Origin of the sequence: Propionicimonas sp. T2.31MG-18 (assembly GCF_964266745.1) — a bacterium.
Taxonomy (GTDB): domain Bacteria; phylum Actinomycetota; class Actinomycetes; order Propionibacteriales; family Propionibacteriaceae; genus Propionicimonas.
This window is the reverse complement of record NZ_CAXWGX010000029.1, coordinates 113,079-227,169: the sequence shown is the minus strand read 5'-3', so window position 1 is coordinate 227,169 and position 114,091 is coordinate 113,079. Positions and strand designations below refer to the sequence as shown.

General features: G+C 69.9%; 95 protein-coding genes, 1 tRNA gene and 1 pseudogene (1 of these 97 running past the window's edge). 57 read left to right on the top strand and 40 right to left on the bottom strand.

Features of this window, described 5'->3' with window-relative positions; all coding sequences use genetic code 11:
• Together ACFQQJ_RS16915 and ACFQQJ_RS16910 are read left to right on the top strand one after the other, a co-directional pair.
• Positions 1 to 348, top strand: coding sequence for a BlaI/MecI/CopY family transcriptional regulator (locus ACFQQJ_RS16915; RefSeq protein ID WP_377108357.1), 348 nt, complete (start codon positions 1 to 3; stop codon positions 346 to 348).
• Between the two features lie 28 nt (positions 349 to 376).
• The gene (locus tag ACFQQJ_RS16910; protein ID WP_377108356.1) at positions 377 to 940 is read left to right on the top strand and encodes a DUF421 domain-containing protein; all 564 of its coding nucleotides are present in this window, start codon (positions 377 to 379) and stop codon (positions 938 to 940) included.
• Positions 941 to 966: 26 nt separating this feature from the next.
• Here the strand turns inward: ACFQQJ_RS16910 and ACFQQJ_RS16905 are convergent, their stop codons facing one another.
• From ACFQQJ_RS16905 to ACFQQJ_RS16890, 4 genes are read right to left on the bottom strand one after another with little or no spacing between them, the layout of a single operon-like run.
• Positions 967 to 2,043 carry a HEAT repeat domain-containing protein gene (locus tag ACFQQJ_RS16905; protein WP_377108355.1) on the bottom strand — a complete coding sequence of 359 codons (1,077 nt, stop codon included), beginning with the start codon at positions 2,041 to 2,043 and terminating at the stop codon, positions 967 to 969.
• A 29-nt stretch (positions 2,044 to 2,072) separates the two neighbouring features.
• A complete protein-coding gene (locus ACFQQJ_RS16900; protein WP_377108353.1) occupies positions 2,073 to 3,995 on the bottom strand; it encodes an ABC transporter ATP-binding protein in 1,923 nt (640 codons plus the stop codon).
• Complete coding sequence (locus tag ACFQQJ_RS16895; protein WP_377108351.1) at positions 3,992 to 5,725, bottom strand: ABC transporter ATP-binding protein; 1,734 nt, start codon at positions 5,723 to 5,725, stop codon at positions 3,992 to 3,994. The genes ACFQQJ_RS16900 and ACFQQJ_RS16895 overlap by 4 nt, the downstream gene beginning before the upstream one ends.
• A complete protein-coding gene (locus ACFQQJ_RS16890) occupies positions 5,722 to 6,324 on the bottom strand; it encodes a TetR/AcrR family transcriptional regulator (protein WP_377108349.1) in 603 nt (200 codons plus the stop codon). The genes ACFQQJ_RS16895 and ACFQQJ_RS16890 overlap by 4 nt, the downstream gene beginning before the upstream one ends.
• 185 nt (positions 6,325 to 6,509) lie before the next feature.
• Between ACFQQJ_RS16890 and ACFQQJ_RS16885 the strand changes: the two genes are divergently transcribed.
• Complete coding sequence (locus tag ACFQQJ_RS16885; RefSeq protein ID WP_377108347.1) at positions 6,510 to 8,462, top strand: S9 family peptidase; 1,953 nt, start codon at positions 6,510 to 6,512, stop codon at positions 8,460 to 8,462.
• Between the two features lie 61 nt (positions 8,463 to 8,523).
• On the top strand, positions 8,524 to 10,032 hold the full coding sequence (gene lysS / locus ACFQQJ_RS16880; RefSeq protein ID WP_377108366.1) for a lysine--tRNA ligase: 1,509 nt from the start codon (positions 8,524 to 8,526) through the stop codon (positions 10,030 to 10,032).
• 13 nt (positions 10,033 to 10,045) lie between these two features.
• On the opposite strand, the gene ACFQQJ_RS16875 is transcribed toward lysS, so the two are convergent.
• Positions 10,046 to 10,345, bottom strand: coding sequence for a cell division protein CrgA (locus tag ACFQQJ_RS16875; protein WP_377108345.1), 300 nt, complete (start codon positions 10,343 to 10,345; stop codon positions 10,046 to 10,048).
• A gap of 129 nt (positions 10,346 to 10,474) precedes the next feature.
• On the opposite strand from ACFQQJ_RS16875, the gene ACFQQJ_RS16870 reads away from it, so the two are divergent.
• A complete protein-coding gene (locus tag ACFQQJ_RS16870) occupies positions 10,475 to 11,107 on the top strand; it encodes an aminodeoxychorismate/anthranilate synthase component II (RefSeq protein ID WP_377108343.1) in 633 nt (210 codons plus the stop codon).
• 18 nt (positions 11,108 to 11,125) lie between these two features.
• Here the strand turns inward: ACFQQJ_RS16870 and pknB are convergent, their stop codons facing one another.
• The 6 genes from pknB to ACFQQJ_RS16840 all read right to left on the bottom strand — a co-directional run bounded on the left by pknB (position 11,126) and on the right by ACFQQJ_RS16840 (position 18,454).
• On the bottom strand, positions 11,126 to 12,856 hold the full coding sequence (pknB, locus tag ACFQQJ_RS16865) for a Stk1 family PASTA domain-containing Ser/Thr kinase (protein ID WP_377108341.1): 1,731 nt from the start codon (positions 12,854 to 12,856) through the stop codon (positions 11,126 to 11,128).
• A gap of 94 nt (positions 12,857 to 12,950) precedes the next feature.
• A complete protein-coding gene (locus ACFQQJ_RS16860; RefSeq protein WP_377108340.1) occupies positions 12,951 to 14,369 on the bottom strand; it encodes a peptidoglycan D,D-transpeptidase FtsI family protein in 1,419 nt (472 codons plus the stop codon).
• Positions 14,366 to 15,889, bottom strand: a complete 1,524-nt coding sequence (locus tag ACFQQJ_RS16855; protein ID WP_377108338.1) for an FtsW/RodA/SpoVE family cell cycle protein — start codon at positions 15,887 to 15,889, stop codon at positions 14,366 to 14,368. The genes ACFQQJ_RS16860 and ACFQQJ_RS16855 overlap by 4 nt, the downstream gene beginning before the upstream one ends.
• Positions 15,889 to 17,265 carry a PP2C family protein-serine/threonine phosphatase gene (locus tag ACFQQJ_RS16850; RefSeq protein ID WP_377108336.1) on the bottom strand — a complete coding sequence of 459 codons (1,377 nt, stop codon included), beginning with the start codon at positions 17,263 to 17,265 and terminating at the stop codon, positions 15,889 to 15,891. The genes ACFQQJ_RS16855 and ACFQQJ_RS16850 overlap by 1 nt, the downstream gene beginning before the upstream one ends.
• On the bottom strand, positions 17,266 to 17,748 hold the full coding sequence (locus ACFQQJ_RS16845; protein WP_377108335.1) for an FHA domain-containing protein: 483 nt from the start codon (positions 17,746 to 17,748) through the stop codon (positions 17,266 to 17,268).
• Positions 17,741 to 18,454 (bottom strand): FhaA domain-containing protein, encoded by a 714-nt coding sequence (locus ACFQQJ_RS16840; protein WP_377108334.1) that lies wholly within the window; start codon positions 18,452 to 18,454, stop codon positions 17,741 to 17,743. Before ACFQQJ_RS16840 ends, ACFQQJ_RS16845 begins: the two co-directional genes overlap by 8 nt.
• 231 nt (positions 18,455 to 18,685) lie before the next feature.
• On the opposite strand from ACFQQJ_RS16840, the gene ACFQQJ_RS16835 reads away from it, so the two are divergent.
• The 7 genes from ACFQQJ_RS16835 to ACFQQJ_RS16805 all read left to right on the top strand — a co-directional run bounded on the left by ACFQQJ_RS16835 (position 18,686) and on the right by ACFQQJ_RS16805 (position 23,382).
• A tRNA-Leu gene (locus tag ACFQQJ_RS16835) sits at positions 18,686 to 18,768 on the top strand.
• A 382-nt stretch (positions 18,769 to 19,150) separates the two neighbouring features.
• Positions 19,151 to 19,342, top strand: coding sequence for a helix-turn-helix domain-containing protein (locus tag ACFQQJ_RS16830; protein ID WP_377108332.1), 192 nt, complete (start codon positions 19,151 to 19,153; stop codon positions 19,340 to 19,342).
• Positions 19,343 to 19,477: 135 nt separating this feature from the next.
• Positions 19,478 to 20,800, top strand: coding sequence for a histone-like nucleoid-structuring protein Lsr2 (locus ACFQQJ_RS16825; protein WP_377108329.1), 1,323 nt, complete (start codon positions 19,478 to 19,480; stop codon positions 20,798 to 20,800).
• Complete coding sequence (locus ACFQQJ_RS16820) at positions 20,797 to 20,943, top strand: hypothetical protein (protein WP_377108327.1); 147 nt, start codon at positions 20,797 to 20,799, stop codon at positions 20,941 to 20,943. Before ACFQQJ_RS16825 ends, ACFQQJ_RS16820 begins: the two co-directional genes overlap by 4 nt.
• Positions 20,943 to 22,049 (top strand): ArdC family protein, encoded by a 1,107-nt coding sequence (locus tag ACFQQJ_RS16815; protein WP_377108326.1) that lies wholly within the window; start codon positions 20,943 to 20,945, stop codon positions 22,047 to 22,049. The genes ACFQQJ_RS16820 and ACFQQJ_RS16815 overlap by 1 nt, the downstream gene beginning before the upstream one ends.
• Before the next feature lie 119 nt (positions 22,050 to 22,168).
• Positions 22,169 to 22,756, top strand: a complete 588-nt coding sequence (locus ACFQQJ_RS16810) for a hypothetical protein (protein WP_377108325.1) — start codon at positions 22,169 to 22,171, stop codon at positions 22,754 to 22,756.
• On the top strand, positions 22,750 to 23,382 hold the full coding sequence (locus ACFQQJ_RS16805; RefSeq protein ID WP_377108324.1) for an RES family NAD+ phosphorylase: 633 nt from the start codon (positions 22,750 to 22,752) through the stop codon (positions 23,380 to 23,382). The genes ACFQQJ_RS16810 and ACFQQJ_RS16805 overlap by 7 nt, the downstream gene beginning before the upstream one ends.
• Positions 23,383 to 23,729: 347 nt before the next feature.
• On the opposite strand, the gene ACFQQJ_RS16800 is transcribed toward ACFQQJ_RS16805, so the two are convergent.
• From ACFQQJ_RS16800 to ACFQQJ_RS16790, 3 genes are all read right to left on the bottom strand, one after another.
• A complete protein-coding gene (locus ACFQQJ_RS16800; protein ID WP_377108323.1) occupies positions 23,730 to 24,830 on the bottom strand; it encodes an IS110 family transposase in 1,101 nt (366 codons plus the stop codon).
• Positions 24,831 to 25,006: 176 nt separating this feature from the next.
• Complete coding sequence (locus tag ACFQQJ_RS16795) at positions 25,007 to 26,332, bottom strand: hypothetical protein (RefSeq protein ID WP_377108321.1); 1,326 nt, start codon at positions 26,330 to 26,332, stop codon at positions 25,007 to 25,009.
• Between the two features lies 1 nt (position 26,333).
• On the bottom strand, positions 26,334 to 26,621 hold the full coding sequence (locus ACFQQJ_RS16790; RefSeq protein WP_377108320.1) for a hypothetical protein: 288 nt from the start codon (positions 26,619 to 26,621) through the stop codon (positions 26,334 to 26,336).
• A 288-nt stretch (positions 26,622 to 26,909) separates the two neighbouring features.
• Here ACFQQJ_RS16790 and ACFQQJ_RS16785 point away from each other — a divergent pair, with 288 nt between their 5' ends.
• The 16 genes from ACFQQJ_RS16785 to ACFQQJ_RS16710 all read left to right on the top strand — a co-directional run bounded on the left by ACFQQJ_RS16785 (position 26,910) and on the right by ACFQQJ_RS16710 (position 40,073).
• The gene (locus ACFQQJ_RS16785; RefSeq protein WP_377108319.1) at positions 26,910 to 27,098 is read left to right on the top strand and encodes a hypothetical protein; all 189 of its coding nucleotides are present in this window, start codon (positions 26,910 to 26,912) and stop codon (positions 27,096 to 27,098) included.
• Positions 27,099 to 27,297: 199 nt separating this feature from the next.
• Positions 27,298 to 28,044: a hypothetical protein gene (locus ACFQQJ_RS16780; protein ID WP_377108317.1), complete on the top strand. Its 747-nt coding sequence runs from the start codon at positions 27,298 to 27,300 to the stop codon at positions 28,042 to 28,044.
• A 184-nt stretch (positions 28,045 to 28,228) separates the two neighbouring features.
• Positions 28,229 to 28,852: a hypothetical protein gene (locus ACFQQJ_RS16775; RefSeq protein ID WP_377108316.1), complete on the top strand. Its 624-nt coding sequence runs from the start codon at positions 28,229 to 28,231 to the stop codon at positions 28,850 to 28,852.
• Between the two features lie 125 nt (positions 28,853 to 28,977).
• Positions 28,978 to 29,625, top strand: coding sequence for a hypothetical protein (locus ACFQQJ_RS16770; RefSeq protein WP_377108314.1), 648 nt, complete (start codon positions 28,978 to 28,980; stop codon positions 29,623 to 29,625).
• A 27-nt stretch (positions 29,626 to 29,652) separates the two neighbouring features.
• Positions 29,653 to 30,309 (top strand): SAF domain-containing protein, encoded by a 657-nt coding sequence (locus ACFQQJ_RS16765; protein ID WP_377108313.1) that lies wholly within the window; start codon positions 29,653 to 29,655, stop codon positions 30,307 to 30,309.
• 7 nt (positions 30,310 to 30,316) lie between these two features.
• The gene (locus tag ACFQQJ_RS16760) at positions 30,317 to 31,150 is read left to right on the top strand and encodes a hypothetical protein (protein WP_377108312.1); all 834 of its coding nucleotides are present in this window, start codon (positions 30,317 to 30,319) and stop codon (positions 31,148 to 31,150) included.
• Positions 31,147 to 32,703 (top strand): CpaF family protein, encoded by a 1,557-nt coding sequence (locus ACFQQJ_RS16755; protein WP_377108310.1) that lies wholly within the window; start codon positions 31,147 to 31,149, stop codon positions 32,701 to 32,703. Before ACFQQJ_RS16760 ends, ACFQQJ_RS16755 begins: the two co-directional genes overlap by 4 nt.
• Positions 32,700 to 33,581: a type II secretion system F family protein gene (locus ACFQQJ_RS16750; protein ID WP_377108309.1), complete on the top strand. Its 882-nt coding sequence runs from the start codon at positions 32,700 to 32,702 to the stop codon at positions 33,579 to 33,581. The genes ACFQQJ_RS16755 and ACFQQJ_RS16750 overlap by 4 nt, the downstream gene beginning before the upstream one ends.
• Positions 33,578 to 34,480: a type II secretion system F family protein gene (locus ACFQQJ_RS16745; RefSeq protein WP_377108307.1), complete on the top strand. Its 903-nt coding sequence runs from the start codon at positions 33,578 to 33,580 to the stop codon at positions 34,478 to 34,480. The genes ACFQQJ_RS16750 and ACFQQJ_RS16745 overlap by 4 nt, the downstream gene beginning before the upstream one ends.
• A 35-nt stretch (positions 34,481 to 34,515) precedes the next feature.
• The gene (locus ACFQQJ_RS16740) at positions 34,516 to 34,695 is read left to right on the top strand and encodes a hypothetical protein (RefSeq protein WP_377108306.1); all 180 of its coding nucleotides are present in this window, start codon (positions 34,516 to 34,518) and stop codon (positions 34,693 to 34,695) included.
• Between the two features lie 26 nt (positions 34,696 to 34,721).
• Complete coding sequence (locus ACFQQJ_RS16735; RefSeq protein ID WP_377108364.1) at positions 34,722 to 35,090, top strand: TadE/TadG family type IV pilus assembly protein; 369 nt, start codon at positions 34,722 to 34,724, stop codon at positions 35,088 to 35,090.
• Positions 35,087 to 35,518, top strand: a complete 432-nt coding sequence (locus tag ACFQQJ_RS16730; RefSeq protein ID WP_377108305.1) for a TadE/TadG family type IV pilus assembly protein — start codon at positions 35,087 to 35,089, stop codon at positions 35,516 to 35,518. Before ACFQQJ_RS16735 ends, ACFQQJ_RS16730 begins: the two co-directional genes overlap by 4 nt.
• A 1-nt stretch (position 35,519) precedes the next feature.
• Positions 35,520 to 35,954 (top strand): hypothetical protein, encoded by a 435-nt coding sequence (locus ACFQQJ_RS16725; protein ID WP_377108304.1) that lies wholly within the window; start codon positions 35,520 to 35,522, stop codon positions 35,952 to 35,954.
• Complete coding sequence (locus ACFQQJ_RS16720; RefSeq protein WP_377108303.1) at positions 35,951 to 37,570, top strand: LysM peptidoglycan-binding domain-containing protein; 1,620 nt, start codon at positions 35,951 to 35,953, stop codon at positions 37,568 to 37,570. Before ACFQQJ_RS16725 ends, ACFQQJ_RS16720 begins: the two co-directional genes overlap by 4 nt.
• A gap of 33 nt (positions 37,571 to 37,603) precedes the next feature.
• Entirely contained in the window at positions 37,604 to 38,677 is a 1,074-nt protein-coding gene (locus tag ACFQQJ_RS16715; RefSeq protein WP_377108301.1) for an IS630 family transposase, read from the top strand.
• Between the two features lie 226 nt (positions 38,678 to 38,903).
• The gene (locus ACFQQJ_RS16710; RefSeq protein WP_377108299.1) at positions 38,904 to 40,073 is read left to right on the top strand and encodes a tetratricopeptide repeat protein; all 1,170 of its coding nucleotides are present in this window, start codon (positions 38,904 to 38,906) and stop codon (positions 40,071 to 40,073) included.
• A gap of 102 nt (positions 40,074 to 40,175) precedes the next feature.
• On the opposite strand, the gene ACFQQJ_RS16705 is transcribed toward ACFQQJ_RS16710, so the two are convergent.
• Entirely contained in the window at positions 40,176 to 42,758 is a 2,583-nt protein-coding gene (locus tag ACFQQJ_RS16705; protein WP_377108297.1) for a P-loop ATPase, Sll1717 family, read from the bottom strand.
• A gap of 320 nt (positions 42,759 to 43,078) precedes the next feature.
• Here ACFQQJ_RS16705 and ACFQQJ_RS16700 point away from each other — a divergent pair, with 320 nt between their 5' ends.
• The 13 genes from ACFQQJ_RS16700 (at position 43,079) to ACFQQJ_RS16640 (ending at position 56,147) form a co-directional block, all read left to right on the top strand.
• Positions 43,079 to 43,276, top strand: a complete 198-nt coding sequence (locus tag ACFQQJ_RS16700) for a hypothetical protein (RefSeq protein WP_377108295.1) — start codon at positions 43,079 to 43,081, stop codon at positions 43,274 to 43,276.
• The gene (locus ACFQQJ_RS16695) at positions 43,273 to 44,055 is read left to right on the top strand and encodes a hypothetical protein (RefSeq protein WP_377108294.1); all 783 of its coding nucleotides are present in this window, start codon (positions 43,273 to 43,275) and stop codon (positions 44,053 to 44,055) included. The genes ACFQQJ_RS16700 and ACFQQJ_RS16695 overlap by 4 nt, the downstream gene beginning before the upstream one ends.
• Positions 44,052 to 44,375, top strand: a complete 324-nt coding sequence (locus ACFQQJ_RS16690; protein WP_377108293.1) for a hypothetical protein — start codon at positions 44,052 to 44,054, stop codon at positions 44,373 to 44,375. Before ACFQQJ_RS16695 ends, ACFQQJ_RS16690 begins: the two co-directional genes overlap by 4 nt.
• A gap of 7 nt (positions 44,376 to 44,382) precedes the next feature.
• Complete coding sequence (locus ACFQQJ_RS16685; RefSeq protein ID WP_377108292.1) at positions 44,383 to 45,216, top strand: hypothetical protein; 834 nt, start codon at positions 44,383 to 44,385, stop codon at positions 45,214 to 45,216.
• Entirely contained in the window at positions 45,216 to 46,634 is a 1,419-nt protein-coding gene (locus ACFQQJ_RS16680) for a hypothetical protein (RefSeq protein WP_377108291.1), read from the top strand. The genes ACFQQJ_RS16685 and ACFQQJ_RS16680 overlap by 1 nt, the downstream gene beginning before the upstream one ends.
• 19 nt (positions 46,635 to 46,653) lie before the next feature.
• The gene (locus ACFQQJ_RS16675) at positions 46,654 to 48,162 is read left to right on the top strand and encodes an SCO6880 family protein (protein ID WP_377108290.1); all 1,509 of its coding nucleotides are present in this window, start codon (positions 46,654 to 46,656) and stop codon (positions 48,160 to 48,162) included.
• Positions 48,159 to 49,682 (top strand): ATP-binding protein, encoded by a 1,524-nt coding sequence (locus ACFQQJ_RS16670; protein ID WP_377108288.1) that lies wholly within the window; start codon positions 48,159 to 48,161, stop codon positions 49,680 to 49,682. Before ACFQQJ_RS16675 ends, ACFQQJ_RS16670 begins: the two co-directional genes overlap by 4 nt.
• Complete coding sequence (locus tag ACFQQJ_RS16665) at positions 49,679 to 50,776, top strand: lytic transglycosylase domain-containing protein (RefSeq protein ID WP_377108286.1); 1,098 nt, start codon at positions 49,679 to 49,681, stop codon at positions 50,774 to 50,776. Before ACFQQJ_RS16670 ends, ACFQQJ_RS16665 begins: the two co-directional genes overlap by 4 nt.
• Entirely contained in the window at positions 50,773 to 51,264 is a 492-nt protein-coding gene (locus tag ACFQQJ_RS16660; RefSeq protein ID WP_377108284.1) for a hypothetical protein, read from the top strand. Before ACFQQJ_RS16665 ends, ACFQQJ_RS16660 begins: the two co-directional genes overlap by 4 nt.
• 176 nt (positions 51,265 to 51,440) lie before the next feature.
• Positions 51,441 to 52,544 (top strand): DUF4192 domain-containing protein, encoded by a 1,104-nt coding sequence (locus tag ACFQQJ_RS16655; RefSeq protein ID WP_377108283.1) that lies wholly within the window; start codon positions 51,441 to 51,443, stop codon positions 52,542 to 52,544.
• 2 nt (positions 52,545 to 52,546) lie between these two features.
• On the top strand, positions 52,547 to 53,986 hold the full coding sequence (locus ACFQQJ_RS16650) for a type IV secretory system conjugative DNA transfer family protein (RefSeq protein WP_377108281.1): 1,440 nt from the start codon (positions 52,547 to 52,549) through the stop codon (positions 53,984 to 53,986).
• On the top strand, positions 53,983 to 54,618 hold the full coding sequence (locus ACFQQJ_RS16645; protein ID WP_377108279.1) for a hypothetical protein: 636 nt from the start codon (positions 53,983 to 53,985) through the stop codon (positions 54,616 to 54,618). The genes ACFQQJ_RS16650 and ACFQQJ_RS16645 overlap by 4 nt, the downstream gene beginning before the upstream one ends.
• A 119-nt stretch (positions 54,619 to 54,737) precedes the next feature.
• A complete protein-coding gene (locus tag ACFQQJ_RS16640) occupies positions 54,738 to 56,147 on the top strand; it encodes a TIR domain-containing protein (RefSeq protein ID WP_377108277.1) in 1,410 nt (469 codons plus the stop codon).
• 108 nt (positions 56,148 to 56,255) lie between these two features.
• Here ACFQQJ_RS16640 and ACFQQJ_RS16635 read toward each other — a convergent pair whose 3' ends face one another.
• Together ACFQQJ_RS16635 and mobF are read right to left on the bottom strand one after the other, a co-directional pair.
• Positions 56,256 to 56,909, bottom strand: a complete 654-nt coding sequence (locus tag ACFQQJ_RS16635; protein ID WP_377108276.1) for a prepilin peptidase — start codon at positions 56,907 to 56,909, stop codon at positions 56,256 to 56,258.
• Between the two features lie 49 nt (positions 56,910 to 56,958).
• On the bottom strand, positions 56,959 to 62,436 hold the full coding sequence (mobF, locus tag ACFQQJ_RS16630) for a MobF family relaxase (RefSeq protein ID WP_377108274.1): 5,478 nt from the start codon (positions 62,434 to 62,436) through the stop codon (positions 56,959 to 56,961).
• 304 nt (positions 62,437 to 62,740) lie between these two features.
• Here mobF and ACFQQJ_RS16625 point away from each other — a divergent pair, with 304 nt between their 5' ends.
• Entirely contained in the window at positions 62,741 to 63,058 is a 318-nt protein-coding gene (locus ACFQQJ_RS16625) for a hypothetical protein (RefSeq protein ID WP_377108273.1), read from the top strand.
• Positions 63,055 to 63,969, top strand: a complete 915-nt coding sequence (locus ACFQQJ_RS16620) for a hypothetical protein (RefSeq protein WP_377108271.1) — start codon at positions 63,055 to 63,057, stop codon at positions 63,967 to 63,969. The genes ACFQQJ_RS16625 and ACFQQJ_RS16620 overlap by 4 nt, the downstream gene beginning before the upstream one ends.
• Before the next feature lie 186 nt (positions 63,970 to 64,155).
• Here ACFQQJ_RS16620 and ACFQQJ_RS16615 read toward each other — a convergent pair whose 3' ends face one another.
• From ACFQQJ_RS16615 to ACFQQJ_RS16600, 4 genes are all read right to left on the bottom strand, one after another.
• A complete protein-coding gene (locus tag ACFQQJ_RS16615; RefSeq protein WP_377108269.1) occupies positions 64,156 to 64,380 on the bottom strand; it encodes a hypothetical protein in 225 nt (74 codons plus the stop codon).
• A 291-nt stretch (positions 64,381 to 64,671) separates the two neighbouring features.
• Positions 64,672 to 69,963, bottom strand: a complete 5,292-nt coding sequence (locus ACFQQJ_RS16610; RefSeq protein WP_377108267.1) for a DEAD/DEAH box helicase — start codon at positions 69,961 to 69,963, stop codon at positions 64,672 to 64,674.
• The gene (locus ACFQQJ_RS16605; protein ID WP_377108264.1) at positions 69,963 to 73,622 is read right to left on the bottom strand and encodes an Eco57I restriction-modification methylase domain-containing protein; all 3,660 of its coding nucleotides are present in this window, start codon (positions 73,620 to 73,622) and stop codon (positions 69,963 to 69,965) included. The genes ACFQQJ_RS16610 and ACFQQJ_RS16605 overlap by 1 nt, the downstream gene beginning before the upstream one ends.
• Before the next feature lie 269 nt (positions 73,623 to 73,891).
• Entirely contained in the window at positions 73,892 to 76,732 is a 2,841-nt protein-coding gene (locus ACFQQJ_RS16600) for a helicase-related protein (protein WP_377108262.1), read from the bottom strand.
• A gap of 203 nt (positions 76,733 to 76,935) precedes the next feature.
• Between ACFQQJ_RS16600 and ACFQQJ_RS16595 the strand changes: the two genes are divergently transcribed.
• The 3 genes from ACFQQJ_RS16595 (at position 76,936) to ACFQQJ_RS16585 (ending at position 80,846) form a co-directional block, all read left to right on the top strand.
• Positions 76,936 to 77,907 carry an IS481 family transposase gene (locus ACFQQJ_RS16595; protein WP_377108260.1) on the top strand — a complete coding sequence of 324 codons (972 nt, stop codon included), beginning with the start codon at positions 76,936 to 76,938 and terminating at the stop codon, positions 77,905 to 77,907.
• A gap of 248 nt (positions 77,908 to 78,155) precedes the next feature.
• A complete protein-coding gene (locus ACFQQJ_RS16590; RefSeq protein ID WP_377108258.1) occupies positions 78,156 to 80,036 on the top strand; it encodes a DUF262 domain-containing protein in 1,881 nt (626 codons plus the stop codon).
• A 267-nt stretch (positions 80,037 to 80,303) separates the two neighbouring features.
• Positions 80,304 to 80,846 (top strand): hypothetical protein, encoded by a 543-nt coding sequence (locus tag ACFQQJ_RS16585; protein ID WP_377108256.1) that lies wholly within the window; start codon positions 80,304 to 80,306, stop codon positions 80,844 to 80,846.
• A gap of 430 nt (positions 80,847 to 81,276) precedes the next feature.
• Here ACFQQJ_RS16585 and ACFQQJ_RS16580 read toward each other — a convergent pair whose 3' ends face one another.
• The 3 genes from ACFQQJ_RS16580 to ACFQQJ_RS16570 form a co-directional block, all read right to left on the bottom strand.
• Positions 81,277 to 82,380, bottom strand: coding sequence for a hypothetical protein (locus ACFQQJ_RS16580; RefSeq protein ID WP_377108254.1), 1,104 nt, complete (start codon positions 82,378 to 82,380; stop codon positions 81,277 to 81,279).
• 177 nt (positions 82,381 to 82,557) lie between these two features.
• The gene (locus ACFQQJ_RS16575; protein WP_377108252.1) at positions 82,558 to 83,838 is read right to left on the bottom strand and encodes a tyrosine-type recombinase/integrase; all 1,281 of its coding nucleotides are present in this window, start codon (positions 83,836 to 83,838) and stop codon (positions 82,558 to 82,560) included.
• Positions 83,839 to 84,231: 393 nt separating this feature from the next.
• A complete protein-coding gene (locus ACFQQJ_RS16570) occupies positions 84,232 to 85,629 on the bottom strand; it encodes a PLP-dependent aminotransferase family protein (RefSeq protein WP_377108250.1) in 1,398 nt (465 codons plus the stop codon).
• Between the two features lie 118 nt (positions 85,630 to 85,747).
• On the opposite strand from ACFQQJ_RS16570, the gene ACFQQJ_RS16565 reads away from it, so the two are divergent.
• The 4 genes from ACFQQJ_RS16565 to ACFQQJ_RS16550 all read left to right on the top strand — a co-directional run bounded on the left by ACFQQJ_RS16565 (position 85,748) and on the right by ACFQQJ_RS16550 (position 88,935).
• Positions 85,748 to 86,971, top strand: coding sequence for a Tm-1-like ATP-binding domain-containing protein (locus ACFQQJ_RS16565; protein WP_377108248.1), 1,224 nt, complete (start codon positions 85,748 to 85,750; stop codon positions 86,969 to 86,971).
• Between the two features lie 24 nt (positions 86,972 to 86,995).
• Positions 86,996 to 87,823, top strand: coding sequence for a phosphoenolpyruvate hydrolase family protein (locus ACFQQJ_RS16560; protein WP_377108246.1), 828 nt, complete (start codon positions 86,996 to 86,998; stop codon positions 87,821 to 87,823).
• Positions 87,824 to 87,907: 84 nt separating this feature from the next.
• Positions 87,908 to 88,483: a DUF1097 domain-containing protein gene (locus tag ACFQQJ_RS16555; protein ID WP_377108244.1), complete on the top strand. Its 576-nt coding sequence runs from the start codon at positions 87,908 to 87,910 to the stop codon at positions 88,481 to 88,483.
• An 11-nt stretch (positions 88,484 to 88,494) separates the two neighbouring features.
• Positions 88,495 to 88,935: an SRPBCC family protein gene (locus ACFQQJ_RS16550; RefSeq protein ID WP_377108242.1), complete on the top strand. Its 441-nt coding sequence runs from the start codon at positions 88,495 to 88,497 to the stop codon at positions 88,933 to 88,935.
• 37 nt (positions 88,936 to 88,972) lie between these two features.
• Here the strand turns inward: ACFQQJ_RS16550 and ACFQQJ_RS16545 are convergent, their stop codons facing one another.
• Positions 88,973 to 89,668: a TetR/AcrR family transcriptional regulator gene (locus tag ACFQQJ_RS16545; RefSeq protein ID WP_377108240.1), complete on the bottom strand. Its 696-nt coding sequence runs from the start codon at positions 89,666 to 89,668 to the stop codon at positions 88,973 to 88,975.
• 111 nt (positions 89,669 to 89,779) lie between these two features.
• On the opposite strand from ACFQQJ_RS16545, the gene ACFQQJ_RS16540 reads away from it, so the two are divergent.
• Together ACFQQJ_RS16540 and ACFQQJ_RS16535 are read left to right on the top strand one after the other, a co-directional pair.
• Positions 89,780 to 90,820: an NAD(P)-dependent alcohol dehydrogenase gene (locus ACFQQJ_RS16540; RefSeq protein WP_377108238.1), complete on the top strand. Its 1,041-nt coding sequence runs from the start codon at positions 89,780 to 89,782 to the stop codon at positions 90,818 to 90,820.
• Between the two features lie 94 nt (positions 90,821 to 90,914).
• Positions 90,915 to 91,256, top strand: a pseudogene (locus ACFQQJ_RS16535) (DUF6326 family protein); the annotation flags it as partial.
• 14 nt (positions 91,257 to 91,270) lie between these two features.
• Here ACFQQJ_RS16535 and ACFQQJ_RS16530 read toward each other — a convergent pair.
• Genes ACFQQJ_RS16530 through ACFQQJ_RS16520 form a run of 3 tightly spaced genes read right to left on the bottom strand, consistent with a single transcriptional unit; the run spans position 91,271 to position 94,165 of the window.
• On the bottom strand, positions 91,271 to 92,206 hold the full coding sequence (locus ACFQQJ_RS16530; protein WP_377108236.1) for a ketose-bisphosphate aldolase: 936 nt from the start codon (positions 92,204 to 92,206) through the stop codon (positions 91,271 to 91,273).
• A gap of 34 nt (positions 92,207 to 92,240) precedes the next feature.
• Positions 92,241 to 93,173, bottom strand: coding sequence for a 1-phosphofructokinase family hexose kinase (locus tag ACFQQJ_RS16525; protein WP_377108235.1), 933 nt, complete (start codon positions 93,171 to 93,173; stop codon positions 92,241 to 92,243).
• Positions 93,170 to 94,165 (bottom strand): AAC(3) family N-acetyltransferase, encoded by a 996-nt coding sequence (locus ACFQQJ_RS16520; protein ID WP_377108233.1) that lies wholly within the window; start codon positions 94,163 to 94,165, stop codon positions 93,170 to 93,172. Before ACFQQJ_RS16520 ends, ACFQQJ_RS16525 begins: the two co-directional genes overlap by 4 nt.
• Before the next feature lie 46 nt (positions 94,166 to 94,211).
• On the opposite strand from ACFQQJ_RS16520, the gene ACFQQJ_RS16515 reads away from it, so the two are divergent.
• Positions 94,212 to 95,462, top strand: coding sequence for an MFS transporter (locus ACFQQJ_RS16515; protein ID WP_377108231.1), 1,251 nt, complete (start codon positions 94,212 to 94,214; stop codon positions 95,460 to 95,462).
• Here the strand turns inward: ACFQQJ_RS16515 and ACFQQJ_RS16510 are convergent.
• The 5 genes from ACFQQJ_RS16510 to ACFQQJ_RS16490 all read right to left on the bottom strand — a co-directional run bounded on the left by ACFQQJ_RS16510 (position 95,434) and on the right by ACFQQJ_RS16490 (position 100,910).
• Positions 95,434 to 96,825, bottom strand: coding sequence for a hypothetical protein (locus tag ACFQQJ_RS16510; RefSeq protein ID WP_377108229.1), 1,392 nt, complete (start codon positions 96,823 to 96,825; stop codon positions 95,434 to 95,436). The genes ACFQQJ_RS16515 and ACFQQJ_RS16510 overlap by 29 nt on opposite strands.
• A 25-nt stretch (positions 96,826 to 96,850) precedes the next feature.
• Complete coding sequence (locus tag ACFQQJ_RS16505; protein WP_377108227.1) at positions 96,851 to 98,314, bottom strand: L-fuculokinase; 1,464 nt, start codon at positions 98,312 to 98,314, stop codon at positions 96,851 to 96,853.
• A gap of 8 nt (positions 98,315 to 98,322) precedes the next feature.
• A complete protein-coding gene (locus ACFQQJ_RS16500; protein ID WP_377108226.1) occupies positions 98,323 to 99,117 on the bottom strand; it encodes an SDR family NAD(P)-dependent oxidoreductase in 795 nt (264 codons plus the stop codon).
• A gap of 25 nt (positions 99,118 to 99,142) precedes the next feature.
• Entirely contained in the window at positions 99,143 to 99,868 is a 726-nt protein-coding gene (locus ACFQQJ_RS16495) for an SDR family oxidoreductase (RefSeq protein ID WP_377108224.1), read from the bottom strand.
• Positions 99,869 to 99,929: 61 nt separating this feature from the next.
• Complete coding sequence (locus ACFQQJ_RS16490) at positions 99,930 to 100,910, bottom strand: Gfo/Idh/MocA family protein (RefSeq protein ID WP_377108222.1); 981 nt, start codon at positions 100,908 to 100,910, stop codon at positions 99,930 to 99,932.
• Positions 100,911 to 101,087: 177 nt separating this feature from the next.
• On the opposite strand from ACFQQJ_RS16490, the gene ACFQQJ_RS16485 reads away from it, so the two are divergent.
• The 3 genes from ACFQQJ_RS16485 to ACFQQJ_RS16475 are packed head-to-tail and all read left to right on the top strand — an operon-like array spanning position 101,088 to position 104,955.
• Positions 101,088 to 102,644: an aminotransferase class III-fold pyridoxal phosphate-dependent enzyme gene (locus ACFQQJ_RS16485; protein ID WP_377108220.1), complete on the top strand. Its 1,557-nt coding sequence runs from the start codon at positions 101,088 to 101,090 to the stop codon at positions 102,642 to 102,644.
• On the top strand, positions 102,641 to 104,422 hold the full coding sequence (locus ACFQQJ_RS16480; RefSeq protein WP_377108219.1) for a sialidase family protein: 1,782 nt from the start codon (positions 102,641 to 102,643) through the stop codon (positions 104,420 to 104,422). The genes ACFQQJ_RS16485 and ACFQQJ_RS16480 overlap by 4 nt, the downstream gene beginning before the upstream one ends.
• A 44-nt stretch (positions 104,423 to 104,466) precedes the next feature.
• A complete protein-coding gene (locus tag ACFQQJ_RS16475) occupies positions 104,467 to 104,955 on the top strand; it encodes a hypothetical protein (RefSeq protein WP_377108217.1) in 489 nt (162 codons plus the stop codon).
• On the opposite strand, the gene ACFQQJ_RS16470 is transcribed toward ACFQQJ_RS16475, so the two are convergent.
• From ACFQQJ_RS16470 to ACFQQJ_RS16455, 4 genes are read right to left on the bottom strand one after another with little or no spacing between them, the layout of a single operon-like run.
• Positions 104,952 to 106,163: an MFS transporter gene (locus ACFQQJ_RS16470; protein WP_377108215.1), complete on the bottom strand. Its 1,212-nt coding sequence runs from the start codon at positions 106,161 to 106,163 to the stop codon at positions 104,952 to 104,954. The genes ACFQQJ_RS16475 and ACFQQJ_RS16470 overlap by 4 nt on opposite strands.
• Entirely contained in the window at positions 106,157 to 107,287 is a 1,131-nt protein-coding gene (gene nagA, locus ACFQQJ_RS16465) for an N-acetylglucosamine-6-phosphate deacetylase (protein ID WP_377108213.1), read from the bottom strand. The genes ACFQQJ_RS16470 and nagA overlap by 7 nt, the downstream gene beginning before the upstream one ends.
• Positions 107,280 to 108,218, bottom strand: coding sequence for an ROK family protein (locus ACFQQJ_RS16460; RefSeq protein ID WP_377108212.1), 939 nt, complete (start codon positions 108,216 to 108,218; stop codon positions 107,280 to 107,282). The genes nagA and ACFQQJ_RS16460 overlap by 8 nt, the downstream gene beginning before the upstream one ends.
• Complete coding sequence (locus ACFQQJ_RS16455; protein ID WP_377108210.1) at positions 108,215 to 109,129, bottom strand: SIS domain-containing protein; 915 nt, start codon at positions 109,127 to 109,129, stop codon at positions 108,215 to 108,217. The genes ACFQQJ_RS16460 and ACFQQJ_RS16455 overlap by 4 nt, the downstream gene beginning before the upstream one ends.
• 127 nt (positions 109,130 to 109,256) lie before the next feature.
• Between ACFQQJ_RS16455 and ACFQQJ_RS16450 the strand changes: the two genes are divergently transcribed.
• Complete coding sequence (locus tag ACFQQJ_RS16450) at positions 109,257 to 110,306, top strand: D-2-hydroxyacid dehydrogenase (protein ID WP_377108208.1); 1,050 nt, start codon at positions 109,257 to 109,259, stop codon at positions 110,304 to 110,306.
• A 12-nt stretch (positions 110,307 to 110,318) separates the two neighbouring features.
• Here ACFQQJ_RS16450 and ACFQQJ_RS16445 read toward each other — a convergent pair whose 3' ends face one another.
• The 3 genes from ACFQQJ_RS16445 to ACFQQJ_RS16435 all read right to left on the bottom strand — a co-directional run.
• Positions 110,319 to 111,107, bottom strand: a complete 789-nt coding sequence (locus tag ACFQQJ_RS16445) for a DeoR/GlpR family DNA-binding transcription regulator (RefSeq protein WP_377108206.1) — start codon at positions 111,105 to 111,107, stop codon at positions 110,319 to 110,321.
• Between the two features lie 128 nt (positions 111,108 to 111,235).
• Positions 111,236 to 112,417 carry a Gfo/Idh/MocA family protein gene (locus ACFQQJ_RS16440; protein ID WP_377108205.1) on the bottom strand — a complete coding sequence of 394 codons (1,182 nt, stop codon included), beginning with the start codon at positions 112,415 to 112,417 and terminating at the stop codon, positions 111,236 to 111,238.
• A protein-coding gene (locus ACFQQJ_RS16435) for a hypothetical protein (protein WP_377108204.1) crosses the window boundary here: on the bottom strand, positions 112,398 to 114,091 show its 3' portion. It continues 94 nt past the right edge of the window; 1,694 of the gene's 1,788 nt are visible here — the last part of the coding sequence; its start codon lies beyond the right edge, outside the window; the stop codon is at positions 112,398 to 112,400. The genes ACFQQJ_RS16440 and ACFQQJ_RS16435 overlap by 20 nt, the downstream gene beginning before the upstream one ends.

The window sequence follows — 114,091 nt, the reverse complement described above, 5'->3', positions numbered from 1 at the left end:
ATGGCGGTGACCGGAGAGCTCGAGCAGGCGGTGATGGACATTCTGTGGTCCCGCTCGGAGCCGCTTTCGGTCCGCGATGTGCACGACCGCCTTGCCCCTGAACGCGACCTCGCCTACACGACCGTGATGACCGTCCTGGACCGGCTCGCGAAGAAGGGGGCCGTTTCGAGGAATTTGGACGGGCGGGCCTGGCTCTACCGTCCGGCCCGGTCGCGGGCCGCCGAAGTGGCCTCTGAGGTGCTCGAACTGCTCCACCGGCTCTCCGGGCAGGAGCGGGCGGAGGTGCTCGCCTCCGTGCGCAGGGCCGTCGACACCGGCGAAGTGGTGAATACCCCAGGGGGTGTGTAGGGCTCGACGGCGGGGCTAGCCTGCCGCCATGACCGCACCCGACTGGCTCCTCCCCTTCCTCACGATGGACATCTCCGTCTGGGAGAAGGTGCTGCGCACGATCGTCGTCTACCTCGGGATCGCGATCCTCATCCGGCTGGCCGGCAAGCGGCTGCTCGCCCAGATGAGCTCGCTCGACCTGGTGGTCGTCCTGCTGCTGAGCAACGTCGTGCAGAACGCGATCATCGGCCCCGACAACTCGGTGCTGGGAGGCATGCTCGGCGCGGTCGTGCTGATCGGCGCCAATGCGCTGCTCGACCGCTGGGCTGAGTCGAGCGCGTGGGGACGGCGGCTCCTGGTGGGCACCGGTACCGACCTGATCGTCGACGGCGCCGTCGACCGCAGGGCCCTGGCCCGCCTGGGGCTCAGCCAGGGTGAACTCGACCTCGCGCTTCGCCGCCAGGGTGCCGACGACGAGTCGGAGGTCGAGCGCGCGGCGCTGGAGCCCGAGGGCGAGATCGTCGTCACGCTGAAGCCCGGCGAGCGGGGGGTGACGCGGGACGACCTCGCCGCGGCCGTCGCCGAGCTCCGGGCGCTGATCGCCGCCCGCTGAGCGCGGCGAGCTGCCCGGCCGCCGGCTCAGGCGGGCGGACGGTCGAGCAGCCGCCCGGCGACGCCGGCGAGCGCGGGATCGGCGAGGGCCGTCCGCAGCGCGGGGCGGCCCTCCGCGCCGAGGTCGCCGAGCGCGACCAGCGCGGTGAGGCGGACGGTGGCGTCCGCGTCGGCCAGCAGCGGCGCGAGGACGCCGGCCGCTCGTGCGGCCACGCCGGGGGCGGTGGCACTGATCCGCCCGACCGCCTCCGCCGCGGCGGCCCGCGCGTCCGCGGACGGGGAACCGACGGCGTCGGCCAGGGCGTCCAGGGCCGGCGGGCCGACCGCGACGAGCGCGTCGAGGACGTCGTCGGGAACCGTCCCGGTGCCCAGGAGCGCGACCAGCGCCGGGGAGGACTCCGGTGCGGCGAGCCGGCCGAGGGCCTGGACGGCGGCGGCGACGACGGCGGGATCGGGGTCGGCGAGCCGTGCCGTGACGGCGCCGGTGTGCTCAGCGGCGCCCAGCTTGCCCAGCACGCGCAGGAGGGCCGCCCGCAGTGCCGGGTCCGGGTCGTCGAGCCGTTCGAGAACGGCCGCGGCGGCGTCCGGCCGGTGCGCGAGCGCCCAGACCAGGGTGTCACGGACGCCGGGCTCGTCCTCTCCGGCCAGGGCGGACAGCAACTCGGGCGTGCTCGCCGGGGACTGCAGGGCGGCCCGCAGCCGTACCGCGGGGTCGGGGTGCGCGAGGCGCTGGGTGAGCTCGATCGCCGACAGCACGTCGTCCCAGGTGCGGTCGCTCGACTCGGCGAGCGCGCGCAGCCGTCCGGCGAGGGCCTGTTCGGCCGCGATGCGGTCCTCCAGGTGCGCCAGGTGGGACCGCAGGGTGGCGCCGGCGTCCAGTTCCGGGTCGGCCAGGGCGTCGGCGATCTCGGCGAGGCTCAGTCCGAGCGCCTTCAGGTTCTGCACCTGGAGGAGCCGCAGGAGGTCGGCCTCGTCGTAGAGCCGGTAGTCGCCCCAGCTGCGGGCGGACGGCACGAGCAGGCCCAGCTCGTCGTAGTGCCGCAGCGTGCGCGGGGTGAGCCCGGTGCGCGCTGCGACCTCACCGATCCGCCACGTCCTCCCCATGCCCGGAGCCTAGCTGCGGCCGCCCGGGGTCAGGCGGCGTCCTCCTCGGTGATCGCGGCGGCGAACTGCGCCTGGTACAGGTCGTAGTAGGCGCCGCGGGCGGCGAGCAGGCCGGCGTGGCTGCCCTGCTCGACGATCGCGCCGTCCTCCATCACCAGGATCACGTCGGCGTCGCGGATCGTGGAGAGCCGGTGCGCGATGACGAACGAGGTGCGGTCGGCGCGCAGCTTCTTCATCGCACGCTGCACCAGCAGCTCGGTGCGGGTGTCGACCGAAGAGGTGGCCTCGTCCAGGATCAGCAGCGTCGGGTCGCTCAGGAACGCCCTCGCGATCGTGATCAGCTGCTTCTCCCCGGCCGACAGGTTGGACGCCTCCTCGTTGATCAGCGTGTCGTAGCCGTCCGGCAGCGAGTGCACGAACCGGTCGACGTAGGTGGCCTTGGCCGCAGCGAGGATCTCCTCCTCCGTGGCGCCCTCCTTGCCGTAGGCGATGTTGTCGCGGATCGTCCCGCCGAACAGCCAGGTGTCCTGGAGGACCATGCCGATCTGGTCACGGAGCGCCCTGCGGGGCACGGACGCGATGTCGGTGCCGTCGAGGGTGATCCGCCCGGCCTGGAGGTCGTAGAACCGAAGTACCAGGTTCACCAGCGTGGTCTTGCCCGCCCCCGTGGGGCCGACGATCGCCACCGTCGCGCCGGGCTCCGCCACCAGCGACAGGTCGGTGATCAGCGGACGCTCGGGGGTGTAGCTGAAGTCGACGTGCTCGAACTCCACCCGCCCGCGCGCCGGCTCCGGCAGGCTGCCGGCCCGGTCGGGGGACTCCTCCTCGGCGTCCAGCACCTCGAACACGCGCTCGGCCGAGGCGACGCCGGACTGCAGCAGGTTCGCCATCGACGCCAGCGACGTGATCGGCTGGGTGAACATCCGGCTGTACTGGATGAAGGCCTGCACCCCGCCGATGGTCAGCGTGCCGCCGGTCACCATCAGGCCGCCGACGACCGCGATGACCACGTAGTTGAGGTTCCCGACGAAGAACATCACCGGCATGATGATCCCGGAGATGAACTGGGCGCCGAAGGACGCGTCGAACAGCTCGGCGTTCTTGGCCCGGAACTGCTCGGCGACCTCGCGGCGCCGGCCGAACACCGTCACGAGGTCGTGGCCGGAGTAGGCCTCCTCGATCTGGCTGTTCAGCTCGCCGGTCGACTTCCACGTCCGGGCGAACAGCTTCTGCGAGCGCTTGCCGATCACCATCGTCACGCCGAGGGCGATCGGGATCGTCACCAGGGCCACCAGCGCCAGCACCCAGGAGACGTAGAACATCATCACCAGCACCCCGATCAGGGTGAACAGGTTGGTGAGGATCTGGGAGAGCGTCTGCTGCAGCGACTGCGAGACGTTGTCGACGTCGTTGGTCACGCGGCTGAGCAGCTCGCCCCTGGGCTGGCCGTCGAAGTACTTCAGCGGCAGCCGGGTGATCTTGTCGCTGACCTGCTGGCGCATCCGGTACACCGAGCGCTGCACGATGGCGTTGATGATGAAGCCCGCCAGCCACGACAGCAGGAAGAACACGACGTAGACGGCCAGGGCCAGGAGCAGCACCCGTCCGACGGCGCCGAAGTCGATCGGGGTGCGGTTCACCACGGTCGCGTCGTAGATCAGGTTCGTGGCCTGGCCGAGGATCACCGGGCCGACCGCGTTGCCGACCGTCGCCACGATCACCATGGCGACGACCGCGACGATCTGCGGCAGCTCGGGACGCAGGTGGCCGAGAAGCCGCTTCATGGACGGGCCGAACGACACGGCCTTCTCGCCGGTCCCGACGCCGTGGCCCATCGGGCCACCGCCGCGCTGCTGCGGCGCGTACTTCGGGCGTGCGTTCGCCTTCACGGGCGCGGGCGCCCCGCCGGTGCTGCTCACGGCCGTCTCCCCCTTGCTGGTCGGAGTGCTCATGCGGCCACCTCCTCGGCCTGGAACTGGCTCTCGACGATCTCGGCGTACGTCGGGCACGCGGCCAGCAGGTGGTCATGGGTGCCGATGCCGACGATCCGGCCGTCCTCGAGGACGATGATCTGCTCGGCGTTGCGGATCGTGGACACCCGCTGGGCGACGACCACGACGGCCGCGTCGGCGGTCTCGTCCACCAGCGCGGCGCGCAGGGCGGCGTCGGTGGCCACGTCGAGGGCGGAGAACGAGTCGTCGAAGAGGTAGATCTCGGGACGGCGCACGAGCGCCCGGGCGATCGCCAGCCGCTGCCGCTGCCCGCCGGAGACGTTCGTGCCTCCCTGGCTGATCGGCGACTCCAGTCCGTCCGGCATCCGTTCCACGAAGTCCCTGGCCTGCGCCACCTCCAGCGCGTGCCACAGCTCCTCGTCCGTGGCGTCGGGGTTGCCGAGCCGCAGGTTGGACGCGACCGTTCCGCTGAACAGGTACGGACGCTGCGGCACCAGCCCGATGCGTCCCCACAGCAGGTCGGGGTCGAGCTCGCGCACGTCCACCCCGTCGACCATCACGGCGCCGGACGTGGCGTCGAACAGACGGGGGATGAGGTTCACCAGCGTGGTCTTGCCCGCGCCGGTGGAGCCGATGATCGCCGTCGTCGCTCCCGATCGCACGGTGAACGACACCCCGTCGAGCACCGGGTGGTCGGCACCGGGGTAGGCGAAGCTGACGTCGACGAAGGCGAGCTCGCCGTGGCGGGTGACGGTGGTCACCGGCCGGGCCGGGGGCACGACGGAGGACGAGGTGTCGAGGACGGCGCCGATCCGCTCTGCCGAGACGGCCGCGCGCGGGGCGATCATGATCATGATCGTCGACATCATCACGCTCATCAGGATCTGTGAGAGGTAGGCGAGGTAGGCCGTGAGCTGACCCACCTGGAGCTGGCCCTCCGCAATCCGGAAGGCGCCGAACCAGATCACCGCGATGCTGGACAGGTTCATCACGAAGAAGACCGAGGGGAACATCGTCATCATCCGGCGGCCGACCCGGGTGGCGGTGTCGGCGAGCTCGTGGTTGGCCCGGTCGAACCGCGCGGCCTCGGTCGGCTCGCGGACGAACGCCCGGATCACCCGCAGGCCGGAGATCTGCTCGCGCAGCACCCGGTTGAGGGTGTCGATCCGCACCTGCATCGACTTGAACAGCGGCGTCATCTGCACGATGAGGATGCCGATGATCGTGCCGAGCACGATCACGGCGACGAGGATCAGCCAGCTCAGCCCGACGTCCTCGCGCAACGCCATGAACACCCCGCCGACCATCATCAGCGGGGCGCTGACGATCATCGTCGAGGTCATCAGCACCAGCATCTGGAGCTGCTGCACGTCGTTGGTGTTGCGGGTGATCAGGCTCGGGGCGCCGAACTGGTTCACCTCACGGGAGGAGAACGACAAGGCGTTGTCGAAGATCGCCTGGCGCAGGTCGCGGCCGAACGCCATGGCCGCGCGGGCGCCGAACCAGGTAGCGCCCACCTGGCCCACGATCTGGAGCAGCGACACCGCGAGCATCACGCCGCCGAGCGACCAGATGTGGCCGGTGTCGCCGGTGGCGACGCCGTCGTCGATGATCGAGGCGTTCAGGCTCGGCAGGAACAGCGCCGCCGTCGACTGCAGCAACTGCAGGACGACCACGGCGACGAGCAGGGGGACATAGGGGCGCAGGAAGCGCGCCAGCAAGCGGATCATGAATCTCCTTTGGCGATGCCGTGCAGGACGACGTCGGCGAGTTCTCCCGGAGGGCTGGGGGTTTCCCCGTCGGTGATGGCGAGCCCGGCGAAGGACACCGCGGCGAGCACGCGGGCGGCGACCGGGACAGGTACGGCGAGCACGTCGGCGTACGGCTCGAGGGCGTCGCTGACGGCGCTCATCATCAGCGACTTGTTGTCCCCGCGGTTCGGCCAGGGACGGCGGTGGTGGTCTCCGGCCGGCGGCACCGGCGGGCCGTCCTGGCCCCGGGCGAAGTGGGCGAACAGCGAGCGGGTGCGGTGCAGTTCGTCGCCGAGGACCTCGAGGACGGCGGCCACGCGCTCGGTGAGCGACTGGGTGGCCGGCAGGCCGGCGAGCCGCGCGATCGCCGCGTCGGGACGCAGGGCGGCGTGGATGGTGGCGTGGATGAGGTCGCTCTTGGTCTCGAACGCGCGGAAGATCGTGCCCTCCGCGACGCCGGCGGCCTGCGCGATCTCGCGGGTGCTGAGCTCCGGCCCCTGCTCCAGCAGCAGCGGCAGGGTGGCCTCGATGATGTCGCGCCGGCGTTCCTCCGGGGTCATCGGGGCAGCTCTCCTCATGGCAGGGAGTCTAAGTGAGTGAGTGCTCACTCATCAAGGCGCCGGTGATGGGGCACGCAATTCTGCGGCCCCCGGCTGCCGGCCACCGGCTCGATCGGGGTCCCGGGCCGCCAGGAATTCATGCTGTGACGATTCACAGGTTGCAGGGGGAGGACCGCTGCCGCAAAGGGTTTAGGCTGCCGTCCGTGCGAGCCGAACACCTCCCCCTGCTCACCATTGTCTCCGCACCCGCCGTCCATCCCGACGGGAGCCACGCGGTCGTCTCGGTCACCCGGCCGGACTTCGACGCGGACGCCTACGTCGGCCAGCTCTGGCGGGTGCCCCTCGCCGGCGGTGCGCCGCTGCGGATCACCCGGGGCTTCCGGGACACGAACCCGAAGTTCTCCCCGGACGGACGCCTGCTCGGCTTCCTCCGCGCCGCGCAGGGCGAGCCGGCCCAGCTGGCCGTCGTCGCGGCCGGCGGCGGTGAGCCGATGGTCGTCACCGACGCGAAGCTCGGCGTCCGCGACTTCGCCTTCAGCCCGGACGGCACCCGGCTCGCGTTCACCGCCAAGGTGCCCGAGCCTGGTCGCTACGGCACGGTGGACGGGGTCGCGGCCACCGCGGAGGACCCGCGCCGGATCACGCTGCTCCAGTACAAGCACAACGGCACCGGCTACCTCTCCGACCAGCGTGCGCACCTGTTCGTGCTCGACGTGCCCGACCCGCACGCCGAGCCGGCGGTCCGCCCGGTCGGCCGCGCCGCCGCCGGCCGCGAGCCGTTCTCCGCCGTCCCGGTCGCCCGGCAGCTGTCGGACGGCGACGCCGACCACCAGTCGCCGGTGTGGGACGGGGACGCCGTCCTCGTCGTCGCCGCCCGCCACGACGGTCGCGACGCCGACCTGCGCCAGGACGTGTACCGCTTCGCGCTCGACGGCGGGGAGGCGGTGCGCCTCACCGACTCCGGCCTCGGCGACAGCGCGACGGGCCCGGTCGTGGTCGCGGGCGACCACGTGTTCTACATCGGCGGCCACACCGGCAGCGGCCGGGAGTTCTTCGGTGACAACCCCGGGGTGTTCGCCGTCCCGCGCTCGGGCGGCGAGGCCCGGCGCCTCACCGACGTCGAGACCGTGTACGCCGCAGACCTGGTCGCCGACGGCGACGGCGTCCTCGCGATCGACCTGGTGCGCGGCTCCGGGCAGGTGATCCGGGTGGACGCCAGCGGAGAGGTCCGGCGCTGGCGACTGCCCGGCTCCGCGATCGCTGCCGGCAGCGGCGGCGGCGCGCGGGTGGCGGTCATGGCCCGCCCCGACAGCCCCGGTGAAGTCGTCCTGCTGGACGCCCCCGAGCCCGCCTTCACCGACTTCGCCGCGGCCCTGCGCGCCGCGTCCGCCCCGGTGCCGCCCGTCGAGCTCGAGGCGACCTCCCCGGACGGCTACCCCGTGCACGGGTGGGTCTTCCGCCCCGAGGGCGACGGCCCCCACCCGGTGCTGCTGATGATCCACGGCGGCCCGTTCGCCGCCTACGGCCCGTCCTTCTTCGACGAGGCGCAGGTGTACGCCGGTGCCGGCTACGCCGTGGTGATGTGCAACCCGCGCGGCTCCGCCGGCTACGGGCAGGCCCACGCCAAGGCGATCGAGAAGGCCTTCGGCGACCGCGACATGGTGGACGTGCTGGCCTTCCTCGAGCACGCGCTGGCCACGGTCCCCGGGCTCGACCCGGCGCGGGTGGGCGTGATGGGCGGCTCCTACGGCGGGTACATGAGTGCCTGGCTGATCGCGCACGAGCACCGCTTCGCCGCGGCGATCGTGGAGCGGGGCTACCTCGACCCGTCCTCGTTCCCCGGCTCGTCCGACATCGGCTGGTTCTTCCCCGCGGCCTGCCACGGCGACGCCGCGGCGATGGTGGCGCAGTCGCCGCTGGCCCTGGTCGGCCAGGTGCGGACGCCGACGCTGGTGATCCACTCCGAGCAGGACCTGCGCTGCCCGATCGGGCAGGCGGAGCGCTACTACGCGGAGCTGAAGCTGCGGGGGGTCGAGACCGAGCTGCTGGTGTTCCCCGGCGAGAACCACGAGTTGTCGCGCTCGGGCACCCCGCACCACCGGCGGGCGCGCTTCGAGCACATCCTCGCCTGGTGGGCACGCCACCTCCCGGTGTAGTCCCGCGCGGACGGGGACGGTGGGGGAGGCCGGTGCAGGAGTCGGTACCCTAATCCGCGTGATCGAGCCGAATGCTGTCCCCTCGTCGTTGTCCGAGCAGGAGCAGGTGCGCCACGACAAGCGGGCGCGGCTGCTGGCCGACGGCGTCGCGCCGTACCCGATCACCGTCCCGCGCACCCACAGCGCCGCCCAGGTGCACGCCGGCTGGGGGCACCTGGAGGCGGGCGAGGAGACCACGGACGTCGTCAGCGTGAGCGGACGGGTGGTCTTCGTCCGCAACACCGGCAAGCTGTGCTTCGCCACGGTCCAGGACGGGTTCACCCAAGCCGACTCCGGCGTCCGCCTCCAGGTGATGCTGTCGCTGGCCGAGGTCGGAGAGGCGTCGCTGGAGGCGTGGAAGTCCGATGTCGACCTCGGCGACTTCGTCTCTGTGACCGGCCGGGTGATCTCTTCCCGCCGGGGCGAGCTGTCCGTGCTCGCGACGTCCTGGGTCCTGGCCAGCAAGGCGCTGCGTCCCCTGCCCACCCTGCACAAGGAGCTGGGTGAGGAGACCCGGGTGCGGCAGCGCTACGCCGATCTGGTCGCGCGCCCGGAGGCCAGGGACATGGTGCGCGCCCGCGCGGCCGTCACACGCAGCATCCGCGAGACCCTGCACGGCGACGGCTACCTCGAGATCGAGACACCGGTGCTGCAGCTGGTGCACGGCGGCGCGGCGGCCCGTCCGTTCCGCACCCACCTGAACGCCTTCGACATCGACATGACGATGCGTATCGCGCTCGAGCTGTTCCTGAAGCGGGCGATGGTCGGCGGCGCCGACCGCGTGTACGAGATCGGGCGCATCTTCCGCAACGAGGGTATCGACTCCTCGCACTCGGCGGAGTTCACCATGCTCGAGGCCTACCAGGCCTGGGGCGACCAGTTCAGCATCGCCGAGATGACCCGACGCCTCGTCCAGAACGCCGCGGACGCCGCCCTCGGCACCCGGGTGATCGACACCCCGGCGGGGCAGATCGACCTCGACGGGGAGTGGGAGTGGAAGCCGGTCTACCCGACGCTGTCCGCGACCGTCGGTGAGGAGATCACGCCCGACACCGACGCGTCGGTGCTGCGCAGGCTCGCCGAGGCGCACGGCGTCGAGCACGACCCGGCCTGGCCCGCGCAGAAGCTGGTCATGGAGCTGTTCGGCGAGCTCGTCGAGCCCGGGCTTCTCCAGCCGACCTTCGTCTGCGACTACCCGCCGATCGCCCAGCCGCTCGCCCGCCAGCACCGCAGCGAGCCCAACCTCATCGAGGCGTGGGACCTGATCATCGGCGGCGTCGAGCGCGGCACGGGCTTCTCGGAGCTGATCGACCCGGTGATCCAGCGCGAGCGGCTGGTGGCCCAGTCGCTCAAGGCCGCGGCCGGCGACCTGGAGGCCATGCAGCTGGACGAGGACTTCCTCGCAGCCCTCGAGTTCGGCGCGCCCCCGATGGGCGGCATGGGCCTGGGCATGGACCGGCTGATGATGCTGCTCACCGGTCACGGCATCCGGGAGACGATCCTCTTCCCGCTGCTGAAGCCCCAGGGCTGACGGGGCGGGCCGGCTACTTCCAGAGCGTGGCCAGCGCGAACGCGCCGGCCATCAGGCCCATGCCGATCAGCACGTTCCACGCGCCGAGGTCGGTCAGCAGCGGCACGGTGATGCCCACCGATGCGGTGATGTAGTACACGACCAGCCACAGGACGCCGAGCAGGCCGACGGTGATGAACGTCGGCGGAACCCACTGGCGGCTGCCGGGCGCGGCGACGGTGCGGTCGCGATCGCTGCGCTGCTGCGCGAGCTGCGTCCGGTCGGCTGCCTTCTTCTTCTCGGCAGCGGCCTTGCGAACCTTCGACTCGGGCACGGTAACTCCTGACTCACCTCGTGACCGCACAAGGATAACCGACAATGCCGCGGGCTCCCGTCGGCCCGTCGTGCCCGCCGTCCGGCGACGGGGGAGAGCCCCGTCCCGGCGGTGGGGGAGAATGGACGCATGGCGCGGATCCTGGTGGTCGACAACTACGACTCGTTCGTCTACAACCTCGTGCAGTACCTCGGCCAGATCGGGGCGGAGGTCGAGGTGTGGCGCAACGACGACCCGCGGTTCGCCGAGCCCGGCTGGAACGAGGCGTTCGACGGGATCCTGCTCTCCCCCGGCCCGGGGACGCCCGAGGAGGCCGGGGTGTGCATCGACGTGGTGCGAACGATCGGCGGCCGGACGCCCATCTTCGGCGTCTGCCTGGGCCTGCAGTCGATGTCGGTCGCCTTCGGCGGCGTGGTGAACCGGGCGCCGGAGCTCCTGCACGGGAAGACCTCGCTGGTGCACCACGACGGACGCGGCGTCTTCGCGGGCCTGCCCAACCCGTTCACGGCCACGCGCTACCACTCCCTGGCCCTCGATCCGGCCACCGTGCCGGACGTGCTGGAGGTCAGCGCCACCACGGACTCCGGCGTGATCATGGCCGTGCGGCACCGCGAACTCCCGATCGAGAGCGTGCAGTTCCACCCCGAGTCGGTGCTCACCGAGGGCGGCTACCAGATGCTGGCGAACTGGCTGGTCGCCTGCGGGGACGCCGACGCCCCCCGTCGCGCGGAGGGCCTCAGCCCTCTGATGGCCGCCCGCTGAGGCCGCGCCGTCGCCCCGTCACGGGGTGGCGGTGGCCGTCGAGGTCGGGTCGTCGGTGGGCGGCGTCGTCGGCGGCAGCTCGATCGACACCACGAGTTCCACCGTGACCGTCCGCTTCTGCATGGTCAGGGCCGTCGGCTTCTGCTCCAGCACCATGCCGGGCTTGCCGGCATCCTCCCTCGTGCTGATCCGGATCTTGGTGAAGCCGGCGTCCTTCAGCACGGCGACCGCCTCGTCCTCGGTGAGCCCGTTGGTGACCAGCGGCATCTTGCTCATGCCCGTCGCGTAGTACACCGTCACACGAGTGTCGAGCGTGACCATGGATCCCGGCGCCGGTTCGACGCTGAGCACCTCGTCGGCCTTCGCCGTGGCAGGCTCGGTGTCCGCGGGCACGGCGGTGACGTCCTTGAAGCCGTTGTCGGCGAGTTCCGTCAGCGCCTCGTCCTTGTCCATGCCGACCAGCGCCGGGATGGCCGCCTTGGACGGGCCCACGTTGACGGTGATCTCCACCTCCGTACCGACCGGCACGGAGCTGTCCGGCGCGACGTTCTGCTCGGTGACGCGGCCCTTGGATGTGTCGTCGGGCCCGTTCACCTGCACCACGCGGGGCTGGAGCTTGGCGGCGATCAGCGTCTGCTCCGCCTCGGCCTGGAGCCGGTCGACGACCCGGGGGACCGACACGGTCTCGACCTTGTTGGCGTTGAGCATGAAGTAGATGCCCACCCCGGCGGCCACCAGGACCAGGGCGACCAGGAACGCCGCCAGGCCCCAGCGGCGGCGGGGGGCCGGGTCGAGCGCACGGGTGGCCGTGTGGTCGGACGGCTCCAGGACGGTGGTCGCCTCTGCCGCGCTCGCCGGCGCGGGGACGGCGGCCACGACCGGCGGCCGGGCGACCACGTCCTGGCCGGCGAGGAGGCGGCCGATGTCGGCGCGCATGGCCGCGGCGGTCTGGTACCGGTCGGCGGGATCCTTGGCGAGGGCCTTCAGCGTGATCGCGTCCATCGCCGGGGTGATCTCGGGATCGAGGTGGCTCGGCGGCACCGGCGCCTCGCGCACGTGCTGGTAGGCCACGCTCACCGGCGAGTCGCCCTGGAACGGCGGGCGACCGACGAGCAGCTCGTAGAGCAGGCAGCCGGCGGAGTAGATGTCGCTGCGCGAGTCGACGGTCTCGCCGCGCGCCTGCTCAGGGGAGAGGTACTGCGCTGTGCCGATGACGGCGGCGGTCTGGGTCATCGTGGCTGAGGTGTCGGCCACCGCGCGGGCGATGCCGAAGTCCATCACCTTCACCTGGCCGGACGGCGTGAGCATCACGTTGGCGGGCTTGATGTCGCGGTGCACGATGCCGGCCTTGTGGCTGTAGCTCAGCGCCTCGAGCACGCCCTGGGTGAACTCCAGCGCCTTGCCGGGCACGATCTGGCGGCCGGTGCGCAGGATCTCGCGGAGCGTGTGGCCCTCGACGAGCTCCATGACGATGTAGGGCACCTGGACCCCGGATTGGGGGTCGGCCTCCTCGCCGGTGTCGTACACGGCGACGATGTTGGGGTGGTTCAGGCCGGCGGCGGCCTGCGCCTCGCGACGGAAACGGGCCTGGAAGGTCGGGTCGGACGCGAGATCGATGCGCAGCTGCTTCACCGCCACCTCGCGCCCCAGGCGCAGGTCGCGGGCCCGCCGCACCTCGGCCATGCCACCACGGCCGAGCACGGAGCCCAGCTGGTAGCGACCTCCGAGGAGCCTCGGTTCGTCGGTCATCCGCAGTTTCCTTTCCACCGGGGTTCCCGGAGCCCTGTGGCGGCAGCGCAACGTGCCCATTGTGGCCGAAGCTGCCCGAACCGTGTGAAGCGCGTCATCGCAGCGCCTCGATCACTGCCTTGGCGATGGGGGCTGCCAGGCGTCCGCCGGCGATCTCCGTGGACGGGATCTCTGCGTCCTCGATGAACACGCACACCGCGACGGACGGGTCGTCCGCCCAGGCGGTGAACCACGCGTAGGGGTTGCGGTCGGGGCTGGTGCGGGCCGTCCCGGTCTTGCCGCCCACGGTCACGCCGGGGATCTGTGCCCGGAAGCCGGTGCCGCTCTGCACCACCTCGACCATCATCGACTGGAGCTCCTGGGCGTTCTGGTCGCTCAGCGCCACCGACTGCTGGGACGGGCGCGTCCGGCTGACCACCTTCAGATCGCTGTCGAGCACCTGGTTCACGATGTAGGGGTCCATCACGGTGCCGCCGTTGGCGATCGCGGCGGAGACCATCGCCATCTGGAGCGGCGTCGCGGCCGTCTCGTACTCGCCGATGGCGCTCATCGCGGTCTGGGCGGCGTCGATGTCCTCGGGGAACACGCTGGCCGCCGAGCCGATGTCGTCGAGGAACTTCGTGCCGAAGCCGAACTTCTCCGCCTGCTCGCGGAGGGCGTCCGCACCGAGTTCCGCGCCGAGACGGGCGAAGGCCGGGTTGCAGGAGACCTTCAGCGCCTGGGCGAGGGTGATCTTGGTCCCGCCGCAGCCGCCGGCGATCACCTTGGTCGAGCCGGGCAGCTTGAACGGCGAGGCGTCCACCTCGGTGTCGGCGCTCATCCCGGAGTCGAGGGCTGCGGCGGCGGTCACGAGCTTGAAGGTCGAGCCCGGGGAGTAGATCTCCCGGGTGGCCCGGTTGGCCAGCGGCCGGGCCGGGTCGGCGTTGAGCCGTTTCCACGCCTCTGTGGAGGCGGCCAGGTCGTGGGTGGCCAGGTCGTTGGGGTCGTAGCTGGGGTAGCTGACGAGCGTCTTGACGGCGCCGGTGGTGTAGTCGATCGCCACGACGGCGCCCTTGCGCCCGTCGAGGGCGTCCCAGGCCGCCTTCTGGGCCTTCGCGTCCAGAGTGGTCTCGACGGTCGCGCCGCGCGGGGTCGCGCCGGACAGGCCGTTGATCAGCCGGGTCAGGAACTGCGAGTCGTCCACGCCCGACAGCTCCGCGGAGTAGGACGCCTCCAGCGCCGACGTCCGGTACAGGTAGGAGTAGAAGCCGGTCACCGGGGCGTACAGCTTGCCCTGGGCGTAGGAGCGCTGGAACTTGAACCGGTCCTTGACGGGCTTGGACTGGGCCACGGCGGTGTTGCCGACCATGATCGGGCCGCGGTCCTGCCCGAAGCGCGCGTCGGCGACGCGGCGGTTCTCCGGGCGCTCGTTGAGGTAATCCTGCTGGCCGACGTAGAGGTAGCTCAGGTTCACCAGCAGCGCGGTGAACATGACCATCGCGGTCACCGCGACACCCCGGATCGGACGGTTCATGCCGTGCCCCCGTCCCGCTCGACCCGCTGGGTGGACTCGTCGTCGGCCGGCGAGACCGGTGTCGCGGCCGGGCTGACGGGGCTCACGGCTGTGGCCGGCAGCGCGACGTCACCGGAGGGTCGCGGGCGCGGTCCCGCCCCGTCCGCTGCCGCGGCGCCGACCGGGATCATCTGGGTGGTCTCCGCCTCCAGCCACTGGACGGGCTCGGGTGCGGCCACGACGGGGCTGCGCACCTGGTGGGTGATCACGAGCAGCAGGCCGATCATCACCCAGTTGGCCACCAGCGACGACCCGCCCTGCGACATGAAAGGGGTGGTGAGGCCGGTGAGCGGCAGGAGGCGGGTGACGCCGCCGAGGATCGCGAACACCTGGATGGCGAACACGAAGGACAGGCCCGCTGCCAGCAGCTTGCCGAACGGTTCCCGGGCGCCCAGGGACGCGCGCAGGCCCCGGGCGACGATCAGCCCGTAGATGAGCATGACCGCGCTCAGCCCGGTGATGCCGAGTTCCTCGCCGATGGCCGCGGCGATGAAGTCGGTCTTGGCCAGCGGGGTGAGGTTCGGCCGTCCCAGGCCCCAGCCGGTGCCGAACGCGCCGCCCCAGGCGATGCCGAACTGGCCGTTGATCACCTGGTAGTTCTGGTCGTAGTCGGAGAACGGGTTCAGCCACGAGGAGACCCGCACCTGCACGTGGCCGAAGAACAGGTAGCCGAGGTAGGCGCCGCTGACGAACAGCAGCGTGCCCAGGATCGCCCAGCTGGGCTTCTCCGTGGCCACGAACAGCATCATCACGAACAGCCCGAAGAACAGCAGGGACGTGCCGAGGTCCTTCTGGAACACCAACACGGCCAGGCTGGCCAGCCACATCACCAGGATCGGCCCGAGGTCGCGCGGGCGGGGGAGTTCGATGCCGAGGAACCGGCCGCCGGCAAGCGCCAGCACCTCGCGCTTCTCGACGAGGTAGGACGCGAACGCGATCGAGAGCACCAGCTTGGCCAGCTCTGCGGGCTGGAAGCTGTAGGTGCCGAGGTGGATCCAGATCCTGGCGCCGTTCTTCTCCTGCCCGATCACCGGCAGCAGCGGCAGCATCAGCAGGACCATGCCGCCGAGGAACATCGTGTAGGTGTAGCGCTGGAGGATCCGGTAGTCGCGCAGGAACACCAGGACCAGGGCACACGCTGCGGTGGCGATCGCCGTCCACATCAGCTGGAGCTCCGCGGAGTGCATCACCGGCGTGGTGCCCAGGTCGAGCCGGTGGATCATCGCCAGGCCGAGGCCGTTGAGCAGCATCACCAGCGGAAGGATCAGCGGGTCGGCGTACGGCAGCCGCCACCGGACGAGCACGTGCAGCCCGAGTCCGAGGGCCACCAGGATGCCGAGGGCCCAGGGCCATTCGGGCGGCAGCTCGCCGTCGCGGTTCAGGTGGATCAGCAGGTAGCCGCCGATCGCGAGGAGGATCGCGAAGGCGAGCATGAAGGCCTCGACGCCTCGGCGCCTCCGGTAGCCGACAACGTCGCTCATCAGCACTCCGTGGGCGCTTCCGGGGTGGTCGGCGCGGTCGGTGTCGGGGTCGGGGACGGGCTGCCGTTCGGCGTGCCGGTCGCGGCGGGCGTCCCGGTCGTGCTGGTGACCGACGGCGAGGGGGAGGTCGTGGCCGGCGTCGGGCTCGGGGTGGGGTTCTGGCGGTCCTCGCGCTGCTTGATGCAGGCCGCGGCCTTCTCCCGCAGGAAGTCCAGCGTCTGCTTCGCCCCGTCCAGCGACTCGGCCGGAAGGGTGCCGCGCACCTGCTCCTGGTAGTACAGCGGAAGGTCGGCGACGCGGGTGGTGTCGGGCACGACCACGTGCGACAGCGGCACGGAGAACACCTGCTGTGGGACGCCCTGGAAGATGGCGAGCGTCTCCTTGTCCGCGCCGAGGTAGTACTGGCGCTGGACGTAGGAGTACCACGCCCAGCCGCCCGCGCCGATGGCGAGCAGCGGCAGCAGCACGAGGAGCAGCAGCTTCACCCGGGACGACGCGCGCCGCCGGGCGAGCGGGGCGTAGCGGATGAGCTCGACGTCCTCCGGTCCGGGACGCGGCCCCGCTGCGGGGGCCACCGGTGGCTGCTCGCCGGTGGTCTCCAGCGGATTGTCCAGGTCGAGCGACGCCGCGGCGCCCAGGACACGGGCCGTGCCCTCCGGTTCGCCCTCGACGATGTCGGCGACGATGATCGTGATGTTGTCCTGCCCGCCCTCGTGGAGGGCCAGGTCGACGAGCGAGGCCAGCACGGCCTCGCGGTCGCCGTCCATGCGGGCGGCGATCACCTCGTCGGTGACGAAGCCGCACAGGCCGTCGGAGCAGATCATCAGGCGGTCGCCCGCGACGGCGTCCACCAGCTCGAGGTCGGGCAGGTGGTTGGGCTGGCCGTTGATGACCCTCAGGATCAGCGAGCGGTGCGGGTGCTCCAGCGCCTCTGCCTCGGTGATGCGGCCCTCGTCGACCAGCGTCTGCACCCAGGAGTGGTCGCGGGTGAGCCGGACGAACTCGCCGTCGCGGTAGCGGTAGGCCCGGGAGTCGCCGATGTTGGCCAGGCCGAGCCGGGAGCCGTCGAACATGGCCCCGCAGACGGTGCTGCCCATGCCGTCGAGCCGCGGGTCGGCCTCGGTGAGCTCACTGATCGCCGCGCCGGCAGCGTTGATGGCCTCCTCCAGCGCGTCCAGCATGTCCGCGCCGGTGCGTTCGGAGTCCACAGCCCTGAGCTCGCGGACGGCGATCGCGGAGGCCAGGTCGCCGGCGGCGGCGCCGCCCATCCCGTCCGCCACCACGAGCATCGTGGGGGAGACGTAGGCGGAGTCCTGGTTGTTCTTGCGGACCAGGCCGACCTCGGAGTGGGCGACGAAGCGCAGCGCCAGGGGCATCTACTTCTCCACGCTCATCAGGGTGCGGCCGATGCGCAGCACGTCACCGACCCCGAACGGGGTGGGCGCGCTGATGCGCTGGTTGTTGACGAAGGTGCCGTTGGTGGAGCCCAGGTCCTCGGCCTGGTAGCCGGTGGGGGTGCGCGTGAGGCGGGCGTGCCGGGTGGACACGTAGTCGTCCTCGAGCTGGAGCTGGCAGTCGGACGCGCGGCCGATCAGCAGCACCTCGCCCAGCGGCAGCTGGACGCCGGCCTGGGCCCCGTGCGTGACGGTGAGGGTCCTGGGCAGCGCCTTGAGCGCGCGCCGGGACATCTTCGGCGTCCGCGCCTCCGGAGCCTCCGAAGGCGCGGACTGCGCGAGCTCGGCGGCGGTGACCTTGCGTCCGAAGATGTCGGTGCGGATCACGTTGCCGGTGAACAGGATGAACAGCCACAGCAGCGCGAGGAACCCCAGCTTGAGGCCGAGGACGACGAGCTCAGGCATCGGACACCGGCGACACGATCGCCAGCCTGGTGGACCCGATCTCGATGCGGCTGCCGAGGGTGAGGGTGGCCTGGCGGGTGCGCTGCCCGTCCACCGTGATGCCGTTGGTGGAGCCGAGGTCCTCGATGGTGATCTGCTGGCCGCGCCCGGTGCCCACCACGCCGATGCGGGCGTGCAGGCGGGAGACGCCCGGGTCGTTGATCCGCAGGTCGGCGTCCGTGCCGCGGCCGATGGTGACGCCGGGCGGCGTCAGCGGGTGGCGCACCCCGTTGACCTCGATCACCAGGTTGGCCGCCCGGATCTCGCTGGGCGTGGCCTCCTCCGCGGCGTCCACGCCCGCGACGGCCGCGGAGGTGATGGTGAACCGGCCGACCGGCAGGCTCGCGTCGAGGCTGTACTCGATCATCACCGGGCCGTTGAAGATGTAGCCGGACTCGGCGGCGTAGTCACGCAGCTGGGGCGCGATCTCGGCGTTCAGGGTCTTGCTGTAGGGGGTGAGGCGGTCGTAGTCGTGCTGGGAGAGCCCGATGGTGAACTCGTTCGGCACGAGCTTGCGGTCGCGGCTGAGGAGCTTGGCCTCGGAGTCGAGTTCCCGCTGCAGCCGTGCAGTGATCTCCACGGGCTGGACGTCGCCCTTGAAGGCGCGCGCGAAGGCCCCGCTGACGGCGTTCTCGAGCTTCTTCTCGACGCGGTCGAAGACCCCCATCTGCTCCCCCTCCCGTGATGGTCGACTGATGGCTCGGCGCGCTCAAGACTATCCAGCGCCGAACGACCAGCGTACGCGACGGCCCCGCTTGGGCACTCAGACTCCAGTCGGGGATGAGGGTGCCGCACGGATGATTCGACGCTCCCGGCCCCGCGGCCGGTGGCAGCCGGCGGTTCGGAGCCGACCCGGCACCTGTGCTAACCTCTTCCGGCTGGCTCCTCAGGGAGTCGGGCGCGAGTGGCGGAATGGCAGACGCGCACGGTTCAGGTCCGTGTGTCCGAAAGGACGTGGAGGTTCAACTCCTCTCTCGCGCACTTATTGGTCATGTGCCCCTGATGAGGGCAAACAGCATCTGACTAGCGGTTTCGGGCCGATTTGGCTCTGCTCAGGTGTACCCAGGAAGTGCCATCGGGGGCTCTTCGTGCCCCACGTTTGCCCCACGCTGCCCCACGTATGCCCCACGGAAATGGTACGGAATGGCATACCCGAAGGGGTATCGGCCGCGCGTCCTCTCTCATGTCCTCTCTCATGCCGGATACCCCCGGGGTCCTGGCGGGGGGACAGCCATTCCCGCACGACCCTGGGGGTGGCCCTGGTCTCCTCGGGTGTGACTGGCGCTCTTCTCTCAAGTTTCTCGGTGCCTCGCTGTCCGGATCGACGGCATTGCAGGGCTTAAGGAGCCAGAGAGGAGTAGCCATGCCCACCCAGCGTTACGAGACCATCGCCCAGGCGTGCGAGCGGACCGGGATCAGCCGCAACACGTTGCGTCGGAGGATCGCCACCGGCGAGTTGCCCGCGTTCATGACCGGTAGGCGCATCCTGCGCCTGCGGCCCGAGGATGTCGACCGGCTGCTCAAGCCGCGCTATGGCCGTCCGATCGCGGTCTGAGGAACGGATATGGCCCGAAGGCAGGAGAAGCGCACGTTCGGCGAGATCTCGCCGTTGCCGAGCGGGCGGTACCGGGCGCGTTACCGCGGCCCCGACGGCGAGCGGTACCCGGCGCCGGTCACCTTCCTGTCCCGGATGGACGCCGAGACCTGGCTGTCGGCCCAGGCTCGCAAGGTCAGCTCGGGGGACTGGACGCCACCTGTGGGAGTCGTGGCCGAGGGTGGCCGGTTCGAGGAGTTCGCACGTGAGTCGCTGTCACGGCGTCGGCTTCGTCCGGGGACCGCCGCCTTGTACGACAAGCTCCTGCGGCTGGAGATCCTGCCCGTCTTCGGGAGCCACCGGATCCTTCACATCAGCGCTGTCGAGGTCACCGACTGGTACCTGGCGATGTCCGAGCGCCCAACCCAGCAGGCGAACGCCTACGGCCTGTTCAAGTCGCTGATGAAGGACGCGGTCGAGGAGGGGATCATCGACCGCAATCCGTGCCGGGTGAAGGGAGGGAGCAACAAACACGCCGTCCACGAGATCAAGGTCCTCACGCCCACCCAGCTGGCCCGCTACCTCGAAGCGGTCCCCGCAGCGCGCCGGGTGCCGCTGCTGCTGGCTGGCTGGTGCGGGCTGCGATCCGGTGAGGTGCGCGGACTTCGCGTCCAGGATCTCGACGTCAAGAGCGGTGTGGTTCACGTGCGGCAGGCGATCGTCCGGCTCGTCGGCGAACTGATCATCCAGCCCCCGAAGACGGCGGCCGGAGTCCGTGACGTCGCCATCCCGCCGCATCTGCTCCCTGCCCTGCGGGCGTGGATGGCCGCCCAGCCTCGACGCGATCCCGAAGCGCTTCTGTTCCCTGCCAGCGATGGCGTCACGCCCCTGAACGACTCCGTCCTTCGAGAAGCGCACTACAAGGGACGCAAGGCGATCAAGATGCCCAAGCTCACCATCCACGACCTTCGCCACACCAGCGCGACCATGGCCGCCCAGCAGGGCGCCACCATCGCCGAGTTGCAGGCCCGGATCGGGCACACCACGCCCAACATGGCGCTGCGCTACCAGCACGTCGCTGCACACCGCGATCGGTCCCTCGCCAACCGGATCTCGGAGATGGCAGCCGAGGCCACCGACGACCAGACGGAACAGATGGACCTCATCGACCACCGGCCGCGCAAGCCGCAGGGCAAGCCCGCCGACCTGGCACCGCCGAAACCGACGCGGCCGGCCAGCCAGAGGACGCGTTCGGATCGGGAACGAACGGCAGCGATCCGCAGTTGGGCGATGAACGTCGGTATCTATGTGCCCGCCCGAGGCCGGCTGAGCAGAGACGTGGTCGCGGCGTATGACTCTGCTCACCGACCGCGCGAAGGCCGATCGCGACCTGATAGCGCAGCGGCGATTGATCGGCCCACCTCGTCATCGCCGAGAGACTCCTCAGAACCAATGAGGCGAGAGAAGGAGAGATCGTGAGCGCGCCGGCGCCGACCCGCGATCGTCCTCTGGTCCTGTACGACCTGCTGGAGCAGATCGCCTGGCTCAAGGCGATCGGTGCCGACCCGGATGAGGTCGAGCGGCTGGCCGCCGAGTTCCGGCGTCTGCGGGCGGAGTTGTGATGGCTGGCCGGAACCTGACCGAAGCACAGCGGGAGGCTGCCGAGCGTGCCCGTCGGGAGACGGTCGAGCAACTGCACGAGCAGTTGGCGGAGGGCATCGCGAACCTGGACGACAAGGACGCCTGGCAGCGCTGGCTGAGCATGGCGTCGAAGCTCCACAGGTACAGCTTCAACAACGTCATGCTCACGATGCTCCAGAAACCGGACGCGACGATGATCGCCGGCTACCGGGCCTGGCAGGCGATGGGCCATCAGGTGCGGCGTGGGGAGAAAGCGATCAAGATCCTCGGCCCGGTAACCCGCAAGGTCGAACTGGTCGACCGCGCGACGGGCGAATCGATCCGGGACGGCGAGGGACGGCAGCAGTACATTCGGCAGTTGGTCGGAGTACGGCCCGTGAGTGTGTTCGATGCGAGCCAGGTCGATCCTCCCGTCCAGACCCCGCCCGAGCCGACCCTGCTGCGCGGTCAGGCTCCGCCGGGCCTGTGGGACTCGCTGGCCGAAGTGGTCGAAGCAGAAGGCTTCCGGCTGACTCGTGGCGATTGTGGCGGCGCGAACGGGTTGACCGACTACACGGGCCGGGAGGTCCGGGTCCGGGCGGATGTGGACGAGGCCCAATCGACGAAGTCACTCATCCATGAGTTGGCGCACGTGCTGATCCGGCCAGAGCCGGGAGAGCCGTACGCCGGCGCCTGTCGCGGACGAAGAGAGGTCGAAGCGGAGTCGGTCGCGTACGTGGTCGCGGCCGCGCACCACCTGGACACAAGCCAGTACACGTTCAACTACGTCGCCGGCTGGGCCGCCCAGGCCGCCACACCGGAGCACGGCATCGAGGCCGTTGTCGCCGAGACCGGGGCTCGGGTGATCGCCACGGCCGACACGATCCTGGCGCACACCAGGCCCGCCGACCTCGAGACCCGGCTGGTCGACGCCGTCGCCGAAGACCTCGGCGTCACCATAGCTGTCGCACCAAAGGCGGCCACGCGCTCGGCCGAGGCTGAGGTGTGGGAGATCTTCAGGCCCACACCGAGTCCGGGGGCTCAGGAAGAGGCGCGCAGACCGATCCCGCTGGAACGGGGCATCGGAACCATGGGTCTGGGGATCTGAGCCGGGCGCGCCGCGCTCGCCGAGCAAGTGACGGATTCCCGCCGAACTGGCGGGACCCCTTGGAGTCAGGCCAAAGATCACCAACTCACGTAGTCTAACGAGAGTGATAGTATATGAGCATGGGTGTTGAGGTGAGCCTGGATGACGTACTGGCCCGGCACAACGTCGGAATCAGCGGTGCGGAGTTCCTAGCCGAACTCGACGCGGACCTGTCCCGCGTCACCGACCCGGCCGCAGCGCCTTTGAGCGCCGCCGAGGTGGCGTTCCTGCGCGAGCATGCCGGCCCGGCCGCCGTTGAGGTTCTCGGCACCGACCCTGCTGTTCTGATTCAGGACGCCCGCCGGGCCGAGGTTGCCCGGATGACTGAGTTGGTGGCGGGCAGTCTCGGGATTGCCGAGGCCGCGCTGCTGCTGGGCGTAGACCGCAGCCGGGTCTCGCAGCGACTGTCGACGGGCAGCCTGTGGAGCTTCCGGTTCGGCCGGGGCAGACGGCTGCCGCGTTGGCAGTTCACCCTGGACGGGCGCAGCCTGCCCGGCTTGGACGTGGTTGTGGCGGCGATCCCGGCCGAGTTGTCGCCGGAGTCGGTGGCCGGGTTCATGGGCACTCCGCAGCCGGAGTTGGAGGACCGCACCCCTGTCGCCCATCTGGCCGGTGGCGGTGAGCCGGCACCGGTCGCCGAACTGGTCGCCGGTCTCGGCCTGTGGTGAACCCACCCCGCCCGAAGGTTCCGCGCACCCCGCCCTCGGACCTCGTTCACGAGCCGGGCGACATCCTCATCGTGCGGCCGCTGCTGTGGCGGATCCATCGCACTCAGGGCTCACACGTCCTCCCGTGGAATCAGGTGCGAAGGTTCGGCCCGATACCGACCATGCGCTACGACCCGCAACCCGAACCCGCCGCACCGTCGGTCGAAGGGGTGCTGTACACCGCTACCAGCCTGGCCACCGCGCTGGCCGAGATCTTCCAGGCCACCCGGGCCATCGACTCCCGAAGCTTCGGACCCCAGGCCACTGCCTGGACACCGACCCGCGACCTGCGACTGCTCGACCTGACCGGGGGCTGGGCACTGCGCAACGGCGCCGCGTTCGCCCTCGCCACCGCACCCAAGAGCACCTGCCGGGCCTGGGCGCGACAGATCCGCGCCACTTGGCCCGACCTCGATGGCCTGTGGGCACCGTCCACGATGACCGGCGGCACCAACGTCGTGCTGTGGAACCCTGCTCGGACTAGTCTCCCGGCCGCTCCCGACTTCTCCAGACCGCTCGCCGAACCCACCCTGCGCGCGATCGTCGGCCGGGTCGCGCAGCAGGAACTCGGCTACCGGCTCATCTGAGGGGCCAACTGCCTCGCGCGGCTCGTGGGTTTCCCCGCATTGACACAGGAGCGGATCGGCGTCGGAGCCGTTGTGGCCGCGTTGGGGTCGGATGCGCGGGGTGCCGCCCGACCTAACGTCTGGCGGCACCCCTCCTCGTTGCTCTGGTGGGCCGCGGCTGATACGTGGTCGAGGTGCACGCTTCGTGTGGTCTTCTGCGCGGGTTGGCTACCGCTTGATGTTCCGGCTGAGTGCTGGCCGCTTTCTAAGCTCGAGCGTGATCAATACAGATTGCTCATAGTGGGCTCGCGGGTTCACTCAGTCCGTGAAGCCAGCCTTGGTTTGATGCTTCCAGAGCAGGTCCTCTTTCAGGGCTCGATCGTAGCAAGCGACCAGCACCAGCCAGCAAGCTCTCGGGCGATCGCCACACGGGATACGCCGCGACGCTTACCGCGGGCCTCGAGCGCCATCCAGCGTTCGTACAGGCGGCGGTTTCCGGCGTCAGCTCGAGTCCTTGCCGCCGGAGAGGCGAGCTCCCACCGGGCTCGCAACTTCGGCGACCGCCGGTATGGGCGCAGGTGGTGGAGTCCTGCCTCGATAAGCAAGCGGCGAACGTGGCTGTTGCCGGTCTGAGTGATCCCTCCGAGTGCACGGCTCTTGCCCGAGGAACGCTCACTAGGAGTGAGGCCGAGGTAGGCGCCGATGCTGTTGCCGTCGAAACGAGTCCAGTCGCCGATCTCGACAGCCAGCGCGAATCCCGTGAGAGTCGAGATCCCCCGCAGGCAGCAAAGCCTGCGCACTACCGGCGTCCAGGCCGAGTCGGAAGCGAGTTCCTCGATCCGGCGATCGAGTCGTTTACGGCGCGCAGTGATTGTCATGACCTGGTCGAGGTACTCATCGAAAATCCATTGGACGGTTGAATCGTTGAACCGTTGTCGTTCCAGCCACCGCGTGTGCGTCACGTTCCAGGTCGTGCCATCGGCATAAACGATTCGCTGACGCAGCAGCATCTTCGAGAGTCGGTGCCGTGACCGGGACAGATCGGTACGGCAGTCCTCGCGGCACCGCACCAGATCCCTGGCCGCCTCGGTGGCGGCATCTGGCACCGCGACCGGAACGTACTCTCCAAGCCGGAGGACGCGACACAGGAGCGCAGCGTCTCTGGCGTCCGTCTTGACACGATCACCGACCGGACGCGGCAGTTTCGTCGGCGCGGCAACTTCACACCTAACACCGGCCGCGCGGAGCTCTCGGGCAAGTCCGAACCCGGTCGGGCCCGCTTCGTACAGCGCGGCGATCGGTCCTGGGAGCGCCAGGATCCACGTTGCCACCTCGGAGCCGGCGGGGAGGCGTGCGGTGTGCACCTCGCCCGTGAGCTCGTCGGTCGCATGAGCCAGCACAGAGCGGGCATGCACGTCCAAACCAACACTGGTTCGTTCAGGAAACACAGCAGCCTCCAACAGGTTCACAGACCGAGGCGGACGCCCCGCCGTGCCACGAACCGTGCGCTCGAAGTGCGAGGTGCGCAACCCCTTGCAGGCCCGAGACCCTGGGAAGGTCAAGATGGGACGCTCCGCATGCCGGTGCACCGTTGGGCGCGAAAGGTCGCGGCGTTCCTGTGCGGCTGGGTGCCTGCTGCTTCGGATCAGAAGCGGATCGTTGGTGCGGGCGGCTCCGCGGACGGGATCGCCGCGAGCCTTGCCCACTCCTGGGAGGTTCGGAGCGGGTCGGCGGGTGGCGACACCGTCTCCCAGGGGCCTTCATCTTCGACTTGCTCGGGTAGGGACGTGCTCGCGGCGAGCGCCTCGATTGTCAGCGGGGTTGCGTTCACCAGGCTGTCGAGGGCTCGGGATGTTTGTTCGTGCAGTGGTTCGGCGGAGTGGAACCCGACCCGGTCGGGCGCCCAGTCGTAGTGGTTGTCCAGCATCGTTCGCGCCGTGTGCCTGGGCGTCGGGATCTGACCGGCATTCACCCAGACCCGGCTCGCGCCGTGGGTCAGCTCGTCCATCGCGGCCAGGACGTGCCGGCCGACTCGGGTGGCGGCCTGGAGGCCGGAGTGGATCACGGCGACGAGTTGCTCTGGTGAGGTTTCGGCGAACAGGTCGGACGGCTGTTTCCAGTCGCTGCCGCTCCGCAACGCGTCATCCAGGCATCGACGCAGATCGGCGGAGGCGTGACGAGTCTCGGTTGTACGGCCGCCGAGGCGGAGGTGGCTCGGCCAGCGGGCGGCTTCGCGCCAGGACCTTCCGGCAGAGTCGAGAGCGTCGATGGCTGCAGAGCTGTCCGAGATGACGCCGGTCTGGATCGCGCGCTGCATGACGGCGCTGGTGGACGCGCACAGGAGGGCGATGTCTGCCGAGGCGAGTTGGAGCGCGAGCTGGGTCACCGTGCGGGGGCTGGTAATCGTTCTAGTTGCCGCCGTCTCCCATCGGGAGACGGCCCCGTCGATGCCCGGGTCGGTCGGGCCGATGATGCGCCACGCGTGCAGGGCGGTTGATCGGCAGGGCTCGGTGTCGATGCCGGCAAGACGGACGATCTCGTGGTCGGGCGCGCCTCCGGCAGTTTGGAAGCCGTGTTGGGTCCAGCGGCCAGCCCGCCCCAGGGCGGCCTCCAGACTGGCACGGATCTCATCGCCTGCCTGGTTGCGGGTCGCTGGGCTGGTGATGGTCCGGGTGCGCATGGCCTCCGCGGTGCAGCCGATGGTCGCGGTGATGGCCATCAGCCCCGTGCCGGGCGCGGGCAGCGCGTACTCGCCGGGGATGGCGGCCAGAGAGTCGAGCAGGGCTTCGATTCGCCGGTCTCTGACTTCGGGGTGGTGCGGGCGCACGTGGAGGAGTTGCAGGCTGGCGCGCGCCAGGGCGCCCCATTCCTGTCGGACGCGTGGGATCGAGCCAGGGGTCATCGAGGTGGCCTCGAGGTCGTCGAGCCGCGCATCGAGTGCGATCAGTAGGTCGAGAGCGGAGGCGGCCATCTCAGCTCACTGCCTTGGAGAGCCGGTGGAGTTGTTGGGCGAGGGCCGCCAGTTCGGCCCGGCCGTCGAGGCTGAGCAGATCTGCCGCGAGGGCGAGGGCGACGCCCGGTGGGACGACGGTCACGACCGGGGCTCCTTCGGCTCCGAGTTCGCTGACCTGGCTCTGGATCTCCAGACACTCGACTCCGGCGAACAGCGCGACCGGCGATTCCTGCTCGGCGGCGAGCAGTTGGTCGGCGGCTAGGCTCAGGTAGCTGAGCGCCAGGCCGAGGTGGTGCGCGTGCGGCATTCGGGGGTCCAATCTCGGTGCTGTTCCCTTAAGCCGCACTGAGGGCCCGTTCCGGACAGGCCCGGCCGGGACGTTCTGCGCTTGTTCGGCTGTGGAGCCTCGGACCGGGGGATCCGGGGCGGTCGCCATGATCGGAGGAGGTGCTCTCGAGATCACGCTTGACGAACTGACTCGAACGGGTGTTCGAATTGCTGTGTGGAGAGGGATGACCCCAAGAGGTTGCTGCGAGCGCCTCTGAACGCGGTCGGTGCGCCTCCCGGCAAGGATCGGAAGCTGGGCAGGCCCGGTGTGGGTCGGCTCGTCCTCGCCCGCCTGGTCTGGGAGAGCCGCACCTCGATCGTGCCGGCGATCGCGGTGTGGTTCAGTTCGGACCGGATCTGTGTGGAGTGGCGCAGCCACCCCGGCTCGCCCGCCCGGATGACCTGGCTACCACGATCGGACGTGCGACCCCATCTGCTCTACCCCAACCGCCAGTAGGTGGCGCGGCGAGCGACTGGCATTTCAGAAAGGATGCCCGCCGGCGGCACCTAGAGAACATAGTGAACGTGGGTTTGGCAAGGACGTTCACTACATCTGTGGATAACGAAATAGCCCTTGTCCACAGATACTGGTTACACCGTTGGTGACATCGACTTGGTGAGGTTTCGTGGTCTCAGGACTCACGGAAGGAACCGCCATGAGTGTCGCGGAAGCATTCGGCGTCACCGCCGAACAGATCAACGACCTGATCGATACTCACTGGCCCGAATGGGCCGCAGAGGCGCCGGACCTCGAGTTGGTGCCGGCCTCCGACGGACTCTTCGACTGGCTGCGCACGGCCCCGCCCAAGGAGGCTGACCTGGTGCTGCGCGCACTGGCCCGGCTCTCACACGACCAGGCGGGAGCGTCCGCAGAGGCGGGACTGGTGCTGGCGTGGGTGATGATGCCGGCCGCGACCCTGATCGCCCACCAACTCCGCTTCATGAGCGATGCGATCGACGAGCACGTCGCAGCGCAGCTGTGGATCGCCGTCAGGACCTTCCCGTGGTCGACGACCGGCCGGGTCGCAGCGAACCTGAAGCACAACCTGCGCAAGGAGGTCGTCAGGCAACTCACCCCGACCTCCGACCACCTACCGCTGGACGAGTGCCGGCTACCTCCGGCCGTGCGCCACCCGGACGCCATCGAGGAATTGATCGACATCCTCGGCGACGGACTCCAGGCCGAAGTGATCGACCAGGACGACTTCGACTTGCTGATGGCCGTCCTCGACGCCGCTGACGAACTTGAGCCGCCGTCCGGACCTGGAATCGGGATCCTCGGGGATCGGGTCTCGGCCCGGATAGGGGCGCTGCACGGCTGCACGGCACGGACGATCCGACGCCGAATCAAGCGGTCCACCGACGCACTGGGCCAGTTCTCGCAGGAGCAGCAGAGCGCATGAGGGCAACACCAATCCGAGGTACTCGCGTGCCCAACACTTACGTATCGCAATGCACTGGTCAGCGACGAAGGACCGGATTTACCCTCGAAACACCCCCAGGATGTGCCGCAGCCAAGAAAACCACCCGACTCAGTGTCCGAATCCACCCATCCCGAAGGCTTAAGGGGTGGAAGGAGATGCGATCGTGGTTCTGAACAGATTCCCGCTGCCCGTCATTGGGCTGGCTGTGGCCGCACTGGGGCTGGCCGCCTGCACTGCCGAAACACCCGTCGCGACGCCGAGTTCCGGCACCGTATCGGCGACCACCGCCAGCCAAACGACGCCTGCAACCCCGACGGTGACGCCGACCCCGAGCCCAACGCTGGACGCCGACCAGGCAGCCGCACTCGAGGTGGCCAGCAGGTACTCCGCCGCGCTGGCGAAGATTCGCTCGACACCCATCTACAGCGAGCAGGAGATGATCCGCCTGCTCAAACCACTCGCGTACGACGACATGATCCAGGCGAATCTCAACTTCATGGCCACGTGGCGGGCGAGAGGATGGCGAGACAGCGGCACGATCGCGACCCTCAGCGAGGACGCATCGCAGGTCAGCACGTTGGCTTCTGGCGACACGCGTGTGACGGTCACCTTCTGCAGGGACCAGAGCAAGGCAGAAGTCGTCGACGCGAGAGGGAAGCGAGTCACCGCCAAGGCCGCCCAGTTCCCCGACTTCATTCGCAGCACGTATGACCTGCGGCGACTCGACGGAGCGAAGGCCTTCAAGGTCTACGAGATCGGTGGAGAGGAGGTCGACGGATGCGTGTGACACTCCGCGTGCTGGCCGCCGCCCTCGCGGTCCTACTCATCTCGTTTGCCATGGCACCCTCGGCGGACGCCGCTCTATGCCCACCGGGATGTGGCTCCGGTGACCGCGGAGGTCAGGTGTGTCGGGTGTGCGACAAGAGCCCGGGGAAGCCGTCGCCCGGCAAGCCGGGCAAACCGGAGAAGCCTGACTTGCCTGCCTGCCCGCCGTCGAAGGACGCCATTCCTGATGACGGCTCGAACCATCCAGCTGACTGGGTCCGGGTGCGCTGCATGGAGGGCAGCCTGGTGTTGCTGTTCTGGGTGGCGCCGGGCGTGAATCCGGCGCAGCTCGCGCGTTCGCTGCTGGACGAGATGGAGTTGACGCCGATCGACATCGGGATCACGCCGAAGGGCCCTAACGCGCTGGCGCTGGTCGGTCTGCCGGTGTGGTTGTGGGTGGATGATCCGTCGAGTTCGACGTGGGGCCCGAAGACGATCGCGGCGGGCGGGGTGACGATGACCGCCAAGGCCCACAAGGTCGTCTGGGATCTCGGCGACGGCGACAAGGTGTCGTGCGGCAAGGGCACCGAATGGCACTACGGCGTTGGCGAGGAGCCGTCGCCGACCTGCGGCCACACCTACACCGAGCAGGGCCGCTTCACGGTCGAGGCGACCTCCTACTGGACAGCGGACTGGTCGGGCTACGGCCAGTCGGGGTCGTTCGCGTTCGAGTTGACCAGGTCGCAGCGGCTCGATGTCGGTGAGTTGCAGGTGATCGTGACGAGCGGCAGGTAGCCGCGGGAACCAGATCGGAGAGACGGCATGACAGCAGTGTCCGAGAAGCACGTCGATACCGGCGCCATCGCGGTCGAGAACGGCCCGGTTCCGCGATCGCCGAAGTTGTCCCGCCGCCCGTTCCTCGTCGTGGTGGCCGCGGTGCTGATGGTGGCCGGGGCGATGGCGGGCGGCCTGTTGTGGGCGTCGGCGACGGAGGCCGGTGAGGTGGTGGTGGTCCGGCAGGGCGTGGCCCGCGGCACGGTGATCACCGCCCAGGACCTGGGCACGATCCGGGTGGGCGTCGACCCGTCCCTGTCGACCGTGCCCGCCGACCAGCTCGCCTCGCTGGTGGGACGGCGCGCTTCTGCGGATCTGACGGCGGGGACGCTGCTGGCGGCCTCGCAGGTGTCGGAGACGGTGGTGCCGGGTGCGGGTGAGTCTGTGGTGGGGGTGCCGATCAGTCCGGGTCTGATGCCGGTGGAGCCGTTGGCTTCCGGGGATGCGGTGCGGCTGGTCCATTCCGGTGAGCTGCCGTCCGACTCCACTCCGACCGATCCTGTGCCGGCGAAGGTGTTGCGGGTGACGCCGGGTGACACCCAGACCGTGGTGGACGTGATCGTCGGCGCGGACAAGGCGGTGCAGCTGGCGGAGTGGGCGGGGTCGGGCAAGATCGCGCTGGTCCTGGACTCGCGGGCCCGGTGATCTGGTCATGGCCCTGATCTGTGCGGTGTCTGCGTCGGGTTCGCCGGGGGTGACTTCGACGGTGCTGGGGATGGCGTTGTGCTGGCCGCGGCCAGTGCTGCTGGTGGAGGCCGACCCGACGGCCGGGTCGGCGATCCTGGCCGGACGGTTCCGCGGCCTGCAGAGCCACTCCGGGCTGATCGACCTGGTGATGGCAAACCGCAGCGGCGTCCTGGCCGAGGCCCTACCCCGCGTGGTGATGGACGTGCCCGACACGACGGTCTCGATCCTGACCGGCTCCCGCACCCACGCACAGGCGGCCGGGCTGGCGCGGATTTGGGAGCCGCTGCTCGGCGTGCTGCGCGGCATGACGTCGACCGGTGAGGACGTGCTGGTGGATGCCGGCCGGCTCGGCCTGGACGGCTCACCGACTCCGTTGATCGCCGACGCCGACCTGACCCTGATCGTGCTGCGCAGCAACCTTCGTGCTCTCGCGGCGGCGAAGTCGTGGGCCGACAGTCTCGGCGCCGACGCGGTGCCGGGCCACAGCGTCCAGGCGGTGGTGGTCGGCGAGAACCGTCCCTACCGGGCCGCCGATGTGGCCCGCACTCTCGGCCTTCCTGTCCTCGGCACGGTCGCGTGGGATCCGCGCCGGGCCGAGGTGTTCGCCGACGGCGCCGACAAGCCAGTCCCGCGGTTCGGCGGTGCGACCGCGGCGGATCGGGCGTTCGAGGCGTCCGGCTATCTGCGCAGCATCCGCGCCCTGGGTGAGGCCGCACGTAAGGCGGCGACGACCACCGGTGAGGGCTCGTTGCTGAGGGAAATGATCGCCGCCCGGATAGGAGAGGAGGCCCGTCGATGAGCACGGACCCGCTGGATCTGCCGATCTTCACCGACCTCGACGCCGACACCGAGGAGCCCGGTGGACGGGAGGAGGGACGCGTCCGTTCGGCCTTCCGCTACCCCGCACCCGCCGAGACTTCGCCCGCGCCGGCGCCGCCGCTGCGTCTCTTGCGTCCGGCCCCGGCGCAGCTGCCGGCGCCCGTGTCCAGCCGGGTGGTCGGTCTGGTGGTGATCCCGGACGTGGACTGGGAGCTGGTGGCCCGGATGCGCACCGAGGTGGCGCGTCGGCTGGCCGAGCAGATCGGCGAGTCCCGTCCGGACCGGGAGGCGGAGCAGGCCGAGGGGGCGGCGATCATCCGGCAGGTGTTGGAGGAGGACACCGCCGAGGAGATCGTCCGGGTCGGGCAGGCACGGTCGCTGGCCGAGCACGAGGTGCTGGCGAAGGCGGTGTCCGACGCCATGTTCGGGCTGGGCCGGATCCAGCCGCTGGTCGACGACGACCGGGTGGAGAACATCATGATCGCCGGCTTCAACCGGGTGCTCGTCGAACTCGCCGACGGCACCCTGTGGGAGATCCCGGCCATCGCCGAAAGCGATGCCGAACTGGCCGAGCTGCTCGAGCGGCTCGCCAGTCGCTCGGAGAACCCGCGCTCGTTCACCCCGGCCAGCCCGTCCCTGCACCTGGTGCTCCCTGGAGGCGAGCGGCTCGCCGGCGCCCGGGACACCGCCCGGCTGTCGGTGGTGATCCGCCGGCACCGCATACGGAAGGTGTCGCTGGACGACCTAGTCGAGTGGGGCACGATCTCGCCCACCCTGGCCGGGTTCCTCGCCGCCGCCGTGAAGGCCCGCCTGTGCATCGTCGTCTCCGGCGAACAGGGCGCAGGGAAAACCACGACGCTGCGGGCGCTGTGCGCCCAGATCCCGCGGCTGGAGCCGGTGGGCACCTTCGAGTCCGAATACGAACTGTTCCTGCACGAACTGCCCGAGCAGCACGCGATCGTGCATGCCTGGGAGTCCCGGGAGGGCTCGGGTGAGCGGCTGCCGGACGGCCAGCTCGCCGGGTCGCGGACGACGGCACAGCAGATCATCGACAGCTTCCGGTTCAACCTGGGCCGCCAGATCCTCGGCGAGATCCGCGGCGAGGAGGTGTGGAGCATGGTGAAACTGATGGAGTCCGGCTCCGGGTCGATCTCGACCACCCACGCCGGCTCGGCGGAACAGACGATGCGCAAGCTGGTCACCTGCGCCATGGAGGCCGGCCCCCAGGTCTCCCAGGACCTGGCCTCGACCAAACTCGGCGAGACCGTCGACCTCGTCGTCCACATCGCCTGCGACGTCGTCCCCGGCCCCGACGGCTCGGCCGGCCGCAAACACCGCTACGTCCAGGAAGTCCTTGCCGTCTCTCCCGGCGAACGGCCACGCGGCTACGCCACCACCACCGTGTTCGCGCGGGTACCGGGCGCCTGCGCCGTCCCCGACACCATCCCCGAAGAGCTGCGCGGCAAGCTCGCCGCCGCCGGCTTCGACCTGGCCGGCTTCGAAGCCGAAGCCGCCCAGAGCAGGCTGCCATGAACACCCTGCTGGCAGCGCTGGCCGGGGCGATGATCGTCGGCGGCATTCTGCTCGGCATCTACGGGATGATCCCCCGACCCGCCCCGCCACCGCGACCGAAGCGTCCGCCCCGGTCGGGCCGGCTGGTCAGCTGGTGGCGCGGTCTGCCGGCGTGGCAGCGCTGGTCGAGCATCGCCGCCCTTCTGGCCGGGCTGGTGATCATGGTCACTACCGGTTGGGTGATCGCCGTACCGATCCTGCCGGCCGCCGTGCTGGGCCTGCCGGCGCTGTTGATGGTGACCAGTGCGGATCGGCAGATCGCCCGGATGGACGCTATCGCCGAATGGACCCGCAACCTCGCCGGGGTGCTGACCGCCGGGCAGGGCATCGAGGCGGCGATCCAGGCCAGCCTGCGCTCGGCGCCGGACGCGATCCGTCCCGAGGTCGGCCGGCTGATCGGACGGATGCGGTCACGCTGGTCCACCGAACAGGCGCTACGCGCGTACGCCGACGACCTCGACGACGCCACCGGCGACCTCGTCTGCGCGGCGCTCATCCTCGGCGCCGCCCGGCGCGGGGACGGGCTGGCCAGGGTGCTGCACGACCTGGCCGAATCGGTGTCGGCCGACGTCCGTGGCCGCCGGATGATCGAAGCCGACCGGGCCAAACCCCGCGCCTCGGCCCGCATGGTCACCCTGCTGTCCATCGGCGCCCTCGTCTTCTTCGGTCTCGGCGGACGCTTCTTCGCCCCCTACTCCACCCCCCTCGGCCAGGCCATCCTGCTCACCCTCCTCACCTGCTACGGGCTCCTGTTGTGGTGGCTCAGAAGGATGGCCGAGATCCGGCCCGCCTCCCGCTTCCTGGGAGGCCACGCCAACCGGGAAATGAGCCGGCCATGAGCACCCTGCAGCTGTGGATGGTGGCCGGCGGCCTGGTCGGCGCCGGCCTGGCGTGCGTGGTGTGGTGGCTCGTCCCCGCCCACCCCGAACCCGTGCAGGCCCTGGAACGACTCTCCTCACCCGTCCGACGCGCACCCCTCCCCGAACCCGTGCGCGGTCGCGGCGGGCTGGAGGACCGGCTCGGCCTGTGGGCGATGCGGCGGCTGCCCGCCCGGTTGTGGGCGAACGCGCCGCGCCGCGACCTCGCCCTGGTGGGCAAGACGTTGCATGTGTTCTATGGGGAGAAGGTGGTCTTCGTCGCGACCGCCGCCGTCTCGGTGCCGCTGCTGTCGGCGGTGTTCTCGCGCACCTTGCCGATGCCGGTCGCGGTTCCGGCGGGCGCGACTCTGCTGGGCATGTTCCTGGCCTGGTTCCTGCCCGACGGCAACCTGTCCGACGCCACCAAGAAGGCCCGCGTCGAGTTCCGCCGGGCGCTCGGCTCCTACGTCGACCTGGTCGCGCTCGAACGCAACGCTGGCGGCTCCGGGACCCGCCAGGCGCTCGAGAACGCCGCCCGGGTCGGCGACTCCTGGCCGTTCGCCCGCATCGGCGACGCCCTGGCGCGCAGCCGCTACTCCGGCGACACCGCGTGGGATGCGTTGCACGAGCTCGCCGCCGAGCAGGGGCTGGCGGATCTGGACGATCTGGCAGACATCATGCGGCTGGCCGGGGAGGAAGGCTCGCAGGTCGTCGACACGCTGCGCAGCCGGTCGGCGGAAATGCGGCACGCGATCCTCGCCGAGGACCAGGCCCAGGCCAACGTCGTTGGCGAGCGCATGGTCATCCCCTCGATCCTGATGGCGTTCACCTTCGTCGCCATCCTTCTCGTCCCCGCCCTGCTCCGACTTGGAGCCGGCTGACCCACCCCGATGTGAAGAAGATGGAAGGAACCGAAATGACCGAACTGAACCAGACCACAGCCTGGCTGCACGCCGTCTTGTCCAAGGTCCGTGACGAACGCGGCTTCTCGGTGTCGAGCGAGCAGTTGTGGTGGCTCGTCGGGATCGTCGCCATCGTCGGCATCGTGGTCGCAGCCCTCAACGGCTACATCGAAGGCCTCCTCGCCAAGCTCTGAACCCGGCCAAGACGATGCGTTCGGTGATGGAGGGGTCGAGGGAGCGGGGCTCGGTCTCGATCCAGATGGTGCTGCTCATGCCCACCCTGCTGCTGGTGGTGTGGATTGCGCTCGGCGCGGCCATGTACTTCTACGGACGCACCACCGCGCTCGCCGCCGCCCAAGCAGGAGCCACCGCCGGTGCCGCCGAGCACGGCACCACCGCCGACTGCGTCCGCACCGCCACCGACCTCGCCTCCCGCGCTGGCGACTCCCTGGCCGGAATCACCGTCACCTGTCAGATGGGCGCCCAGACGGTCATCGCTGTCGTCACCGGCAACACCCTCAGCCTCGTGCCGGGCTGGGAACCGGCCACCACCCAGTCCGCGACCGTGCCACGAGAGGAGATCTCATGACGTCGAACTGGCGGGACGAGCGCGGCTCGGCGGCCGTGGAGATCACGATGGTCGCCCCCGTGCTGGCGCTGTTCATCCTGCTCATCATCTTGGGCGGACGCCTCGCCCTGGCCCGCCAAGCCGTCCAGTCCGCCGCGTTCGACGCCGCCCGGGCCGCCAGCCTCGCCCGCACCCAGCCCGAAGCCCGAACCGCCTCCGTCAGGATCGCCGCCTCCACCCTGGCCAACCAGAAGCTGCCCTGCGTCAACACCCAGGTCGTCACCGACACCACCGGGTTCGACAAGCCCGTCGGAACTCCGGCCACCGTCACCGTCCGGCTGGTGTGCGACGTCGCGACCGGCGACCTCGGCTTGCCGGGCATCGCTGCGACCGTCCCGGTGGACGCCGAGGCGACCTCGCCGCTCGACGTGTACCGCGAGAGGAAGTGACATGCGAGACCGGTTCAGGGACGAACGCGGTGCCGCCGTCACCGTGTGGACGATCATGGTGATGGCCGCGCTCACCCTGATCGTCGGACTGGCCGTCGACCTGTCCGGCCAGGTCAACCGGATGCGGCTGGCCAGCGACGTCGCCGCCCAGGCCGCCCGCACCGCCGGCCAACAACTCGACGCCGACACCTACACCGCCACCGGCGGAGACGTCGAGGTCGCCGCCGCCCGCGCCAAGGCCGCCGCCATCAACTACGCCAAAGCCTCCGGCATGACCGCCACCGCCCGTATCGAATCCGGCACCGACCTCGTCGTCGACGTCACCACCGGCTACGAACCCGTGTTCCTGTCCGCGTTCGGCATCGGCACCCAACACGTCACCGCCACCGCCCGCGTCCGGGTCGTGAAAGCCCTCGAAGGGAAGGAACACCGATGACCAGACTCCGCGGCCTCGCCGCGCTGCTCGGCCTCGCCGCCATCGTCATCGGCATGCCCGCCCTCCTCATCGCGGCCGCCCCGATTGGCGCGGTCAGCATCACCTGGACCCCGGACGGCATCTGGCATGCACTCGCCACCCCCGACAACGGCACCATCGCCCTCGCCCTGTTCAAGCTGGTCGGCTGGATCGCCTGGGCCATCCTCACCGTCGCCGTCCTCCTCGAACTCGCTGCACTCATCCGCCGCACCCCCGTCCCGAAGCTGCCCGGGCTCGCCGTCCCGCAACTGGTCGCACGCCGACTCGTCGCGACCGCGGCCGTGCTGTTCATCGCCACCTCGACCGCCTCGGTCGGCGACCTGACCACCGCCCCCGTCGCGCAGGCCGCCGGAGTCCCGCAACAACCCGTCCCGGCCCACGCGATGCCCGCCCATCCCCAACCGGCCGAAGTCCACGAGAAGGCTGCGAAGGCGCGCACCTACACCGTGAAGAAGGGCGACACTCTCTCGGAGATCGCGCTCGAGCAGACCGGCCACGCCCGCAACTACCCCAAGCTGTTCCGGGCCTCTACCCACACCGTCCAGCCGGGCGGACGGCGGCTCACCGATCCCGACGAGATCGACGTCGGCTGGAAGATCACCATCCCAGCCCAGCACGACAAGCACACCAAGCCGACGAACGATCGGCCGACCAAGACAGCCGAGACGCCCAAGCCCACCCAGGTGAAGACACCTGCGCAGGAGCGGCAACCGAGCACCCCAGATCCCCAGCCGAGCACACCGGCCAGCACCCGAACCGCGCCCGCGGCGGCCCAGCCGACCCCGTCCGCCACGGCCGAGTCGACCGACGACGGCCCGGTGGCTGCGGACGCTCCGCCGTGGCTGCTCACCGGCCTCGCCAGCGCTGGGGCGCTGCTGGCCGGTGCCATGTGGCTGGTCCTGGCTCGGCGCCGCGAGGCCCAGTTCCGCAGCCGACGAGCCGGACGGATGATCGCCCCGCCGCCCGCGGCCACCATCCCGGTCGAGAAGACCCTGATCCGGGAAGGCTCGGTCACCGGCGCCACCGTGGTGTTCATCGACGAAATGCTGCGCCGCACCACCGCCGCCCTCACCAACGCCGGCCAGCCCGTGCCCGTCCTGATGGGCGTCGACGCCCACGCCGACCACCTCACCCTCCGATTAGCCGGCCCCGCAGACCTGCCCGCGGTATGGACCTGCATGGACGGTGACGCCCGGCAGGTGTGGCGCATCCCGGCCGATGCTGACCTCGACCAGGCCGGACCGCTCAACCCGGACGGTGCCCCACCGTGGCCGCAACTCGTGACGCTCGGGCGCGACAAGGCCGGGTGGCGGCTGGTCAACCTCGAAGCGTTCGGGGTCGCGAGCCTCACCGGCGACCCCGGGAACTGCGTCGACCTGGCCCGCTACCTGGTCAGTGAACTCGCCATCTCACCCTGGGCCCGCGACGTCCAGGTCGACTGCCTCGCCGTCTGTCCGGAAATGCCCGACCTGGCACCCGACCGCGTCCACCACCAAGACGACCCCGCCGTGATCCCCGAACGTGTCAGCACCGCCGTCGCCACCGCCGAACGGCTTACTAGTGGAGCGTGTCGTTAGTTCTTGAACGGTTGGGTGTTGGGATGATGGGGCATGGCGAATCGTCCTGCTCCGGCGCTGGTCTTGCGTGAGGGTGATCGGGAGGAACTGGCGCGGATCACGCGATCGTCGAGTGTGCGTGCGGGTTTGGCGCAACGGGCGCGGATCGTGCTGGCCGCGGCGGACGGGGAGGCCAACGAGCGGATCGCCGACCGCGTCGGGGTGTCGAAGGTGACCGTGCTGCAGTGGCGGAGCCGGTACGCCGAGCACGGCTTGGAAGGCTTGGGTGACCAGGCGCGTAGCGGCCGGCCGCGGACGATCGATCACCGCCGGATCGTCGCCACGACGTTGAGGCCCCCGCCGAGGAAGTACGGAGTGACGCACTGGTCGAGCCGGCTGCTCGGACAGCATCTGGGGATCGGGAACAAGACGGTGGCGACCGCGTGGCGGGAGTACGGGGTGCAGCCGTGGCGGTCGGAGACGTTCAAGTTCTCCACCGACCCCGAACTGGTGGCGAAGGTCACCGACGTCGTCGGGTTGTATCTGGCGCCGCCGGAGGACGCGATCGTGCTGTGTGTCGATGAGAAGTCGCAGATCCAGGCGTTGGATCGGACCCAGAAGATGCTGCCGATGCAGCCCGGACGACCGGAGCGGCGTACCCACGACTACCGCCGGCACGGCACCACCACGTTGTTCGCCGCACTGGAGATCGCCACCGGCAAGGTCACCGGAGCCTGCAAGCCCCGGCACCGGCACCAGGAGTTCCTGGCATTCCTCAAGCAGGTCGCCCGGGCCTACCCCGACGGCGAACTGCACCTGGTGATGGACAACTACGCCGCCCACAAACGCGTCGAGGTTCGGGACTGGCTGGCAGCGAACCCGCGCATCCAGGTGCACTTCACCCCCACCTCCGGGTCGTGGCTCAACCTGGTCGAGGTGTGGTTCGGGATCATCGAACGCCAAGCCATCCACCGCGGCACCTTCGGCTCGGTCAAAGACCTCAACGCCAAGATCCGCGCCTTCGTCACCGGCTGGAACGACCGCTGCCACCCATTCGTGTGGACCAAAACCGCCGCCGACGTCCTTAAGAAAGCCAACCGTCAGCAGACTTCAAACACGGGCCACTAGCGTCCATCCGACAACCCTCGAAACCGCCCGCGTCACCCACGCCGACGAAGACCTGTGGCACAGCCGACTCCTCCTCAGCGGTGCGACTGACGTCGAACACCTCGACGTCCTCACCCGCCTCGTCACCGATCAGAAAGGACGCACCGGCACCGCCGTACTCATCCTCACCGCCGACCAGCCGGCCACCGGCCTGGAGATCAAGCTCACCGACAACGGACGCGTCCAGGTGCCGCTCCTCGGCCTGGACCTGGTCGCCAACGGCCTCACCGAGGACGAAGCCCGCGGCTGCATCGCCCTCATCGACGCCGGACGCAACCTCGACGACATCGAGATGCCCGTGGTCGACGACCCCGACGGCGAGGAGTGGGAGCAGTTCTGCAACCAGGCCGGCGCCATCCGCCCCGACAAGACCGTCCCCCGCGACAGCGAGGACCCTGAGGCGACCTCCGTGCTGCCCGAACCCGACCGGGTCTATGTGACCGAGACCGCGAACACCGCCGAGGACCTGGCTGCAATCGCCCCGAAGGTGCCCGTCGTGGTCGCCGAGCAGATCGAGGCCGCCGACCCCACTCTGGACGCCGACCTGGCCGATTGGTGGGCTGACTCGTGCGTCCGGCCGCGCCTGCGCGTGCTGGGCCCGATCAAGGTCCGCATCGGCGTCGGCGGCAACGCGCAGGCGGCGACCAACCGGAGACCGGCCTGCAACAACGCCGTCACCTACCTGTCCACGCGACTCCGCGGCGCCACCACCCAGGAAGTAGCCGACGCCCTGACCATCACCGACGACCGCGTCCGCCAGGACATGTCCATCGTCCGGGCCTGGCTCGGCGACAACCCGCGCACCGGCAGGAAGTTCCTCCCCGGTGCCACCGAACACCCGCTCGCCGTCGAACGCGGCGTCGGGCTCTACCTCATCGAAGACCTGCTGTGCGACGCCGACCTGTTCAAACGCCTCCGCCTGAGAGGCGAAGCCCGCGGACCCGAAGGCGTCAACGACCTACGCACCGCGCTTCGGCTGGTCAACGGTGCCCCGTACGACGGACTCCGCACCCGCGGCACCGTCTGGCTCGCCGCCAACGCGGTCGATCACGACCTGCTGTGCAGCATCATCGACACCGCCCATATCGTCTCCACCATCGCCATCCAGACCGGCGACCTCCAAGGCGCCCGCGCAGCCGCCGAGTTGGCCGTCCTCATCGCCCCAACCGATGCCAACCTGCAGATGGACCTCGCCAAGATCGCGGAAAGGACCGGTGACGAGGCCAAGGCAGCCGCCATCGCCAGAAACGTCCTCGGCTGGCGCGATGCCGCCGGCGACCAGGTCGACCTGTCACACCGCAACGACGCGATCCTGGCCACGCACCGCTGGCTCCAACGTGCCCTCCATGCCGGCTGACTGCGCCCCCTGCATGGGTGACCCCTCCGTCCCGGGGGCCCCTCAAACGGAAGGATGGTCCGCTTCAAACCGTCGGCCAAGGCAGGTGGATGTGGGGCTTGTCTAAAGGCGATCCAAGACTTCAGCAGCTAGGGGGGTGAACGGCCGCCAATCATCGAACTTCGCGCGGTGAGCGTCTTCGCCCAGAACGAGGACGCTCACCAGCCTGTCTCGCACGGAAGCCCAAAGCTGCCTCGGGAGCACCTGATGTTCTCGCAGACACTCTGCGATTGACAGGTTTTGGTACGGAAGCATCTGAGGTAGGACCGTCTCTGGGTCGCGGGAGTAGGCGCCGAGGACGCCTTGGAGGCGCCTTACGAGATCGGGGAAGATCGCCCAGAATTCCGACGTTGCTTGACCCACAGATTCAGATGGTGGGGCATCGCGCTGGCCGCGCGCGAGAGCCAGCACTCTGCTGGCGGCGACGACTGGAACGGCCCGGCCGAAAGGTGTGTTCGAAGCGGAGCCACCTTCATGAGTTCGCCACGACCTGTAGGCCACCCGCTCGAGTTCCGGGTCCCTGCCCAAGAACTTGACCCAGGCAATTGCGGCCTGAGTAACGCCTCTGGCTCGGATCGCGTCAAGATCCTTCATGAGTGGACCTTCCCGGATCAGGTCGAGGGCCACGAGGCGGCCCAGATGAGGTGGCTGCATCTTGAAGCGTGCCTCCCGGACCAACTCTGCGACGTCCAGAGCGCGCTCGAGCCCGAGTGTCAATGCGGTATCGAGAGCATCACAGGCGGTGGCTGCGTCGGTCTGAGCAAACCGAACGAAGATGCTGAGCGCATCGTCGAACTCCATTGCGGCCAGGTGATCGTGCGCGATCTTCAACTGCTGTCTCTGCTCTTCTGTGGTCACCTGCTTCGACCCGACGGTGCCTGCCTTGGGGGAGATCGGCGCGGGCGGTGCGGTCGCTGGCGCCTCGAACTCGACATCGAGTGACCTTGCGAGGTCGGCGGCGAAGTCCGTCTCACCGAGGTACTCGGAGGCGGTCCGCACGCCGAGGAAGTTGTCCCGCTCCGTATGACGAGCCCGTTTGCGTGCTTGCGTTGACTGATCCGTCGACACCGGGGCGGTGCCACTGGGGAGGCTCTCCTGCGGGTTGTTGGAGCCCTGCGAGGCCTCGTCGTTCCGTGGCCACGGTCGGGTCGAGTGCACGACTGCTTCGTCCTGGTCATCCGTCCCGATCGTCAACTCGCTGCCGTGGACAGCAACGAAGAGAGCGGGTCGGTAGAGGGGTGGGACGATGAAATCCCCCTCGATAAGGCGGAGCAGGCCAGCGTTTCGAAGGGTCTCCACGGCAGTGTCGAGATCTGAGCCCGCCAAACCGAACCGACCGCTGAGGTCGTCGCGCGTGAATCGTACGGTCCGACCTCTGAGTTTCTCGGCCCACGCGCGAGCAGCGGGGCTTTCTGCAAACACGGTGTCCTCAAGCCTAGCGGTCGACACCTGCTCGTATCCGGCGTGCAGGGAACTCTCGGGGAGCAACCCCCGTTCGCGAGAGAAATGCGCTCCGCGACGAGCCAGATCCATTGCATGATAGCGCGACGCTCGCAATAGCGTGAGTAGGTTGCGCGGGTTCAATGCACGTGTAGAATCGGGGGTGACGAGCAGCAACCAAACAAGCGAATCAGTCTTTCCCATGTGGCGAGGCAGGACACCTCGACAAATCTGACGGACGTCTAGACTCGGATGGATGGAGCCCCCAGTCCACGTGTCCAGAACTTCAGCAGCCAAGATTCTCAGCTTAAGCAAATTCAGCACGCTGTCAGAGTCCCAGGTGAGCCTCAGGGTTCGAATGTGTGAGAGATTAGCAAATCCTGCATCCTGAGTCACGCGTTGCATTACATCGTATCGGAGAAATAGCTTCGTCGAAAGAGAGCGACTGTAGCTAGCCAGGTCTAGATGGGCCCTGAGAAGACCTCGAAGGGCTGCGGCCTCGAGAGTCCGATCCTCAGAGAATGCCTCGTCGAGCCGATCGAAGACTACCCAGCACCGGCGGTGCCGCTCCTCGTAGAACTCGGCGAGAAGTTCAACGAGATCCTCAACCCCTTCGATATCCCTCGTCGCCGACGCGCTCTGCTTCTGCTCCAAGCGGGCAGATCCCGTGAACTGCGGTTGACCTGTGGCGTCCAGACTTACGGTAGCCTCGATTGTTGGGCGAAAGGAATCCAAGACCTTCCTAAATAAGCCTCGGTTTGCAGCGCCCGGGTCGAGAAGACCGGCCGACTCCAGGATTTCTCGAATGCCGCGAACCGCGTCGCTGTGTCCAGCGTAGTTGAGAACCACGTGATTTCCGATGAGACAAGCAATGTAGGTCAGGAAGAAATCGCGCTGAGTCCTGTCATCCGCGGGTATGTTGGCCCCGGCCATTCGCTTGAATAGTAACGTGCCGCGCAAATTGAAAGCCGGGATAATGTCCGTGCTTGCCAGTTCGGGAATCTCCGCCTCCGGATCGCACACGAAGCGTGCAATCGCGCTTTTTCCCGACCCCTTCGGCCCCAATACTAGATCCACCTCGTCGTTGACCACGGCGTAATAGGAGGACGTTCGAAGAAACACCCGATCAAGATCGTCCTCGAGTTCAGCAACATCACCCCCGAAGGTGAGTCGCGTCAGGAGTTCTACCGTGACTTGAGCATCCATTGACCGTTCCTGAGTTGGTGAACGAGTTGGGTGGATCGTACTGCGACCGACGCGCGGGCGTCCCCTGCTCTTGAGAACACGTCGGGTGCGGTGTCATGGCTGCGCGCGTCGCTCAACTCCGCATCCGATTCGACGTGGAAAGGGGCGGGGCACTGCACTTCCGATGCCTGCGTGCCGGGTGGCAGTCGGGAACGAGCGCTCCGCCTCATGCCCGAAACGATGACTCCGGTTGAAGCCGCAGGGAAAACGGGCAAGGTCCGCTGTCCGGAACCACTGGGTCAGCTGGCTTAAGGGGGTGAACCCGAGAGGACGGTGGAGGCATGAGTGTGGATCGCGACGCTGTCGCCCGCCTGTTCGACCAGATCGACCGTGAGCAGCATGTGGTCGACCGGCACGCCGCGAGTGCCTTGCGGTTGCAGGCGATCCAGGAGGCGAAGCAGGAACTGGCGTCGATGGATGGCGCGACGCCGAGGCGGGCCGTGGCCCGGCGGTACCCCGCGTTGGCGGTCGGCGCATGAACGGCGTCGTCGCGGTAGACGAACTGACTCGGGCTTACCGCGCGGCGACGCTCGGCGAGTTCCGCGGGGGCGGCCGTCGCGCCGGCCGTTCCGCCGAGGTCGACGCCGAGTGGCGTCCGACCGAAGACGAGCGGACCGTGGCCGTGGTCGGCTGCCTGGGCGGCGCTGGCGCTTCGACGGTTGCGCTCGGCCTCGCCTCGGCCACTGACGATGCCCGTGTCGTTGAGTGCTGCACGGTCGCGGCGTCCGGATTGGCGGGTGCCAGCTCGGCTGAACTCGGGTCCACACCAAATGGGTGGGTGCAGGGTTCCCGCGGGTCGGTCTTGCTGGAGCGGCGCGGTGAGCGGATCGAGGGCCCGGGGCACTGCCCGATCCCGAGCCCGACTACCAGATCGCTCACGGTCCTGGACTGTGGCTGGGACGTCGATCTCCTGGTAGGCGAGGTTGGCTGGCTGGGTGCCGTGGTCCGGGAGGCGCCGGCTGTTGTGGCGGTGACCCGCCCCACGCTGCCGGGGATGCGGCGGCTGGATGCTGCGGTCGGTCTGCTCGGCCTGGATCGGGTCTGCGCAGTCGTGGTCGGTGTGGAGAGGCGCTGGCCGCGTCCGGTCGAGCAGGCGCTGGGACCGTCCGGGCGGGCGCTGCGCGCGGAGGGTCGGCTGATTGGTCTGCCTCACTATTCGACCTTGGCGATGGAAGGGCTGACTCCTGAGCCCCTTCCCGCCCCTGTTCTCGCGGGCTGTTCAGCTCTGCTCACCCTGATGGAAGGAAACCTCCGATGACCTCTCTCGCTGTGGCCGCGTCGATTCTGGTGGGCGCAATCGTCCGGCTGATCATCCCGTTGAAGGTGTGCCCGAAGGCGCCGCCTGGGGCCCAGAAGTACGCCGACGACGTGATGGGTTACGTGCTCTGGGGTGTGGGGATCGTGTTCTTCCTCGGCCTGGTGATCGCCATCGCGGCCCTCGTGGCGGGCCGGATCGTGAACATGCCGCACGCCACGAAGATGGGCATCGTCGGCATCGTCATGGTGATCGTCGCCGCGATCGCCTACGTCGTCGCTCCGGGCATCGTCGACGGCATCCTCGGCAACGGCTGCATCTGAGACCGCCATGCTCCGCACCCGCAACCGAACCCCGCGAACAGTGGTCGAGATCGCGCCGTGGAGCCGAACCCGACTCCTCGCACTGCTCGGCGGACTCGTCGTGACCGTCGTCCTCACTCTCGTGGGCGGAGGACTGGCCAGCTGGCACGCCACCATGGGCGCCCGCCCCACTGTCGTCACGACCGAGGAACCGGCAACAGCGCCAGTGGACGCACGTCCGAGTCGGGACGAGATCGCCGCCGCGGCGATGGCGTCGGTCGATCCGCAAGCGGCGTTCCATCCCGACCCCGCGACCGTGACTGGTGGCTCGATCGTGGTGCCGCAGCCGACGGTTCTGGACGGGCCGGCTGGTGTTCCGTCCGGGTTCCCTCACACGTACGAGGGAGCGGTCGGGCAGTGGGCCGCGATCGTCCAGACCGTTCTGGAGTCGATGAGCCTGCCCCGCACCCGCGAGATCAACGCCACGTGGGTCCGTCCGGGCGGGCCGTGGTTCGAGCAGTGGACGCTCACCCGAAACGTCACCTCGTTTCTCACTGCTGCCCGGCAGGGCGGGGACGAGAAGGACCTCACCACCGTGGTCTCGGCCACCCCGGCGGCCGGGCTGGTCAAGGGCGGCGACGGGCCGGACTGGACGGTCGTCTGCGTGCTGCTGGACGTGCAGGCCTGGATCAAGACCGAGTCCCGGATGGGCTACGGGCTCTGCTCCCGGATGGAGTGGACGGACGGCCACTGGCAGGTAGCCACCGGCGCCGAACCGGCACTGGCACCGTCCGCATGGCCTGGTTCGAACGCCGGAGTCGCTGCGGGCTGGCTGACCTGGCGTGAGGACGGGGTGCGCTGATGCCGTGGGATCCGTTCAGCCATTTGGGTTCGGTCGCAGCCCAGATCGTCACCGACGCCTGGACCGCCGCCTGGCTGAGTGTCTGGAACGCCGGGTTGTGGGTGCTGCGGCTGGTGCTGTCGTGGATGGACGCCTGGCTCACCCCGGACCTGTCCGCCGACGGCCCGGCGCACGACCTGTACCAGGTCACCTTCTGGATCGCCGCGGTGATGGTGCTGGTCATGTTCATGGTCCAGCTCGGTATCGCCGCCGGACGCCACGACGGCAAGGGGCTGGCCCGGGCCGGGATCGGGATGGGCCAGTTCCTGGTCGTGACCGGCGGCTGGATCGCCTACACCGTCGCCATCACCACCGCCGCAGGCGGGCTGACCCGGGGGGTGATGGAACAGGTGATGGGTGTCACCTCGTGGAACTCGTGGGAGCCCTGGACGACGTTCGACGTCAAGCAGGTCACCGACGCCGGCTTGGCGACCGTGCTGGGCCTGATGGGGCTGCTGATGTGGATCGCCGCGATCGGACACCTGCTGGTGATCCTGGCCCGGGACGCGGCGCTGATGGTGCTGGTCGCGACCGGCCCGATCACCGCGGCCGGGCTGGTGAACGAGGGCACCCGGGCCTGGTTCTGGAAGGCGTTCCGCTGGTTCCATGTGGCCGCATTCACCCCGCTCCTCGTCGTCATCGTGACCGGGGTCGGCATGAAGTTCGCCACTGGCGCCGCCTCGGGGAAGGCCGGGTCGATGGAATCCTCCATCGGTACGGCATTACCGGCGATCATCCTGATCTGTATCGCGGTGGTGTGCCCGGTCGCCCTGTTCAAGCTGCTCGCCTTCGTCGATCCGGGCACCGCGTCCGGAGCGTCGATGCGGGCCGGGCTAGCCGCGATGGGCGGCGTCCAGGGCCTGTTGCGCGGCAATCCGGCCGCAGGCGCGGACGGCACCGCCACCCAGACCGCAGGCAGCCAGTCCGCCGGCGAGGCGAGCGCGGACGCCGCCACCACCACCCGGGTCACCAGCGCGGTCCAGCAGGGCGCGGGCTTCTTCGGCCCGGTCGGGGCCGGACTGGCCGCGAGCATCGGGGCGATCACCACCGTCGGGACCGTCGGCACCTCGGTGTTCACCGACCTGACCAACCAGGAAGGCGTCGGCCACAACACCTACCAGCCCGACTACCAGGGCGGTCGCGGCGATGGCGCGGCACGCGCCAACCGCGAAGCCAACGCCACCGACGACCAGCCACCGGAGGCCGAACCCACACCCACCGGCGGCGAGCCACCCGTACCCAGTCCTCTCAGCGACCAACCGATCGACGGCGGCCCGGCTGCAGGCGGGACGGACCAGGCGCTCACTTCCCGTACCGGAACTGCCGGTGCTGGTGGGGCGGGTGCGGAGGCGGCCGATGTCGCCGTGGTGGCGCTGTAAGCAAGAGAAGGAGACGATCGTGGCAACGGTGTATGCCGACTACACGCGGGACCGCACCGGCCTGTTCTTCGGCCTGTCCGGCGGCCAACTCATCACCCTCGTCGTTGCCGGTGCGCCCGCCCTGTGGGCCTTCCAGCGGCAGGAGTGGGCGGCGGTCGTCGGGCTCGTCCTGGCCTGGCTGGTCGTGCTCGCGCTGGTCGCGATCCCCATCCGGGGACGCTCGGCGACAGGCTGGCTGGTCGCCTCCGCCGCACACCTTGTCGGGATGACGCTGCGCTGGTCCCGCTGGCGCTCCAAGGCCGCGACCGGACGCGGCGAGGACCTGGCCGAGCCGGACCTGCCCGGGGTGGTGGCCGGGATCAGCGTCCACGACGGGCCGCCGCAGGGTCCGACGAACACCCGGGTCGCGATCATCCAGGACCACCCCAACCGGCTCTGGGCGGCCACCGCCGCCATCACCCACCCCGGCCTGGCGCTGGCCGACAGCACCGAACGCGACGCCCAGGCCCGCGGCCTCACCACCTTGCTCAACGCCTGCGCCCGCACCGAACTCATCTCCGAGGTGCTGTTCCTGGTCCGCTCGGTCCCCGAGGACGGCGCCGAACGCGACCAGTGGCTCACCCGCCACCAACCCGCCACCGCACCCGCCCTCGCCAGAGCCGTCAACGAGCAGTTGGCGGCCACGCTGTCGCAGGCGTCGGTGCGGACGGAGGCGTTCTGCACGATCGTGGTGCCCGAAGACCGGCTGGCCCGGGAAGCCAGGGAGTTCGGCCGAGGCGTGGACGCCCGGGCGCGGGCGATGGCGATGCTGATGGCCGAGGTCGAGGCCCAGCTGCGAACCGGCATGCGGATCGGTACCGTCACCTGGCTCACCTCACCCCAGCTCGCCGTCGCGGTCCGGACCGGGTTCGCGCCCGGTGACCGGGCCGGGATCGTCGACGCGCTCGCCGCCCGCGACACCGGTGCGGACGTGAACGCCGAGGTGCCGTGGTCGCAGGCCGGCCCGTCCGGGGCAGACCTGACGGTGCGGCACTACAGCCATGACGCGTGGCATTCGACCTCGGCGACGTTGAAGCTGCCCGCGAGGGGTGCGGTGTTGGGGGCGTTGGCGCCGGTGCTGGTGCCGACCGAGCCGGGGGAGCGCCGCTCGATGGCGGTCGTGTTCCCGATCCTGGCCCAGTCGGTGGCCGACCGTCAGACCCAGAACGCCGAATGGTCGGCCGACATGGCCGAAACCCTGCGCAGCCGGGCCGGGGTGAAGACCCGCGCCAAGGACCAGACCGTGATCGCCCGCACCCGCGGCCTGGACGCGAAACTCGCCACCGGCAACGCCCTGATCCGGCCGTACGCCGTCGCCTGCGTCACCGTGCCGCGGACATTGCGGATCGCCGAGTTCGGACGCCGCCTCGACGCGTCCATCCGCCGGGCCGGGTTCGCCCCGTTGCGGCTGGACCTAGCCCAGGACGCCGGGTTCGCCGCCGCGAACCTGCCGCTCGGGATCGGGCTGGACCGGAAGGCCGACCAGTGAACCGCCGCCACACCCCACCGGCCGGACGCGGGATCGGCCGGCTGCTCGCCGACTTCGGCCACGACCTGCCCACCGTCACCACACCCGAACCTCCCCTGCGGGAGGCGCGGCTATTCCTGCCGGTGCCGCGCCGCGGCCACCGGCGGCCCGATCGGGGTTGGTCGCCGGCGTCCGCGCCGGTGTCGGTGTGGCGGATGGCGTCGGATCAGGCGCCGGTGTTGTGGCCGTTTGTGACCAGTCCGGGGCTGCCGCCGCGCGGCGCGCAGATGGGGATCGACTTCTTCTCCCGGGCCAGCTTCTACGCCGACCCGAACGGTTGGGTCCTCGACCCCACGGTGCCGGTGTCCAATCCGAACATGTTCACGTTCGGGAAACCCGGCATGGGCAAGAGCGCGACGGCGAAGGCGTTCGTGCTGCGGATGCTCGGCTTCGGCTACAAGGCGCTGATCCTGGGCGACCCCAAGGACGAGTACGAGTCCCTGTGCCGCAGCCTCGGCGTGCAGCCGATCGCGATCGGCCAGGGGCTGGCGGCCCGGATCAACCCGCTCGAGTTCGGACCCCTGGGCCACGGCTGGGACTCCCTCGGTGCGACGGAGGTGCAGCGGCGGTCGGCGATCGTGTTCGCCCGTTGGCTTACGCTGATCCGCGGCCTGGTCGGCTCGGCGAAGATCGGCCAATCCCCGGTGCCGTTCGGCCCGTCGGAGGAGACCGCGGTCGACGCCGCCCTCAAACTCCTCACCGGACAGACGAGCGGCAACACGAGGCTGGTAGAGACCACCATCCCGGCCTTGTGGCACCTGCTCGACGAACCGCCCGAACAGCTGGTCGCCACTTGCCGCTACGCCTCCACCCGTCACTTCCTCGACTCGACCCGGCTCCTGCGGGACGCGCTCGGCCAACTGGTCGGCGGCAGCCTCAAAGGCCTGTTCGACGACCACACCACCATCGCACTCGACTGGGGCGCACCCATCCAGTCCTTGTCGCTGTCCCGGCTGGAAGCCCTCGGCGACGAGGCGGTCGGGATGGCGCTGCTGTGCCTCAACAGCTGGGGGCGGGCGATGCGCGAAACCGCCGCCCCCGGGGACTTGCGGATCGTGGTGCGCGACGAGTCGTGGAAGCAGTTGCGGCTCGGCGTCGACGCGGTGAAGAGCTTCGACGCCGACCTGCGGTTGTCCCGCCGGGACGGGGACATCCAGTTCGCGCTGGCGCACAAGCCGTCCGACCTGGTCAGCGTCGGTGACGCCGGCTCCCAGGCCGCCGCGATCGCCAAGGACATGCTGCACCTGGCCGACACCAAGATCCTCCACGGCCAAGACCAGGCGGTCGCCGAGGAACTCCGCGTCCTGCTCGGCCTGCCCGACATCGCCGTCGACCTCGTCACCGATTGGTGCCGCCAAGCCCCCGGACGCGCGTTGTGGCTTGTCGGAGAACAATTGTTCAAAGTGCTCACGGTGCTGGCGCCCGTGGAGCGGCGGCTGGTCTGGACGAACTCCGCCCTGGAAACGGCCGGTCAGCCATGAGGTGGGGACTCGGCCTGCTGGCGCTGATCCTGATCGTATTCGGCGCGGTCCCGATCGGCATCCTCACCATGGCCACGGTCGTCGTCGCGCCCGCGGTCGCCGAACAGATCCGGCTCGACCCATGCAGCGCCTACGACACCGACACCACCACGGCACTCGCCGCGACCACCGGGCAGTTCAGCCTGCCGAAGTGGGGGACGCCCCGCTACCAGTCGCTGACCAGCCCCGCCCAGACCATCCCCACCCGAATCAAGGCGCTCTACGTGGCTGCCGGGAACCGGTACCGGGTGCCGTGGGAGCTGCTGGCCGGGATCGGGATGGCAGAGACCCGCCACGGCCGCAACAACCACACCAGCACGGCGGGGGCGCAGGGGTTGATGCAGTTCATGCCCGGTACCTTCGCCGCCTACGGAGTGGACGGGGACGGCGACGGACGCCGCGACATCCACTCCGATGCAGACTCGATCTACTCCGCGGCGAACTACCTGGTCCGCTCCGGTGTCCGTACCGGGCAGGTCGGGGTGATCCGGGCCCTATGGGCGTACAACCGCAGCATCTCCTACCGCAACGACGTCCTGTTCTATGCCTGGAGCTACGCCGGCAAAGCCGGGGCCGTGATCGAGGCGGGCGATCCGTCCGAGTGCTTCGGGCTCGGCGGCGACCTCCCCGGCTACGACGACACCTGCCCACCCTCAGGCTCGGCCGCCGAACACGGCCTGCGCACCACCGCGCTGCACGGACTGCGCTGCATCAAGCAGGCGTTCCCGGCGATCACGTCCATCGGCGGACGCCGGACGGCATCGTCGCCGACGTGCCGCTTCTCCGACCACTGCGCCGGTCTCGCCGTCGACCTCATGATCCCCAAGTGGTCCAGCCGCGCCGGCAACGCGTACGGCTGGCGGGTCGCCCACTGGGTCCAGGCCCACGCCACGGCGCTGCGGGTGAAGTTCATCATCTGGGACGTCCGCAAATGGAACCCGTCGGCCAACAACGCCTGGCGGCCCTACCGGCACCCGTACGGCAACTCCAACCCCACCCTCGCGCACAAGAACCACGTCCACGTCAGCTTCTACGCCGGAGGAGACCCGCGATGACCATGCTTCAGGCCGACCGCCGCCGCGACCCCTACCCGTTCACCTGGGAGATCCCCGTCGGCATCCTCACCGGCTGGCTGCTGCTCGCCAGCCTCGGCGTCCACGCCGCACGCGCCATCGCCAACGCGACCGCCGGCGCCGGCTGGACCTGGCCCGAAGGCAAGAACCTGGTCACCAGCCTGCCCCGCGTCCTCGCCGGCGACCCCGCCGCCGGCCTCACCCTCCACCACCCCGCCGCCGGGACCGCCGCCCTGTACGGCTGGATGATCACCGTCCAGGGCCTGCTGCTGGCCGTCACCATCGCCGCCACCGTGTGGGGGCTACGCCGGGGGGGGCCCAGCCGGATGCACGGCATGGCCAGCGCCGCGGAGGCCGAACAGATCCTCGGGATCAGCCGGCTGCGTCGGGTCGCCCCGATCATCCGGCCCGACCTCACCGGATCCGCCACGAACGAAGGACGCCACGATGGCTACCACCCCACCCCCTGACCAGCGCCCGAACCCCGCCGATCGGACGGTGCCGTCGTCTGCGCCGGAGGAGGAGGTGTGGGAGACCGTCCGGCCGATCCGCCCCAACTCCCGGTTTCAAGCGATTCGGCTGGCGGCTGTCCCGCCGCTGGCCCGGCATTTGAACCCCACCCCAACCCCGTGAAGGAGACCCTGCGATGAGCGAACACGACATCCCCCGCCTGCAGATGCACCACCCCGGCGAGGTCGCCGAACTGATCCCCTACCTGGTCGGGTTCACCCCTGAGGAGTCCCTGGTCGTGATCGTCACCCGGAACAACCGGGTCGAAGTCACCGCCCGGGCCGACCTCGACGACATCCGCGCCCCCGGGGCAGCGGAGGACCTGCTCGACCGGGTCTGGGACCGGTTCCCCGACGCCGACGCGTTCCTGGTCGCCTACACCGAAGACCATCCCGCCGGCTGGGACATGCTGCACCGGGCCGACGCCCACCTGTCCGGCCACGCCGACCGGCAAACCATGCTCGTCGACCACGACACCTGGGAACTCGCCGACGGCGAAACCGGCACCATCAACCCCACGGGAGAGGTCGCCACCCAGGCCGCCAACTACGGGCTCACCCTGCGGCCCAACCGGCGAGACCTCCAGGCCGCGTTCGCCAGCGCGCCCGACAGCGACCAGCTCGCCACCCGCATCGGCGCCGTTCTCGACACCCTCCCCAGACCCCGCGACACCGACGCCATCCTTGCCCGCACCGCCGACCTGATCGGCCGCAACCTGCCCGACCAGCCGGCCGACGTCACCCATCCCGCCCAGGCCCGCGTCCCGCTCGACGACGCGATCGCGCTGGCCGTCCTCACCCAGAACCCGTCCGCGCAGAGCCTCGCCGTGCTGTCGATCACCCGCGAGAACGCGCCCGAGCACCTCGCCCTGTGGCGCGACGTCGTCAACCAGGTGCCCGCCTACGGCGCCGAAGCACCGCTCTACCTGGCCGGCATGGCCGCCTGGGTCAGCGGGGACGGGGCCAGCGCCGTCGTCGCGCTCGACCGGTCCGTCGACCTCAACCTCGACGGACGTCCCACCGGCCAGGTGCAGCTGCTCAGCCAGCTCATCGACCAGGTCGTCCCACCCTCGGCGTGGGAGTACATCCGCGACGACGTCCTCGCCGACGCCGACCCCCGCGTCCGCACCGCCCTCCACACCCCGACCGAACCCGAAGTGTGGGAAACCATCACACCCAAACCCATCCGGAACCCCGACTCGCTGGACGTCCCGCCGCCCGCGCCCGGAATCGCCATCTGACCATGCCCACCACGACACGGCGCTTCGACCCGGCCCAGGTCGGCTGGCGGATCGGGACAGCGCACGAGCCCCGCGGCGGCGAGCTGTGGTGCCCGTGGGACCGGACCGCCGGCGTCATCGGCCCCCAGGGCTCGGGCAAAACCCTCGACCTGCTCACCCCCGCCCTGCTCGCCGCACCCGGCGCGGCGCTCGTCACGCTCACCAAAGCCGACGACCTGCTCTTGTCCTACACCGCCCGCCGCACCGGGGAGCGGCCCGCCGTGGTGCTCGACCCGTTCGCCCAGGCCGACGGACTCGACGAACTCGTCTGGGACCCGATCGCCGGCTGCATCGACCCGCTGGTGGCCGAGCGCCGCGCTAAGGCGTTCACCGCCGGCACGATCAAGGCCGGCGCCAGCAGCGGCTCCGGGGACGCCGCCGCCCGGTTCTATGCCGCCCAGTCGGCGAAGGTGCTGCAGTGCTACTTCCACGCCGCCGCGCTCGCCGGCCACAGCCTCGACCGGCTCCTGGAATGGGTCGCCCGACCGCAGGCCACCCACGAACCCGAAGAGATCCTGCTCAACCACCCCGGCTCCGCCCACTTCTGGCACGGGCTGCTGCGCGGAGCGCTCACCGGAGACGACCGCACCACCGGCAACACCATCACCACCGTCCAGCAAGCGATGAGCCTGTTCTTCCAACCCGAGATCCGTGCCCGCTGCGTCCCCGGACCCGGACGTCCCGCCACCGACATCGCCGCCATCATCCAGGCCCGGGGCACGTTCTATCTGCTCGGACGCGAAGACCCCTACGCCTCCGCCTCACCGCTCATGACCGCCCTCACCGAACACGTCCTCGACACCGCGCTCCAGTTGGCGAACGCCAGCCCGTGGGGACGGCTGTGCCCGCCCATGCTCGCCTGCCTGGACGAACTGCCGTCCACCGCACCACTACCGACGCTGCGGACCCGGATGGCGAACGAGCGGGCGCTGGGGATCTCGTTCATCTACGCCGCCCAGACCTGGCGGCAACTCGCCTCGATCTTCGGCGACACCGATGCCCGCGCCCTGTTCGGCCTGACCAACGTGCTGATCATGTTCGGCGGCAGCAAGGACGTCGGGTTCAACAAGGAAGTCTCCGACCTCGTCGGCACCACCCGCGTCACCCGCACCACCTGGCAACTCGGCCAGACCGGCGGACGCACCGCTCACGGCGACGACATGCTCATCCTGCGCCCCGAAGAAGTCCGGCAACTCCCCGAGAAGCACGCCCTCGTCGTCGCCGAGAACAGCAAACCCATCATCGCCCGACTCACCCGCTGCATCGAAGGCAAGACAGGCCAACAACTCCTCGTCCAGCAGGCCGAGAAACGACAGGAGCTTCAGATCGGACGCGATCAGGCGGTCTCCAGCGAAGCCCGCGCTGTGGCGGCACTCGCCGAGCGACGGGACGGCCGGAGATGAGCGAGCCGCTCATCCTGCCGTTCCCGCCCCCGGACGGGGCCGAACTCAAGAAGGCCTACAGGAACCTGTACCTGTCCGCGAACGGCACCGAAGCGGACAAGAAGCGGATCGGCAACCCGGCGAACCTGCCCCGACCCTGGGACCCCGCCAGCTGCACCAACCCGGCGCTGCGCCGCGAACTATGGGCGTGGCTGGACGAGTTCGTGACCTGGTTCAACCACGAGTACGTCTGGGACCACAACGCCGGCATGATCCCCGCCTGCTGGCCCCAACACCCCCACCTCGTCCACGAAATCGCCGTCCTCGCCGACCAGCGCCGCCGAGCCGGCCTCGACCCCACCAGCAGCGCTCTCGAAGAATGGCACCGCTTCGGCATCCCCGGCTTCCTCCAACGCCTCACGACCCGCACCAAGAACAGCTGCGACGAACACCACGCGGCGTGGCCAGCCGAGGCCCGCAGCTCACGAGGCTCGAACCATCCGGCGACCGACTTTAGGTCCCAGCTCTTCTCTGGGGATGTCGCGACCCTAAGGCCGGACGATCCGGTGCCGAAAGCGAGGCCGCCCGCCGTTCATCTCGTCCGACGGTCTAGCGGCGAACTGATGGACCCCGTCACGGGAGAGGTGCTCTAGCACCATTTGCACTGGCAAGCTGCGGCGGGCTTGGGTCTACCGGTCCGAGGGCTTGGGAACAGACCGATACCATTCGATGGTGCGGGTGTGTCACTCCCGCCCGGCATGCTGGAGGACCCATGAAGATCTTCATCAGCTACAACCACTGCGATCAGAATTGGGCAGAGTGGATCTCTTGGGAGCTGGAGCGGTCGCGCCATCAAGTAACCATCCAGGCGTGGGACTTCGAACCAGGCGCGAACTTCGTTTTGGAGATGCATTCTGCGAGCGCCGAGGCTGACAGAACCATCCTGGTCCTCTCGGAGGACTACTTGGCCAGTGGTTTCACGGCGGCCGAATGGGCAGCAGTTTTCGCCACTGATCCAACTGGTAAGCGACGTCATCTTCTACCGGTAAGAGTCCGGCCCTGCCGCCCGGGCGGTCTTCTCGCCTCAATCGTTTACCTAGACTTGGTCGGATTACCGAGCACGAAGGCACGCGATGTGCTTATCGCGGCGGTTGAGGGTGGCCGAATGAAGCCGCTGCTGCCTCCGCCATACCCCGAGAAGGCAGATGTAGCGGTTTCTGCAGAAGATGAACAACCGTCGGAGGCGAGCGAGCAAGATTGGTATTTCTCCGCGCTTGAGCCGCGTTCGCCCACACTCCAGCAGCTTCTCAGCCCTGCGCCGACTCCGGAGGGCATCGTCGCGACGTGGAGGGCTCACGAAACCGGATCACTGGGCATGGATCTCGGCGTCGATCGTCAAGGCGGGACTGTCTTCGTGGACTTCGCGAAGCACGGGCCTTGCGGATATGTGGTGGGAACCTCTGGAACCGGCACCTCGGAACTTCTCCGCTACGCCTGCGTGTCCCTAGCCTCCCACTATTCGCCTAAGCGTGTAAGGCTGCATTTCCTAGACCGGAAGGGCGGTGGAGTCTGGAGGAGTGTCGAGAATCTTCCTCATGTCGCAAATGTATTCACGGATTGGGATGAGGGCGACCTTGCTTCGCACTTCGCCCGAGAAATGTCCGGACTGGTAGAGGGCAAGCTCGGTCGCCTTCGGGCTGCCGGAGTCAGTGATCTGGGAGACTACAACAAGCTACAGCTCGCTCATCGATTGCCGCTTGACGTTCTGTTTGTCGATGAGTTTTGGGGCGATGAGCCGTTGTCGGCGCTGCTGTTGCAGGTGCAACGTCAGGGCCGTGCAGCAGGAGTAGCGATAATAGCTGCAGCGTCTACCCTAGATTACCTGCCGAGAAACTGGACACTCATGGCGAGGTTTGGTGTATTCATGGGCACCTACGGGGTGGAGCGTCTTCAGGGACTCCCAGCATTCGCCTCGCTGGACTTCGAACTTGGCGACGATCGAACTCGCCGGAGACCGACAACAGGACGAGCGCTGCTCGGGACTACCGGCGCGGTGTTACCCTTTCAGTGTGGATGGACGGGTGAATGGTCGGCCCGTGACGATGACAGCCTCTACCTGAGGTCCGACCCGCTCGATCAGGTCACAACGCTGCTGCGCCAGGCTGCGGCGATCCTCGGCTAGTTTGGGGCATGGCTGTCCAGCGTCTGGAAGGCGTGTGAGTAGCCAGCCCTGACATCCCGGGCACGGGCTTGTGCCGCGTTCGGCCTGACCGTGGCCTGTCTGGTCGGTTCATCCCGGAATAGCGGCGCACGCTATCGCTGCAGCCCAAGCCCCGAAGAGGAGCCACGGGCCACAGGGGATCGGCCCGAGCCCGCGCGTTGCCTTCGCCCAGACGAGCGCGGCAACAGAGCCAGCGAGAAGACTGAGCCAGACCGCTCCAGCCCCGAACGGCCCCACAGCGAGGCTGATCGTGGTGGCGAGCTTCACGTCCCCGAAGCCGATACCGCCCTTGGTGGCGAGGTGGACAGCCGCGAAGACTCCACCTGTCGCCACGGAGGCGACTGTAGGCAGCATGAGGGTCATCCAGTCTTGCGTAGCCACAGTGAGGCCGACTACGGCGAGCAGGGTTGCCGCCGCGGTAGGCGCCAGTACACGGTTGGGGAGGCGTAGAACGTCGAAGTCGACCGCCGCCAGCCACGGGCCGGTTGCCGCGAGTGGAATGAGCGGTAGGTAGGCGAGCGTGTCGTGGCTCATGACTGCCGCAGTCGCCAGGCCGCCGAGCGCGAGGGCGCTGGTCCAGACGACCCACCAGCGCGGGCCTGGGGCGGGACGGTCTGCCTCTTCGGCGGTGCGGTATCCGAGAGTGGCGAGGTTGCAGCGCAGCCAGAGACCCAGCGGCACGCCGGTCGCCGTCGCGAGCACGATCATCAGGATGGGCTGCACAGCACGTCTCCTCGGGGGTGTCCTCCATCTTCGCCCGGGATCTGGATCGTCACCATGAGATTCCGTGCTGATCCGGCGGGTCGAACGTGGGCAGCGGTTCGGACTGGTTGTGGTGTGTCGGTGTGTCGACGCGCTCGAAGACCTCGACCGCGACACGCCCGCCCTTGATGGCAGTTAGGCGGTCCTTGGTCTGCGTGATCTGGTCGGTGGCGGCCTGGGTGGCCTTGCGGGGGTCGGCGTTACGGGCCTTGACCATGGACGTGAGGGCCGAGCGCAGGAGCGCTGGTGGGAGTCCGGTTCGTTCGGCGACGTGTTCGGTGCCGGCGATCCACCGGTCGGCTGGTTGGGCGGCGAGGACGCGGACGGCGTCGAGGGCGGCCTCGGCGCCGTCGAGGTGGTCGAGGCGTTCGTCGATCAATGAGTCCGCCAGCAGCCTGGCGTGGGTGATCGCGTCCGCCAGCCCGTCCGCGTTTCCTGCTGCGAGGAGGTCGGCGGGGTCGGAGCCGTCGGGCAGGACGGCGTGGGTGGGGTCGAGGTTGTAGAGAGTGAGGAGCCAGTAGTCGCGTTCGGCGGCGACTTGGCCGGCGAGGTCGGCGTCGGTGGCCACGACCGGGGCGCGTCCGTGCTCGTGGAGCTGGGCGACCTGGGCTTCGGTGAGGCTGGTGCCGAGCGGAGCCACCCCGACGTGCTGGCCGTCTCCGGTCAGGGTGACCGCGATGGCGTCCAGCGGGCCTTCGACCAGGACGGGCGTGGCATCGTCCTCGAGTTCTCCGGCGATGTAGAGCTGGTCGCCCTTCACGAACAGGGGCGTGGCGGCGGTGTTGAGGTACTTCGGGCCGTGTCCGTCGTCATCACCGAATTGGGGGTTGCGGCGGGCGACGAAGCCGAGGACCTGGCTGTCGTGGACGACGGGGACGACGAGCCGGTCGCGGAAGCGATCGATGAGCCGTCCGGTGGAGGCGGTGGTGGCGACGCCGGCGGTGAGCATCTCTTCGTCGGTGACGCCGATCCGGCGCAGGTGAGTGATCAGGCCGGTCCAGCTGTCGGGGGCGTAGCCGAGCCGCAGGGGTTCGAGCGCGGCCGGGTCGGCGTGCAGTCGCTGGTCGAGGTAGGGGGTGGCCCAGCTGTTCGGGAGGCAGGCCTGGTAGTAGGCGGTGGTCAGTTCGTTGATGCGGGCGAGCCGGTCGATGGGGACGGGGCTGGCGGTGATCTGGTCGCGGCGTTCCAGCTGGTGGCGGATCTGCGCTTCGGTGGGTTCGGGGGCGCCCATGCCGGCGCGGATCAGTCCCTCGATGTGCAGGATCTGGTCGTCGTCCAGGTCGGCGAACTCGGCATCGTCCGGCTCGCGGACGGCGTCCGTGCGGGTGTTCGTCGGTGCGGTGGTCTGGGTCGGTGTCCAGTCGTGGGTGAGGTCGTCGGGTGGTTCGTCGGAGGGGTCGTAGCGGTCCTCGTCGGCGAGATCGTGGACGTCGGTGAGCAGCGAGAGCCGCCACACCCAGGCCCGGCACGGGTCGGTGCGGCCGTCGTCCGCGCTGAGTCCGCGGGTCTCGTCGAGCAGCTGGCTGAGCGGCCAGCCGCGCTGCAGTCCGTGCTCGACGGTGGTGACCAGGGCGGGCCACCAGGGGCTGTTCTGCAGCACGTGGGCGGTGTCGCCGAGGCGCTCGTTGAACTCAGGTAGCCATTGGGTGGCGAGGTGGTGGTCGGTGTCGACGGCTTCGGCGACCGCCGGGGTGAGGTGTCCGGACAGGCGCCACCACAGGGCGGCTGCGGCGTGGTCGTCGGGCAGCGGCCCTTGCGCCCCGGCAGTCCGTAGCAGTCTGGGCACGGTGATCCCGGCCGAGGACAGCTGGGACAGCCGTGCGGCCAGGGTCGGGGCGAAGTCGTCGTTCAGGACGAGCGGCGAGACCTGCTGCAACAGGGGCCGCCACTCGTCCATGGCTGCGGTAGCGGTGGACGCGAGCCGCCGGTCGAGGTGGGCCTGCCATCGGGGCTCGGCCAGCCCGCCGCCGCGATTACCGGTGGGACGGGTGTCGCCGGGTTCGACCTGGTGCGCGGCCCGCCACACCTCGATGTCCGCGACCAGTTCGGGCGCGGCGCGTCCCGTTCCGGCGAGCCACGCCGGCCGGGTTTCGGCCGCCATCGCGTCCTCGCGAACCCGTCCTGCGAGATCGCGGACGAGCTGCTGGCGGGCGCTCAGGTAGTCACCCCAGACTGGGTCCCGGGTCAATGCGGCGGGGATGCGGGGTAGCCACGACAGGGGCCCGCCGCGGTAGTGGTGTCCGGTGTCGGCGATACGTCCGGCGAGTGTCGAGCAGGGGTCCTGGGTGTCGGTGAGCGGGATGATCCGGGCTCGGGCGAGTGCCTGGATCGGGTCGCGGTCGTCGGCCTGGACGGTCAGCAGCTGCGCCCGCAGAGCCGGCCAAGTGGGGCTCTCGGTCAGCCCTGGGGCCACCTCGTCCACGGCCCGTTCGAGCGCGAGGACGCCGAGTTCTCCGACCAACTGCGAGGTGGCGAAGGTGACGGCGTCGGTGTAGCAGGCGGTCGCGGCGCCGAGTTGCCGGGCGGGGTTGGCTGCGTCGCGCAGGGCGGTGGTGGCCGAGACGGGGGATTCGTCGCGGGCGATGATGCGTTCGAGGATGTCGGTCGGGGTGAGCGGGTTGATCGTCTCGGGATGGATCAGGGTGTGAGGGTCGCCGTCGCCGACGACGACCAGGTAGGCGTGGTTGGCTTCGCGTCCGCGGGTGAGCATTGTGTAGGTCTGCTGGCGGGATTCGTTGCCGGCGAGCATGCCGTGCATGGTGTCGGCGGTGACGCCTTGGGCGGTGTGGGTGGTGGTCGCGTAGCCGAGTTCGACGGACTCGGCGACGTAGTTGGCGGGCAGCTGGACGTGGCGTCCGGACTGGGTGTGACGGGCATGGACGCCGCGCTGCGGGTCGACGTCGAGGATGGTCCAGCGGTCGCCGTTCTTGACCCAGTCGGTCGGGCTGACTCGGAGTTTGCGGTTGTTGGTGCGGGTGATGATCGTGTCGCCGACGGAGGCTTGGTTGCCGTCGGCGAGTTCGATCTCCTGCCCCGGTTCGGTGCCGGCGAGGCGTTGGGTTCGGGCCCGCTGGTTGAGGTCGGCGACGAGTTCGCGGGTGGGGGCGAGCATGATCGAGTCGAGTCCACCGGCCCGGTCGGCGGTCCAGGAGGCGAACAGGTCGTCGGCCATCGTGGTGGCGTCGCCGACGTGGATGCGGCGATGGTCAAGGTAGAAACCGAGCGCCGACGTGTGCCCTTCGCGCAGCGCCAGACTGGCTGATCCTTCAGCCCGGTCAGTGAACCGAACCAGTTCGGTGAGCCGCAGCGCGCCGTGGGTGGACTGGATGTCGCGGAGCACTCCGCCGGCTCCGATCGCAGCCAGTTGCTGGTCGTCGCCGATCAGCCGGACGCTGCCGCCGCGTTCTAGGACGTGGCGGATGACGGTGTCGAGGGAGAGGGTGTCGGCCATGCCGGCTTCGTCGATGATGACCAGGGTTCGGGGCCCGATCTGGTCGGCCCAGTCGGGGGTTTCGCCGTTGCGCAGCGACCAGACGAGCTTGGCCAGGGTGTCGCTGTAGCCGTCCATGTTCTCGCCCAGAGCGGCAGCTGCGGCGGCGGACGGTGCGAGCCCGATCGCGGTTCCGCCGGCCTGCGTCCAGGCCCGGGACAGGGCGTTCATCGCGGTGGTCTTGCCCGATCCGGCCGGGGCGATCGCGAGCTGCACACGGGCGCCGGACGTCGCCATTTCGCGGACCATGAGCACCTGCCCGGGGTTCAATTCGGCGCCGTTGGCGTGGCATTCGAGGAGCGCCTTGTCGAGTGCCGGGGCAGGCACGACCCAGCCGTCGCGGCCTGCGGCGGCGGCGACGAGGCGGGCTTCCGCGGCCAGGATCGCGTTCGACGTGTACAGCTGGGACCCGGCGACGGTGTACACGCTGGCGCCGTCGCGGCGGCGCAGCGGGGCGGGTTCGTCGGGTTCTCCGGGGACGGGCCGGGTGAGCGCGACGCAGGAGGTGAGGGCCTGGTCGAGGAGCAGGTTAACGACGGTTTCTACGTGCTTGGAGGGGACTTCTACGGCCCGGACGCTGCGCAGCGCTTCGGCGCGTAGATGCCAGGTCTGCCAGGTGGAACGGTCCCGCTGGACGATCGCAACCACGCGGCGGGCTTCGTGTTCCAGCCACGCCTGGTTGGGGATGTGACGCTCACCCGGGACGGGGTGCAGGGCGGTGTGGATCATGCTCCGGATGCCGTTCTCGCCGCCGAAAACCTCCATCGCCTGCCGCCACCAGGTGGTCCGCTGCTCGGCCAGGGATCGGGGTTCGTGCTTGGCTTCGCGGGTCTCCAAGGTGGCCTGCTGGGCCAGCGCGATCGCCTCCACCGGTGTCGGCGGACGTCCATGATCGGCCTGGAACACCGCGGCCAGGACGCGGCGGCGGGCCTCGATCGACTGCCGGCGGGTCGACCAGCGCTGGGTGAGTGCTGTGTCCATTCCGACGATCTCCCGGATCGGACGCTTCCGCGGATCGGTGTCCTCGCGGGCCTCGAACCGCACCCCGATCGCCTCGGCCAGGTGCCGTTCCAGGGCGGTGTTGTAGGTCTCCGACGCGGCCACGACCGCCTTGTGCAGCACCCGGGAATCGATCGACAACCAGCGCCCGTCGGCCAGGGTTTGGACCTTGTTCGCGACCGCGACGTGGGTGTGCAGATCAGGGTCGCCGGCTCGGCTGTCGCGGTGGGTGAACGCGGTCCCGATCAGGCCGCGGACGTCGACCTGCCGCACCCCGTCGGTGCCGGTCCGGGTGAACAGGGCGTGCTGCTCGATGAACTCCAGAGCGTCCGCGACGGCCTGCTGGTGACACCGCTCGATCTTCGCCGCCAGACCGGGTTCGGCCAGCGCCCACAGCGTCGACACCGACTTCACCGGGGAGAAGGTCAAGTCGAAGCCGGCGACCGCGGTGGTCTGCTGACGGGACAGCCGAGCCACGTGACCGGCGAGTTCACGCTCGTTGAGCGGGTCGCGTCCGAACTCGGTACGGAACATCTCCAGGGCGACCCGGGAGCGGATGCGAGCCCGGTCCTCGATCGCGGTGGCCGCCTTCTGCGGGAGCCCACGCGCCTTGTTCAACGCCTCCAGGCGGCGGGCGACCTCGACCCGGAACGGGCTGATGTCGCCGGCATAGACCCGGTACGGCTCACCCAGCCGGGTGATCTCCACATAGTCCTTCTCGGTCAGCCCCGGCCCGGCCAGATCACGCTGCCGCTGCTCGGCGAGCGGGTGGTGGCCCGATCCGAACAGGGCCAGCATCTGCTCGGCGGTGACCAGATCGCCAACGGCCAGACCGTCGATACCGGCCATCCCGGAGCCGACCCATCGTCCGGGAACCTCGCCCTTCTCGGTGTAGTAGGACGCGAGCCCGGTGTGCCCCTTCTCGGTCGAATCCATGGCCGCGACCTGGCGGGTCAGGTAGTCGTACCCCGTCCCGGCCGTGATCCGGTGCAAGCTCATGGTCACGTCCCCTTAAGCCTCCGAAACCTGCTGTTCCGGACACCCGCTGGGAGGGTTTCTCCGCTATGCTTCGCACGCAGTCGGGCAATGTGGCTCTGACTAGGGGCGATAGTGCATGCCAAAGGTGTGTGATGCTCGAAAACGTCTGAAACCAGGGGCGTCGAGGCCGACTGGTTACATGGTCCCGGGACGTTCTGGACGGGGACTTCGGCGGGATCGTCGAGATTCGTCGGCTGCCGGGTGTCCGGAACGGTCAGGTCGGCGGGCTTAAGGGAGTGAGAACACCCCGAACGAGGAGCCCACGATGGTCAGACAGGGATACAAACAGGACGCACGCCGCCGCGTCACCGAGGCGCTGTCCGCCCAACGCAAGGAACGCCTCCAGCAGGAACGCCGACTCGCCGACCTCGCCGTCCAGATCCTCGCTGCGATCGCCGAACGCGACGAAGCCGTCCACGCCGCCGAACATCAAGCGGCGGACGCCGTCCGCGCACTGCTCGCCGAGCACCTCAGCATCGCCGAGATCGCCGACCTGTGTGGAGGCCAGGTCGACATCAAGGAACTCACCAGGCTGTCACGGATCCCGCGTGTTCTTGCCGACGTGTCTGGGGTGAAGTCGTGAACCGCTGGCGCGGCGCCTGGGCCGCAGCGCAGATCACCGGCGTGATCTTCAGCAGCCTGGTGTGGATCGTCGTCTGCGGGCTCTCGCTCCCCGCACTGGTCGTGACGGCTGCTATCGGCATCGCCCTCGTGATCACACGGAACACCCGGCCCATGCTGTGGTGGCGCTTCGGAGCCGCGCCGGCCAACGACTTCCAGCGCGACACGATGCTCACCGCGATCGTCCCGATCGCGTCGCTGCGCGGACGCCACCAGCCGTCGGTCTGGATCGGCCGCCGGATCATCGGCGGTGAGGTCGTCATGTCCTCGAGCACTGACCTGGTGGTCAGCCCGGAGTTTGTCGGCGAGGTCGCCAACGGTCAGCTGACCGACCGTCAGGCCAGCGCGATCATCAGCCAGGCACTCGGAGCCGTCAAGGTCGTCGACTCGACGCTGGTCAACGTGATCGAGGCTTACTGCGCGCCGTGGCGGCTGGTGCAGGTCTTCATCGCCATGGTCAGCCAGTTCGTCGCCCGACATCGCACCCTGCGGATCTCCTGGGGCATCCGCTGGATCGTGTTCGGCGTCGCCATTGTCGACAACTACCTCAACGGGAGATTGGCGGCGTTCGTCGGCGTGATCCAGATCGCGGTGCTGTCCTGGACGACGGGCTTCTTCCAGAAGCGATGGGACGGCCGGCTCCAGGACCTGGGCGACCAACGCGCTATCTCCGACGGCCTCGGAACCGACCTCGCCGACCTCATCCAGCGCAGCGCCCGCTCCCTCCCCACCAGCGAACGAGCCGACCGACTCCGCCACAGCTCTCCCGGCGGAACGACCGAAGCCGACGTCCGGATGGCCTGCGTTGCGGAACCATCCGCCGCGCCGAACGACCATCTCGAGCGCCGGGGTTGCCCGGGGAGGCGGCCATGACCGAGATCCACGAAGCACTCCGCCGCTGGGCCACCGGCCGGTATCCGCTCGAGGCCGGCGTCGAGGTCGTCATCCGCGATCAAGCCACGCTCGAGAGGCCAAGGCGGCTCACGACGGCCGGGTGGCCTTGCGGGCTACGCCGACCCAGACTTGGTCGCGCGGGTCGGAAGCGAGTTCGCGTGCGAGCTACGGCTCGTAGACCGCGTGGTACAAGCGCAGGCATTCATCGCAAGTGATCTCTTCAGGGGAGTCGCTCGTGGGCATGAAGAGCCACGCCGTTAATCCGCAAGCCGTCTGAGCTCCCCACGGCTGATAGTGCACCTTCGACGGGTCGATGCCCTCGTCAATCAGCTTCTGGAGCATTCGCTCGCGCAGTTCATCGTCGGAATCATCCGCACGCCGCGGCGTCATCTCATTGGACCTCCTTCTTCAGGCCGCAGGTGCTGCACTGCATCCGGTTGGTAGAGATCCGCTGAAGCGTGTAGGTCCGGCAGCCCGGGCACAGGTTGCCGTTAGGCATCGTCGCTTCCTGTCGTTGGATAGTGCGCGTCCAGGGATGAGGACGACTCGGGTACGGCGCAATGATTGCACTGGACTGCTGTGGCTGTCCCGGAGACTCGGGACGGATACACCGGCTTGGTAGGCACCGAGCCTACGGAGGAGCCGATGCTTGCAGTAGCGCAGCGCCGCCTTCAGCGTTCCTCAGAACCCGAGGCGCTGGCGAAGGGAGTCGATCCCAGCCGCCACGTTGTCGAATCGAATCTCGAGCACACTGAAGCCGAGGTCCTGAAGTTGCCGCCGTCGGCGAAGATCGATTTTCGCCACCACCTGATCGTCGTGGACGCTCCCATCGAGGAACACGGCCAGATGCAATCCCTCTCCCGAATAGAGCAGATCTGCCGAAGCGACCGGTCCGTCGTGAGGCAGTCCGACGTGGGCCTCGGAGGGGGCAGGGATGCCGGCGTCTCGCAGCGCCTTGACCATCAGCTCTTCGGTGTGTGAGTCGAAGGTGGCAATCACGTCGTCCCAGTTTGCTGAGACAGCTGCCACGTGTAGTTCCACGTGATCTGCGATTGCACGGAGGAGCGGCACAACGAGGGTGCGGTCCATCTTCTCGTGGTGCCACTGGTTGTAGAAGCTGCGGAGGCACTCGTAGCAGGACTCCAGGCACGCGTCGTCGGCTTCGGTCCCGTCGGGATTCACGTGCAGGATGTCGAGAGCGCGGCCGGCGACGGCCTGCCACGCGGTTGGGTCGGTCATCCTGTCGAGTACGCCGATGCCGCCCTCGTCGGTCTCGTACAGCAGGATCCGACGGGCGTGCGGCGAGCCGGGAACGGGGAACACGGTGCCGTTGAGCTCGGACTCTTCGACGCCGAAATGGGTGCCCATCGCGGCCATGAGCGCGTACGCGAGCGTGTACGCGTACACGTCCGGGTCGGTCCCGTCGGGGGCTTCCACGTCCAACAGGGTCAGGTCGTGCAGACCGTCATTGAAGATGACGACGTTCTGGATCAGGTTGTCCTGGGCGGGCAGACACTCGCTCTGCGCGTTGTAGTGGTCGACCGGGTCGGGGTTCCACTGCCGACAACGCGCGCAGAGGCTGAAGTTGCCGTTCGAGCGCATCAGGCCGAGGTTGGCCTGCATGACGTGCCCAGCCCTCGCGAACGTGACCGCGAGATCGGTCCCATTGCCCGCGTGGACGAGTCCGTGACGGACGCCCAGCTTCGGCAGCCGGTACGCCGACTCGACCTGGTAGCCCTGACGGAGCCGCTCTTCGGTGTCGGCGCCCACGTTGTCGCGTTGGACGGCGAACTGGTCGGACACGGGCATGGCGTTGTCGAACTTCCGATCGCCCGTGAGCGGCTGGTCGCAGGAGGGGCACTTCTGGTGGGTGCCGACAGCGTCTCGTTCGAGGTAGTGGCCGCACGTGCACAGGTATACGGGGACAGTGTTCGCCTCGGCGTCCCGGCCGGACGCGACCTTGGTCACCTGGTACCGCTTACCGAGGTGGTAGATGCTGTTCCCCGGCGCGAACTCCCGCAACGCGATCGACCGCGACCGCACGCGTGCGCGTTCCCGGTCGCTGAACCGGAGCATGACCGCTTTCCGGGGGAACGCATAGCTGGGCAGGAAGCCGCGCTGTGCGAGCCACGACAGCGGGTGGTAGTCGCCCTCGCCGCGCCGGATGGACCCACGGATGGCCTCCACCGCGTCCCGGCGACGTTTGCCGGTCTTGTCGAGCTGTCCCTTGTCGCCTTGCGCGTTCAGCTCGTCCAGCTCGGTCTTCAGTTCGGCGGAGTAGTCCACGAGTGCCGCCACGGCGGCGTCGAGCTTGTCCACGAAGTTGTCCACCATGTCGGCCACGTCCGCGTCGGAGACGGTCTCCGCTTGGTCGAGAACGTCGGCGAACGCGCCGGTGATCGACGCGACAAGCTCGTCGCGGTTGCCGGTGACGTACCCGGCGATCTGCTTGCGGGTCTCGTCGTTCAGCCCGCCGACGCCGGCGTCGAGACGAGTCCACGCGTCGATCTCCTTCGGCAGGTCGCCGTGGACCTGCGCGTACGCCCCGAGCACGATGGCGTTCGCATGCGCTTCCACCAGCGCCCGGTTATCCAGCAGGAACCGGGGCGCGGCGATCTTGCCGGCGATGATCCGTTCGGGCCGCTTGAAGAAATACTGGTCGTGGGACGCGGCCCGGCCCTGGGCGGCGCAGAACGTCACGACTGCCGACGGCTGCGCGGCACGACCGGCGCGGCCCTGCCGTTGGGCGTAGTTCGCCGGCGACGGGGGCACGTTTCGCATATAGACCGCGGACAGCGTGCCGATGTCCACGCCGAGCTCCATCGTGGGCGTGCACACAAGAACGTTCAGGTCGGCGGCCTGGTCCTTGAACCGCGTCTCGATGACCTTTCGCTGGTCGCCATCGAGGCTGCCCGTGTGCTCTTCGGCTTCGACCTTCACCTTCTCGTCCAGCGGGGCGAGGTACGCGGCGCGGAAGAAGTCGTCCCGGCCGGGCCGGTCCTCCTGCACCTTCGACTTCACGCAACGCGGGCATGCGCGGGGCTTCGACAGGTTCCACCGTGCCGAGCAGCGGACGCACCGGAACCCCTGCGCGTCCGGGGTGTGCCAGTAGCGGACCTTCTCCTCGTCGAGGACGTACCCGTCCTCGGCCTTGATGAGGTACCCGAACTTGGCGAGGACGGCGGCGGCCTGCCGGATGATCGTCTTCGCCGCAACGCTGCCGGCGGCGTCCTGTGGCAGCCCGGCTTCGGCTTTCAGCCAGCGGGTGAGCTTGGTGGTCTGCGGGGCGTCCGACCCGTCCACGTTCACCTTCCCGGCCAGCCGCCGGTAGTTGATCCGCCGGCTCGAGTCGCGCTTCTCATGGAACACGGTCCGGCGTAGCGGGATCTCCTGGCCGGAGTGGAAGTAGCAGCGCGTATCGAGCTGTTCTAGGACGTCGCTGTTGAACCGGCCCGGTTCCACGAACGCGGCCGACGGCCCGTCCTCGTTGTCTGAGGCGACGGCGTGGTCGCGGCGGACCAGGTCGAGGATGACCCGGAACAGGTCCTCGGTCAGGTCGGGGTCGGACTCGGCGTACGCGCGGATCATGGGGAAGCCGTCCAGCCCGGCGACCACGGGCGCGACCTGCCCGGCGCTGAATCCGGCGTAGTCGACGACGACGAGCCCGGTGTCCTCCAAGTTCGGCTGCGCCTTCCGTGGGCCGCCGCTGGTCTCCAACAGCACGGCGGTCTTCAGGTAGCGCAGGTAGCGTCCCTTCGCCTTGCCGGACGCGGCGTCGGGTGCGAACCCGGCCTGGTCGCCCGCGGCGCGGGAGAACGGCGGCACAGTGCTCGTGGCCTCCATCGCTTTGTACGCGGCGTCGGCGACCTCGCCCGTGTCCAGCGCGTCGGCGGGCCCGGTCGCCCCCTTCGCGACCAGCCCGGCGACCAGGGCCCGGCGGACGTGGAACCGCCGGGACATGGAACGCAGGTGGGCCGCCTGGAACGACGAGTCCTGCTGGTTGTCCGTGAACGCCATCACCGAGGGCTTCGGCGTGCGGTCCTGCTCGTCCAGCATGGCCTCCACGAGCACGTCCGTGGCGGTCGCCCTGCCGACCGTGCCGACCTGGAAGAACTTGTTGTACTCCGAGTGGGTCCCGTCGTAGCGGACACCGCAGGACGGGCACAGCAACAGCGGGGCCGTCACCGTCACCGCGCCCACAGTCGTGTCGTGGCCGCAGCCGGCGCCGAGCTCGCCGCACGTTCCGCAGACGACCCGACTTCGCGGCACCGCACCCTCGCGGCCCTTCCGCGCAGTCCCGTCCTTCTTCACGTCGTTCGGGTCGAGGGGCACGGCGTACTCGTCCCACTCGTCCGTCATCACGTACACGGCGGACCCGTTCTCCGCCGCGGCGAGGAAGTCGCGTGTCAGCAGGTGGTGGCCGTCGTCCTGTGCGACGTAGTAGTCCTGTCCGCACGCCTGGCAGAACACGATCGGGTAGGAGGGCACGTCCTCCACGTGGGCGTCCTCGACGCACTGCCGGCAGGTGGACTCTCCCTGCTCGGACAGGTGCGGTAGGTCTGTCGACCGCAGGCACCGGGTCACCGGCAGCCCTTGGGAGAAGAACGCGTGTGCCTTCGGGGTCAGCAGGCCCACGTCGTCGCCCTTCGGACCCGGGGTCTTCACCGAGGAGCCCAGCACGACCGCAGCCTCGATCTCCCGCCGCGCGTCCTCGCGCGAGAAGCCGGGCCGGACCTCCGCCAGGTATCGATCCTCCAACTCGGTGAAGGACACGACCCCGCCCCACAGGGCGCGTTCCACCCACGCGACCGGCCGGCTCGCGCGCACCGCGTCCGGGCTGACCGGCCCATCCAACAACGCCGCGCCCAACAGGTCGGCGGCCTCCTCGTCCGTCTCGGCGGACATGGCCACAGCGAACGCGTCCTCCCCGATCACCTGATCGGGCAGGTACAGACCGGCTGGGTCGAGGGTCTCCTGCTTCCCGTACGACTCGCCCACCACGTGGTCCGGGTCGAACGGCTCACCGAACAGGCGCCCCGCGAACTCCGCGATCGTCGCACGCGCCTCCGCCGGATCACTCGAGTCGACCGTCGCGGACGTGCCCACGCACCGCAGCGTCCCAGCGGTGCCCGTCCGTGCCTTGAACCGGCGGACGAGCAGCGCCATGTCGGCACCCTGGTGGCCCGAGTAGGTGTGCATCTCGTCCAGCACGAGGTACCGCAGCCGGCCCTCATCGCCGAGCGTGTCGAACAGGGCGGCGTCCTCCCTGCGGACGAGCGCGTACTCCAACATCTTGAAGTTGGTGAGCAGGATGTCGCAGCCCTTGGTGTGCAGCGTGCCCCGATCGATCACCTCGCTGTCGTACGGGGTGTCCCGGCCCGTCAACTGCTTGAAGTCCTTCAACGCTGCTTCGCCGGTAACTTTGAGGCTGCCCGTGTAGTTGCACACCGTCAGCCCAGTGCCCGCCAGCCGGGCCGCGATGTCCTCGTACTGGCTGTTCGCCAGCGCGTTCATCGGGTAGATGATCACCGCCACCGGACGCCGCAGCACCCCAACTTGCCGCGCCGCGGCGACTGATAGCGCGGTGGATACGATCGGCATGTAGAACGTGAACGACTTCCCCGATCCGGTCCCCGTGGTCACAGCCGTGTTGTGGCCGGCCATGATCTGCCGAATCGCCTGCTCCTGGTGCGCGAACGGCGACACCGGCCCAGAACCCGAGTCGCCCGCCTTCCGGGTGAACACCCCCAGCACGCCCGGGTCGAGGACACCTTCGTCCACCAGGGCCTGCAGGGACGCGCCGTCTGCGAACGGCTTCGCCAGAGTCAGGAATGGCTCCCGGTACAGGAGTCGGCCCTCGCGCCGCTTGTCCTGAACCCACTCACGGATCGCCGGGTTCTTGTAGAACTGGAACGAGTCCACGTACCGGGCGTAGCCCTCACGGAGCCCAGCGATCAACGACAACGGGCGCATCAGCGACCCCCTCCGATCTCCTCGAACGCCTCCAGCCGGAGCCGCCTGCTGCGGTACTCCCCGACCTCGCGCGTCTCGATCTTCTCAAGCAGCTTGAAGTGGTTCAGGACCACCTCGTACTCGGCCAGCGTGAGCCTGTACGCCTGCGCGATGAGGGCATCCGACCGGGCGTCGAGGAGCTCTCGTTCTCCAGCGTCCCATCGGGTGGGCTGTCGGCCGAGGAACGCGCCGAGCGGGGCGGTCGTGACGCTCAGAGCGGCCGACACGGCCTCCACCTCGGAGGGGATGTCCGCTGGCGTCGGCGCGGCACATTGGGACAGCACCCAAGGAGTGAGGTGGCCGCCTGGCATATGGATCCGGGCGAGAAAGTCGAGGGTCATTGAGTTGAGCAGCGCGGCCGCTCCGAGGACCTTGGCGCTGTCCGTGACGAGGACGGGGAGAGTGTGAGTGGCGGGCAACGGCTCCATGACGGCCACACGCACCACCCGACGGTCGGTCCACATGCGCCCGATGTCCCTCATCGCGAGCATCGCACGTCCGCGTCCTACGACATCGTCCAGCCGCTCGCGGGCGATCTGCGCGTGCATCCAGTAGCGCGGTTCGACCTCGAACGACGCATCGGCGTGCTGCTCCTCGGTGACCCATGGGATGTGAGGCTTCCGCCCGTAACGATCCTTCCCCGAGAAGCCCTCGAAGGTGCGGGCCCGGTGGTCCCATCGATTCGCCATCTGGCCTTCGTACACGGGGAGGGCTTCGCGCCCGTCCCGGTGGCGGTAGTGCTTGTCCCTGTCGAGCCTGAACCCAGCGGCCTCGAGCGCGGGACCGCGCTGAAGCCATCCCTTCGCCTTGGACGCCGACGAGTGGAACAGCCCGACGTAATTGAGGTTCCACAGGTTCTCGCCGTCGCGCTCGGAGAAGTCGAGCGTGGCAAAGCGATCCTGCAGGTCGAGGGCAAGGCGGATCTCGTCGGCGTCTCCGGTCGAGGGGAGCGTCTCCGTGCGGGGGGCGAAGGTGCGGAGTTCGATGCGTGGCCAAGGTCGGGTGGGGTTCGTGGTTGCCGCATCCACGCCGAAGTTCAGCATGGAAGCTTCCGGCGGTTCGCTGGTCGCGGGGCCCAGGTGCAAAATGCTGAAACGTTCAACCGCGGCCACTGCAGGGAACACGCGCTTGCCAGACGGCGCCTGGTTGACCATGTCGAGGACCTGTCGGACCCGACCGTCGGCCACGAGCCGTTTCCACACGGCGGACTGGGCCGCGTCCGTGGCGATACCCGACTTCACGATGAGGCCGACGTTCGAGGCGGAGTCGGCGGCGAACTCGGTGAAGAGGACGTACGTGTTCGCCTCGTTGGGTGTGCGTGTGTATCGGCCGCTTGACTTGGCGAAGTGGGCCAGTCGGCCTTGACCGGCCTGATAGGTCTTCCAGCGGGCGTACATGGCGGGGTCGGTGTGTTCGAGGTCCGCGATCGCTTTCTTGCGGGTCTCGCTGGTCATGGCGGCGATGCGTGGCAAGTGCTGCCGGAAGAACGGTTGTTCCTCGCCCTTGTACTGCTCCCACGGTGGATTGCCGATCACGAGGTCGAAGCCGCCTCGGGCGTGGATCTCGGGGAAGGCGAGGGGCCAGTGGATGGGGTTGATATCGGCGAGGATGCTCGCCGCTACGGCGGCGGTGTCGGGGTCCGGGTGGCCGTCGAGGGCAGCGGAGTAGGCGCGACTGGTCGGGATGGCGTGCGTGTCCCCGTCGGTCCAGAAGTGGGCGGCGGTCCAGATGTCGGCGGTTTGCTTCCAGGTGGCGTACTTGGGGCTGGCCTGCCAGTCGCGGAATGCCTGCGACTTGGCGCGGACGTGCGCGGGGGTGTGCTCGGGGCCATGGAGCGCCTCGGGCAGGGTGAGGGTGAACTCGACCGTGTCGTTTTGGAACAGGTCCCCGTAGCCGGCGGTGAACCCTTTGTTGTCGTTCAGTGCCCGTGTGAGGCGGCTGGCGAACGGGCCTTTCACCCCGGTGACTTGGAAGGCGGCGTTCTCGATGCGGGTGGGCACGTTCAGGAGGGGCCAGCCGACGAGGCTGTCGCCACAGACGATGTGGTGGTCGAGGAACGTGAGCGGCTGGTCGGGGACGACGCAGTGGATCCACAGTGCGACCTTGGCGAGCTCGGCCGCGAACGGGTCCTTCTCCGCGCCGTAGATGCACGACTGGAGCACTTCGCGGCGGGCGTGTGCAAGGTCTTGGGGGAGTGGCTCGTGGGGGTTACTGCGGGCTTTCGCGACTGCGTACGCGAGCCGATCAAGCGCGCCGACGAGGATGGCGGCGGACCCGCAGGCCGGGTCGATGACCTTCAGGTCGAGAATCGCGTCCACCTGCGCCTGGCGGTCGTCGCCGGCGTCCGCGAGACGTTGTTCGATGAGCGGGTCGAGGGATCGGGTGAGCAGGAGGTCCACGAGGTCTGTGGGCGTGTAGAACGAGGCGAGGTCGGCTCGTTCGATGCTGATCCGGGCGAGGTACGCCTGGCCCGGTGCGACCTTCTTGTTGTCGTCGTCGAGGGTGGCGGTGCCGGCCACCGCGAGGGTGTAGTCGAGCAGGGACTCGTACACGGCACCGAGTTCTTCGACGCCGAGGTTGCGGTAGTCGACGTGCATGCTGGTGCCGCCCACGGTGACGGTGGTGAGCGATTGGATCGCGCGGGTCAGGTAGGTGTTCGCGATCCGGCCGCCGGTGGTGAGCGGGGTGCGGGTCAGGTCAAACAGGAACCCGTTGTACGGGTAGACGCCGAGTGCTGCGGCGTCATCCTCGTCTGAGAAGGCCCGGAACGTGGTCTTCAGCCCTTCCCACAGGTCCATGCGGCGCGGTTCGGCCCGACCGGTCGTGGAGGTGGCGCGGAGCCGGGTGAGGCTGTACGTCTCGTCATACAGCGGGTCGGCGCCGTTGAGCATGCCGCGTTGTTCGGCGAACAAGAGGAACAGGACCCGGTAGAGCACGGTGAGTAGTTCCCGGTAAAGGTCGCGGCCCATGTCGGGGTTCGAGGTCACCTGATCCCGCAGGCCCGGCGTCCCTTCGATCAGGCCGTTCGCGAGGAGGCTGATGGCTTGCCGCACCTGCGGTTGGAGCCGTTTGCCGGCGGCGACCCCGGCGGTGAGCGCCTTCGCGTAGAGCCGTTCCAGCAGCGTGCTGTCCTGCCCTTCGGGCGCGTCAGCCGAGGCCGCCATGTCGTCGTCGCCGTCGGTGTCTTCACCTTCGACCCCAACGTCGGAGTCGGGTTCATCCGGTGACGTGTCGGCGGATGTCTGAGGGAGGAACCGGGATGCATGGCAGAGCCGCCAGAGGGCGAGGAAGTCGGGGTAGGAGCCGGCCTCGAACATGGCGGCCAGGTCGAACTCGACGTACCCGCGGGTGCGTGTGTGGTGGTAGTCGCGGAGCAGCCGCAGGACGCGCCCGTTGGTGAGGAGCCCCCAACGCGCCGTAGCGGCGTTCAGGTAGCCCTGCAGTTCCTCGTGAGCGGAACGGGCTCGGTTGGCGCGCGCGTCGAGGTCGGTGACGGCGACCACGCTGATGGGGGGTGTGTCCGGGCCGTCCCAGCCAAGGTGGGACACGGTCCATGTCCGGTCTCCGGCGGGCAGTTTCGCCCGTTGGTAGGCGGGGGTGAAGCCGAACAGGTCGAGCATGGGTAGCACGAGCTTCTCGCGGACGCGGGATACGTCCATGTCGCCGTCGAGCTCGGCGGAGTACGCGGACCAGAGGGCGACGCACGCCCGGAACGCGGCCTCCTGGTCGGCGAAGAGCTGCGAGCGGGTGGGGGTCGTCCCGTCTCTGCCGGTGAACGTGGACGGGTCGGCGAGGAACTTGGCGTCCCCGTCGACGGTGGCCTGGCGGAGGCTGTCGGTGATCACGTCTCCGACGAGACCGCCGCTGGTGTGGATGAGGCTCACGTCGCTCATCGGGTCACCTCCGGGTAGACGAGGGTGATCGCAACCAGGTCGTGGGAGGTGGGTTGTACGTCGGCAAGGCCGTCCGCCCACGCCGCGGTCAGACGGCCGTGGCGTTCCGCGAGCATGCTGGCCCGTTCGCCAGCGACCTGGGTGAGGCGCGCGTCCAGGCCGGGGTCGGAGAGGGTGTCGGCGGCGTCGTCGCGCACGTCGCCGACGTACGGCGCGCCCCGCCCGGGGGCGGCGGACAGCACTGTCGCGGCGTCCAACGTCTGTCCGGGGTCGCTGGTGCGTTGCGCGAGAGGGACGAGCTCTTCGAGTAGGACGGGCGGGTCGGCATTGGCGACGTAGCGAAACAGTACGTGCAGGACGGCCGCGCGTCCGGTGTCGAGGACGGCGTTGTGGGCGGCGACCCGGCCCCGGCACTCGGGCAGGCGGGCCTCGTCCAGGGTGAGGTCGATGAGCCGGCGCAGGAGCGGGTGGGCGAGGTCGACCACGTCGAGGGTCGGGTCGTCCACGCCGAGTCCGGTGTCGAATGTGAACCTGTGCCCGGCCGGAGCCACGTCGTCCACGGTCGAGGGCGCGGACTCGACGGTGTGCACGTGGCCGTCCGTGGTGACGGTCGCGTGCCGATGGCGGAGCGCAGCGAGCGTGAACTTCTCGACCTGGTCCGTGGTGCCAGTGACCCGGCGAGACTCGTTCAAGGCGTCCTCAATCGCGGTGAGGGAGATGCCGGTCTGGCCGTAGAAGGACTCCTCCTTGACGCGTTCGAGCACGTCGGTGCCCGCGACGCTCTCGTCGGTGAGCCGGGCCAGCTCGGGGTCAGACTCCAACAGGACCGTCTCGTCGAACAGGGTGGGTTGGAGGTGTCCGGCGGCGCGGAGCTTCGCCCGGAACGCGGTGCCCGGGTCGGACAGGTACAGCAGGATGTCGCTGTTGGCGAGGAACGGGGGCACGAACCCGTAGTCGGCGCGGATCTGCTCGGACTTCTGCACGATGAGGTAGAGCAGGCTCGCGTCGAGGGCGTCGTCAAGGACGAGGGTGCGGATGCCGACGAACGGTTCGCGCTGCTGGAACCTGTCGATGCGTCCGTTGCGTTGCTCGATCCGGTTCGGGTTCCACGGCAGTTCGTAGTGGATGAGCTCGGCGCATGCCCGCTGCAGGTTCACACCCTCGCTGATGCAGTCGGTAGCGACGAGGACCGCCTGCTCGGTGGCCTCGAACTCGGCGAACGTGGCGTTGCGTTGGGCGAGGTTCATGTCGCCATAGATGGTGAAGACGCGAGTACCGTCGGGCAGCCCCTTCGACTTACCAACGGCCCGGGTGAGGTTCTTCTCCAGGTAGTCGAGGGTGTCCTTGAACTTGGTGAACACGAGAACGCGGCGGGCTCTCGGGTGGGCGTTCATGCGTTCGGGCAGCAGGCGCAGCAGCTCGGCGAGCTTCGGGTCCTTCGCCGCGGTGACCTTTGCGGCGAGATCCTTGATCGTGTTCAGGCGGGCGAGTTCGGCGTCCTGAGGCAGGTCGACGCGGGCGGTCAGGTGCACCGCGTCCAGTTCGTCGTCTTCGGTGAACACTTGGTCGGTGGTGGCGTCGGCGGCGGCGCGGGTGGCCTGGTCGCCGAGATCGAGCGCGGCCTGGCGACGGATGGCGTTCAGCCGGTTGTCGATGCTGACGCGGAACGCGGCCGGGCTGGACAGCAGCCGCTTGTGCAGGTGCGCGGCGACCCACTTGCCGATGGTGGTCGTGGACGCGCCGTACAGCTCGCCGGTGTAGCCGGTCAGCTCGTCGATCAGCGCCCGCAGGTCGGCGCTCCGTCTCAGGGAGACGATCACCTCGTCGGAGTTCCTGGCCGGGAACGGCGACTTCGTGCCGCGCTGCCCGTACCAGGCCTCGATGTCGGCGCGGCGTCGTTGGACGACGTGGGACTCGCGCGCGCGGGTCCGGTCGAGCCTGCGTCCGAGCGCGGTGTCGGTGACAAGAGTCGGGTCGAGCATCTCGAACAGGGATTGGTAGGAGTCGCTGTACCCGTTGTGCGGCGTTGCGGTCAGCAACAGCAGGTGCCGGCAGCGGTCGGCGGCCGTGCGTACGAACGCGTGCCGTTCCATGTCCGAGGAGGACCGGCCCGCGAACGCGTGCGGTGCCGCCGCCAAGTGGGCCTCGTCGACCACCAGCGCGTCCCACTGGTGTGCGAGAACCTCCTCGGTTCGTGTCTTCAGGTAGTCGATGCTGGCGATCACCACGTCGTGGGCAGCCCACACGCTCTGGCCCGGCAGGAGCTTCCGTTCAAGAGCGGGTAGTAGGTGGCCGGCGACCACAGTCGCATCGATGTGGAACATGGTGTCGAGCGTGTCCCGCCACTGCTCGCGCAGGTTCGCGGGCACGCACAACAGGACGCGTCGGGCCCGGCCGCGGGCAAGCAGTTCGGACAGGATGAGCCCTGCCTCCACGGTCTTGCCCGTGCCCACGTCGTCGGCGACGAGCAGCCGTACCCGTTCGGTGTTCAAGGCCATCAGCAGTGGCACGATCTGGAAGTCCGTGGGAATCGCCCGAGAGCGTTGAAGACCCAGGATGGGTGCAGTTCCGTGCAGTAGGGAGAACCTGTAGGCGTCGAGTAGCAGCCGCTGTTCGGACGCGTCCCCGACCGTGCCCGCGTCGGGGAACGGCAACGCACCCGGCTGCACATCCTCCAGCCGAGAGTGGAACCTCACTGGGGTGTTGTCTCGGCCGTCGAGTGCGGTGGCGCTGAACACGTGCCCGTCGCGGTAGTCGACGCGCCACAAGCGTTCCCTGAGACGCACGACCTTGCCAGGTACGAGCAGGTCCTCTGCGACGTCGGCTGCTCGTGCCACGCTGGTCCTCCGTCGGGTTTGGGGTGCTCCTAACACTAATGAAGCAAGGGCGCGAGAGCCGTCGTGACACCCGAACCGAACCCTGTCGAGGGCGACCTAGTTGTACTCGGCCAGGACGTGGGTGACACCGGCTGGTTGACGAAAGAGGAGAACCCCCACTGGGGTGTGACTTGCGAAGGTCCACATCCCAAGGAGGTTCTCCCGTGTCCCAATGTAGGGCTCATCTGACGGTGTTCGGCAGGCGGCTGTTGGTGCAGCGCGTGATCGAGCAGGGCTGGCCGGTGGCGCATGCGGCCAAGGCGCAAGGGGTGTCGCGTCAGTGCGCGCACCGCTGGATCAACCGGTGGAAAGCCGCGGGTGAGGCCGGCCTGATGGACCGATCCTCCCGGCCACACCACAGCCCGCGTCGCACCAGCGTCGAGGTCGAGGCCCGGATCATCACTGTTCGCAGCCAGGAACGCCGGGGCCAGGACTGGTTAGGGCCCGAGCTCGGCATCCCAGCCCGGACGGTGTCTCGGGTGCTGCGGCGTCACCAGCTGCCCTACCTGCACGAACTGGACCCGATCACCGGGATCCTCATCCGGGCATCCAAGACCACCGGGGTGCGCTACGAGCACGACCACCCCGGCTCGCTGGTCCATACCGATGTGAAGAAGCTGGGCCGCATCCCCGCCGGGGGCGGCTGGAAACTCCACGGCCGCCAAGCCGGCGACACTGCCGCCCACAAGAACGCCAAGACCGGCTACGACTACATCCACTCCCTCGTCGATGACCACTCCCGCTACGCCTACTCCGAGGTCCTGCCCGACGAGAAGGGCGCCACCACCGCCAACTTCCTGACCCGTGCCCTGGACCACTTCGCCAGCGTCGGGATCACCGTGGAGCGGCTCATCTCCGACAACCACTACTCCTACCGGCGATCCAACGACGTCCGGAACCTGTTGGCCGAGCGCGGCATCACCCACAAGTTCATCCGGCCCCACAGCCCATGGCAGAACGGCAAAGTCGAAAGGTTCAACCGCACCCTGCAAGCCGAATGGGCCTACGCCCAGCCCTTCACCACCAACACCGACCGCGCAGACGCCCTTGCCCCATGGCTCAACTACTACAACACTGAACGCCGACACACCGCACTCGGAGGCCACCCCCCGATCAACCGACTGTCACCAACCTGATGGCCGAGTACACCTAGTCGCCGCAATGGTTGGTCGGCTTTGTCTCGGACGTCATCGAAAGCCGGCCGGGACTTGCCGTCTTGGGGTGGTCAGCCGGTGTGGGGCGGCCGGTGCGCCATAGCATCCGTGGGGAGCGGGCGGCGATAGTCTCCGGCCAGACGTCCTCAAGCCACGAGGATCGTGACGACACCTGGCTCGGCCGCCCGAGCTGAGCGAGATGAGACCCAAGGCGTGAGAGGTGGGATGGCGTGGAAGCCAAGACCTGGGCGCTCGGCGAGATCCTCAAGCCGGAACGTAGGTACATCGTGCCGACATTCCAGCGCAGCTATGAATGGACCGAAGACGGCCAGTGGAGGCTCCTCTTCGAGGACCTGGTTGCTACTGCCGACAGGCTCTACCAAAGGCGGCAGTTCGCACTGATGACTGGATCCCAGCCTGACGAAGCGACCGTTTCGCCGCACTTCCTCGGTGCGATTGTCTGTGACTCCCTGCCGTTCCCTGCCGGGGGTGTGGCCTTGAGGTCCGTGGTCGACGGGCAACAGCGGCTCACCACCGTCCAGCTTCTCTTGCGGGGCCTCTTGGACGTGGTGCAGGAAGTAGACGGGGCTGATGACTTAAGAGGCAAGGCCAAGTCGCTCGCAAAGATGATTGGCAACGATGAAGACAGCGGCGCGGCACCAGAGGACGTCTACAAACTTTGGCCAAGGAGGGACGACCGACTGCTTTGGCCGGTCGTCATGGCCGACCAGGTGCCCGCCCACGGCAGAAGCGATCACCTCTACCTGCAGGCTCGCCGCTATTTCGCAAAGGCTGCGCGAGAGTCCTTGAGTGAGGTCAACGGAAGTGAGCGAGCGGAGCGCCTGCGGGCATTGGTCGACGCCGTGGACACTCTCTTCAAGATCGTTGTGATCGATCTCGACCACAATGATGATGCTCAGGTGATCTTCGAGGTGCTGAACGGTCGCCAGACCCCTCTCTCAGCGTCGGACCTGGTCAAGAACCTGATCTTTCTGCGAGCCGAGTTCGATAAGGCGCAGCATCTGGATGCCATGTACGACAAGTATTGGGCCGGCTTCGACGATGACTGGTGGAAGAAGAAGGTCGGCACTGGCCACGCGGCACGCGGCCAGCGTGACGTCCTTCTGTCGGTCTGGCTGACAGCAACAACTGCAACAGAGGTTTCAGTTGGCAACCTCTACGGGGAAGTCCGCGCCTACCTCGACCGTGAGAAGCCCCAGACGGAGGAGCTGCTTTCGGGCCTGAAGGCCTTCGCGCACGCGTATCAGGAGGTGTACGGCGAGCGAGTAGTAGACGATGAGGTGCTGCGCCGCGCTTACGACAATCTGATCAGGCTCGGCAATCTCACCGCAGTCCCACTGCTGACCTGGCTGCGCACGTTGCCAGAGGAGATGCTGAGCAGAGACGACCACAGACGAGCGGTCCAGGCGGTTGAGTCCTTCACCGTTCGCCGAATGATCGCGGGCGCTGGCTGGGGGACTCGCAACTACGGCCAGATCTTCGTCAAGGTCATGTCGGACGCAAGGTCCGCTCAACCTTGCGACGTACGACACGCCATCGTCGCGGCACTGCAGCGCGCTGGCTGGCCCAACGACGATCAGCTGCGAACCGCAATGCTCGAAAACAACTTCTACGCTCAGAACCAACAGCGTCAGCGCTTAGTGCTCGGCGCCATTGACAGCAGGCTTCGCTCAGATGACCTGAAGCAGGCGCCGGCCAGCGTTGACTACAGCCGTCTGCAGATCGAGCACGTGCTCCCCGGGAGCTGGGAAGCTCACTGGCCACTGGACGACTCCCTTACCGAGCTAGACCGACTAAAGGCAATTGAGGTGCGCAACCAAGCCAAGAATCGAATCGGCAACCTGACCTTGGTAACACAGCACTTCAACGGGTCGGTGTCGAATCTCGGCTGGGCGGAGAAGCAGCCGGAGTTCGCGAAGCAGAGCTCCGTCCTGCTCAATGTGGCGATTGCTTCAGTGCCAGACTGGGACGAGTCCTCGATCAATCAGCGCGGAACCGAGCTCGCCAGGATCGCTTCCGCCGTTTGGCCTGCCGCTGAAGCACTCGGTTTCGAGCCACCACCGGACGCGCTTGACTCCACCTCCACCTAGCAGGACCCGGCCGGGGTGAGCGCACTCGGGCATGACACGGCGGTCAGAATCTCGACTGGCGCGTGCGCCAAGGGCCGTCCGCCAATCGGCCGGCGCGCCGAGGAGTCAGGAGCCAGAGCTGCGCGCGTCGACGGCCGGCGCCGATCCGAGGCAGAGGCAGACGAAGTCCCGCCTGCCGCTCAGAGGGGGCGTCTTGTGTCGTCGAGCCTCCGATACGGGAGCTGTCGGGAGCCGCATACCTTTCGCTTCGGTCTCTACGCTTACCTCATGCCCAAGCCAGCCGATGCAATCCATCTGGACCCGGCCCGCCAGAGCCCCCAGTTGCCCGCTCTCGTCGCGACCGCCCAAGAGATCGACGGCGTGACCTACCCAGCGGCCGCCGACGTGGATTCGGCCGCCGTTGTTGAGGACTGGCTCCTGCACGTAGAGGATGCGTTGATCGAGGCGCGGAACGGCGTCACTGCGATTTCGTGGCCTCTTGCACTGGCTGGCCTTGTTGGCTTTCTTGCGCTCTTGGCCGACGTCGCCGATGGAGCGCCCAGCATCCTGCAGGCCGTTGTAGCAAGTCCGTGGAAGTCGTTGGTGTGTGCCGCGCTGCTTGTCGCGACGATTGTCGCCTTCAGGCTCTCCGACGAAACCACCGAGAAGCGGAGAAAGCTCGTCGCGATCCGGAGCGCGTATTTTCGGCGACGGCGAGAACTCGTTGAAGGGCAGCTCGCGTCTTCGTCAGACGACGCGCATCTGGTCCCCGGTGACCGTGGGGTGCCCAAGGCCGATGGCGGCGTTGCCTCCACTCACGAAGGTCGGTAGACGCACCCACGTTCGAGTGCGTAACGCTTCAGAGCCTGGGCGCGTCGCTTCTCCTTGCGCGCGGATCCACCGAGGTCCCGGAAGTCCAAGTAGGCGTGACCAGGTGGCAAAGGGGTGGCGGGCTTCGAGGCGGCAGCACAGTCGTCGACCGCGCGGCTGCCCGCGGCTACTGCTTCGGCCGTTGAGACGGCCCAGATTCCGACCGACTGCAGACCAAGCCGGACGGTATGTTCCATATGGGCGTCAACGGGCTGTACGAGGGTCCGCTGGATCACCGATAGGCATCCGAGGTCTTTCGCGGTCGGCGCAAACGCCTGACTGCTCGGCGCTCCGTCATCCAGGAAGGCGGGATGCACATGTCGCATGAGGAGAGCCGTTGGCGATGTCGTGAGGCAGATCTCTCCCGGAGAGAGCGAAGGGAACATGACCGTCACTTCCCGAGGGCCTCTCTAGCACGCGAGAAGACCAAGGCTGGTGTACCCACGAAACCGTCAGGCTCCTCCTCGTCGAAGTAGATCCGGATCGAGCCGCCGTTAGCGACGAGCACCTCCAGATCCTCGGGACCCTCAGCCCACTCCATCTGGATGCCGCCGTCGGGCGTCGGATAGACGCCAGGGCGTGGGAGGCCGGCGTCTAGCACCATGAACAAGAAGGCCTCAGCGGTCTGGAGCGCTTCCTTGCTCACAGCCTGTCCCTCACCATCTAGCCATCCGTCTGGCAAGGCGGAGAGCTCCTCCAACCTGGCCGACCATTCAGACGGCAGCAAAGCTTCAACGCTGAGCACATCAACAACTTTGCGATCGCCAGTTCGGTTTCGCATTACGGTCAGCGCGACCAACGGCGTGCGTTTGGCGAACCCGCAGACCTCGCGAAGCTGATGGAAGATATCCGGGTTTCTGAACTGGCCTCGAAGGGACCTTTCGCCGGCTTCGAACTGGTATGTGAACTCGAGAGGGGAACTGCACACGCCGACGACGTAGACGTGCAGAAGGCGTTCCTGGGGGGACTTGTCGGGAACAAACCCGCGGATCGGCTCCGTAGTTCTGTTGGTGAGCACGGCGCGGCTCTTGGGTGCTTGCCGCTTCGAGGGGGCCCAGGTGAGGGTCTCACCCTCCTTCAGGCTAACGCCCATGAGGGCGAGATCTGGGACCAGCTCCTTCGGAAAGGCCTGGGGGACCGTTTCCGACTCGCTCAAATCGGCGAAGGCCTCCTCGATCAGTCTGCGCGCCCGTTCCAGGTAGTCGTCGCTCAGAGTCATGGGCGTCGCCGACCGCCTTACGCCCAAATCAACAGTTACGGAGCCCTTGCCAAGCCGGGTGATCGCGAGATCAAACCCCAAGATGCCAAGGGCCTCAGTCCTGACTTTGTGCCGGTTGGGGTGCTCCGCCAGATAGAGCGACTTGGCGACTCGCTCGAGCAAATACTGAAAGCGTTGCAGTTCTGTGGTGGCTGAGAGTGGAAGCGCTCCCTCAGAGAACCTCTTGCCCTGCAAGTGCACGTGTTGAAGCACAGTGCGGGCTTCCCCCGTCGGCATACGCGCGAGTGTAGTACTGGCTCCCGACGCTCAGGGCTTCATTGCGATGCGCGCACATCCACGAGGTGGCAAGTTGTCCCGCGAGGGAAGGGGGACTCGGACGCAGGAGCATTCAACCTGGCGGTCATTGCTCATGTTGCCTGGCCCCGAAGGCTCTGGCATCCGTCCATGCGAGGCTCAACCTTGCTCGCGCGGTTCCGAATCGCGCGCCATCTTCTCTGAGAGCCGCTCGGCGATGAGTTGGTCCCGATCGGCGGCCGTGTGCTGGTAGACCAGCGCTGCTTTGGGGGTGGTGTGACCGAGGCGGTCCATGAGCTCCTTTAGCGTCGCACCCGACTGGGCGGCCATGGTCGCGCCGGTGTGGCGGAGATCGTGGAAGCGTAGGTTCGGCCGGCCGGCGGCGATCCGGGCCTTGTTCCACCAGTTGCCGAAGGTTCGGTGGTGGAGTGGGTTGCCGGTGCGGGACGGGAACAGGAGCCCCATCCGTCCGGGTTCTGTGTGCAGCGCGAGGTGGGTTTCGAGGTCGGGGATGAGGGCTGGTGGGACGTGCACCTCTCGGGCGCCGGCGGCGGTCTTGGGTGTGTCGATGACCGCCTTGCCCTCGATGTGCTGGACGGACCGGCGAACGTGGAGGACCGCGACCGCGAGTGGCGTCCCGTCTTTCGACTTGGTGTGGGTGATGGTGACGTCTCCGCGCCGCAGTTCGAGGATCTCGCCGATCCGCAGCGTGCACCACACGCCGAGCAGGACGGTGAGCCTGTAGTGCTCCGGCATCGCTTCGTGCAGCTTCGCGATTTGCTCGCTGGTGACCATCTCGACCCGGTGCTTGACCGGCGCCTTGCCTGCGCCCTTGATCCGGCAGGGGTTGGCCGGGATGCGTTCGTCCTCGACGGCGGTGGTCAGGATCGTCCGGATCAAGGCGTACGCCGAGGCCTGCTCGGTGGGCGTCTTGGCGAGGGTGCGGTACCAGGCTAGGACGTCCTCCTTGGTGATGTCCTTCAGTTCGGTGTCCCCGAACGTGGGATATATCTTCGCCTTCAGTAGGCGCCGGTAGTCGGCTTGGGATCGGGCCTTCAGCGGCTGGCCGTCGCGGTTGTGGCGGTTCTGGACCCATGGGTCGGCGTACTCGCGAAGTGTGAGGGCAGCGGCCTTGGCGCGCCGTTCGGCTTCCCGGGCTGCGTCTTCGCGGGCCAGGGGCGAGGTCCATTCGTCCAGGTCGATGAGGCGGCGCTCCTTGGCGAGCCACACCTCGGCGTCTACCTTGGCCATGAACACGGTCGGGGCGTAGTGGCGCTGGTCGTCGGGGCCGACGTAGCTGGCGTGGTAGCCGCTGCGGAGCTTCTTGATCGCTCCCCAGGTACGACGCTTCTGTTCCCCCATATGCTGATAGCAGTAGCCGTTCGCCTTCTTGCTCTTCGCGGCAGTGAGTCCGCACCGAGAGCCGTCGGCCTTGATCATTCGGCACCTCGTGCCGGGGTCTTTCGGCACTCCTCGCGGCAAGTTGACCTCCCGGATTCCGTTCCCTTAGCGTTCCCTTAGCAGTCGGAACACAGCCTACTTCAGCCCACTTCGCGACTCCAAGGACCGGCCCGCTTGAGCACTAAAAGCCCTAGTCAGCGAGCCGCAAACCGCCTCAATCGGGCCAGATGTCGCAGACCCCGCCCTCACGAGTTCGAATCTCGTATCCTCCGCCACGTGGCCGGGGGTGACGCCGCCTGGACAGCTCGTCTCCGGAATTCTCCTTGCCTGATCACAATCCGCTCCCGTGGCGGTCAGATTGCGCCGTGGGCGCGTCCGGCGCCCTCTTCGATTCGCGTGCCCCTCGGGGGGCGAACCCGACAGCCCTCCCGGTCAGTGCCTGAGCGCCGTGGCGGTGAGGTGGAGCGCGCGTTCGAGGAGCTCGGGCTCGTGCCAGACCGGGAGCCGAAGCATGGACCGGTGGCCGTCGTAGGCGGAGAAGCCCGGCCCGGGGGCGAGCTTCACCCGGGCCCTCTTGGCGGTCTCGGCGAGAGCCAGCGCATCACTGTGGGTGTCGATCCACAGCCCCGAGCCGCCCTTGATCCCCCGCCAGGTCCAGTCGGGGAAGTGCGCGCGGATCGCCTCCTCGGTGGCGCTCAGGTGGGTGGTGAGCATGTCCCTGCGCTGGTGCCGCGCCCGGTCGGCCCGCTTCAGCAGCCGGACCGCATGCAGCTGGTCGACCACAGAGGTGGCGAGGTCCTCGACCTTGCGGAGCTCCAGCAGCTGCCTGATCCGGCTCTGCGAGGCGCGGACCCAGCCGATCCGCAGGCCGCCCCAGAAGAGCTTCGAGAGGGTGCCGACGCTGATCAGCAGTTCCGGGTCCACGAGCCCGGCGAGCGTCGCCGCGGGAGGGCCCTGCAGGGTCAGGTCGTAGGAGCAGCAGTCCTCGATGGTGAGCATCCCGTGCGCCGCGATGATCCCTGCGAGTTCGGCTCTGGCCCGTGGGGGCATGGTCTGGCCGGTGGGATTGTGGATGCTGGTCTGGCAGTAGAGCGCGGTGGGCCTGCGGGCAGCCGCCCGTTCGAGCAGCGCCAGGTCGAGGCCTCCGGGCGTCGTGCGGACGCCTTCGATCCGGGCGCCGAGCGTCTTCAGTACCTCGAGCCCGCCCCGATAGCTGGGGTCCTCGACCAGGGTGAGGTCTCCGGCGGCGACCACGCTCCGCAGCGAGAGGAACGTCGCCTGCTGGGAGCCCGCCGTGACCAGGATCTCCTGCGGCTGGGTCGGGATGCCGTCGCCGCTGAGGTGCTCGGCGATGGCCTGGCGGAGGACCGGCAGTCCGGCCGGGAAGTAGCCGTCGGTGTCGAGGTAGGGACGGAGCTCCTCGTCCAGCGGCTCGGCCAGGGTCTCCCGAACCACCGGTGAGGCGGGAAGGGCACCCGTGGAGAGGTCGATCACGTCCACGTCCGTTCGGGTGAAGGAGAACAGCCGGCCTTCGACCAGCGCGGCGGCCTTGGCGGAGCCGGACCGGACCCTGCTCCCGGAGCCCCGGGTCGAGACGAGGTAGCCACGCGCCTCCAGCACCGCGTACGCGGCCACGACGGTGGCGCGGGAGACGCCGAGCGCCAGAGCGCAGTCACGTTGTGCGGGAAGCGCGCTGCCGGCAGGGATGAAGCCGGCGTGGATCAGCTCGATCAGCGAGCTCGCCAGAGCCTCGGGCAGGGGTACCGCCGGGTCGGCCCAACCGCCGAGCATCCGGCTGAGTTCGGCGGTGTCCATGCGCGTGGCGAGCACCGCTTCAGTATGTCGCCGGCGCCCCCGGGCGCACCGGACCAATTGGTGCGAATTGGATCGGCACGAGCCTCCGCAGCGCTTCTACGGTGTTGCCCATAGCGACACGAAGGAGTGTTACATGGCCACTGTTGCCCTGCTGGGCACCCTCGACACCAAGGGCGAGGAGTACGCCTGGCTGCTGGATCTCTTGCATGGGCTCGGGGTGGCGACTCTCGCCATCGACACGGGCTCCTTCTCCACCAGCGAGCGTGCCGACATCAGCTCCGACCAGGTGATCGCCGCGGCCGGGGTGGACGCCGCCGCGGTGCGGGCGCGCCGGGATCGCGGCGAGATGATGGCGGTGATGGGCACCGGCGCCGCTGCGGTCGTCCGCGATCTGGCCGAGGCCGGACGCATTCACGCGTTGCTCGCCATCGGCGGTTCGGGTGGGTCGTCGGTCGCCGCTCCGGCGATGCAGGCGTTGCCGGTGGGCTTCCCGAAGCTGCTGGTCTCGACAATGGCCTCCGGCGATGTGAAGCCGTACGTGGGCGAGGTGGACACCACGCTGATGTACTCCGTTGTCGATGTCGCCGGGATCAACTCGATCTCTGCGATGGTGCTCGGCAATGCCTGCGCCGCGATCGCCGGAATGGCCGTCGCCTACGAGAAGCGGCTCGCCTCGCCGGCCGGCGAGCACAAGCCGCTGATCGGGGTGACCATGTTCGGCGTCACCACCCCGGCGGCCAACGAGGCGCGCGAGACGCTGACCGGCCTGGGTTATGAGGTGCTGGTGTTCCATGCCACCGGAACCGGCGGACGGGCGATGGAGAAGCTGGTCGAGTCGGGCCTGCTGGCCGGAGTCTGCGACCTCACCACGACCGAACTGGCCGATGACCTGGTCGGCGGCGTGCTGTCCGCGGGGCCGGACCGGCTGGAGATCGCCGGCGCGACGGGGCTGCCCCAGGTGGTGGGCCTCGGCGCTCTCGACATGGTCAACTTCGGGCCGATGGACACCGTCCCGGCGCAGTTCGCCGGACGCAACCTGTACGTCCACAACCCGACCGTGACCCTGATGCGTACCACTGGGGAGGAGATGGCCGAACTGGGTCGCCGGATCGCGGCCAAGCTCGCCGCCGCCACCGGACCCACCGAGCTGTTCATCCCTCTGCGCGGGGTCAGCGCCATCGACGTGGACGGGGCCCCGTTCCGCGACGCCGAGGCCGACGAGCAGCTCTTCGCAGCGCTGCGCACAGGGCTGGCCGGCTCGACGGTCGTCGTCCACGAGGTCGACCAGGCAATCAACGACCCCGGCTTCGGCAGGGCCATGGCCGAGGCCCTGCATCACCGCATCACCAGCAAGTAACCGATTCACAAGGAGAAACGCGACATGTCACGCCAAGAGATCCTCGCCCGCTTCCGGGCTCAGGTGGCTGCCGGCCAGCCGATCATCGGAGGTGGTGCCGGCACCGGCATCACCGCCAAGTCCGCGGAGGCCGGCGGCATCGACCTGCTGGTCATCTACAACTCCGGCCGTTTCCGGATGGCCGGCCGTGGCTCACTGTCCGGCCTGCTCGCCTACGGCGACGCCAACGCGATCGTGATGGAGATGGCCAACGAGGTCCTGCCCGTCGTGAAGCGCACCCCGGTGCTGGCCGGAGTGAACGGCACCGACCCGTTCCGGGTCATGCCCTACTTCCTGAAGCAGGTCAAGGAGATCGGCTTCGCCGGCGTCCAGAACTTCCCGACCGTCGGCCTGATCGACGGGGTTTTCCGGGCCAACCTGGAGGAGACCGGCATGGGCTACGGGCCGGAGATCGACATGATCCGGCTCGCCCACGAGCTCGACCTGCTCACCTCGCCCTACGTGTTCGACACCGACCAGGCCAAGGCCATGGCCGCGGCCGGCGCCGACATCCTGGTTCCGCACATGGGCCTGACCACGTCCGGCACGATCGGCGCGCAGACCGCGCTCACCCTGGAGCAGGCGGCGGCGAAGGTGCAGGAACTCGCCGACGCCGCCAAGTCGGTGAACCCCGACATCCTCTGCCTGTGCCACGGCGGGCCGATCGCCAACCCCGAGGACGCCCAGTACGTGCTCGACCACACCGAGGGCATCGTCGGCTTCTACGGGGCCTCCTCCATCGAGCGGTTCCCGACCGAGGTCGGCATCCGCAAGCAGACCGAGGACTTCAAGGCCATCACCTTCAAGCGCTGAACCGCAGGCAGTGCGGCGGACCGCGTCGAGTCGCATGCGCCACGGTCCGCCGCCGAGCCTTCACACACGAAAGGAACGACCCTCATGTCTGACACTCAGGAAGCACAGTACAAGGAGACCATCCCGCTCTGGCTGGCGGTCGCGATCACCGTCGTCGTCTCGGTGCCGTTCTCGCTGTGGCTGGGCGGCTGGAACTTCGCCGTCTGGTGCTCCTTCATCGTCTGGGCGGAGTACTTCGCCCTGGGCGCGAAGCCGGCCGCGCTGAGGACCATCGTCCCGGCCTTCGCCTACAGCGCCGTCCTCACCGGCCTCACCCTGGCCGTCATCCCGCTGCTCGCCTTCCTTCCTTCGCTGGTGACCCCCGGCGACCTCGCCGTGATGGTGGCCCTCTTCGTCGGCGTCGCCGTCATGGTCTACTCGATGCGCTGGGCCAAGGTCTTCCAGGACGGAAGCCTGCCGTTCTTCAACGGCATCTCGATGGTGCTGGCGATCTACTTCACCGGCAGCTACCCGCAGGTCGTCAGCGGTCCGCTCACGCCGCTGTGGGCCGCCGTGTGGGCGATCCTGATGGCCGTCTTCGGCGGTCTCCTCGGCGTCTTCAACGTCTGGCTCACCTTCCCCAAGAAGGTGGAGAGCCCCCAACCCGTGACCCAGGCCTAGGAGGTCCGGCCATGGCACGTTCGTACTACAGCACCACGATCGACGTTCCGCTCGAGGCGGTCTGGGCGGTCGCCCGGGACTTCAACGGCCTGGCCACCTGGTGGTCGGGCAGCGTCTCGGCGAGCCGGATCGAGGACGGGAGGACCGGCGACAGCGTGGGGGCGATCCGCCGGTTCACCTTCGGAACCGACGAGATCCGTGAGCACCAGCTGGAACTGTCCGACATCAGCCACCGCTGCGTTTACGAGTTCTGCGAGCCGGCGCCCTTCCCGGTGACCGACTACGTGGCCACCCTGCAATTGACCCCGATCACGGACGGCGACCGCTGTTTCGTGGAGTGGTGGGCCGACTTCGAGAGCGAGGCCGACAAGCTGGACTACTGGCGCGGCTTCTTCGCCAGCGAGGTGTTCGCCCCCGCCGTCGCGAGTCTGCGCGCCTACCTCACGGCCTGACCGGCGGTGTCGGTGAGGTCGTGAGGGGTGGCCCCGGTCAGCGGCCGGCGGGGGCCTCGTCGGGACGGGTCCTCAGGGGGTCGAGGGCGGCGAGGATGAGTTCGAGGCCGAAGCCGAACTCATCCGCCGGGTCGTAGCCGGCGGCGACGAGCGCCGCGGCGGACTCGTTGAGATAGGGGAACTGGTCGGCTGGAAGCTGGGGCAGGTAGACGTCCTCGACCATGTCCGCGAGCTGGTCGGCGGAGTCGAACGGCAGGCTGGCCTCCTGCAGGGCGAAACCGTAGACGTAGCTGTCCAGCAGCCAGTTCGCGTGGGTAGCCATCAGGACAGGGAAGCCGGCCCTCCGCAGGCACGCGGTGACCGCCTCGCGGTGATGGAGGTGGGCGGGGCCCGGCGACGTCCGCGCGTCCATCAGGCCGATCGCCCACTGGTGGCGGGCGAGGACCTGCCGGGCGGACTCCGACCGTCGCCGCATCGCCGCCTGCCAGTCGACGCCTTCCGGGGGGAGGTCGATCTCCTCGAACACGAGATCGATCATGGCGTCCAGGAGCTCGTCCTTGCTCTTCACGTAGTGGTAGAGCGACATCGCGCCAGCGCCCAGCGCACCGGCCAGCCGGCGCATGCTCAGTCCGTCGACCCCCTCGTTGTCGGCGAGCCGGATGGCCTCGAGCACCACCCGCCGCTTGCTCAGCCCCGCGCCCGGCGCGACGTCGTGTTGTCCCTCGGCAGACACGGTCCTCCTCGCATGTACGGCTTGACGATCGTACAGCGTACGTGCATAGTACAGCGTACGACGTACAGTGTACGAGTCGCGGGAGTCGCGGCCCGGACGTGAGGAGGCCCGATGGGAATCGAACAGCAGCAGCACCACGGAGCGCGCCTGGGGCGCGGGCCCGGTCCGGCCGGCGCTGCGACGATGCGGGCCGTCGTCCAGCACCGCTACGGTCCGGTCTCCGTGCTCGGGCTGGCCGAGGTCGGCGTCCCGTCGCCCGGCCGCGGCGAGGTGCTCGTCCAGGTGGGTGCGGCGTCGGTACATCCGGGCGACTACTTCGTCATGACCGGTGAGCCGTACGTGGTGCGCCTGGTGTTCGGGCTCCGCCGACCGCGTCACGGCATCCCCGGCAGGGACCTCGCCGGCGTGGTGGCAGCGGTCGGGGAGGGCGTCACGGCCCTGCGTCCCGGCGACCGGGTGTTCGGCTGGAGCGCCGCTGGAGCGCTCTCCGAGTACGCCTGCGTCCCGGCGGACAACCTCGTTCCCGTGCCCGAAGACCTCTCTGACGTGGACGCGGCAGCGGTACCGACGTCGGCCATGACGGCGCTGCAGGCACTGCGCGACATCGCGCGGCTCCGACCGGGCCAGCGGGTGCTGGTCACGGGCGCGTCGGGCGGCGTCGGCTCCTTCGCCGTCCAGCTCGCCAAGGTGTTCGGTGCCGAGGTGACGGGGGTGTGCAGCACCCGCAACCTCGACCTGGTCCGGTCACTCGGCGCCGATCACGTCATCGACTACACCAGGACCGACGTCACCAGCGGCCACGAGCGCTACGACGTGATCCTCGACAACGTGGAGGCCAGCCCCCTCGCGGACGTCCGCCGGGTGCTGACGCCCGCCGGCACCCTCATCCCCAACAGCGGACGCGGCGGCCGCTGGCTCGGCCCCATCCCCCGGATACTTAAGGCCCGGCTGCTGTCCGGCTTCACCCCGCAGCACCTGAAGCCCTTCACGTCCATCGGCAGGCGCGCGGACCTGCTCACCCTTGCCGACCTGCTCGCGACGAAGCAGGTCCAGCCGCTCGTCGACCGCACCTACGTCCTCGGCGAGGCAGCCGACGCCCTCGACCACGTCGCCGACGGCCACACCCGGGGGAAGGTGGTGATCACCCTCTGAGGACCGGATCGACAAGAACGACCCCACCCTGACCTGTCCCGCCCGGCCCACTTCCGATGTGGTGGACGGGCCGCTCCTGAAGGAGGAATCACCGATGACCATCCGAACCACACCCGCGACCCTGCCCGACACCCCGGCGATCCCCGTGCAGGCCAGGCTCGCCGCCGCCTGGACCAGCTTCATGTTCCTGTACGTCTACGTCGACATCCTCAACTTCTACAAGCCCGGCGTGGTCGACGGCATCCTCGATGGTCTCGTCTGGAGGTTCGACATCAGCTCGACGCTGTTGACCATCTTCCTCGTGTCCGTGTCGATCCCGGCTCTGATGGTGGTGCTCTCGGTGACCCTGCCCGCCCGGTGGAACCGCGTCACGAACCTCGTCGTCGCCTCGCTGCTGATCCCCTACTCGGTGTTCAACGCAGCAGGTGCGACGTGGGAGTGGGCCGGCTTCTACGGCATCTCCATCGGGATCGAGGTGCTGCTCCTGGCCCTCATCCTGCGCTCCGCCTGGGCCTGGCCGCGAGCGGCTGCCACGGGCGTGACCGCCCCGGCCGACTCGCCGGCGAACAGCCGCAGCAGCCGGTAGGCCTCGTCCGCCACGGCGTCCCGGGCCGGCCCCATCCACCGGCGGGGGTCGACCAGGGCCGGGTCGTCGGCCAGGGTCCTGCGGATGGTCCGGGTGAGCACGCCGTTCAGGTGGGTGGCCACGTTGACCTTGCTGATCCCGGCCGCGATCGCGGCCCGCAGGCCGTCGTCCGGCACCCCCGACGATCCGTGCAGCACGAGCGGGACGGGGACCCGCGCGCCGATCGCCCCGATCAGGTCCACGTCGAGCCGGGCGTCCCGGGTGCGCATCGCGTGGGACGAGCCGACGGCGACGGCGAGCAGGTCGACGCCCGTGGCGTCGACGAACGCGGCCGCGTCCTCCGGCGAGGTCCGGGCCGAGGGGTCGTGCACCCCGTTCTTCCCGCCGACCTCCCCGAGTTCCGCCTCGACGTCGACGTCCGCGGCGTGGCAGAACCGGACGACCTCCCCGGTCCGGGCGCGGTTCTCCTCGTCCGGGAGGCGGGAGGCGTCGTACATCACCGAGTCGACGCCGAGCCGGACGGCCTCCCGCACGAGCCCGACATCCTCGGCGTGGTCGAGGTGGACGACGACCGGCACGCTCGCACCGGCGGCCATCGCCCGGCAGGCGAGCAGGATCGGCTCGAGCGCGCCGTGGTAGGCCACGGCGTTCTGCGAGACCTGGAGGACGACGGGCAGCCCGGCGCGCTCGGCCGCCCGGACCAGGGCCGTGGCGTGCTCCAGGTGGATGACGTTGAAGGCGCCGAGGCCGGTCCCCGCGGTACGGGCGGCCGCGGCGAGGGCGCGCAGCGAGGCCTTCACCGGGCGCGCCCTGGCTCGGCGGGACGACGGGTCATCAGGACTCCTCCACGGTGGTGACGGGAACCTCGAACGACGCGGCGAGCTGCGGATCGAACACGCCCGTGCGCGGGTGCGCGGCGGCCGCCGCTGCCGCCGCGACGGCTGGCCGGAGGGCCGCGACGACGTCCAGGCCCTCGGCCAGACCGGCCGCGAGGACGCCGACCAGGACGTCACCGCAGCCCACGGCGTTGCTCACCGCGACGACCGGGGCGTGGGCCAGCACCGTCCGCCCGGCGGTGACAGCGAGGGCGCCCTCGCTCCCGAGCGAGACGACGACGCTCTCCGGCCCTGCGTCGCGGAGTGCCCGAGCGGCCGCGATGACGTCGTCACGACTGTCGAGCCGTCGCCCGCGCCACGCGGCGAGCTCGTCCCGGTTGGGCTTCACCACGCTGGGACGCGCACCGAGCGCGCGGGCGAACGGCGCACCGCCGGCGTCGAGGACGACCGGGAGCCCGGCCGAGCGGGCGGACGAGACCAGGTCGGCGTAGAGGTCGTCCGGGCATCCGGCGGGAGTGCTGCCGGAGATGGTCACGGCGTCGACCTGACCGAGCAGCTCGGCGAACCGGCTCCGCAGCCGGTCCACGTCCGCGGCGTCGACCGGGGCGCCCGGCTCGAGCAGTTCGGTGGAGACGCCGGCCGCGTCGATGATGTTGAGGCAGGTCCGGCTCTCGCCGGCGACCGGCACGAACGCGTCCCGCACGCCCAGGTCGCGCAGCCGGGACGCGATGAACTGGCCGGCGAAGCCGCCGCAGAAGCCGCTCGCGACGACGGCGGCGCCGTGCAGACGGGCTGCCCGGGCCGCGTTGATCCCCTTGCCACCGGCGTCCGCGTGCACCTGCGCGATCCGCTGGACGGCCCCGACCCTCACCCGCGGCAGGTGGTACCGCTTGTCGATCGCTGCGTTGGCCGTGACGCACAGCAGCGTCATGCGGTCCTGCCTGCGCCGTGCATGAGCGCGGGGTCGAGGCACGACCAGAAGGTCTCGACCAGCCGTCCGGCGCCGTCGGTGAGGTCCCCGGTGGAGACCGCGACCCCGTCGGGGAGGCGTGTCGGCCCCACCGCGGGGTCGAGGTAGAAGATGTCCTGCTCGAGCCCGTAGGTGTCGAGGAGCAGGTGGATCAGGTCACGCAGGGCGAAGGCCCGCACGACCGCGTTGCCGATGGCCCCGACCCGGACCTTCCCCGCGCGCTCGAGCCGCGCGCCCGCGCGGTCGAAGTCGTGCTCGTGCTCGTACTCCCGCCCGTCGTCGGTCGGCCGCGGCTGGTAGTCGAGCATCGTCGCCGGCCCGATCCGGCCGTCCGGCGTGCGCAGCCGGACGTGGCGCTCCACCACGTGCCGGTCGGGGATCTGGACCAGGAACTCCCCGAAGTGGAAGCTCGTGCACGACACGTACGTCAGGCCGAGCAGGACGATCTTCGCGTCGAGGGCGAGGAGGCGGCCGAAGGTGCTGCGCAGGTCGAACACCGAGAGCGCGGGATCGGTGTCCGTGATCGTGGACGCGTGCGCCCCGACCGCCGACACGCTGTGTCGGTAGGCCGTGCTGCGCAGGGCGCCCGGCAGCGTGCGCAGGTGCTCGCTGATCGCGCCCATCTCGGACGGGTCCTCGCCGGGGTCGATCACGGGATCGGGCTCAGCCTCGTGGCGGAAGGTGAAGGCGGGCGCGACGACCGTGCCGCCCGGCCCCACTGCGTCGACCAGGGCGCGCGCGATGGTGAGGGCTCCGCCCTCGACCTGGCCGAAGGGTCGCAGCGCTGAGTGCACGAACAGGAGGTCTCCGGCGTCGATCCCGACCGCACGCAGCCCGGCCAGGGCGTCGTCGGCCGTCACCGGGAGGCGGGCACCGTTCTGGTCGGAGCGCACGGGCATCGGGAACTCCCTCATGATGAGCTTGAGTGATTGATACGCGAGCAGTGTACTCACCTCGATGATTGCAAATGGCCCGCTATGATCACTATTCGTCACTGTAGTGCGGGACATCCGCGGACGGCGAGGAGAGGCGGCGCTGGTGAGGACGGTCGGGGCACTGCTTGCGCGACCCCGGTTCCGGTACCTGATGATCGCCCAGTTGCTGGCCCGCGCCCCGATCGGGCTCTGGCCGATCGGCATGCTCCTGCTGGTGGAGGAGCGCACGGGGTCCTATGCCGCCGCGGGGCTCGTCGCGGCGATGATGACGGCGGGCCGCGCCGTCGGTACACCGGTCGTCAGCAGGGCGGTCGACCGGTGGGGGCTCCGCCGGGTCATCGGCGCCACCGCTGCCGGTTCGAGCCTCGCGGGCATCGCCCTCGCCGTGCTGCCCGCCGGCGCGTCACCGGCGACCGGAACCCTCGTGCTGACCAACGCGCTCGCCCTGGTGAGCGGCCTGCTGAACCCGCCGGTCCAGCCCGCAGTGAGGGCGTTGCTGCCTGCGATGGTGTCGCCCGAGCAGCGGGCGGGCGCGTTCGCCGTTGACGCCTCCGCGCAGGAGATCATCTTCGTGTTCGGGCCGCTCCTCGCGTTCGGCATCTCCAACGCCGCCGGTCCGGCCTGGGCGATCGTGACCGGTGCCGCCCTCCAGCTCGTGGGAGCGGTGGGCGTCCTCGTGGCGAGCGGCGGCGCGGTGGTGCCCCGTGCAGAGCCGGAACCGTCCCGTGGCCGCAGGTCGGTGCTCCGTGAGCCGGCGATCCTGGCGGGCGCCGCCGTGAGCCTCCTCCTGGTCGCGGCGAACTCGGCTGTCGAGGCCGCCGTGGCAGCGGAGTTCGGCGGGCACGGCCTCACCGGCGGGGTGCTCCTGGCCGCCTACTCCCTGGCGAGCCTCGCGGGCGGGCTCCTGTTCGCGCGGTGGACCTCCGACCGGTGGGCGCAGGCGCGCTGGCTGGCCCTGGTGGCGCTGGGGCTCGCGCTCGCGTCGGCGTGGCTGGATCCGGCCTGGCTCTGCGCGTCCCTGGTCGTCGCGGGCCTGGGGGTGGCCCCCGTCTTCGCCTCCGTGGCCGGACGGGTGTCCGCAGCGAGCCCGGCCGCCCGCGCGACAGAGGCGTTCGGGTGGGTCGACAGCGGAGCCATCATCGGGGCGTCGGTCGGGTTCGCGGCTGCCGGGGCCGTCATCGGCACGGGCGGCGTGGCGCAGGCCCTCGTCCTCAGCGCTGCCCTGGCCGTCGCGGCGGCCCTCCTCGCTGCGGCGACGCGGGGCCGGGTCGACGGCCCGGTGACACCTAGAGGTGGAGCTGTTCGATCCGGTTGAGGCGGCACCACGTCGCGATCCGTGCGTCGTGCTCGCCCAGCACGACGGCCTGGTGGTGGGCCCCGCCGGCGCGGAGCCACCCCGCGGCCAGGTCGGCTGCTCCCGCGTCCGGACGGAAGAAGAACGAGGGCATGTCGCAGTTCGGCAGGGGGACGGGGGCGAGCACCTCACCCGAGGCCGACACGAGCCGGAAGCGGTCCTCGCCGAGGTGCACCAGCGAGGCGATCGTCGCCCGTCCCGACCGTGGGGTGAACAGGGGCGTCGGCGGGTTGCCGAGACCGCCCTCGGTGAGCACGCGGTCGATGATCCTCGGCCGGTCGCCGGCCGTCGCCCAGTTCCCCTCTCCTGCGTGGCAGAACAGGATCGCGTCCCGCTCCAGGTCGAACATGTACATCTCGGTGAAGTTGGCCTCGCCCACCAGGCGTCCCATGATCGTGACGAGCGCCGCGGCCATCACGTCCCCCTCGGCCGCGTACCCGTACCCGTCCGCCAGCAGGTGGGACGCGGCCAGCAGCGGCAGCTGCCGGAACCGCCCGTCTGCGCCGAAGTCCTCGTAGTGGGCGGTGAAGCCGGCGTACCCGTGGTCGTCCAGGTAGGCGCGCAGGCCCAGGTACAGCCGCACGGCGTACGCGTGGTCCTCCGCCGGCAGCCGCGGGTCGATGTCGAACAGCTCCCGGTCCCGCGCCACCCGCTCGCGGACCGCCTCCTCCGAGACCGCCTCACACCGGTGGAACACTTCTCCGACGGCGTCATGGCTCACCTGGGGCCCGATGTTCCGGAACAGGGCCATCTCGTCGACGATGATGTCGCCCATGCCGGTGAGCGCGCCGATCGCCCCGAGCCGCAGGTGCCGCGCCGCCCGCGTGGTGGCCGCGGCCGCGCCGAAGTCCTGGAGGAACCGTCGCAGGCGCCCGTCGGTGCGGCTGCCCGCGTACACCTCCAGCGGGATCCCGGCGCGCAGCAGGGAGTTCGCGACGTCCTGGGAGCCGTGGATCCCCTGGTTCACGGTGAGTGCGCGCTCGTCGATGTCCGGACGCGTGCGCTCCTCCGGCTGGATCAGGACGAGCGCGACGGGGAGCCGGTTCTCGAGCATCGCGCGCACCACGTGCTGGCCGGGGGCGTAGGACAGCATCACGATGACCACCGCGTCGAGGCCGTCGGCGTTGAACCGGTGGACGACGGCCTCGACCTCCTCGCGGGTGGTCGCCGCGCCGGGGAAGTGGAACTCCGCGATGTCGGACAGGTCGGCCAGGACGTCGCGCAGGTAGGACTCCTGCTGCTCCTGGATGCCCGGGAAGAGGGGGCGGTAGGCGTCCAGCAGCAGGCCGAGCACGCCGATGCGCGGGGTGGTTGTTCCCGTCATTGGTTCCTCCTGGTCGAGAGCGGGGTCATGCCCAGAACGGCTCGAGGGCCGTCCGGGCCGCCCGGTAGCGGGCGAGGGGAGCGAGGTAGCGGCCGTCCCCGGACGGCAGGATCGGGGTGATCTCGGGCAGCCCGCGCGGGTCCTCCCCGTACCCGAGCAGCCCGGCGCCCCAGCAGGCGAGGAGCGCCGCCCCTGCGGAGGCCGCCTCGGCGAACGGCAGCGGCGTCACCGGCAGGCCGCAGGCGTCCGCGGCGATCGACTGCCACAGCCGGCTGGCCGACCCGCCCCCGCTCGAGCGGAGCCCCGTCACCGGGACGCCCTGCGCGGCGAGACTGTCCAGCAGGTCCGCCAGCGCGAATGCCGTCGCCTCGAGCAGGCTCCGCGCGAGGTGCCCCCTGCCCGAGTGGAGGCCGAGGCCGAGGAACGCGCCGCGACCGCCCCCGTCCGCACCGCCCTCGAAGGACGGCAGGGCGACCACCCCGTCGCTGCCCGGCGGCACCGCGCCCGCCAGGGCGTCCAGCCGGGCGTAACCGAGGGCGCTGCGGCCGTCCGCCGACAACAGGTCCCGCAGCCAGCGCAGGAGCGCCCCGGAGGTGGGCTCGAAGAGGACGGCGAGGCTCGGGCCGGCGACGGCGGGACGGTAGACGGTCACCCGCCGTGCGGGATCGCGGAAGCCGGGCTCGACCGGTGCCGTCACGACGAGCGCGGTCCCGAAGGACACCCCGGCGATCCCCGGCTCCGACAGGCCGGCGCCCAGGGCGCCGGCGGCCTGGTCCATCGCGCCGGCGACGACCAGGACGGAGGTGTCGAGGCCGAGGGCCTCCGCTGCGGCCGGCAGCAGCCGGCCGAGCGGCTCGCCGCTGTCCACCAGCTCGGGGAGGTTCGCCGTCGTCAGCCCCGCGGCGTCCAGGGCCTGCGTCCAGTACCCGCCGGTGGCGATCTCCAGCCAGCCCGTCGAGGTGTGCAGCGAACGGTTGCCGACGAGGCGGCCCGTCAGCCAGTGGACCAGGAAGTCCTCGAGGAGGAGCAGGAGCGGCCCGCCGGGGACGTCGGGGTGGGACGCCCGCAGGTGCATCGCCTTCGCCAGCGGGACGGTGGCGTCGAGGCCGGGCAGCCCGGTCCTGAGGTGGAACTCCTCCCCGGGAAGCTGCGTGCGGAGCAGGTCCGCCTCCCGCCCGGCCCGGGAGTCGAGCCAGACGATCGCGGGTCCGAGGGGCTCGCCGCGACGGTCGACCGGCACCAGCGTCTCGCCCTGGGTGGTGAGGCACACCGCCGCGACCCGGCCGGCGTCGATCCCGTCCAGCACGCTGTGGGCGCCGGCGACGAGACCGTCGACGTACAGCCGGGGGTCGGCCTCGATCCGGTGGCCGTCGGTGGCCAGCGCGTACTCCCGCCGGTGGACGGCGAGCGGGACGACCGCCGCGTCCCAGACGACGGTCTTGATGGCGGTGGTGCCGACGTCGAAGGTCAGGACCAGGTCTCGTCCCATGCGCAGGGCTACTTCGTGCCCGGGCCGGTGCCGGCGTCCTCCGCGGCGGCGCGCGCGTACGCGCGGGAGGGGATCTGCGTGGCCAGCTTGCCGCCGCTCACGTCGATCAGGCTGCCGGTGATGTAGCCCGCGTGCTCGCTGGCGAGGAAGCACACCAGGTCGGCCACGTCGTCCGCCGAGCCCCAGCGACGCAGGGTGAGGGTGTCCAGCAAGCGGTCCTGCTCGGGCTGGGGCAGCTCGGTGAAGCCGTTGATCGCCGTCGGCACCATGCCCGGTGCGTAGGCGTTGACGGTGATGTCCCAGGGCCCGAGCTCTCCGGCGAGGACGCGGCTCAGCTGCACCACCGCCGACTTCGACGCGGCGTAGAGCCCGTTGCCCTGGGCGGGGACGATGGCGGCGAAGGACGCGGCGTTGATGATCCGGCCCCAGCGGTTCCTGCGCATCCCCGGGATGACCGCCTGGCAGACGGCCAGCAGCCCGGTGACGTTGACGGCGAAGCAGGTCGCGGCGAGGGCGAGGTCCACCTCGGAGAGCTCACCGACGGCGTTGATGCCCGCGTTGTTGACCAGGATGTCGACCTGCGGGTGGTCGGAGAGGACGCGCGAGACGGCGGCGGCCACCTCCTCCGGCCGGGTGATGTCCGCGGTGAGGAAGCGCTCCGGTGCCGCGGCTCCTGACGGCAGGGCCCGGTCGAGGCGGTAGACGGTCGCGCCGCACTCCTCCAGGGCCTGGGCGATGGTGGCGCCGATCCCGCGCGCCGCGCCGGTGACGAGGGCCACGCGGCCGTCCAGCCGGATGTCCATGCCAGCTCCGTTCGTCCGGGCCCGCTCAGCGGGACTGCGAGGTCGGGGACACCACGAGCTCGTCGATCACGACGTGCGGCGGGCTGTCGAGGACGAAGGTGACGCAGCGCGCGATGTCCTCTGCGGTCAGCATGCGGGACCGCGCCTGCGCGCCCGGCACCTCCGGGCGCATCAGCAGGAAGTCGGTGTCGACGTCACCGGGGCACAGGTGCGTGGTGCGGATGCCCCGTCCGGCCTCCTGCCCGTTGAGCGTGGTGGCCACCGCGGAGAGGGCGACCTTGCTGGCCGAGTAGGCGACGCCGGGGGACGAGGAGAGCCGCCAGCCCGCGTAGGAGGAGATGATCACGATGACGCCGTCCCCGGCGTTCCGCATGCCCGGCAGTACCGCGGAGATCACCCGGACGACGCCGCCGAGGTTGGTCGACACGATCGCCTCGAACTCGGCCAGGTCCTGGTCGGCCCAGGAACGCCGCGGGCTGTTCAGGCCGGCGGCGAGGACGAGCCGGTCGACCGGGCCCCATTCGCCCGCGATGCGGTCGTGCGCGGTGGCGACCGCATCGGCGTCCGTCACGTCGAGCGGGAGGAGCAGCGGCGTGCCCCCGGCCGCCCGGACGAGGCGGCCCGTCTCCTCGAGGTGCTCGGCCCGCCGTCCGCTCACGACGACCCTGCGCCCCGGCGCTGCCGCGACCGCGGCCGCCCTGCCCATGCCGCTGCCCGCACCGGTCACCCATGTCACTGTCGCCCTGCTCACGAGCACCACGATAGCGCAGAAAGTGATCGAAATAGATCGAAGGGCAGTGGTAAGAATCAGTTCAGGTCATCCGGGGCGTCGCCGCCGCCCGGATCCGGTCGAGGACGCGGGCCGCCGCCATCGTCCGGTCCTGGTCGGCCGTGACGTCCACCGTCCCCGCGACGGCCGCCACGAAGTGGGAGAGGGCGTCGCCGATGTTCGCGAGCTTGTCCGCTCCGCCCTTCACCACGGCGTGCGACGCACGGGCGCCGTCCCCGGTGAGGAGCTCCAGGCTCCTCGGGTCGTCCAGGTGGTCGATGGTGAGGGTCCCGTCCTCGCCCTCGATGCTGCTCGGCGACTCGGTGCGGGTGATCTTGGAGTAGCTCAGGTCGGCCACGAAGCCGTCGTACCCCAGCAGGGCCGCGCCCGCGCCGTCGGCGCCGCCGGTGACGGGAACGGCGAGGGCGTGCACCGTCCGTGGCTCGCCGAACAGCGCGACCAGCGGCTGGACACAGTAGACCCCCAGGTCGAGCAGCGCCCCCCCGCCCATCGCCGGATCGAAGACGTTCACCTTCTCCCCGGCGAGGACGCGGTCGTACCTCGCCGAGCGCTGGTGGAAGCGGAAGCTGACCCGCCGGATGCGTCCCAGCCGGGGGAGCAGGTCCCGCACCGTCCGGAAGCCGGGATCGTAGAGGCTGCGGATCGCCTCGAGGAGGACGACGCCTCGGCCCCGCGCCTCGCGGACGAGGTCGGCGGTGTCGGCGGAGAGTGTCGTTGCCGGCTTCTCGACCAGCACGTGCTTCCCCCCGGCCAGCGCGAGCAGGGCCTGCTCGTGGTGGAGGGTGTTCGGGCTGGCGATGTAGAAGGCGTCGATGCCGTCGTCGGCGACCGCCGCCTCCAGGCTCGTGCCCCAGCGCCGCGCGCCGACGGCGGCGGCGTAGTCACGCGCGCGACCGGCGTCGCGGGACAGGACGCATTCCAGCTCGATCCCCGGGCAGGCGTGGACGGCCTCGGCGAACCGGCCGGTGATCATGCTGGTCCCGATCGTGGCCACACGGATCACCGGGTTCCTCCTCCGACTCTGTCCCTGCCGTCGGTGCGGACGGGGATGGGGTCCAACTGACGCGTTCTGATGTATCATCACACAAACGATCAGAATCCGTCACTCTGGGTGGCCGCGACGTCGCTGCGGTGGTCGCGGCCACGGAGTACCCCGGCGGGGTGCTCGGAAAGGCAACTCGTGCTCACTGGTGTCACCCGTTCCCTGCGCGACCTGCTCGGGGACGACTACCTGGACGCGGTCGTCCGGACCCGTCACGCGTTGACCGGCGCGCCGCTGGCGGAGCTGGAGGCACTGGCGTCCGAACCCGTCGAGTTCTTCCCCGAGGCGTTCGCCGAGCGGTGCCGGCACCTGGTCGCCCGCGTCGGCACCGTGCTCGTCGAGGGGCTCCCCGACCCCGTGGCCGGTGCGCCCAGTGGCGCCTTCGGCAGGGCGCAGAACCACGCCGCGGCTCCGCTGGGCGGCCTGGGCCCGTGCCGGGTCGGGCAGGACGGACGGGTGTACCTCGCGGCGAAGAGCGAGCACTACCAGGCCTCCCTCGGGCACGCCTTCCCCGGCTTCCGCCTGATCGCGCTGGCCCGGGAGCTGGGGATCCTGAACGCGACCCACAACAACACCCGCGGCCAGGTGACCCGCATCGCCGAGCGTGCCCTGGTGGCGGCAGCGGCCGGCCTCGACCCCGCCGACCGCGGGCCGGCGGTGGACGAGCTGGTCGCGGCGACCGGGCGCCACGTCCTGAACCGCGTGGTCAACCTGGAGACGGGCTCGCTCGCCGCGGAGGCGGCCCTGAAGATGATGCTCACCCGCTTCTACGCCGCCGACGGCGGCGCAGCGGTGCACGATGGCGTGACCCCGGTGCTCCTGGTGCTCGCGGACGGCGGAGGTGGGCCCACCGCCAACTACCACGGCACCACGGTGACGGCCCAGCTTCTGAGGGGGATGTGGCCGGGCCTGCGCTCCCGGCTCGAGGAGGCCGGCGTGCTCCGGGTCGTGGCGGTCCCCCCCAACGACATCGCCGCCTTCGAGGACGCGCTGGCGCGCCACAGCACCGGCGGGTTCCGGGTGGCCGGCTTCTGCCACGAGCTCATCCTGATGAACTACGGCGGCCTCCGGCTCGACGAGGCGTACCTCCGGGCGGCGTACGACGCGTGCGACCGCGTGGGCGTCCCGGTGTTCTGCGACGAGATCCAGAGCGGTGCCTGGTACCCCGAGCTCTTCCTCTTCCGCCGGTACGGCATCCGTCCGGACATGGTCGCGGTCGGGAAGGGGTTCCCGGGCGGGGAGTACCCGGCGAGCCGGATCCTGCTGTCGGCGGAGTTCGACGGGCTGTCGCAGTTCGGCGCGCTGGTCACCAACGGCCAGGAGGAGCTGGCCAGCCTCGCCTACCTCGTCACCATGACCTACGTGCACGCCAACGGCGCGCACATCGACGACGTCGGCGCCTACCTGCACGCCGGGCTGGGGCAGCTCGTGGGCCGGTATCCCGGGACCCTCTCGGGCGTCGCCGGCGACGGGCTGATGGCCGGGGTGCAGTTCGTCGACGGCGCGGCGGCCGCACGGTTCTGCCGCGCGCTCGACCGCGACCACGGCATCGACACGAGCGTCCAGGCCTACAAGCCGGCGACGCCACCGGTCGCCCTGCTCAAGCTCCCGGTGGTCGTGGAGCGGGACGCCGTCGACGTGCTGCTCGACCGGATGGGCCAGGTGCTGGACGCGATCGCCGGGGACGCGCGATGACGCCGGGCGGTCCCCGCGTGGCCGGCCACCGGCGCGCGGACGTGTACGTCCCTGCGGAACGCCCCGGCTTCGCCGCCTGGGTGACCGGCTTCGACTACGGGGACGGGCGGATCGGGGTCTCGTTCAAGGAGACCACGCGCGAGGCGAACTCCTCGCTCGTCGCGCCGACCCTGGAGATGGGGGAGGCCGTGGGTGCCCCGGTCTCCTACGCCTCGATCGAGTGCGGGGGCAGCGAGCAGCAGTCGTACCGGGTGTACCTGGCTTCGGCGGACAACGGCGAGTCGTGGGTCGAGACCGGCCGCTGCCAGCTGGAGAGCGGGTCCTTCTGCAACATCGGTTTCCCCGACGGCCGCATCATCGGGCTGGACGTCCCGCGGATCAACGAGGACCGGACCGGCTGGTGCGACTTCATCGAGGTGCGCGAGAGCAGGGACGGCGGCAGCACCTGGACCACGATCGACCGGCTGCTCGAGGGCCAGGCGCCCTACCTGTGGCGGGTCCGGCGGCTCGCCGACGGCACGATCATCGTGCTCGCCAGCCTGTACGGCACCGCCTGGGGCCCGGGGCGGCCGCGGGCCACACGCAACACGATGCTCCCCGGCGAGACCTACGTGAGCAAGATCCAGGCCTTCTTCCTCGCCTCGACCGACGGCGTCCACTACACCGGCCCGCACTACGTGCTGCCGGGGATCGGTGCGCACGAGTTCGACGTGGTGGAACTCGACGACGGCGCCCTGCTCTTCATCGCCGGCGACGTCCAGGCCACGCCCGTGGGACGCCAGGTCGTCCGGCGGGACGGGGCCCGCTTCTACAACGAGGCGCTCCTGCCCATCCACCGGGGAGCACCCGCCGACCCCGCGGCCGATCCCCAGGGCGGGTTCGTCCCGGAGTCGGTCGTCCACACCGGCGGGGGGATCCTCGTCGGCTCCCGCAGGAACAAGCCCTACTCGGTCTCCAGCGACCTCGGGGCCAACTGGACACCCGTCGAGGGCCTGCCTCCCAGCCTCTACCAGCCGTACCTGATGCGGCTCCCGGACGGGCGACTGGCCAACTTCGGGCACGTGGGGTCGGACTCGGCCTTCGGCGAGGAGGACATGCGCATCGGCGTGGACGTCTTCGGGGTGCCGGAGGGCGTCCCTGCGCCGTTGCTCCTCGAGCTCGAGCGGGCGATGGACGCGGAGAGGACCCGCTACCTGAACCGGTACCGTGCCCGCCTGCACAGCGCGGGCGCGCCGCGCCCCGGGGAGCGGGTGGACTTCCGCTTCGTCAGGGTGTGGAACCCGGACGGGTCGGCCAGCACGACGCTGCTGGACGATGCCGACATCGTGCTGAGCGCCGAGACCGACGCCATGGGGACCGCCGAGGTGGCGGCCGAGATGTTCGACGGGGTCCCCGACATCCACTGCTACTACCACGTCGACGCCGTCCATCGTCCGGCCGACGGCGTGGAGGTGCGCAGCGCCAGCCGGACCGAGCCGGCCCTCACGCCCCGTCGTCGCGACGCGCATCCCCATCCCGCGTACTTCGCGCACGGCGTGCTGTGGCTCTCCCCTGCGTTCGTCGCGGGACACGCGGGACTGCTCGAGCGGCTGCGATCGGCGACCTCGTCGGACGCCGCCCTGCCCGCCGGGCTCCTGGAGCCCGCGGAGGCCGAGGAACTGCTCGGGTTGGGGGTCCTGGTCGACGAGGGCGGGCGCCTCGCCTGGCTGCGCAGCGTCCACGCCCCGCGCCCGCTCGACGGCGTGCAGGTCCAGGGCTCCGGCGACTGGTACGTGTAGTGGCGACCGGGGCCGGGGAACCCGGCGCCGCTAGGGTTGCCGGGGTGGAACAACGCCCGCCCGTGACGGTGCCGCGCACGGGGAGGATCGTCTTCCACGGGCAGTGGTGGGTCGCCCTGGCCACGCCGTTCCTGCTCCTGGTCTCGCGCCCGTCCCTCGGCGCCCCGGCGGGCTGGTTGAGCACGACAGGCGTCCTGCTCCTCGCGCCACCCCTCTTCCTCCTCCTCGCTGCGCCGGTGATGGTCGTCGCGCTGGACACCGTCGCACGGTCCACGCGGTCGGTCCGGCCGTCCTATGCGCGGGCGAGCCTGGTGCTGTGGGCCGCCCTCGCCGTCCTCGTCGTCGCCGTGGCGGATCCCGCCGTGGCGGATTCCAGCCTCGCCTCGTCCTGGACGCAGGGGGCGATCCCGCCCGCGGTGACCACGCCGATCGCCTGGGTCGCGGCGCTCGTGGCGATCGCGGCCTGGGCGAGCGCCCTCGCCTTCGCCGTGGCCGGCTACCTCGAGACGAGGCGAGTCGCCGACGTCGACTAGGTGGCGCTCCGCCCGGCGTCCCGCCGTCCCGACGTCGTGGGGGACGGGGTGAGTGGGGCGACCGCCGGAGCGAGCACGATCGCCGTGACCACCAGCAGCAGGACCACCACGAGGGCCTCGCGGAGCCCGACGTACTCTCCGAGCAGCCCGAGGAGCGGGGGGCCGCTGAGGAAGCCGATGTAGCCGGTCGTCGCCACCGCACCGACGCGGCCGGGCGAGGAACCCGGGTCGCCCTCGGCCGCCGCGGAGATGCTCACCGGGAAGCCCAGCGCTGCGCCCAGGCCCCACAGGACCACGGCGGTGAAGGCGAGGGCTGCGGAGGGTGCGAGCATGACCCCGAGCAGCCCGAGCGCGGCGAAGCAGCCACTCGCCGCCACCACGGCCACCCGGGGGAACCGCCGCAGCAGGGACGGGCCGCTGAAGCGGCCGGCCGCCATCGAGGCGGCGAAGGCGGTGTAGACCACGGCGCTCGTGGACTGCGGCATGCCGTGCCCGTCCACCATCACCAGGGGCAGCCAGTCGTTGGCCGTGCCCTCGGCGAGCGCCAGGACGAGCACGATGAGCGCGATGCGCACGACGCGCGGCTCCCGCCAGGCGCCGGTGCCGCCCGACCGGATGCGGCCGGCCACGGTGCGGTCGATCGCATGGCCCGCGGGGATGCCACGGATCGCCACGACGGCGACGGCCAGGGCAACGGTGGCCGCCGCGGCCAGCTGGAGCTCGGGAGGAAAGCGGATCCCGGCGAGCCGGATGCCCAGGACCGCTCCGATCACCGTGCCCACGCTGAAGGCGCCGTGGAGGAACGGCAGGATCGGCCTCCCGAGCTGCCGCTCGACCTCCGTGCCGTCGATGTTGAAGCTGATCTCGGCACACCCCAGGCCCAGCCCGAAGGCGGTGAGGCCCGCGCCCACGACCACGGAACTGGCCAGCGCCACCCCGCCCGCGACGGCGAAGGTCCCGCCGATCCAGAACCCGAGGGTGAGGACGATCACGGCGCGCGTCCCCCAGCGCCGCACCAGCGGCGTCCCCGCCAGCACCCCGGCCATCGAGCCGGCGGCGAGCCCGAAGAACACCAGTCCCATCTCCGCCGTGCTCGCCCCGAGGACGTCCCGGACGGCGGGCGTCCTGGTCACCCAGGAGGCGAGGGCCAGGCCGGGCAGGAGGTAGAGGGCGAACAGGCTGCGGAACCGGCGCCGGGCCGTCAGCACTCCCGGATCCCGCGCGACCACACCGCGGCGACCTCGAGGGCGTCGTCGAGCTGTACCACGTCCGCCCGGGACCCGATCTCGAGGGTGCCGATGCCTTCGGCGCCGATCGCGCGGGCCGGCGTCCCCGTGGCGGCGAGCACCGCCTGGGCCAGCGGCACACCGGCGGCGTGCGTGACCCGGACGGCCCGGTCGAGGGTGAGCGTGGAGCCGGCGAGCGAGCTGCCGTCGGCCAGCATCGCGATGCCGTCGCGGACCACCACCGTGTGCGAGCCCAGCCGGTACTCGCCGTCGCCGGACCCGGCTGCGGCCATCGCGTCGGTGACCAGCGCGACCCGGCCCGGGGCGAGCGTGAAGAGCAGGGCGACCACGGACGGGTCGACGTGGGCGCCGTCGGCGATCACCTCGAGGGTGGCCCCCGACTCCAGCGCCGCCATGATCGGGCCGGGCTCGCGGTGGTGGAGTCCCGGCATCCCGTTGAAGGCGTGGGTGAGCAGGTTCGCTCCCCGCCGGTAGGCGGCCAGCGCCTGCGCGCGCGTCGCGGAGGTGTGCCCCACGGCGATCCGGACGCCGGCGTCGAGGAGGGCCTCGATGACCTCGGCGCTGGCGTGCTCCGGAGCGAGGGTGATCTGGCGGAGGCAGCCGTCCGCGGTGTCCAGCATCTCCCGGACGAGGGCGGGAGTGGGCACCAGCAGCAGCGACGGGTCGTGCGCACCCCGGTGCCCGTCGTCGAGGAAGGGGCCCTCCAGGTGGGCGCCGAGGACCCGCGCGTCCTCGCGGGCCACGTCGCGGATGTCGGCCAGCCTCGCCATCAGCCGGTCGAAGGGGGCGGTGGCCAGCGACACCACCATGGCGGTGGTCCCGCGTCGCCGGTGGAAGGCGACGAGCCCGCGGATCGCGTCGGGCCCGTCCTCGCTCGAGAAGCCGCCGCCGCCGTGGGAGTGGATGTCGACGAAGCCGGGTGCCACCCATGCGCCGCCGGCGTCGTGGACGGTCGCGGCGGGCGACCAGGTGCCGCCGCTGCCGCGCCGTGTGACGAGCCCGTCCTCGATGCGGAGCCACCCGTCGGTGGTGACGCGTCCGCCGTCGACGATCCGGGCGTTGTGGATGACGAGTGACTCAGTCATGGTTCGTCCTTGCGGTGAGCAGGTCCCTTGCGGCGAACGCTGCGCCCCACGTGCCGGCGTCCTGGCCGAGCTGGGCGCGGGCGAGCACGGGCACGTGGCCGGTCCCCCGGGCCTCCCGCAGCCGCTGCCCCAGGGGCCCGAGCAGGTCGTCGCCCGCCTCGGAGAGCCCCCCTCCGACGACGATCGCCTCGGGCGCAACGAGCGAGCTCAGCACGGACAGTCCGGTGACCAGGGCGGAGAGGGCCTCCTGCCAGGTGGCGACTGCCGCCGCGTCGCCCTGCTTCACGCGGACGAGCACCTCCGCGGCCCCGTCAGCGGTGCCGCCTCGTTCCCGGTACCGTCGCACGATCGCTCCCGCAGAGGCGATGGCCTCCAGGCACCCGCGGTTGCCGCAGCGGCAGGTCGGCCCGTCGGGGTCGACCACGGTGTGGCCCAGTTCCCCTGCGGCGCCTCGTCCGGAGTAGGGGCGCCCGTTCAGCCTCAGGGACGCGGCGATCCCCGTCCCGATGGTCACGACCGCCACGTCGGTGAAGCCGCGCGCGGCGCCGATGCGGTACTCCGCCTCTCCGGCGGCCCGCACGTCGTGGGCGATCGCCGTCGGCAGGCCGGTGGCCTCGAAGAGGAGGCGCCGGAAGGGCACGTCCCGCCAGCCGAGGTTCGTCGACCGGATGCCCACCCCGGCGGCCTCGTCGACCAGGCCGGGCACCGTGACGCCCAGGGCGTCGACCCCGTGGCCGGCGGCGAGGGCGGCGATGGCCTCCACCACCGCCTCCCCGGGACGGGTGTCGGACAGGGGCGTCGGCGTCCGGGTGATGCTCCCCAGGCGGCCGTCCCGGCCGAGCTCGGCGACCTTGAGGTCGGTGCCGCCGACGTCGACGGCGAGGACGGAAGAGCCGGGCCCGGCACTGCGGGGGGAGCGGGCAGGGGTCATGGAGCCAGAATGACGGATCGCGTCAGGTGGCGGGGGTTGTCCGCGTCGAGGCCGCGGGCGGTGGCGCGGGCGAGGGCCACGCGGTGCGCGCGCACCAGCTCGGCCAGCGGGTCGAGCCGGCTCGGGACGAAGCTGGCGCCGGTCTCCACGACGTCCTCCTCCAGGCCCTCGGGCGCGGCGCCGAAGACCCAGACCGCGCGGCCGGTCGTCGAGATGCTCATCGGCCCGTGGCGGTACTCCATCGCGGGGTAGGACTCGGTCCAGGACTGGGAGGCCTCACGCATCTTCAGCGCCGCCTCGTGGGCGAGCCCGATCGTCCAGCCGGTGCCGAGGCAGGCGAGCTGCTCCGCAGTGACGAGTTCCTCGGGGACGGGCTGGCTGAGGGCGGCCCGTCCGTCGGCGATCAGCGGGGCCAGGTCCTCGCCGTAGGCGGCCCGCGCGAGCGCGACCGTCGTGCTCGCGAAGCGTGTCTGCACCACCGAGTACTCGTCGGCGAACGGCATCGCGATCACCTCGTCGGCGAGCGCGGCGACCGGGGAGTCGGCGTCGGCCACGATGGCGACCTTGCGGATGCCGTCGGGGGCGGTCTCGAGCAGGGTGACGATCTCGGTGGTGGTGCCGGAGCGCGAGATGACGACGACGGCGTCGTACCCCCGACCCGACAGGCGCGCCTCGGAGGCGGCGAAGGCGTCGGAGACCCCGAACCCGGCCTCCTCGCGGAGGGCCGCGACGGCCTGCGCCACGAACCACGACGTGCCGCACCCCACGATCGCGATGCGCTCACCCTGCCGGCGGAGGGCGGACTGCCACTCGGTGGCCGTGGCCACCCTCTCCCAGCATTCCGGCTGGTTGGAGAGTTCCTCGCTCATGTGGCGCCCGAGCATGGCGGCGGGGTGGGAGGGTGCGGACATCATCGTTTCCTTGTCTCACAGCACGATCATTAACGCATCTAGTATGATCATAAGTGATCGAAACTAGTCAAGTCTGATCATGCGCGTGCGTTTCTGAGCGCAAGCGTCCTGCACTCTGGAGGTCCCGATGAGCAGTCTGCGCGTGGTGGTCGCCGTACCGCTGGCGGCGGAACTGGTGCAACGCTGCCGCGGCGAGCGCCCCGACGTGACCTGGCTGTGGGAGCCGTCCCTGCTGCCGCGGCGACGCCACGTGGCCGACTTCGCGGGAGCCCCCGGTTTCTCCCGGACGGCCGAGGGGCAGGCGGCCTTCGAGGGGCTCGTCGACTCCGCCGACATCCTGTTCGGCATCCCGGACACCGATCCGGCGGCCCTGCGGCGCACCGCCCTCGCGAACCCGCGCCTGGCGTGGGTGCACACCATGGCGGCCGGCGGGGGAGCGCAGGTCCGGGCTGCGGGACTCCCCGAGGAGCGCCTGGCGCGCCTGGTCGTGACGACCTCCGCGGGGGTCCACGGGGACGGGCTGGCGGAGTTCGCCATGCTCGGCCTCCTCGCGGGATTCAAGGACGTCCCGCGGTGGGACGCGGACCGCCGGGCGCGCCACTGGCCAGACCGCCGGCCCGTCCGGCACCTGCGGGGCGCGGTGGTGCTCGTGCTCGGAGCCGGGGGCATCGGTGCGCGTGTCGCCCGCCTGGCGGCGTCCTTCGGCGCGCAGGTGTGGGGGCTCGCGCGACGCGGGCACGAGGCGTCCCCGCCGTTCTCCCGGCTCGTGCCTCCCGCCGGCCTGGCCGAGGCGCTCCGGGGGGTCGACGCGGTGGTCGCCGCCCTGCCGGGCACGGACGCGACGCGGCACCTGGTCGACGAGGCCTTCCTCGGCGCCCTGAGGCCGGGGGCCGTCCTGGTGAACGTCGGGCGCGGCTCCGTGGTGGACGAGGCCGCGCTGGTGGCGGCCCTCGCCTCCGGTCAGGTGGGCTTCGCAGCGCTGGACGTGTTCGAGGTCGAGCCCCTGCCGCCGGCCAGCCCGCTGTGGACCTCGGACCGCGTGCTCCTCAGCCCGCACACCGCTGCGCTGGACGCCGGCGAGGAGGAGCGCATCACCGAGCTCTTCCTCGACAACCTGCGTCGCTGGTGCGACGGGGAACCACTGCGGAACCAGATGGACCGCACCGAGTTCTACTGAGCCGCGGCGGGCTCAGGAGGCGATCACGATCTCCATCCCCGACTCGGCGAGCTGGCGCTGCTGCTCTGCGGTGATGCCGGAGTCGGTGATCAGGGTCGTGCTGCTGCGGGCGAGGTTCATCGATGCGAACGCGCGGCGTCCGATCTTGGAGGAGTCCGCGACGATCACCGCCCGCCGCGCCCGGCGCGCCATCAGCGAGTTGACCTTCGCCTCCAGCTCGTCATGGACGGTCGGCCCGACCATCGCGTCCACCCCGTTGGCGCCGATGAACGCGATGTCGATGGTCAGTTCGTGCAGCGTCGCCTCCGCGAAGGGGCCGACGAGCTCGTAGGAGCGCGGGTTCAGCACGCCGCCGGTGAGCACCGTCTTGATCTGGGGGCGCATCGCCAGTTGCGAGGCGATGTTGACCGCGTTGGTGACGATCGTGAGGGACGCGCCGCCGGCGTGCTCGGTGAGGTCCGCGCGGGCGCCGAGGGCAGCCGCGATCGCGGTCGACGTCGTACCGCCGCAGAGCCCGACGATGTCGTCCTTGGAGACCAGTGCGCTCGCCGCCTGGGCGATCACCTGCTTCTGTTCGGTGTTCTGCTCGCTCTTGTACCGGATCGGCAGGTCGTAGGCGACCTCGAGCGACAGCGCCCCGCCGCGGGTCCGGGCGAGCAGCTGCTGCTCGGCCAGGGTGTCCAGGTCCCGTCGCGCGGTCGCCGGCGACACCTTCAGCAGGTCGACGATCTCGTCCACCTGGAGCTGTCCCCGCTCGGCGAGCAGTTCGAGGAGGGACGCGAGGCGAAGGGAGCGGTTCACGGCTGACTCCTATCAGCAAAGGGGTGGACGGGGTGGCGTCCGACGACAGGATAGGGCGTTCGGATCACCCGCGTGATCATTTGATACCCGAAATGCTCGCGAATGCTCAGCAGTCTTCAGCCCGCTGATCACCAGCGGAAGGACCGGGACACCTCGTCGGGCGGGGGCGGGACGTCGACGGGCTGCCCGCCCGCGCGCAACGAGCGGGTGGCGGCCTCCCCGGCTGCGACGGCCTCCCTCGCCGCCAGCGGCGAGGTCCGGGTGTACCCGCCGTGAACCGCGTACTCGACGAACTCGGCGATCAGGGCCCGGTCCGCCCCGCCGTGCGTCCCCGGCTCCGCGGAGAAGGGGACGACCACGTCCGGGGCGGCGTAGCCCGGGTGGCGGCGGTTCCACACGCGCACCTCGCCGGAGTCCATGTCGCCGACGTTCTCCAGCCGGCCCTCGTCGCCGATGACGGTGTAGTTGCGCCAGTAGTCGGGGGTGAAGTGGCACTGCTGGTAGCTCGCCATCACGCCGTTCCCGAGCTGCATGAGCATCATCGAGATGTCCTCCACGTCGACCACCGGGTGGAGGCGCGAGTGGGCGGACGGCGGCCAGGCGTCCGGCTCGGCGACGTCACGGGCACGCTGCCGGTCGTCGAGCGAGCGGGCGCCGTCCCCGTAGACGGCGAGACGGCCCAGCGCGGTCACCCTCCTGGTCGGCGCGCCCGCGAGCCAGTGGATCACGTCGATGTCGTGGGCACCCTTCTGCAGAAGCAGGCCGGTCGTGTTCCTGCGGTCCGCGTGCCAGTCCTTGAAGTAGTAGTCGCCGCCGTTGCCGACGAAGTGACGGCACCAGATCGCCTCGACCTGCCCGACGGCGCCCTCTGCGATGAGCCGCCGCATGGTGAGCACCATCGGCAGGTGCCTCATGTTGTGGCCGACGTAGAGCCGGGCGCCCGCCTCGAGGGCCGTGGAGAGGATCCGGTCGGCGCCGTCCGCGGTGATGGCCAGGGGCTTCTCGCAGAACACCGCGAGGCCCCGTTCCAGCGCGGCGACCGCGACGGACTCGTGGGTGTGGTCGGGGCTGAGCACCATGACGGCGTCCACCCCGGCACCGAGGAGGGCGGGCAGGGTGCCGAACAGTTCCGCGTCCGGGTGTGCGCGCCGGGCGTCGTCGAGGGCGGCCGGGTCGGGGTCGCACACCGCGGTGACCTGCGCGCCCGGGTGCTCATCGACGAGTCGCCCAAGGAGCGCCCGGTTGCCGAAGCCGACCAGCCCGACGCGGAGGCGGCCGGCGCCCCCCTGCTCAGACGTACTGGTCGTCATGGGGCATCGGCCTGACGGCGGCGAGGGTGTGGGGCGCGTGGACGGAGGAGATCCAGCGCCACGCGCCGTCCGCCTGCTCGACCACGCCGGCTGCGGCGAGGCGGGCCAGCGCCCCCGGCGGGAGACCGGGGACGTCGAGTCCCGGGTCGTCCTGCGGCGCAGTGGCTCCCAGGAGCGCGATCAGGCCGGGGTGGTCGGCCTCGAGCCGGTCGGCGATGTACAAGGTCCCCTCCATGAAGTACGCCTCGTGCGGCTGGTCGTCGCCACGACGCGGCGTCAGCGCGATGGTCACCATCATCGGGCCGTCGACCGGGATTCCCGTGGAGGGCCGGTACACGACGTCGGCGTTGTAGTACAGGTTGATGTCGCCGCGGCCGTCGAACGCCGCGGCGTGCACGACGGCCGTCCCGTCCCGGTCGGTCACCGCCGTCAACTGGTAGGGGGCCTCGGACTGCGGGCAGGTGGTGAAGCTGCCGTCCGGGTTCCACACCTCCACGAAGCGGAACGTGAGTTCCGCACCCGCGAGCGGCTCGCCGCCGACGGTCAGCCGGGCGGCGAAGCGGTTCAGGTACTGGTCGCCCGCGTCGTCCAGCAGGCGGCGCAGCGTCAGCCGCGGCGAGGGGAGCAGGGTGTTCTCGATGTCGAACAGGTCCACGCCGATGGTCATGTCCTGGTGGCCGAACGGGGAGTCCGAGCCGACGTGGCCGAAGTTGGCCAGGGTGCCGTCGGGCATCGTGATCAGGAACGGCTGGTAGAGGCTCGGGGGCATCCCTTCCACCGGGAGCCAGTTGCGGCCGTCGTCGTTCGACACCGAGTACGGCTTGTTGCGCCGTGCGCCGACCAGCAGGCCGTCGGCACGCGCGACCACGGTCTCGGGCACCCAGCCGCCCTGCGGGTTCGCGGACGGGTCGGCCGGTGCGCCCAGGGCGATGGCGAGCATGGACCCGTTGATCCAGGCCCCGTCCCTGCGCTCGACGACCTGCCGGGCCACGGGCGTGGCCTGGACGTCGCCGGCGATGAACAGCAGCGAGCCGTCCGGCCGCTCGACCATGTCGTACTCGTGCGCACCGATGCCGGGGAGCACGTAGTGGGGTCCGCTGTAGGTGCGACCGTCGGAGGAGGTGAGGAAGAAGGTCTGGATCTTCGACAGGTAGGTCTCGCCGGGGAACATGGTGTTCCTGGTCGTCCTTTCGCGGTCGACCCCCCAGGGCGTCCCGTAGAGGGACGCGAGGACGACGATCGTGCCGTCGCGGAGCCTCCGGACCCGCCACACGTAGCAGCTGGTGCCGGCCAGCAGGGGAGGCAGCACCGTCCAGGTGGAGCCGCCGTCGGTGCTCTCCCGGACGTCGATCTCGTCGCACCAGCCCGTCCGGGCGTCGTTGACCCGCCGCACCTCCAGCCCGATGATCCGGCCGTCGGGGAAGCCGATGTTGGTGAACGCCCCCTCCTCGATCGGGCAGCGCCCGGTCTCGATGTAGCGCTCCCCGTCCGTGGTGCGCAGGTAGACCCGCTCGGACACCAGCAGCGGACTGGCGAAGTCGATCGCCCCGTAGGACACCGGCGAGCCGGCCGCCTCGCCCATCTCGAGTGTCGGCCGCTCGTAGGTGGGGTTGCCGGCCTGGGTCGTCTCCTTGAAGGACACGCCGATCGACCCGTCGCCGTACTCGAAGGCGG

Excerpts from the sequence above, each read along its gene's own strand:
- ACFQQJ_RS16765 (WP_377108313.1), top strand. The coding sequence starts at position 29,653 with ATGACAGCAGTGTCCGAGAAGCACGTCGATACCGGCGCCATCGCGGTC.
- ACFQQJ_RS16780 (WP_377108317.1), top strand. The coding sequence starts at position 27,298 with ATGAGTGTCGCGGAAGCATTCGGCGTCACCGCCGAACAGATCAACGAC.
- ACFQQJ_RS16855 (WP_377108338.1), bottom strand. The coding sequence starts at position 15,889 with ATGAGCGACGTTGTCGGCTACCGGAGGCGCCGAGGCGTCGAGGCCTTC.
- ACFQQJ_RS16575 (WP_377108252.1), bottom strand. The coding sequence starts at position 83,838 with ATGATCAAGGCCGACGGCTCTCGGTGCGGACTCACTGCCGCGAAGAGC.
- ACFQQJ_RS16895 (WP_377108351.1), bottom strand. The coding sequence starts at position 5,725 with ATGATCCGCTTGCTGGCGCGCTTCCTGCGCCCCTATGTCCCCCTGCTC.
- ACFQQJ_RS16755 (WP_377108310.1), top strand. The coding sequence starts at position 31,147 with ATGAGCACGGACCCGCTGGATCTGCCGATCTTCACCGACCTCGACGCC.
- ACFQQJ_RS16550 (WP_377108242.1), top strand. The coding sequence starts at position 88,495 with ATGGCACGTTCGTACTACAGCACCACGATCGACGTTCCGCTCGAGGCG.
- ACFQQJ_RS16900 (WP_377108353.1), bottom strand. The coding sequence starts at position 3,995 with ATGAGCACTCCGACCAGCAAGGGGGAGACGGCCGTGAGCAGCACCGGC.
- ACFQQJ_RS16810 (WP_377108325.1), top strand. The coding sequence starts at position 22,169 with ATGGGTGTTGAGGTGAGCCTGGATGACGTACTGGCCCGGCACAACGTC.
- ACFQQJ_RS16745 (WP_377108307.1), top strand. The coding sequence starts at position 33,578 with ATGAGCACCCTGCAGCTGTGGATGGTGGCCGGCGGCCTGGTCGGCGCC.
- ACFQQJ_RS16760 (WP_377108312.1), top strand. The coding sequence starts at position 30,317 with ATGGCCCTGATCTGTGCGGTGTCTGCGTCGGGTTCGCCGGGGGTGACT.
- pknB (WP_377108341.1), bottom strand. The coding sequence starts at position 12,856 with ATGACCGACGAACCGAGGCTCCTCGGAGGTCGCTACCAGCTGGGCTCC.
- ACFQQJ_RS16500 (WP_377108226.1), bottom strand. The coding sequence starts at position 99,117 with ATGGACATCCGGCTGGACGGCCGCGTGGCCCTCGTCACCGGCGCGGCG.
- ACFQQJ_RS16585 (WP_377108256.1), top strand. The coding sequence starts at position 80,304 with ATGCCCAAGCCAGCCGATGCAATCCATCTGGACCCGGCCCGCCAGAGC.
- ACFQQJ_RS16455 (WP_377108210.1), bottom strand. The coding sequence starts at position 109,129 with ATGTCCGCACCCTCCCACCCCGCCGCCATGCTCGGGCGCCACATGAGC.
- ACFQQJ_RS16560 (WP_377108246.1), top strand. The coding sequence starts at position 86,996 with ATGTCACGCCAAGAGATCCTCGCCCGCTTCCGGGCTCAGGTGGCTGCC.
- ACFQQJ_RS16565 (WP_377108248.1), top strand. The coding sequence starts at position 85,748 with ATGGCCACTGTTGCCCTGCTGGGCACCCTCGACACCAAGGGCGAGGAG.
- ACFQQJ_RS16870 (WP_377108343.1), top strand. The coding sequence starts at position 10,475 with ATGGCGCGGATCCTGGTGGTCGACAACTACGACTCGTTCGTCTACAAC.
- ACFQQJ_RS16610 (WP_377108267.1), bottom strand. The coding sequence starts at position 69,963 with ATGCGCCCGTTGTCGTTGATCGCTGGGCTCCGTGAGGGCTACGCCCGG.
- ACFQQJ_RS16790 (WP_377108320.1), bottom strand. The coding sequence starts at position 26,621 with ATGCCGCACGCGCACCACCTCGGCCTGGCGCTCAGCTACCTGAGCCTA.
- ACFQQJ_RS16715 (WP_377108301.1), top strand. The coding sequence starts at position 37,604 with ATGGCGAATCGTCCTGCTCCGGCGCTGGTCTTGCGTGAGGGTGATCGG.
- ACFQQJ_RS16850 (WP_377108336.1), bottom strand. The coding sequence starts at position 17,265 with ATGCCCCTGGCGCTGCGCTTCGTCGCCCACTCCGAGGTCGGCCTGGTC.
- nagA (WP_377108213.1), bottom strand. The coding sequence starts at position 107,287 with ATGACTGAGTCACTCGTCATCCACAACGCCCGGATCGTCGACGGCGGA.
- ACFQQJ_RS16845 (WP_377108335.1), bottom strand. The coding sequence starts at position 17,748 with ATGCCTGAGCTCGTCGTCCTCGGCCTCAAGCTGGGGTTCCTCGCGCTG.
- ACFQQJ_RS16735 (WP_377108364.1), top strand. The coding sequence starts at position 34,722 with ATGGAGGGGTCGAGGGAGCGGGGCTCGGTCTCGATCCAGATGGTGCTG.
- ACFQQJ_RS16740 (WP_377108306.1), top strand. The coding sequence starts at position 34,516 with ATGACCGAACTGAACCAGACCACAGCCTGGCTGCACGCCGTCTTGTCC.
- ACFQQJ_RS16460 (WP_377108212.1), bottom strand. The coding sequence starts at position 108,218 with ATGACCCCTGCCCGCTCCCCCCGCAGTGCCGGGCCCGGCTCTTCCGTC.
- ACFQQJ_RS16640 (WP_377108277.1), top strand. The coding sequence starts at position 54,738 with ATGAAGATCTTCATCAGCTACAACCACTGCGATCAGAATTGGGCAGAG.
- ACFQQJ_RS16450 (WP_377108208.1), top strand. The coding sequence starts at position 109,257 with ATGAGCAGTCTGCGCGTGGTGGTCGCCGTACCGCTGGCGGCGGAACTG.
- ACFQQJ_RS16440 (WP_377108205.1), bottom strand. The coding sequence starts at position 112,417 with ATGACGACCAGTACGTCTGAGCAGGGGGGCGCCGGCCGCCTCCGCGTC.
- ACFQQJ_RS16695 (WP_377108294.1), top strand. The coding sequence starts at position 43,273 with ATGAACGGCGTCGTCGCGGTAGACGAACTGACTCGGGCTTACCGCGCG.
- ACFQQJ_RS16525 (WP_377108235.1), bottom strand. The coding sequence starts at position 93,173 with ATGACGCTGCTGTGCGTCACGGCCAACGCAGCGATCGACAAGCGGTAC.
- ACFQQJ_RS16580 (WP_377108254.1), bottom strand. The coding sequence starts at position 82,380 with ATGCCGACGGGGGAAGCCCGCACTGTGCTTCAACACGTGCACTTGCAG.
- ACFQQJ_RS16815 (WP_377108326.1), top strand. The coding sequence starts at position 20,943 with ATGGCTGGCCGGAACCTGACCGAAGCACAGCGGGAGGCTGCCGAGCGT.
- ACFQQJ_RS16605 (WP_377108264.1), bottom strand. The coding sequence starts at position 73,622 with ATGCTCGACCTGTTCGGCTTCACCCCCGCCTACCAACGGGCGAAACTG.
- ACFQQJ_RS16700 (WP_377108295.1), top strand. The coding sequence starts at position 43,079 with ATGAGTGTGGATCGCGACGCTGTCGCCCGCCTGTTCGACCAGATCGAC.
- ACFQQJ_RS16910 (WP_377108356.1), top strand. The coding sequence starts at position 377 with ATGACCGCACCCGACTGGCTCCTCCCCTTCCTCACGATGGACATCTCC.
- ACFQQJ_RS16725 (WP_377108304.1), top strand. The coding sequence starts at position 35,520 with ATGCGAGACCGGTTCAGGGACGAACGCGGTGCCGCCGTCACCGTGTGG.
- ACFQQJ_RS16705 (WP_377108297.1), bottom strand. The coding sequence starts at position 42,758 with ATGGATGCTCAAGTCACGGTAGAACTCCTGACGCGACTCACCTTCGGG.
- ACFQQJ_RS16690 (WP_377108293.1), top strand. The coding sequence starts at position 44,052 with ATGACCTCTCTCGCTGTGGCCGCGTCGATTCTGGTGGGCGCAATCGTC.
- ACFQQJ_RS16860 (WP_377108340.1), bottom strand. The coding sequence starts at position 14,369 with ATGAACCGTCCGATCCGGGGTGTCGCGGTGACCGCGATGGTCATGTTC.
- ACFQQJ_RS16720 (WP_377108303.1), top strand. The coding sequence starts at position 35,951 with ATGACCAGACTCCGCGGCCTCGCCGCGCTGCTCGGCCTCGCCGCCATC.
- ACFQQJ_RS16540 (WP_377108238.1), top strand. The coding sequence starts at position 89,780 with ATGGGAATCGAACAGCAGCAGCACCACGGAGCGCGCCTGGGGCGCGGG.
- ACFQQJ_RS16660 (WP_377108284.1), top strand. The coding sequence starts at position 50,773 with ATGACCATGCTTCAGGCCGACCGCCGCCGCGACCCCTACCCGTTCACC.
- ACFQQJ_RS16505 (WP_377108227.1), bottom strand. The coding sequence starts at position 98,314 with ATGGGACGAGACCTGGTCCTGACCTTCGACGTCGGCACCACCGCCATC.
- ACFQQJ_RS16830 (WP_377108332.1), top strand. The coding sequence starts at position 19,151 with ATGCCCACCCAGCGTTACGAGACCATCGCCCAGGCGTGCGAGCGGACC.
- ACFQQJ_RS16650 (WP_377108281.1), top strand. The coding sequence starts at position 52,547 with ATGCCCACCACGACACGGCGCTTCGACCCGGCCCAGGTCGGCTGGCGG.
- ACFQQJ_RS16890 (WP_377108349.1), bottom strand. The coding sequence starts at position 6,324 with ATGAGGAGAGCTGCCCCGATGACCCCGGAGGAACGCCGGCGCGACATC.
- ACFQQJ_RS16510 (WP_377108229.1), bottom strand. The coding sequence starts at position 96,825 with ATGACGGGAACAACCACCCCGCGCATCGGCGTGCTCGGCCTGCTGCTG.
- ACFQQJ_RS16685 (WP_377108292.1), top strand. The coding sequence starts at position 44,383 with ATGCTCCGCACCCGCAACCGAACCCCGCGAACAGTGGTCGAGATCGCG.
- ACFQQJ_RS16680 (WP_377108291.1), top strand. The coding sequence starts at position 45,216 with ATGCCGTGGGATCCGTTCAGCCATTTGGGTTCGGTCGCAGCCCAGATC.
- ACFQQJ_RS16615 (WP_377108269.1), bottom strand. The coding sequence starts at position 64,380 with ATGACGCCGCGGCGTGCGGATGATTCCGACGATGAACTGCGCGAGCGA.
- ACFQQJ_RS16730 (WP_377108305.1), top strand. The coding sequence starts at position 35,087 with ATGACGTCGAACTGGCGGGACGAGCGCGGCTCGGCGGCCGTGGAGATC.
- ACFQQJ_RS16905 (WP_377108355.1), bottom strand. The coding sequence starts at position 2,043 with ATGGGGAGGACGTGGCGGATCGGTGAGGTCGCAGCGCGCACCGGGCTC.
- ACFQQJ_RS16480 (WP_377108219.1), top strand. The coding sequence starts at position 102,641 with ATGACGCCGGGCGGTCCCCGCGTGGCCGGCCACCGGCGCGCGGACGTG.
- ACFQQJ_RS16750 (WP_377108309.1), top strand. The coding sequence starts at position 32,700 with ATGAACACCCTGCTGGCAGCGCTGGCCGGGGCGATGATCGTCGGCGGC.
- ACFQQJ_RS16825 (WP_377108329.1), top strand. The coding sequence starts at position 19,478 with ATGGACGCCGAGACCTGGCTGTCGGCCCAGGCTCGCAAGGTCAGCTCG.
- ACFQQJ_RS16655 (WP_377108283.1), top strand. The coding sequence starts at position 51,441 with ATGAGCGAACACGACATCCCCCGCCTGCAGATGCACCACCCCGGCGAG.
- ACFQQJ_RS16840 (WP_377108334.1), bottom strand. The coding sequence starts at position 18,454 with ATGGGGGTCTTCGACCGCGTCGAGAAGAAGCTCGAGAACGCCGTCAGC.
- ACFQQJ_RS16645 (WP_377108279.1), top strand. The coding sequence starts at position 53,983 with ATGAGCGAGCCGCTCATCCTGCCGTTCCCGCCCCCGGACGGGGCCGAA.
- ACFQQJ_RS16665 (WP_377108286.1), top strand. The coding sequence starts at position 49,679 with ATGAGGTGGGGACTCGGCCTGCTGGCGCTGATCCTGATCGTATTCGGC.
- ACFQQJ_RS16795 (WP_377108321.1), bottom strand. The coding sequence starts at position 26,332 with ATGGCCGCCTCCGCTCTCGACCTACTGATCGCACTCGATGCGCGGCTC.
- mobF (WP_377108274.1), bottom strand. The coding sequence starts at position 62,436 with ATGAGCTTGCACCGGATCACGGCCGGGACGGGGTACGACTACCTGACC.
- ACFQQJ_RS16915 (WP_377108357.1), top strand. The coding sequence starts at position 1 with ATGGCGGTGACCGGAGAGCTCGAGCAGGCGGTGATGGACATTCTGTGG.
- ACFQQJ_RS16625 (WP_377108273.1), top strand. The coding sequence starts at position 62,741 with ATGGTCAGACAGGGATACAAACAGGACGCACGCCGCCGCGTCACCGAG.
- ACFQQJ_RS16555 (WP_377108244.1), top strand. The coding sequence starts at position 87,908 with ATGTCTGACACTCAGGAAGCACAGTACAAGGAGACCATCCCGCTCTGG.